The 115,343-nt window shown below is 35.5% G+C and carries 108 protein-coding genes, 2 pseudogenes, 3 riboswitches and 1 other annotated feature; of the genes and pseudogenes, 32 read left to right on the forward strand and 78 right to left on the reverse strand.

Annotated elements, in window-relative coordinates; genetic code table 11:
- The first annotated feature begins 273 nt into the window (after positions 1-273).
- On the forward strand, positions 274-630 hold the full coding sequence (locus ACQVV1_RS22915) for a YgzB family protein (RefSeq protein ID WP_063221699.1): 357 nt from the start codon (positions 274-276) through the stop codon (positions 628-630).
- A gap of 223 nt (positions 631-853) precedes the next feature.
- On the opposite strand, the gene perR is transcribed toward ACQVV1_RS22915, so the two are convergent.
- The 6 genes from perR to ACQVV1_RS22945 all read right to left on the reverse strand — a co-directional run bounded on the left by perR (position 854) and on the right by ACQVV1_RS22945 (position 5,145).
- Positions 854-1,282: a peroxide-responsive transcriptional repressor PerR gene (gene perR / locus ACQVV1_RS22920; RefSeq protein WP_000237831.1), complete on the reverse strand. Its 429-nt coding sequence runs from the start codon at positions 1,280-1,282 to the stop codon at positions 854-856.
- Positions 1,283-1,580: 298 nt separating this feature from the next.
- Positions 1,581-2,036 (reverse strand): thioredoxin-dependent thiol peroxidase, encoded by a 456-nt coding sequence (bcp, locus tag ACQVV1_RS22925; RefSeq protein ID WP_242256159.1) that lies wholly within the window; start codon positions 2,034-2,036, stop codon positions 1,581-1,583.
- Positions 2,037-2,080: 44 nt separating this feature from the next.
- Positions 2,081-2,485 carry a potassium channel family protein gene (locus ACQVV1_RS22930; RefSeq protein ID WP_000964350.1) on the reverse strand — a complete coding sequence of 135 codons (405 nt, stop codon included), beginning with the start codon at positions 2,483-2,485 and terminating at the stop codon, positions 2,081-2,083.
- Between the two features lie 72 nt (positions 2,486-2,557).
- Entirely contained in the window at positions 2,558-3,343 is a 786-nt protein-coding gene (locus tag ACQVV1_RS22935) for an ABC transporter permease (RefSeq protein ID WP_431169562.1), read from the reverse strand.
- Between the two features lie 4 nt (positions 3,344-3,347).
- On the reverse strand, positions 3,348-4,139 hold the full coding sequence (locus ACQVV1_RS22940; protein WP_000521517.1) for an ABC transporter permease: 792 nt from the start codon (positions 4,137-4,139) through the stop codon (positions 3,348-3,350).
- A complete protein-coding gene (locus ACQVV1_RS22945) occupies positions 4,132-5,145 on the reverse strand; it encodes an ABC transporter ATP-binding protein (RefSeq protein ID WP_063221696.1) in 1,014 nt (337 codons plus the stop codon). The genes ACQVV1_RS22940 and ACQVV1_RS22945 overlap by 8 nt, the downstream gene beginning before the upstream one ends.
- 127 nt (positions 5,146-5,272) lie before the next feature.
- Here ACQVV1_RS22945 and hemL point away from each other — a divergent pair, with 127 nt between their 5' ends.
- From hemL to ACQVV1_RS22960, 3 genes are all read left to right on the forward strand, one after another.
- Positions 5,273-6,571 carry a glutamate-1-semialdehyde-2,1-aminomutase gene (gene hemL, locus ACQVV1_RS22950; RefSeq protein ID WP_242256161.1) on the forward strand — a complete coding sequence of 433 codons (1,299 nt, stop codon included), beginning with the start codon at positions 5,273-5,275 and terminating at the stop codon, positions 6,569-6,571.
- Positions 6,572-6,770: 199 nt separating this feature from the next.
- A complete protein-coding gene (locus tag ACQVV1_RS22955) occupies positions 6,771-11,207 on the forward strand; it encodes a glutamate synthase-related protein (RefSeq protein ID WP_242256163.1) in 4,437 nt (1,478 codons plus the stop codon).
- Positions 11,208-11,466: 259 nt separating this feature from the next.
- Positions 11,467-12,555 (forward strand): aromatic acid exporter family protein, encoded by a 1,089-nt coding sequence (locus ACQVV1_RS22960; protein ID WP_063221693.1) that lies wholly within the window; start codon positions 11,467-11,469, stop codon positions 12,553-12,555.
- Positions 12,556-12,568: 13 nt separating this feature from the next.
- On the opposite strand, the gene ACQVV1_RS22965 is transcribed toward ACQVV1_RS22960, so the two are convergent.
- The 4 genes from ACQVV1_RS22965 to ACQVV1_RS22980 all read right to left on the reverse strand — a co-directional run bounded on the left by ACQVV1_RS22965 (position 12,569) and on the right by ACQVV1_RS22980 (position 15,878).
- Positions 12,569-14,329: an ABC transporter ATP-binding protein gene (locus tag ACQVV1_RS22965; protein ID WP_431169564.1), complete on the reverse strand. Its 1,761-nt coding sequence runs from the start codon at positions 14,327-14,329 to the stop codon at positions 12,569-12,571.
- A 54-nt stretch (positions 14,330-14,383) separates the two neighbouring features.
- Entirely contained in the window at positions 14,384-14,914 is a 531-nt protein-coding gene (ntdP, locus tag ACQVV1_RS22970) for a nucleoside tri-diphosphate phosphatase (protein ID WP_063221691.1), read from the reverse strand.
- 233 nt (positions 14,915-15,147) lie between these two features.
- Positions 15,148-15,408 (reverse strand): YgaB family protein, encoded by a 261-nt coding sequence (locus ACQVV1_RS22975; RefSeq protein WP_000997584.1) that lies wholly within the window; start codon positions 15,406-15,408, stop codon positions 15,148-15,150.
- A gap of 188 nt (positions 15,409-15,596) precedes the next feature.
- The gene (locus ACQVV1_RS22980; protein ID WP_000039039.1) at positions 15,597-15,878 is read right to left on the reverse strand and encodes a gamma-type small acid-soluble spore protein; all 282 of its coding nucleotides are present in this window, start codon (positions 15,876-15,878) and stop codon (positions 15,597-15,599) included.
- A 125-nt stretch (positions 15,879-16,003) separates the two neighbouring features.
- Between ACQVV1_RS22980 and ACQVV1_RS22985 the strand changes: the two genes are divergently transcribed.
- Positions 16,004-16,228, forward strand: coding sequence for a hypothetical protein (locus ACQVV1_RS22985; RefSeq protein ID WP_000275444.1), 225 nt, complete (start codon positions 16,004-16,006; stop codon positions 16,226-16,228).
- 34 nt (positions 16,229-16,262) lie between these two features.
- On the opposite strand, the gene mutY is transcribed toward ACQVV1_RS22985, so the two are convergent.
- Positions 16,263-17,360, reverse strand: coding sequence for an A/G-specific adenine glycosylase (gene mutY / locus ACQVV1_RS22990; RefSeq protein WP_242256167.1), 1,098 nt, complete (start codon positions 17,358-17,360; stop codon positions 16,263-16,265).
- A 149-nt stretch (positions 17,361-17,509) separates the two neighbouring features.
- On the opposite strand from mutY, the gene ACQVV1_RS22995 reads away from it, so the two are divergent.
- Positions 17,510-18,490 (forward strand): metal-dependent hydrolase, encoded by a 981-nt coding sequence (locus tag ACQVV1_RS22995; RefSeq protein WP_063221688.1) that lies wholly within the window; start codon positions 17,510-17,512, stop codon positions 18,488-18,490.
- Between the two features lie 24 nt (positions 18,491-18,514).
- On the opposite strand, the gene ACQVV1_RS23000 is transcribed toward ACQVV1_RS22995, so the two are convergent.
- A complete protein-coding gene (locus ACQVV1_RS23000; protein ID WP_063221687.1) occupies positions 18,515-18,781 on the reverse strand; it encodes a YfhJ family protein in 267 nt (88 codons plus the stop codon).
- A 122-nt stretch (positions 18,782-18,903) separates the two neighbouring features.
- Between ACQVV1_RS23000 and ACQVV1_RS23005 the strand changes: the two genes are divergently transcribed.
- Both ACQVV1_RS23005 and ACQVV1_RS23010 read left to right on the forward strand, forming a co-directional pair.
- Positions 18,904-19,062 carry a small, acid-soluble spore protein K gene (locus ACQVV1_RS23005; RefSeq protein ID WP_000517891.1) on the forward strand — a complete coding sequence of 53 codons (159 nt, stop codon included), beginning with the start codon at positions 18,904-18,906 and terminating at the stop codon, positions 19,060-19,062.
- A 42-nt stretch (positions 19,063-19,104) separates the two neighbouring features.
- On the forward strand, positions 19,105-19,257 hold the full coding sequence (locus ACQVV1_RS23010; RefSeq protein WP_000122093.1) for a YpzG family protein: 153 nt from the start codon (positions 19,105-19,107) through the stop codon (positions 19,255-19,257).
- 64 nt (positions 19,258-19,321) lie between these two features.
- On the opposite strand, the gene ACQVV1_RS23015 is transcribed toward ACQVV1_RS23010, so the two are convergent.
- On the reverse strand, positions 19,322-19,639 hold the full coding sequence (locus ACQVV1_RS23015) for a YfhH family protein (protein WP_242256169.1): 318 nt from the start codon (positions 19,637-19,639) through the stop codon (positions 19,322-19,324).
- 10 nt (positions 19,640-19,649) lie between these two features.
- Positions 19,650-20,462: a recombination regulator RecX gene (gene recX / locus ACQVV1_RS23020; protein ID WP_063221686.1), complete on the reverse strand. Its 813-nt coding sequence runs from the start codon at positions 20,460-20,462 to the stop codon at positions 19,650-19,652.
- 81 nt (positions 20,463-20,543) lie between these two features.
- Between recX and ACQVV1_RS23025 the strand changes: the two genes are divergently transcribed.
- The 4 genes from ACQVV1_RS23025 to ACQVV1_RS23040 all read left to right on the forward strand — a co-directional run bounded on the left by ACQVV1_RS23025 (position 20,544) and on the right by ACQVV1_RS23040 (position 23,749).
- Positions 20,544-21,449: a TIGR01777 family oxidoreductase gene (locus ACQVV1_RS23025; protein ID WP_431169565.1), complete on the forward strand. Its 906-nt coding sequence runs from the start codon at positions 20,544-20,546 to the stop codon at positions 21,447-21,449.
- A gap of 140 nt (positions 21,450-21,589) precedes the next feature.
- On the forward strand, positions 21,590-22,720 hold the full coding sequence (locus ACQVV1_RS23030) for an amidohydrolase (RefSeq protein WP_242256171.1): 1,131 nt from the start codon (positions 21,590-21,592) through the stop codon (positions 22,718-22,720).
- Between the two features lie 241 nt (positions 22,721-22,961).
- The gene (locus ACQVV1_RS23035; protein ID WP_000914737.1) at positions 22,962-23,519 is read left to right on the forward strand and encodes a GNAT family N-acetyltransferase; all 558 of its coding nucleotides are present in this window, start codon (positions 22,962-22,964) and stop codon (positions 23,517-23,519) included.
- A 110-nt stretch (positions 23,520-23,629) separates the two neighbouring features.
- Positions 23,630-23,749: a YfhE family protein gene (locus tag ACQVV1_RS23040; protein ID WP_000358484.1), complete on the forward strand. Its 120-nt coding sequence runs from the start codon at positions 23,630-23,632 to the stop codon at positions 23,747-23,749.
- Positions 23,750-24,117: 368 nt separating this feature from the next.
- Here ACQVV1_RS23040 and ACQVV1_RS23045 read toward each other — a convergent pair whose 3' ends face one another.
- The 14 genes and pseudogenes from ACQVV1_RS23045 to ACQVV1_RS23110 all read right to left on the reverse strand — a co-directional run bounded on the left by ACQVV1_RS23045 (position 24,118) and on the right by ACQVV1_RS23110 (position 39,468).
- Positions 24,118-25,284, reverse strand: coding sequence for a diglucosyl diacylglycerol synthase (locus ACQVV1_RS23045; RefSeq protein WP_060629433.1), 1,167 nt, complete (start codon positions 25,282-25,284; stop codon positions 24,118-24,120).
- A gap of 412 nt (positions 25,285-25,696) precedes the next feature.
- Positions 25,697-26,428, reverse strand: coding sequence for a pyruvate formate-lyase-activating protein (pflA, locus tag ACQVV1_RS23050; protein WP_242256173.1), 732 nt, complete (start codon positions 26,426-26,428; stop codon positions 25,697-25,699).
- Positions 26,429-26,496: 68 nt separating this feature from the next.
- On the reverse strand, positions 26,497-28,746 hold the full coding sequence (gene pflB / locus ACQVV1_RS23055; RefSeq protein ID WP_063221681.1) for a formate C-acetyltransferase: 2,250 nt from the start codon (positions 28,744-28,746) through the stop codon (positions 26,497-26,499).
- Positions 28,747-28,898: 152 nt separating this feature from the next.
- Positions 28,899-29,118 (reverse strand): annotated as a pseudogene (locus ACQVV1_RS23060) (hypothetical protein).
- Positions 29,087-30,631 (reverse strand): glycosyltransferase family 2 protein, encoded by a 1,545-nt coding sequence (locus ACQVV1_RS23065; protein ID WP_431169586.1) that lies wholly within the window; start codon positions 30,629-30,631, stop codon positions 29,087-29,089. Before ACQVV1_RS23065 ends, ACQVV1_RS23060 begins: the two are co-directional and overlap by 32 nt.
- A complete protein-coding gene (locus tag ACQVV1_RS23070) occupies positions 30,624-31,589 on the reverse strand; it encodes a UDP-N-acetyl-alpha-D-glucosaminuronate decarboxylase (RefSeq protein ID WP_242256175.1) in 966 nt (321 codons plus the stop codon). Before ACQVV1_RS23070 ends, ACQVV1_RS23065 begins: the two co-directional genes overlap by 8 nt.
- On the reverse strand, positions 31,586-32,830 hold the full coding sequence (locus ACQVV1_RS23075) for a nucleotide sugar dehydrogenase (RefSeq protein WP_242256176.1): 1,245 nt from the start codon (positions 32,828-32,830) through the stop codon (positions 31,586-31,588). Before ACQVV1_RS23075 ends, ACQVV1_RS23070 begins: the two co-directional genes overlap by 4 nt.
- Entirely contained in the window at positions 32,820-34,400 is a 1,581-nt protein-coding gene (locus ACQVV1_RS23080; protein ID WP_242256178.1) for a glycosyltransferase family 2 protein, read from the reverse strand. Before ACQVV1_RS23080 ends, ACQVV1_RS23075 begins: the two co-directional genes overlap by 11 nt.
- The gene (locus ACQVV1_RS23085; RefSeq protein WP_000899473.1) at positions 34,381-34,575 is read right to left on the reverse strand and encodes an LSm family protein; all 195 of its coding nucleotides are present in this window, start codon (positions 34,573-34,575) and stop codon (positions 34,381-34,383) included. Before ACQVV1_RS23085 ends, ACQVV1_RS23080 begins: the two co-directional genes overlap by 20 nt.
- A gap of 16 nt (positions 34,576-34,591) precedes the next feature.
- Positions 34,592-34,993, reverse strand: a complete 402-nt coding sequence (locus tag ACQVV1_RS23090; protein WP_063221676.1) for an LSm family protein — start codon at positions 34,991-34,993, stop codon at positions 34,592-34,594.
- 166 nt (positions 34,994-35,159) lie between these two features.
- On the reverse strand, positions 35,160-35,975 hold the full coding sequence (locus tag ACQVV1_RS23095; protein WP_063221675.1) for a hypothetical protein: 816 nt from the start codon (positions 35,973-35,975) through the stop codon (positions 35,160-35,162).
- Positions 35,976-36,213: 238 nt separating this feature from the next.
- Complete coding sequence (locus ACQVV1_RS23100) at positions 36,214-37,455, reverse strand: serine hydrolase domain-containing protein (RefSeq protein ID WP_242256180.1); 1,242 nt, start codon at positions 37,453-37,455, stop codon at positions 36,214-36,216.
- Between the two features lie 255 nt (positions 37,456-37,710).
- Positions 37,711-39,213 (reverse strand): N-acetylglucosamine-specific PTS transporter subunit IIBC, encoded by a 1,503-nt coding sequence (gene nagE / locus ACQVV1_RS23105; protein ID WP_242256182.1) that lies wholly within the window; start codon positions 39,211-39,213, stop codon positions 37,711-37,713.
- 141 nt (positions 39,214-39,354) lie between these two features.
- Positions 39,355-39,468, reverse strand: coding sequence for a transcriptional regulator (locus ACQVV1_RS23110; protein WP_080468325.1), 114 nt, complete (start codon positions 39,466-39,468; stop codon positions 39,355-39,357).
- Positions 39,469-39,537: 69 nt separating this feature from the next.
- On the opposite strand from ACQVV1_RS23110, the gene glsA reads away from it, so the two are divergent.
- Both glsA and ACQVV1_RS23120 read left to right on the forward strand, forming a co-directional pair.
- Complete coding sequence (glsA, locus tag ACQVV1_RS23115; protein ID WP_063221674.1) at positions 39,538-40,467, forward strand: glutaminase A; 930 nt, start codon at positions 39,538-39,540, stop codon at positions 40,465-40,467.
- Positions 40,468-40,642: 175 nt separating this feature from the next.
- Entirely contained in the window at positions 40,643-40,984 is a 342-nt protein-coding gene (locus ACQVV1_RS23120) for a DUF3969 family protein (RefSeq protein ID WP_000766603.1), read from the forward strand.
- Between the two features lie 22 nt (positions 40,985-41,006).
- Here ACQVV1_RS23120 and ACQVV1_RS23125 read toward each other — a convergent pair whose 3' ends face one another.
- Together ACQVV1_RS23125 and ytaF are read right to left on the reverse strand one after the other, a co-directional pair.
- On the reverse strand, positions 41,007-41,165 hold the full coding sequence (locus ACQVV1_RS23125; protein WP_000532409.1) for a hypothetical protein: 159 nt from the start codon (positions 41,163-41,165) through the stop codon (positions 41,007-41,009).
- A gap of 114 nt (positions 41,166-41,279) precedes the next feature.
- On the reverse strand, positions 41,280-41,891 hold the full coding sequence (ytaF, locus tag ACQVV1_RS23130; protein WP_431169566.1) for a sporulation membrane protein YtaF: 612 nt from the start codon (positions 41,889-41,891) through the stop codon (positions 41,280-41,282).
- 129 nt (positions 41,892-42,020) lie between these two features.
- On the opposite strand from ytaF, the gene ACQVV1_RS23135 reads away from it, so the two are divergent.
- Positions 42,021-42,674 (forward strand): helix-turn-helix domain-containing protein, encoded by a 654-nt coding sequence (locus ACQVV1_RS23135; protein ID WP_061685937.1) that lies wholly within the window; start codon positions 42,021-42,023, stop codon positions 42,672-42,674.
- 99 nt (positions 42,675-42,773) lie between these two features.
- Here the strand turns inward: ACQVV1_RS23135 and ACQVV1_RS23140 are convergent, their stop codons facing one another.
- The 3 genes from ACQVV1_RS23140 to ACQVV1_RS23150 all read right to left on the reverse strand — a co-directional run bounded on the left by ACQVV1_RS23140 (position 42,774) and on the right by ACQVV1_RS23150 (position 45,937).
- Positions 42,774-44,048 (reverse strand): acetylornithine deacetylase, encoded by a 1,275-nt coding sequence (locus ACQVV1_RS23140; RefSeq protein WP_309259662.1) that lies wholly within the window; start codon positions 44,046-44,048, stop codon positions 42,774-42,776.
- A gap of 107 nt (positions 44,049-44,155) precedes the next feature.
- Entirely contained in the window at positions 44,156-45,577 is a 1,422-nt protein-coding gene (locus tag ACQVV1_RS23145) for an amino acid permease (RefSeq protein ID WP_431169567.1), read from the reverse strand.
- Positions 45,578-45,682: 105 nt separating this feature from the next.
- Positions 45,683-45,937: a biotin/lipoyl attachment domain-containing protein gene (locus tag ACQVV1_RS23150; protein WP_242256192.1), complete on the reverse strand. Its 255-nt coding sequence runs from the start codon at positions 45,935-45,937 to the stop codon at positions 45,683-45,685.
- 274 nt (positions 45,938-46,211) lie between these two features.
- On the opposite strand from ACQVV1_RS23150, the gene ACQVV1_RS23155 reads away from it, so the two are divergent.
- Together ACQVV1_RS23155 and ACQVV1_RS23160 are read left to right on the forward strand one after the other, a co-directional pair.
- Positions 46,212-47,615, forward strand: coding sequence for a sigma-54 interaction domain-containing protein (locus tag ACQVV1_RS23155; protein WP_431169568.1), 1,404 nt, complete (start codon positions 46,212-46,214; stop codon positions 47,613-47,615).
- A gap of 79 nt (positions 47,616-47,694) precedes the next feature.
- Positions 47,695-47,892 (forward strand): hypothetical protein, encoded by a 198-nt coding sequence (locus ACQVV1_RS23160; RefSeq protein WP_063221668.1) that lies wholly within the window; start codon positions 47,695-47,697, stop codon positions 47,890-47,892.
- Between the two features lie 52 nt (positions 47,893-47,944).
- On the opposite strand, the gene truA is transcribed toward ACQVV1_RS23160, so the two are convergent.
- The 6 genes from truA to ACQVV1_RS23190 form a co-directional block, all read right to left on the reverse strand.
- Positions 47,945-48,682 carry a tRNA pseudouridine(38-40) synthase TruA gene (gene truA, locus ACQVV1_RS23165; RefSeq protein WP_431169569.1) on the reverse strand — a complete coding sequence of 246 codons (738 nt, stop codon included), beginning with the start codon at positions 48,680-48,682 and terminating at the stop codon, positions 47,945-47,947.
- A 56-nt stretch (positions 48,683-48,738) separates the two neighbouring features.
- On the reverse strand, positions 48,739-50,118 hold the full coding sequence (rlmD, locus tag ACQVV1_RS23170; RefSeq protein ID WP_046199050.1) for a 23S rRNA (uracil(1939)-C(5))-methyltransferase RlmD: 1,380 nt from the start codon (positions 50,116-50,118) through the stop codon (positions 48,739-48,741).
- 10 nt (positions 50,119-50,128) lie between these two features.
- Positions 50,129-50,992: a DNA-3-methyladenine glycosylase family protein gene (locus ACQVV1_RS23175; RefSeq protein WP_431169570.1), complete on the reverse strand. Its 864-nt coding sequence runs from the start codon at positions 50,990-50,992 to the stop codon at positions 50,129-50,131.
- 59 nt (positions 50,993-51,051) lie between these two features.
- Positions 51,052-51,834, reverse strand: a complete 783-nt coding sequence (pdaA, locus tag ACQVV1_RS23180; protein WP_242256199.1) for a delta-lactam-biosynthetic de-N-acetylase — start codon at positions 51,832-51,834, stop codon at positions 51,052-51,054.
- 126 nt (positions 51,835-51,960) lie between these two features.
- Complete coding sequence (gene fumA / locus ACQVV1_RS23185) at positions 51,961-53,481, reverse strand: class I fumarate hydratase (protein WP_242256201.1); 1,521 nt, start codon at positions 53,479-53,481, stop codon at positions 51,961-51,963.
- Positions 53,482-53,687: 206 nt separating this feature from the next.
- The gene (locus ACQVV1_RS23190) at positions 53,688-53,870 is read right to left on the reverse strand and encodes an SE1561 family protein (protein ID WP_000513558.1); all 183 of its coding nucleotides are present in this window, start codon (positions 53,868-53,870) and stop codon (positions 53,688-53,690) included.
- A 213-nt stretch (positions 53,871-54,083) separates the two neighbouring features.
- On the opposite strand from ACQVV1_RS23190, the gene yfkAB reads away from it, so the two are divergent.
- Complete coding sequence (yfkAB, locus tag ACQVV1_RS23195) at positions 54,084-55,211, forward strand: radical SAM/CxCxxxxC motif protein YfkAB (protein WP_431169571.1); 1,128 nt, start codon at positions 54,084-54,086, stop codon at positions 55,209-55,211.
- 36 nt (positions 55,212-55,247) lie between these two features.
- On the opposite strand, the gene ACQVV1_RS23200 is transcribed toward yfkAB, so the two are convergent.
- Positions 55,248-56,045 (reverse strand): YfkD famly protein, encoded by a 798-nt coding sequence (locus tag ACQVV1_RS23200; protein ID WP_060629413.1) that lies wholly within the window; start codon positions 56,043-56,045, stop codon positions 55,248-55,250.
- Between the two features lie 79 nt (positions 56,046-56,124).
- Positions 56,125-57,180, reverse strand: a complete 1,056-nt coding sequence (cax, locus tag ACQVV1_RS23205; protein WP_063221661.1) for a calcium/proton exchanger — start codon at positions 57,178-57,180, stop codon at positions 56,125-56,127.
- Between the two features lie 178 nt (positions 57,181-57,358).
- Here cax and ACQVV1_RS23210 point away from each other — a divergent pair, with 178 nt between their 5' ends.
- The 3 genes from ACQVV1_RS23210 to ACQVV1_RS23220 all read left to right on the forward strand — a co-directional run bounded on the left by ACQVV1_RS23210 (position 57,359) and on the right by ACQVV1_RS23220 (position 58,611).
- The gene (locus tag ACQVV1_RS23210; RefSeq protein ID WP_000550210.1) at positions 57,359-57,775 is read left to right on the forward strand and encodes a pyridoxamine 5'-phosphate oxidase family protein; all 417 of its coding nucleotides are present in this window, start codon (positions 57,359-57,361) and stop codon (positions 57,773-57,775) included.
- A 154-nt stretch (positions 57,776-57,929) separates the two neighbouring features.
- Positions 57,930-58,076 carry a BH0509 family protein gene (locus ACQVV1_RS23215; RefSeq protein WP_000817786.1) on the forward strand — a complete coding sequence of 49 codons (147 nt, stop codon included), beginning with the start codon at positions 57,930-57,932 and terminating at the stop codon, positions 58,074-58,076.
- A gap of 106 nt (positions 58,077-58,182) precedes the next feature.
- On the forward strand, positions 58,183-58,611 hold the full coding sequence (locus ACQVV1_RS23220) for an EamA family transporter (protein ID WP_000100306.1): 429 nt from the start codon (positions 58,183-58,185) through the stop codon (positions 58,609-58,611).
- Positions 58,612-58,619: 8 nt separating this feature from the next.
- On the opposite strand, the gene ACQVV1_RS23225 is transcribed toward ACQVV1_RS23220, so the two are convergent.
- Complete coding sequence (locus ACQVV1_RS23225; RefSeq protein WP_063221660.1) at positions 58,620-59,216, reverse strand: DedA family protein; 597 nt, start codon at positions 59,214-59,216, stop codon at positions 58,620-58,622.
- 474 nt (positions 59,217-59,690) lie between these two features.
- Between ACQVV1_RS23225 and ACQVV1_RS23230 the strand changes: the two genes are divergently transcribed.
- Positions 59,691-62,453 carry a tetratricopeptide repeat protein gene (locus ACQVV1_RS23230; protein ID WP_242256203.1) on the forward strand — a complete coding sequence of 921 codons (2,763 nt, stop codon included), beginning with the start codon at positions 59,691-59,693 and terminating at the stop codon, positions 62,451-62,453.
- Between the two features lie 42 nt (positions 62,454-62,495).
- On the opposite strand, the gene lepB is transcribed toward ACQVV1_RS23230, so the two are convergent.
- The 3 genes from lepB to ACQVV1_RS23245 form a co-directional block, all read right to left on the reverse strand.
- Positions 62,496-63,032 carry a signal peptidase I gene (lepB, locus tag ACQVV1_RS23235; RefSeq protein WP_309259661.1) on the reverse strand — a complete coding sequence of 179 codons (537 nt, stop codon included), beginning with the start codon at positions 63,030-63,032 and terminating at the stop codon, positions 62,496-62,498.
- Positions 63,033-63,252: 220 nt separating this feature from the next.
- The gene (locus tag ACQVV1_RS23240; RefSeq protein WP_242256204.1) at positions 63,253-63,933 is read right to left on the reverse strand and encodes a lysoplasmalogenase; all 681 of its coding nucleotides are present in this window, start codon (positions 63,931-63,933) and stop codon (positions 63,253-63,255) included.
- A 122-nt stretch (positions 63,934-64,055) separates the two neighbouring features.
- Positions 64,056-65,006, reverse strand: coding sequence for a DMT family transporter (locus ACQVV1_RS23245; RefSeq protein WP_431169573.1), 951 nt, complete (start codon positions 65,004-65,006; stop codon positions 64,056-64,058).
- 270 nt (positions 65,007-65,276) lie between these two features.
- Here ACQVV1_RS23245 and ACQVV1_RS23250 point away from each other — a divergent pair, with 270 nt between their 5' ends.
- The gene (locus tag ACQVV1_RS23250; RefSeq protein ID WP_431169574.1) at positions 65,277-67,202 is read left to right on the forward strand and encodes a heavy metal translocating P-type ATPase; all 1,926 of its coding nucleotides are present in this window, start codon (positions 65,277-65,279) and stop codon (positions 67,200-67,202) included.
- A 185-nt stretch (positions 67,203-67,387) separates the two neighbouring features.
- On the opposite strand, the gene ACQVV1_RS23255 is transcribed toward ACQVV1_RS23250, so the two are convergent.
- From ACQVV1_RS23255 to ACQVV1_RS23265, 3 genes are read right to left on the reverse strand one after another with little or no spacing between them, the layout of a single operon-like run.
- Positions 67,388-68,248 carry a YihY/virulence factor BrkB family protein gene (locus ACQVV1_RS23255; RefSeq protein WP_212955407.1) on the reverse strand — a complete coding sequence of 287 codons (861 nt, stop codon included), beginning with the start codon at positions 68,246-68,248 and terminating at the stop codon, positions 67,388-67,390.
- 6 nt (positions 68,249-68,254) lie between these two features.
- Entirely contained in the window at positions 68,255-68,770 is a 516-nt protein-coding gene (locus ACQVV1_RS23260; protein WP_242256210.1) for a DUF4075 domain-containing protein, read from the reverse strand.
- A gap of 53 nt (positions 68,771-68,823) precedes the next feature.
- Entirely contained in the window at positions 68,824-69,288 is a 465-nt protein-coding gene (locus ACQVV1_RS23265) for a low molecular weight protein-tyrosine-phosphatase (protein WP_060629402.1), read from the reverse strand.
- Positions 69,289-69,462: 174 nt separating this feature from the next.
- On the opposite strand from ACQVV1_RS23265, the gene ACQVV1_RS23270 reads away from it, so the two are divergent.
- Both ACQVV1_RS23270 and ACQVV1_RS23275 read left to right on the forward strand, forming a co-directional pair.
- A complete protein-coding gene (locus ACQVV1_RS23270; protein ID WP_000366197.1) occupies positions 69,463-69,687 on the forward strand; it encodes a DUF1128 domain-containing protein in 225 nt (74 codons plus the stop codon).
- A gap of 192 nt (positions 69,688-69,879) precedes the next feature.
- Positions 69,880-72,546 (forward strand): cation-translocating P-type ATPase, encoded by a 2,667-nt coding sequence (locus tag ACQVV1_RS23275; protein WP_431169575.1) that lies wholly within the window; start codon positions 69,880-69,882, stop codon positions 72,544-72,546.
- A gap of 60 nt (positions 72,547-72,606) precedes the next feature.
- Here ACQVV1_RS23275 and ACQVV1_RS23280 read toward each other — a convergent pair whose 3' ends face one another.
- The 7 genes from ACQVV1_RS23280 to ACQVV1_RS23310 all read right to left on the reverse strand — a co-directional run bounded on the left by ACQVV1_RS23280 (position 72,607) and on the right by ACQVV1_RS23310 (position 79,184).
- The gene (locus ACQVV1_RS23280) at positions 72,607-73,689 is read right to left on the reverse strand and encodes a toxic anion resistance protein (RefSeq protein WP_060629400.1); all 1,083 of its coding nucleotides are present in this window, start codon (positions 73,687-73,689) and stop codon (positions 72,607-72,609) included.
- An 18-nt stretch (positions 73,690-73,707) separates the two neighbouring features.
- Positions 73,708-75,339, reverse strand: coding sequence for a YceG family protein (locus ACQVV1_RS23285; protein ID WP_431169576.1), 1,632 nt, complete (start codon positions 75,337-75,339; stop codon positions 73,708-73,710).
- Positions 75,340-75,448: 109 nt separating this feature from the next.
- Entirely contained in the window at positions 75,449-76,240 is a 792-nt protein-coding gene (locus ACQVV1_RS23290; protein ID WP_000025707.1) for a TerC family protein, read from the reverse strand.
- Between the two features lie 73 nt (positions 76,241-76,313).
- A complete protein-coding gene (locus ACQVV1_RS23295) occupies positions 76,314-76,892 on the reverse strand; it encodes a TerD family protein (protein WP_000236647.1) in 579 nt (192 codons plus the stop codon).
- Positions 76,893-76,972: 80 nt separating this feature from the next.
- Entirely contained in the window at positions 76,973-77,557 is a 585-nt protein-coding gene (locus tag ACQVV1_RS23300; RefSeq protein WP_000146724.1) for a TerD family protein, read from the reverse strand.
- Positions 77,558-77,580: 23 nt separating this feature from the next.
- Positions 77,581-78,177: a TerD family protein gene (locus ACQVV1_RS23305; protein WP_001974780.1), complete on the reverse strand. Its 597-nt coding sequence runs from the start codon at positions 78,175-78,177 to the stop codon at positions 77,581-77,583.
- 128 nt (positions 78,178-78,305) lie between these two features.
- Positions 78,306-79,184: an ROK family protein gene (locus tag ACQVV1_RS23310; protein WP_242256218.1), complete on the reverse strand. Its 879-nt coding sequence runs from the start codon at positions 79,182-79,184 to the stop codon at positions 78,306-78,308.
- A 357-nt stretch (positions 79,185-79,541) separates the two neighbouring features.
- On the opposite strand from ACQVV1_RS23310, the gene ACQVV1_RS23315 reads away from it, so the two are divergent.
- Positions 79,542-80,609, forward strand: coding sequence for an LPXTG cell wall anchor domain-containing protein (locus tag ACQVV1_RS23315; protein WP_431169577.1), 1,068 nt, complete (start codon positions 79,542-79,544; stop codon positions 80,607-80,609).
- Positions 80,610-80,724: 115 nt separating this feature from the next.
- Here ACQVV1_RS23315 and proS read toward each other — a convergent pair whose 3' ends face one another.
- Together proS and ACQVV1_RS23325 are read right to left on the reverse strand one after the other, a co-directional pair.
- Positions 80,725-82,155, reverse strand: coding sequence for a proline--tRNA ligase (gene proS, locus ACQVV1_RS23320; RefSeq protein WP_431169578.1), 1,431 nt, complete (start codon positions 82,153-82,155; stop codon positions 80,725-80,727).
- 47 nt (positions 82,156-82,202) lie between these two features.
- Positions 82,203-82,409: a binding site (T-box leader), on the reverse strand.
- A 93-nt stretch (positions 82,410-82,502) separates the two neighbouring features.
- A complete protein-coding gene (locus ACQVV1_RS23325; RefSeq protein ID WP_063221644.1) occupies positions 82,503-82,796 on the reverse strand; it encodes a YesK-like family protein in 294 nt (97 codons plus the stop codon).
- Positions 82,797-82,952: 156 nt separating this feature from the next.
- Between ACQVV1_RS23325 and ACQVV1_RS23330 the strand changes: the two genes are divergently transcribed.
- Positions 82,953-84,266, forward strand: coding sequence for an alkaline phosphatase family protein (locus ACQVV1_RS23330; protein ID WP_242256563.1), 1,314 nt, complete (start codon positions 82,953-82,955; stop codon positions 84,264-84,266).
- 108 nt (positions 84,267-84,374) lie between these two features.
- The gene (locus tag ACQVV1_RS23335; protein ID WP_242256564.1) at positions 84,375-85,658 is read left to right on the forward strand and encodes an MFS transporter; all 1,284 of its coding nucleotides are present in this window, start codon (positions 84,375-84,377) and stop codon (positions 85,656-85,658) included.
- Between the two features lie 36 nt (positions 85,659-85,694).
- Here ACQVV1_RS23335 and ACQVV1_RS23340 read toward each other — a convergent pair whose 3' ends face one another.
- The 8 genes from ACQVV1_RS23340 to ACQVV1_RS23375 all read right to left on the reverse strand — a co-directional run bounded on the left by ACQVV1_RS23340 (position 85,695) and on the right by ACQVV1_RS23375 (position 89,589).
- Positions 85,695-86,087, reverse strand: a complete 393-nt coding sequence (locus ACQVV1_RS23340) for a hypothetical protein (protein ID WP_242256565.1) — start codon at positions 86,085-86,087, stop codon at positions 85,695-85,697.
- A gap of 12 nt (positions 86,088-86,099) precedes the next feature.
- Positions 86,100-86,351, reverse strand: coding sequence for a helix-turn-helix transcriptional regulator (locus tag ACQVV1_RS23345; RefSeq protein WP_080468319.1), 252 nt, complete (start codon positions 86,349-86,351; stop codon positions 86,100-86,102).
- Between the two features lie 56 nt (positions 86,352-86,407).
- Positions 86,408-87,640 carry an MFS transporter gene (locus tag ACQVV1_RS23350; RefSeq protein ID WP_431169580.1) on the reverse strand — a complete coding sequence of 411 codons (1,233 nt, stop codon included), beginning with the start codon at positions 87,638-87,640 and terminating at the stop codon, positions 86,408-86,410.
- Between the two features lie 66 nt (positions 87,641-87,706).
- The gene (locus ACQVV1_RS23355; protein WP_431169581.1) at positions 87,707-88,288 is read right to left on the reverse strand and encodes a TetR/AcrR family transcriptional regulator; all 582 of its coding nucleotides are present in this window, start codon (positions 88,286-88,288) and stop codon (positions 87,707-87,709) included.
- 80 nt (positions 88,289-88,368) lie between these two features.
- Entirely contained in the window at positions 88,369-88,512 is a 144-nt protein-coding gene (locus ACQVV1_RS23360) for a histidine kinase (protein WP_431169582.1), read from the reverse strand.
- 127 nt (positions 88,513-88,639) lie between these two features.
- Positions 88,640-88,879: a hypothetical protein gene (locus tag ACQVV1_RS23365; protein ID WP_431169583.1), complete on the reverse strand. Its 240-nt coding sequence runs from the start codon at positions 88,877-88,879 to the stop codon at positions 88,640-88,642.
- Between the two features lie 13 nt (positions 88,880-88,892).
- A complete protein-coding gene (locus tag ACQVV1_RS23370; RefSeq protein ID WP_242256567.1) occupies positions 88,893-89,207 on the reverse strand; it encodes a thioredoxin family protein in 315 nt (104 codons plus the stop codon).
- A gap of 10 nt (positions 89,208-89,217) precedes the next feature.
- Positions 89,218-89,589, reverse strand: coding sequence for a DnaJ family domain-containing protein (locus tag ACQVV1_RS23375; RefSeq protein WP_431169585.1), 372 nt, complete (start codon positions 89,587-89,589; stop codon positions 89,218-89,220).
- A gap of 371 nt (positions 89,590-89,960) precedes the next feature.
- Here ACQVV1_RS23375 and ACQVV1_RS23380 point away from each other — a divergent pair, with 371 nt between their 5' ends.
- Positions 89,961-91,985: a glycosyl hydrolase family 18 protein gene (locus tag ACQVV1_RS23380; RefSeq protein WP_309259656.1), complete on the forward strand. Its 2,025-nt coding sequence runs from the start codon at positions 89,961-89,963 to the stop codon at positions 91,983-91,985.
- Positions 91,986-92,454: 469 nt separating this feature from the next.
- On the opposite strand, the gene ACQVV1_RS23385 is transcribed toward ACQVV1_RS23380, so the two are convergent.
- From ACQVV1_RS23385 to ACQVV1_RS23410, 6 genes are all read right to left on the reverse strand, one after another.
- Positions 92,455-93,987: an ABC-F family ATP-binding cassette domain-containing protein gene (locus tag ACQVV1_RS23385; RefSeq protein ID WP_063221633.1), complete on the reverse strand. Its 1,533-nt coding sequence runs from the start codon at positions 93,985-93,987 to the stop codon at positions 92,455-92,457.
- Between the two features lie 388 nt (positions 93,988-94,375).
- Positions 94,376-95,125, reverse strand: coding sequence for an ABC transporter ATP-binding protein (locus ACQVV1_RS23390; protein ID WP_242256574.1), 750 nt, complete (start codon positions 95,123-95,125; stop codon positions 94,376-94,378).
- Positions 95,122-96,120 carry an ABC transporter substrate-binding protein gene (locus tag ACQVV1_RS23395; RefSeq protein ID WP_242256576.1) on the reverse strand — a complete coding sequence of 333 codons (999 nt, stop codon included), beginning with the start codon at positions 96,118-96,120 and terminating at the stop codon, positions 95,122-95,124. Before ACQVV1_RS23395 ends, ACQVV1_RS23390 begins: the two co-directional genes overlap by 4 nt.
- A complete protein-coding gene (locus tag ACQVV1_RS23400; protein ID WP_001057157.1) occupies positions 96,117-96,890 on the reverse strand; it encodes an ABC transporter permease in 774 nt (257 codons plus the stop codon). Before ACQVV1_RS23400 ends, ACQVV1_RS23395 begins: the two co-directional genes overlap by 4 nt.
- The gene (locus tag ACQVV1_RS23405) at positions 96,862-97,182 is read right to left on the reverse strand and encodes an MTH1187 family thiamine-binding protein (RefSeq protein ID WP_000082906.1); all 321 of its coding nucleotides are present in this window, start codon (positions 97,180-97,182) and stop codon (positions 96,862-96,864) included. Before ACQVV1_RS23405 ends, ACQVV1_RS23400 begins: the two co-directional genes overlap by 29 nt.
- A gap of 100 nt (positions 97,183-97,282) precedes the next feature.
- Positions 97,283-97,384, reverse strand: a riboswitch (TPP riboswitch).
- A 61-nt stretch (positions 97,385-97,445) separates the two neighbouring features.
- Complete coding sequence (locus tag ACQVV1_RS23410) at positions 97,446-99,185, reverse strand: methyl-accepting chemotaxis protein (protein ID WP_242256578.1); 1,740 nt, start codon at positions 99,183-99,185, stop codon at positions 97,446-97,448.
- A 139-nt stretch (positions 99,186-99,324) separates the two neighbouring features.
- Positions 99,325-99,409: riboswitch (cyclic di-GMP riboswitch) on the reverse strand.
- A gap of 283 nt (positions 99,410-99,692) precedes the next feature.
- Between ACQVV1_RS23410 and ACQVV1_RS23415 the strand changes: the two genes are divergently transcribed.
- Entirely contained in the window at positions 99,693-101,006 is a 1,314-nt protein-coding gene (locus ACQVV1_RS23415) for an anaerobic C4-dicarboxylate transporter family protein (RefSeq protein WP_242256580.1), read from the forward strand.
- Positions 101,007-101,120: 114 nt separating this feature from the next.
- Here ACQVV1_RS23415 and thiE read toward each other — a convergent pair whose 3' ends face one another.
- Together thiE and thiM are read right to left on the reverse strand one after the other, a co-directional pair.
- Positions 101,121-101,780 (reverse strand): thiamine phosphate synthase, encoded by a 660-nt coding sequence (thiE, locus tag ACQVV1_RS23420; protein WP_242256581.1) that lies wholly within the window; start codon positions 101,778-101,780, stop codon positions 101,121-101,123.
- A gap of 13 nt (positions 101,781-101,793) precedes the next feature.
- The gene (gene thiM / locus ACQVV1_RS23425) at positions 101,794-102,603 is read right to left on the reverse strand and encodes a hydroxyethylthiazole kinase (protein ID WP_242256582.1); all 810 of its coding nucleotides are present in this window, start codon (positions 102,601-102,603) and stop codon (positions 101,794-101,796) included.
- 72 nt (positions 102,604-102,675) lie between these two features.
- A riboswitch (TPP riboswitch) is annotated at positions 102,676-102,785 on the reverse strand.
- Positions 102,786-103,011: 226 nt separating this feature from the next.
- Between thiM and topB the strand changes: the two genes are divergently transcribed.
- Entirely contained in the window at positions 103,012-105,201 is a 2,190-nt protein-coding gene (gene topB, locus ACQVV1_RS23430; RefSeq protein WP_242256585.1) for a DNA topoisomerase III, read from the forward strand.
- A gap of 40 nt (positions 105,202-105,241) precedes the next feature.
- On the opposite strand, the gene ACQVV1_RS23435 is transcribed toward topB, so the two are convergent.
- The 4 genes from ACQVV1_RS23435 to ACQVV1_RS23450 all read right to left on the reverse strand — a co-directional run bounded on the left by ACQVV1_RS23435 (position 105,242) and on the right by ACQVV1_RS23450 (position 112,806).
- Positions 105,242-108,187: a YhgE/Pip domain-containing protein gene (locus ACQVV1_RS23435; protein ID WP_242256587.1), complete on the reverse strand. Its 2,946-nt coding sequence runs from the start codon at positions 108,185-108,187 to the stop codon at positions 105,242-105,244.
- A 306-nt stretch (positions 108,188-108,493) separates the two neighbouring features.
- Complete coding sequence (locus ACQVV1_RS23440; RefSeq protein WP_242256589.1) at positions 108,494-109,294, reverse strand: endonuclease/exonuclease/phosphatase family protein; 801 nt, start codon at positions 109,292-109,294, stop codon at positions 108,494-108,496.
- 4 nt (positions 109,295-109,298) lie between these two features.
- A complete protein-coding gene (locus ACQVV1_RS23445; protein ID WP_309259648.1) occupies positions 109,299-110,936 on the reverse strand; it encodes a PTS transporter subunit IIBC in 1,638 nt (545 codons plus the stop codon).
- A 205-nt stretch (positions 110,937-111,141) separates the two neighbouring features.
- Positions 111,142-112,806, reverse strand: a complete 1,665-nt coding sequence (locus ACQVV1_RS23450) for a glycoside hydrolase family 13 protein (RefSeq protein WP_242256594.1) — start codon at positions 112,804-112,806, stop codon at positions 111,142-111,144.
- 247 nt (positions 112,807-113,053) lie between these two features.
- Between ACQVV1_RS23450 and ACQVV1_RS23455 the strand changes: the two genes are divergently transcribed.
- Positions 113,054-114,388 carry an FAD-binding oxidoreductase gene (locus ACQVV1_RS23455; protein ID WP_242256596.1) on the forward strand — a complete coding sequence of 445 codons (1,335 nt, stop codon included), beginning with the start codon at positions 113,054-113,056 and terminating at the stop codon, positions 114,386-114,388.
- Positions 114,389-114,420: 32 nt separating this feature from the next.
- On the opposite strand, the pseudogene ACQVV1_RS23460 reads toward ACQVV1_RS23455, so the two are convergent.
- Positions 114,421-114,993 (reverse strand): annotated as a pseudogene (locus ACQVV1_RS23460) (methyl-accepting chemotaxis protein); the annotation flags it as partial.
- Positions 114,994-115,343 lie beyond the last annotated feature (350 nt).

Here is a 115,343-nt window from a genome sequence, read left to right on the forward strand (position 1 = left end):
TCAACTAAGTTTTTCAATTTCTTTTTTGTCGTTTTCTGCGTTTCCGCATCAGCGACGGTTATTAATATATCATGCAGTACATACAGGGTCAATACTTTTTACAAAAAAATTTCACATCCCGTTAAAACTTTAAAAACATGTTCTAAAAATTATTATAGCCTCCCTTCATTCTTCATCACACTTAGCATTTCATATCTTATCACTTTACACGCTTCTTAACGAGTGAAAATTCTAAATTTTATGTTATATTATTGTTATAGGAGTGTGGTGAGAATGGGCATTAAATATTCGAACAAAATCAATAAAATCCGAACCTTCGCATTAAGTTTAGTATTCATCGGTCTCTTCATTGCATACTTAGGTGTCTTTTTCCGCGAAAACATTATTATTATGACAACATTTATGATGGTTGGCTTTTTAGCTGTTATCGCTAGTACTGTCGTTTACTTTTGGATTGGTATGTTATCTACTAAGACTATCCAAATTATTTGTCCCAGCTGCGATAAGCCAACAAAAATGCTCGGTCGTGTCGACGCATGCATGCATTGCAATCAACCTTTAACAATGGATCGGAATCTAGAAGGAAAAGAATTTGATGAGAAATACAATAAGAAAAGCTATAAATCATAGGTATATATGGGTACAGCGAGGAAAATACAGCCTTACAAAACTAAAGAAGTTTCAACTCATTAAAAAGGTGATTTCTTAACCAAGAAATCACCTTTTAGATTTGTCCTTAATTAAGTTAGGTTCTTCACTTCACATTTTAAATCCTTCTGAACCTAACGTAATTCCCATATATAATAAAGAAAGAGGCTGACGTAAAGCCGTCAGCCTCTTTCTTTATTATATATTACGCCTTATGACACTCTGGACAAACGCCATAAATTTCTAAGCGATGACTATTAATAACGAAGCCTGTCGTTTTTGCAGCTTCCTCTTCAAGTTGTTCCAAACCTCCATAAGGAAAATCAACAATCTTACCACATTTTTCACAAATCACATGATAATGTTGACTTGTAACATAATCAAATCTACTTGAAGCGTCTCCATAAGTTAATTCTTTTACAAGTCCAACCTCTTTAAATACACGTAAGTTATTATAGACAGTTGCAACACTCATATTTGGAAACTTACCTTCTAATGCTTTATAAATGTCATCCGCTGTTGGGTGCGTCATTGATTCCACAAGGTACTCTAAAATAGCATGACGCTGTGGAGTAATGCGTACACCCGTATTTTTCAGCATTTCTAGCGCTTCTTTTAATTCTTCTTTGACCACCGTCATGCACCCCGATTCTATACGGATTATTATTTTATAATTCTTATAAAGAGTGTACTCCTTTTCTTATAAATCGTCAATATTTCTACTATAAGTATGTGGTTTATTTTTGTATATAGCCTTATTCTTATGTATCTTTCCCCATTTTTTATACAATTACATAGAAAAAAAGTGCGACATAATCGCACTTGGAATACTATCATCTGAGGAGGTATGCCCTACACTTCACTTTATGTAAGACAATAAAATATGTATAGACACTCGCCTTACTTCTATATATTTTATCTCCACAATGGATTTATTTTATATAAGAAAGAACATCTTCAATATGTCCCTTCACTTTCACTTTACGCCACTCTTTTACAAGCTCACCGGCTTTATTAATAAGGAATGTAGAGCGCTCAATTCCCATGTACTCTTTCCCAAAGTTCTTTTTCAATTTCCAAACATCGTATAATTCTGCTACTTTATGATCCTCGTCTACTAAAAGTGTAAATGGAAGTTCATGCTTCTCAATGAATTTCAAATGTCTATTTGCCGGATCCGGACTCACTCCAAGAATAACCGTGTCCTTCTCTTGAAATAATCCATAAGCATCACGGAAATCACACGCTTCAGTTGTACACCCTGGAGTCATATCTTTCGGATAAAAATATAGAACTACATTTTTCCCACGAAAATCAGCTAAGCGAACTTGTTCCCCGTTACTTCCCTCTAATGTAAATTCCGGTGCCATTTCTCCTACTGTAACCATTGTTATCACTCCTATTCTTTTCTTTTACTATAACAAATGCTATCTTATTTTTCATTGTCTATTACAGACCTCATCACGAAAGCAAACGGTAATGTATATCCAATTAGCGCTTCTCCAATTGCAATCCACCGCCCAATTCCAATCGGAGATATATCACCATATCCAACAGACAATAAAGTAACTGCGCTAAAATATAAACAAATTTCAACGAGTTGAAAAGAGTGAGCGTTCAAACTTTCTCCATCCTCTTTCAAAACTGCAAAACCCATTTCTTCTAATACAACATAACTTAATCCAAACGCAATTAGTACAGTTGTATAAATCAAAAATAATGTGGCTAGATTATACAGCGAAAAAAAACGCGTTGAATCTGAATAGGAACTCCATAACAATTGGACACTTCTCAAAATAGCAATTGCTGCAATTAATAGAATAAATCCCCATAACATGTCCTCCACCTCATTTTATATGTATGAGAAAGCCATTGGATTTATCCCTTAGAAACAAACAAGCTTCTATAATTAATTCCCAGCACCACGGTACCTTTTTACCCCTTGATTCCAAAGAGTGATTGCAATCGTAAAACACATAACACCAACGAGTGGTGTTGCAAATGCATAGCTATTCCACTCTGTTTTCCTTAAAAAGTATGCTGCTGGATACACTCCGACAAACGCAAATGGTAAAACAAATGTTAAAATGAAGCGAATCACACGATTATAAATATTAACCGGATAGCGACCATAGTTACCTATGTTATACATTAGCGGCATAATTGAACTTTTCGCATCCGACCAAAAACCAAGGCTTGCAAGCGTAACAAATATCCCTCCATATACAAGTGCGCCTCCTCCTACCATTAGTAAGAATAAGAAGAAATCATACCAGTAAAAAGATAATTGTAACTCCACTGCTGCATATCCCATTACAATCATTCCTGTAATGGCCCCAATTAAAGACTCAAGTTCCATTCTTTCTAATATAATTTGAAACAAGCTATGAATCGGTCTCGTTAATATACGATCCATTTCTCCTTTAATAATGTAACGATCATTAAAGTCCCATATGTTAAAAAAGGCTGAGAAAATGGCAAACGGCACTAAAAAGAAACCATAAATAAAGATTACTTCTTCTCTATTCCAGCCTTTTAATGCTTGTGTATGCCCAAACACAACAAGAATAAAGATTAAATTAACAGCCTGTAGTGATAAATCAGAAAGTAATCCAACGATAAAATCGCCCCGATACTCCAATTTTGTTTTTATATATTGGCTTGCATATTGCAAAAATAGTTTTATATATATCATCTCATCATCCCCCTTGTACAATTAGACGTTTTCTCGCCGTTCTCCACATGAGTACAATTGGAATAATAAGTACAATTGCCCAAATTACTTGGAATAATAATGCCTCATACAATTTACTTCCTTGTATACCTTCTGAAAAAATCATACTCGGAATATAACTAATGGCCTGAAACGGTAAAAACATCATTGCCTTTTGGGCCCATAACGGATAAAAACTAATTGGTAATAATAGACCTGAAAATAAATCAATAACAACACGTTTTGCATACATAATTCCACTATTATTAAATAGGAAGAACGTGAGCATTCCCGTCATTAAATTAATTTGTGTATTAATAATAAAACTAAATATTAAAGATAAAAAGAAATATAGCCATGTTTGAAAATTCGTTGTAATTTGCAATGAAAATAATAAGGTAACGATAACCATACCCGGGATTGAAAAGAATGCAAAACGAAATATTCCTTCACCAAGACCTTGCATAACTTTCATTCCTAAATAGTTATATGGACGAATTAGTTCTACCGCTACACGTCCTTCTTGAATCTCCATCGCAATTTCCCTATCTATATTATTAAAATAAAAGGCACGTGCCATCCACGCAATTGCGATATACGTAGTCATTTGCGAAATAGATAAACTTTCAATGTTCTCTTTTCCGCTATAAATTGCCTGCCATAAAAAATAATACGCACCGATATTAATCGTATAAATTAGAATCCCGCTATAATAGTTTGTGCGATACGCAAGCATCATTAAAAAGCGAATTCGAATCATCTCAATGTACTTACCCATGTTTAATACCTTCTTCATAAATGTTACGAATAATTTCCTCTGTAGACACTTCATTAATTTTTAAATCTTTAATTTGAAAAGCTTGTACTACTTTAGAAATAAGCATTGAAATAATAACTTCTTCATTCGGGATTTTTGCAACCCACGTGTTTTCCTCTTTCGCTTTCGACCAAACGACATGACTATCTGGCATAACCATTGATAAATCCTGATAGGAAACTGGTGCAATAAACTGAAAATGTATTTCTTTCTCTGCTCCCCACTGCGTACGAAGATTATTTAAAGAACCGTCATACATAATATTTCCTTCATCTAGCATGATAACGCGCTCACATAATGCTTCAATATCAGTAATATCATGGGTTGTTAATAAAATTGTTGTTTTATAACGTTCATTCATTTCTTTTAAAAATTCACGTATTTTCAATTTCACAAGTACATCTAGCCCAATTGTTGGTTCATCTAAAAATAATAACGGTGGATTATGAATTAATGCTGCCGCTAATTCACAACGCATTCTTTGACCTAGAGATAACTTTCGAACTGGCTTGTCTAATAAGGGACCAATATCTAACGTTTCAATTACGTGCTCCATATGTTCTTTATACTGAGCGTCTGATACACCGTACACTTTTTTTAATAAACGAAACGATTCTTGTACAGCAATATCCCACCAAAGTTGCGAGCGTTGACCGAAAACAACACCAATTGTTCTTGCAAATTCTTCTCTCTGCTTATGTGGATTCATCCCATTTACTAAAATCTCTCCTGATGTCGGAGTCAAAATCCCCGTAAGCATTTTAATTGTTGTTGATTTACCAGCACCATTCTCACCGATATAACCAACCATCTCACCTTGTTTTACAGTAAAGGATACATCATTTACTGCTGGTACTATTTTATAATTACGATTTAATAAATCGCGAAATGCACCCTTTAAACCCGGACGACTTGAATAGGCTGTAAATTCTTTACGTAACCCTTGTACCTCAATTACCGATTTCATAATCGGACCCCCTTCCTAAATGTCACAACGAATAGTTTACCCAACTGCCTTCTCTATCACAAACAATACGTCTTTTCGAAAAACATGTTAGAATAATACATAGATTTTTGTAAGGAGATGAATTGTAGTGAAATTCACAAAGTCAGAAGCATTACATAAAGAAGCTTTAGAACATATCGTTGGCGGTGTTAATAGTCCTTCTCGTTCTTTTAAAGCGGTTGGCGGCGGCGCTCCTGTTGCTATGGAACGTGGAAAAGGTGCTTATTTCTGGGATGTAGACGGAAATAAATACATCGATTATTTAGCAGCATACGGTCCTATTATTACTGGACATGCTCACCCGCACATCACAAAAGCAATTACAACAGCTGCTGAAAACGGGGTACTTTACGGAACACCAACAGCACTAGAAGTAAAATTTGCAAAAATGTTAAAAGAAGCAATGCCTGCTTTAGATAAAGTCCGCTTCGTAAACTCTGGTACTGAAGCTGTAATGACAACAATCCGTGTTGCTCGTGCTTATACAGGCCGCACAAAAATTATGAAATTTGCTGGTTGTTACCACGGTCATTCTGATTTAGTACTTGTAGCAGCTGGATCTGGTCCTTCTACACTAGGAACTCCTGACTCAGCCGGTGTACCACAAAGTATCGCTCAAGAAGTTATTACCGTTCCATTTAATAATGTAGAAACTTTAAAAGAAGCATTAGATAAATGGGGACATGAAGTAGCAGCTATTCTTGTAGAACCGATTGTTGGAAACTTCGGTATTGTAGAGCCAAAACCTGGCTTCCTTGAGAAGGTGAATGAACTTGTTCACGAAGCTGGTGCACTAGTAATTTACGATGAAGTTATTACTGCTTTCCGCTTTATGTACGGTGGTGCTCAAGATTTACTTGGCGTAACACCAGACTTAACAGCGCTTGGTAAAGTTATCGGTGGCGGACTTCCAATCGGTGCTTACGGTGGTAAGCAAGAAATTATGGAACAAGTTGCTCCACTTGGACCTGCATATCAAGCTGGTACAATGGCAGGAAATCCTGCTTCTATGGCATCTGGTATTGCTTGTCTAGAAGTTCTTCAACAAGAAGGACTTTATGAGAAATTAGATGAACTTGGTGCCATTCTTGAAAAAGGAATTTTAGAGCAAGCTACAAAACATAATATCGATATTACATTAAACCGTCTAAAAGGTGCTTTAACTGTATACTTCACAACAAATACAATTGAAGATTACGATGCAGCACAAGATACAGACGGGGAAATGTTCGGTAAATTCTTCAAGCTAATGCTCCAAGAAGGCGTTAACTTAGCACCTTCTAAATACGAGGCATGGTTCTTAACAACAGAACATACAAAAGAAGATATTGAATATACAATCGAAGCTGTAGGCCGAGCATTCGCTGCTTTAGCGGATAATAAATAATCCCGTCATTAAAAGGAAAAAAGAAAGCACATCTTTCTTTTTTCCTTTTTTCTATTTCATAAATCCCTCATTAATAGTATAATTATTCATAATTATCTGTTTTATTTTTCTTTTATATCCTTACTATCCTTGTATATAAGGCTGCTCAGGCCTTTAATAGTAAGATTATTCTAACTTTAATAAGAGGGGGGATTGACGGATGCTCAATAAAACAAATACATGGACACCGTCTTTATTTCGAGATTATAAAAATGCAGAACATGATGCGTGTGGAATCGTTTCCGTTATGGAGAAACGAAAAATTCCTACAAAAGAAAATATTGACCTTTGTATACAATCACTAGTCAAAATGAATCATCGAGCTGGTTTCATTAATGGTGAAGGAGATGGTATCGGCATTCACATTGATGTCCCAAAAGCACTTTGGAATGAGAAGCTGAAAAATAACGGATACAATCCAACGATTGTGGATCATCCCCACTTTATCGTTGGACATTTTTTTCTAAACAAAAAAGAGAATACCGTTAATCTAAAAAATCATATTCGCACACAACTAAACAACGAAAACCTTGCAATCCTTTTCGAAAGTGACGATGTAATAAATTCCGATGCACTCGGTCCACTCGGTAAACAAGAAGAACCTTTATTTTGGCAAGTTGCTCTTATCGCAGAAAATGAAGTTAAAAATATTGAGCAAACATTATTTTCTGTCACAATGAAAATAGAGGAAAACGAAGCAATTCATGTTGCTTCCTTAAGTCGTGACCATGTTGTATATAAAGTTCTAGGTGCTGGGGATACACTTGTTGCCTATTACAATGATTTACAACACCCACTTATCGCTTCAACTATGACATTAGGACATAATCGCTATTCTACTAATACATTATCTAATTTTTTTCGTGTACAACCATTTAGCGTTCTCGGACATAATGGTGAAATTAACACAATTGCAAAATTACGCGATCAAGCTGAAATGATTCATGTTCCCCTTACTGCTGGGGGCAGTGACTCCCAAGATTTAAACCGCACCTTAGAAACTCTACTTGTTCAATACGACTACAGTTTATTTGAAGCAATGGATATACTATTCCCACCAATTATTAATGAAATTAAACTTTATGAACCGCATTTACAAGATTTATATACGTATATACGTGAAGCATGGGGCCATTTTGCACAAGGTCCAGCTGGCATTATTTCACGTTACAAAGATGAAGCTGTTTTCAGCGTTGATTCCCTTGGACTGCGACCAGTATGGAAAGTGGAAACAGAAAGCTCTTATATTTTCTCTTCTGAACCTGGAGTTGTATCACCAACTGAATATGTAGCAGAACCAAAACCACTCGCTCCTGGAGAAAAGGTCGGCCTAAAGTGGAACGAACAAGATGAGCTTGTACTCTACGAATACGATGACTACCAAACTCAAGTATATAACCATTTAAAAAAACGAGTGGATGTTACCGACTATCATTTGAATTTATCTATCCCTGAAACGAAAGAAATCCAAGGTTTATGTGATTCTATGCAAGTTGAAACGAAGCAATATGTTGCTTTTGGATGGGATCGAGAACATATTCAACTTCTTGAACAGATGGCAACAAAAGGAGTTGAGCCAATTCGCTCACTTGGGCATGACTCACCACTTGCCGCACTCGATACTGATAGACGAAATATCGCTGACTTCATTAAAGAAAGTGTAGCCGTTGTTACAAATCCAGCGATTGATCGTGATCGAGAGGTCGAACACTTCTCTACTCGAACAATACTTGGAGAGCGCCCAAGTTTATTAAGCGGTGCTAAACAGCCATTTTTAGTTGAGATGCTTTCCCCAATTATTTTAGAGGGAAGTGTAGCACAGTCTATTACAGAGGAATTACAGACAATTACGTATGAACAACTTATACAGCTATTCAATACTCATAGCTCTATCGCTACAATCTCTGCTACATTCGCTCCTACCGAAACTTTACAATGCGCCTTAAATCGAATTGGTTCTGAAGCGATAACAGCGGTGAACGATGGAGCTTCCCTATTATTAATAGACGATGCCAATGCCCATCTAAATGGACGGTTATGGATTGATCCGCATTTAGTTACCGCTAAAGTACATCAAATATTAAGCGAAAATAAATTACGCCGAAACTGCTCTCTCGTAATACGTTCTGGTGCCCTTCGCTCCCTACACGATATCGTCACACTGTATGGATTAGGAGCAGATAGTATTAATCCATATTTATTATTTGCAACCGTAAATGACGGGACAAAAACACCCATTACGAATTTATATCATGCACTTAATAAAGGACTGGAAAAAGTCATTTCAACAATTGGAATTCATGAATTACGTGGTTACGGTCGCCTCTATTCTTCTATCGGATTACATGAGGAAATCGCAAATATATTACAAATCACGAATTTCTTCGGTTCAAATAATTTAGCTTTCTCGCTTGAGTCACTTGCTGAAGATGCACAAATGAGAGCGAATGATTATAACGATCCTAAAGTTAGAATACGAAAATCTTTTCATATATTCCCGCGAATTTGGAAAGCAATCGGCGATGTTGCAAAAGGAAATTCTTATGATGATTACCGTGACAAGTTAAGTGAATTAGAAGAAAATAACCCAATCGCAATTAGACACCTTATTCAAACGAAACAAACAAAACATATCATTCCAACTGAAGAAGTGTCCGTCGGCATTCAAAATCATGATTTACCATTTATTATTAGTTCCATGTCATTTGGCTCTCAAAATGAAATTGCCTTTCGTGCATATGCAGAAGCGGCCGACCAGCTAAATATGATTAGCTTGAACGGTGAAGGCGGCGAAATTAAAGATATGATTGGAAAATATCCACATACACGTGGACAACAAATTGCATCTGGGCGATTTGGCGTAAACGCCGAACTACTAAATTCATCAAACTTAATTGAAATAAAAATTGGGCAAGGCGCAAAGCCTGGTGAAGGTGGACATTTGCCAGGTTCAAAAGTAACAGCCAAAATTGCTGAAGCACGTAATGCGACAATTGGCTCTGATTTAATTTCACCTTCTAACAACCATGATATTTATTCCATTGAAGATTTAGCTCAAATGATTACAGAAATTAAAACGGCTAATCAACTTGCAAAGGTAGCTGTAAAAGTCCCTGTCGTTCCTAACATCGGAACAATTGCTGTCGGTATTGCAAAAGCTGGTGCTGATTTTATTAACATTAGCGGATTTGATGGTGGTACAGGTGCTGCACGTATTCACGCATTGCAACATGTAGGTCTTCCTGTAGAAATTGGTGTGAAAGCCGCTCACAATGCTTTATTAGAAGCAAATATGAGACATAAAGTAGAAATTTGGGCTGATGGCGGTATCCGAAGCGTTAATGATGCCTTGAAAATCATGCTCCTCGGAGCAAACCGCATTGGATTTGGTACATTATCTATGATTGCAATCGGCTGTACAACTTGCCGCGGGTGTCATCTAGATACTTGTCATGTTGGAATTGCAACACAAATTGAATCTGAAGCTCAGGCGAAAGAACACGGATTACGCCGCTTCGTCCCGCGCCAATTAGAAAGCGCCGTTGCTGGATTATTACATTTATTCACCACTTTTGGAATAGAACTAAAACGATTAACAGGAAATCTTGGTTATACAAATTTACAAGACATTGTCGGGCGTTCCGATTTACTAGAACAAGTTCGAGGCGAAAATTTATTAAACTTATGTAATTTACTACAAACGATAGAACACCCAGCTGTTACAAAAACGGAACACATGCCGGAAAAACAATTTGAAACAGTTCATTCACCTCATTCAAAAGAACTAGTAGGCGTTGGTGTAGAGCAACGTGTTATGGGTGGTCTAGAATCTTGCTATCGCGTTCGTAGTAAATTATATGAAGACACGAAGCTTGAACCACTTACATTAAAGTATACGAATGGCTCTATTCCCGGAAATGGATTAGGTGCTTACAATAGTGAAAACTTATTTATACACGTAAATGGTGGTGCACAAGATGGTATTGGTAAAACCTCCTTTGGTGGTGGTATTTATATAACGAAAGCAAAAGGGAAAGACGACATATATTATAACGGCTCTGTCGGAAAAGGTTTTGGATACGGGGCACAAAAAGGAGCGTTATACGTTCAAGGTAACGCTGATGCTCGCGCTGGTATCCGCCTCTCTGGAGCAGACATGATAATTGGAGGGCGAATGACAAAGCCACTCCGCGAAAAAGAGCAAGGGAATATAGGATCATACTCTAATATTAAAGGTTTCGCTTTTGAATATATGACAAATGGGCGAGCGCTTGTTTTAGGGGATCCTGGCCCATGGATTTGTGCTGGTATGACTGGCGGTGTTGTTTATTTACGTCATGATTCAAGCTTAGGTTTAACAGAACAGGCCTTAAAAAGAAGAATCGCAAAAGGAGCAAATGTTACGTTACAACCAATTAGTAAAAATGGTGTGCAAGATGTGACTGAGTTATTGCTAGACTATATTCGTGTATTAAATGAGCATGAGCAATACGAGGAAGTTGCTTTATTAACACCGTTACTCGATGATATGCAGTACCAGTTTTTTGAAATTATCCCGAAAAAAGAGCAGGCTGACCCATCTATCTCAACAGAATGATATAGCTAACTTTCATTTTCAAGAATAAATTGACGAAGTACACTTCTCATAGTAATCTATAGTAACAATTTGAAACCTGCTGGCATTCAGCAGGTTTTTTTACTAAAAATTGATGTTTAAAAAGAATTAGGAAAAAGTATAAAATGAATCTCAATTTCTTATTAACGTCACTAAAATATCACTTGCTAACATATTGTAATGAATGTATAGTATCATGTTGTACATTCATTATGACAAGAGAAAGGATCTTATTAAGGGTATGAAACTTGGTGCTCGCATTTTAAAAACGGGTATTGCCATCACATTAGCTTTATTTGCTTGTATTTTACTTCACTTACCGAGTCCGGTATTTGCAGGAATCTCAGCTATATTCGCTGTTCAACCGTCTGTATACCGCTCGTATTTAACTGCTCTTGAGCAAATTCAAGCAAACGTCATTGGCGCGGTATTCGCTATCGTATTTGCTACTGCTTTTGGACATAATCCTTTTATTATTGGATTAACATGTATATTAGTAATTGCGCTTACGTTACAATTACGATTAGAAAACACAATATCAATTGCTTTAGTAACAGTTATCGCCATTATGGAGTATCAGGGCGAAGATTTCTTTAGTTTTGCCTTACTTCGCTTTGCGACGATTATGATTGGAATTATTGCGGCCTCACTTGTAAATTTAGTGTTTATGCCGCCAAAATACGAAACAAAACTATATCATCGTATCGTTGATAATACAGAAGAAATTGTAAAATGGATTCGAATGAATAGCAGGCAAGCTTCTGATTTTACAACGCTAAAAACTGATATTGATCGTATGAAAGAAAAAATGATCAAACTAAACCATTACTATTTGCTGTATAAAGAAGAAAGAAGCTACACGAAAAAAGTACAGTTCGCAAAAATTCGTAAGCTCGTTTTATTCAGACAAATGTTAGCGACGACAAGCCGTGCTTTAAGTACGTTAAAATCATTACATCGTACTGAAAACGAACTGCGCTATATGCCAGAAGAATTTCAGGAATCTATCCAAAACGAACTTGATTCATTAACGCATTATCATGAACAAGTTTTATTAAAATTTATTGGTAAAGCAAAAAAACAACAATCTGTTGAAATGCTGGATGAAGTTGAAACAGGTAAACAAGAATTAATTGATATCTTTATGGATTATCAAAACAAAGACGATGAAGAAGCGTATAAAACATGGCTACATCTCTTCCCTCTTATTTCTGCCATTATTAACTATAGTGAAGAAGTAGAGCATTTAGATTTACTTGTGGATAGCTTCTACACATACCATAAACCAGAAGCAGAACTCAAAATCGACGATAAAAAAGAAGACGAATAAAAAACAGCTCCTTTTACGCTAAAGGAGCTGTTTCTGTTATATGTTGAAGTTGATATAAATTGTAATAAAACCCTCTTTTTTTCATTAATTCTTCATGAGAACCTGTCTCTTTAATTTCACCATCTTCAATGTAAATAATCGTATCCACATGCGTGATCGTCGCCAATCGGTGCGCGATTATAATCGTCGTCCGATCAGCAGCTAACGTCTGAAGCGCCTGTTGAATATATCGTTCATTTTCTAAATCTAAAGCAGACGTTGCCTCATCTAATATAAGTAACGATGGATTCTTTAGAAACACTCGTGCAATCGCTACACGTTGCCTTTGTCCACCAGATAACTTCACACCACGTTCCCCAACTACAGTATCGTAACCATCAGGTAACTCTATAATAAAATCGTGAATTTGCGCAGCTTTAGCAGCTGAAATCACTTCTTCCTCTGAAGCTTTCGGATTTCCATATAAAATATTTGCCCCGATTGTATCGCTAAATAACAAATTATCTTGCAGCACAATTCCAATATGACTACGTAAATTTCTCATATCATACTTCCTGACATCTATCCCATCTACATAAACTGCACCTGAAGAAACATCATAGAAACGAGGGATTAAACTAGCAAGAGATGACTTTCCTCCTCCACTCGCTCCTACAAGTGCTACCTTCTCTCCTGGCACCATAGTTAACGAAAGGTTATGTAATATCTCCTTTTCATCCGAATTGTAACGAAAAGATACATTATCAAATATCACTTCACCACTTAATTTTTTCGTTTGTACCGCACTTGGCACATTGACAATATCATATTTTTCATCTAACAATTCAAACACTCGATCCATCGATGCGAAAGACTGCGTTAATGTTGTAGATGAATTAACAAGGCGACGAAGTGGACTATATAAACTATCCATATATCCGACAAAGGCAACCATAGTCCCTAATGTTAACTGCCCCTGAATCACTTCATATGCTGCAAAGCCAATTACAAGTAACGGGCCTAAATCTGTTAACGTATTTACTGCCGAAAATGTTCTCGCCGTCCAACTCGTATGAGTTAATGCTTTCGTCAAAAATTCATTATTTCTTTTTTCAAACTGCTTCCCCTCATACTCTTCTAACGCAAAGCTACGTGTCACTTGCATCCCTTGAATACGTTCATGTAAATACCCTTGCATCGTTGCTAATGCTTGTGAACGCTCCTTCGTCAATTTACGAAGACGCCCGAAAAAATATTTCACTGCCACTACATAAATAGGTAAAATTAATAGCGCAACAAATGTCAATTTTACATTCATAGAAAACATAACAATAATAGCGATAGCAATTGTTGCCGTATCTAACCAAACATTCATCAAACCAGTAATTACAAAGTCCTTCGTTTGTTCTACATCATGGATGACACGTGAAATAATCTCCCCCGTTTTTGTATTCGAATAATAGCGTAAACTCAACTTTTGCAAATGACTAAAAATATGCTTCCGCAAATCATACAGTATTGTATTTGCGATACGCTGCGCGAAATATTGACGATAATATTCAATCGGCGGTCTTAATACTGCAAAAATAAAAAAAGCAATCCCAATCGCTGTTACTAGTTGGGACGTTTTATCTTGAAGTGAGCCCGCGCCTTGAATTACATCATCGATAATATATTTTAATAACCACGGCATAATAAGCGGGATACCAAACTTTACTAGGCCAATAATAATTGTAATAGCAATAAGCCATCGATATGGTTTAACAAATTGCAAATATCTTTTTATACCTTGCACATAATCCCCCCTCTAATAGGACAAACCTGCCGGGAAATCCCCTGCAGGTTTGTTTTAATTTCTGTACATTAAATATCTTTCATACCACATATCTACGAAATCAGGCGCGAATGGCCCTTTTCTCTGATGAATCCATTGTGTTAATTGTGCTACATTTCGTTTTAAAATAGTATCAATAACAGGTGGATACTGCATAATTTGGCTATGCTTTTCATACTCATCTTCATCTAAAAGCGTATATGTCATATCTGGATACACTTTAATATCTAAATCATAATCAATGTACTTCAATGCTTCGGAATCATATGCAAAAGGTGAGCTTAAATTACAATAATAATATACTCCCTCTTCCCTTAACATTCCAATCACATTAAACCAATAGTTTGCATGAAAATAACAAATTGCTGGTTCACGAGTAATCCATGTTCGGCCATCTGATTCCGTCACTATTGTACGATCATTTGCTCCGATCACAAGACTCTGTGTCCCTTTTAAAATTGTTGTCTCTTCCCACATTCTATGAATGGAGCCATTATGTTTATAACTATGTATTTGTACTTTTTCTCCTTCTTTGGGAAATCCCATATATGCTCCCTTCTTTCAACTGCAAATGCCCTTTGAACTGCATCCACTTTTTTTCTATTATAACTTTTTTGTCGAAATTTTAAAACTAAAGCGACAAGACTCTATTTTTCACACTGAATACCATATCCTTAACCTTCTTAGGAAATGGAGCCAAACGAGGAAATGAGAATAAAAAAAGCCCTTCCTTATTTCCATGTAAAGAAGGACCTTTCATCTGAAGGCAACGGTATATCTTATCCTAAATTTGAAATCATTTTTTCAGTTTCAAAAGATTGAATCACACTATTTGTTTGCTCTTCAAATTTCTCATGTAATAGCTTAAGTGCTACTTCTGTTCTATATATTTCTTGGCGGATAAAATGTAATTCCTTTTTATCGCACGTATCCTTTTCACTCATTTCAATTTGCTGATACTTCTCTAGATGAGCTTGTAACTTTAACAACTCATCCATCGTTTCCAATTGCTCTCCTACCAACTTATCAAAATCGTTCATTACTTACCCCCTTTTAGACTTATTTATCAGTTATTATTCCTCATTACATATTTCTAATCTTTTACTTCCTTCTCCTTTGACTACATTTGTTGACTTATTAGAAGTTATGTCGTTCACTTTCTATTCATTACAATGACCTAAGCACAAAGAAAACACTTCTCTCGAATTAGAGAAGTGTTTTTCTTTCATTACTGATTTGAACTAGAAGATTGTGATTGTTTTGCAGCTGATTGTGCATTTTGTTTTTTCACGGCATGCACGTCTGTTTCAGTTGCAAATTCTGTACCATAACTAGCGTTTGCACTTTGTGCACCAGAAGCTTGTGCTTTCTTTGCTTCTGATTGTGCGTTTGCTTGTTTTACTGCTTGTACATTTGTTTCAGTCGCAAACTCTGTACCATAACTAGCATTTGTACTTTGAATGCTAGCACCAGAAGTTGCCTTGTTATAACCTTGTTGTTTTTTACTCATCTTTCTCACCTCCACAATCAATAATGTAACCAATTCAACTAGAAGCTATCCGTAATTTTCTTTTAAAAAAATTCCGCATATATCTCTTGTTACTCATTCAAACTATAGAAAATGGAGGTGGAAATATGTATATAGGACGCGATATGACTGAACTAACGATGGTTTCAAAAAACGAATGGAAAGAAGATGAATTAGCTTATTTTCATCATTCATTACAACAGATTTTGCCCTATTTAAATGCGGAAGGGCAAAGTATTTATAAAGAAATTGTAATAGAAATCGAATCAAGGGGTGGCTTACAAGAAGGTGATGCTAGTTGGACTCATGGGACAAAAATTTCTTACGATTAAAAAAGTGTTCCCAATCTAGGGAACACTTTTTTGTTTATTGCATTGTAATTTTCTCAACACAACTCTCATAAATCGTACGATGTGATTTCGAGAAAGGTAACTGCTCAAATGCTTCTTTCGATACAAATTTTAATGTATCTGTTTCAACAATATCACCAGTTACTTTTCCGTAAAATACGAATATATCCCAGGTGCGATGTGTAAACGTATGTTGTACATTCATTGCGTATTCTTCAATAGAAATCGAAAGCTCAAATTTTTCTTTCATATAATCTGTAAGCTGCTCTTTCTGACTTCGAATCCCTTCGCCAAGTTCAATATTCGGAAACTCCCACATATTAGCTAACAAACCGGTACTTGGACGTTTATTAATGACGTAACGACCATCTTCCGTTTGAAGTACTCCTGCAACAATCGGTACCATTGTAGGAGCCTTCGCTTTACTTTTTACTGGCAATTCCTTTTGAACGCCTTCAGCATATCCTCTGCAATGCTCACGTACCGGACAAAGTAAGCATGCTGGATTTTTCGGAATACAAATCAGTGCACCTAATTCCATCAAGCCTTGATTAAAATAAGATGGATTTTCAGCCGAAATAATTTCACGTACAATCTCTTCGAACACTTTTCTGGTTTTCGGTTTTGCAATGTCATCCCATACTGATAAAATGCGAGATAATACACGCATAACATTTCCATCAACTGCCGGCTCTGGTATACCATATGCGATACTTAAAATAGCACCTTTTGTATATGGTCCGACTCCTTTTAATTTTTCAATTTTCTTTACATCACTCGGTACTATCCCGCCATATGCTTCTTTTACTTCTTTTACAGCCGCATGTAAATTTCGCGCTCTAGAATAATACCCTAAACCTTCCCATGCTTTTAATACTTCTTCATCATCAGCATTTGCCAAAGCTTCTAGAGTAGGAAACTTCCCCATAAAATTCGCGTAATATGGTTTTACAGCTTCTACCCTTGTTTGCTGCAACATAATTTCCGAAACCCAAACACGGTATGGATCTTTATTTTTACGCCACGGTAAGTCGCGTTGCTCTTTTTCAAACCAACCAATTAAATCATTTTGAAACTGCTCTATGTTAAAGTTATTTAATATTTCAAGTGTCAAACTTGATCCTCCTCATTTTTTTGCATATAAGTACTATTATAAAGATTTTAGGAAAAAATTTAAGTAAGATGACATAGGAAATAGAAGGCAAAGGACTTGAGGTATCGAATAAAAAGAGTTACATTAATAAAAAACGGAGGTGGATTTCTATGGACACAGCCACTCACCTTGTTATGGGGGTTACTCTAGGCAGTTTGGCCACGTTAGATCCAGCCATAGCTCAAAGTGATATTGGGCCACAAGCAGTTATGCTTGCTACAATTGCCGGTTCCAATATTCCTGACATCGATACAGTTTTAAAATTGCGTAATAACGCTAAATATATAAGAAATCATCGCGGGATTACTCATTCCATTCCTGCAGTAATTCTTTGGTCATTCCTTATAAGTGGTATCTCTTTCGCCTTCTTTTCAGACGCTCCATATTTGCATCTACTACTTTGGTCATTTATTGCCGTCTTTCTTCATGTCTTTGTAGATATTTTCAATGCCTACGGTACACAAGCATTACGGCCCTTCACAAAAAAATGGGTAGCGCTCGGCATCATTAATACATTTGATACCGTCATTTTCTTTATCCATATACTTGCGATTGCTTGTATGCTCGTCGGTTCCCATAAAGGGTATACTGCCTTAGCAGCGTATATATTGATGATTGTTTACTATATCGGGCGGATTATGATGCACAGAAATATACGTAGCGTCGTATATAAACGTTTCAATAACGTTGAGAAGATAATCATTTCTCCTTCTTATCGATTTTATCATTACCATTTAGCAATCGTTACAACTGATTATTACTACGTGGCTAGATGGCATCGTGGTAATATTATGGTATATGATAAGTTCGATCGGGTACCGTTCCCAGATAATGCTATTATGCGCGCTGCTAAACAAGACGAAAACATCTCAGCATTTCTATCTTTCTCCCCTGTGTATCGCTGGGACATTTTCGATTATGATCATTATTACGAAGTTCGATTCATTGATTTGCGATATCGCAGTAAAGATTATTATCCATTCGTTGCAATCGTTCAACTCGATCACAATTTAAATATTATTAGTTCCTATACAGGATGGATTTTTAGTGAAGAAAAACTCCGAAAAAAACTGGAATTACTTCCACATTAAAAAAAGCGACTTAAGTCGCTTTTTTTAATGTTTCAAATGATCTTCTTGATTGATTAAATGGCTATATTTCGGATTATTTGTACGCATTTCATGAAGACGCGCTCCATGATTATTAATCCATGTTCTTACAACTTGTTCAGTCATTTCTTCTCCTTGATAACGACCTGATTTTGCATAAGTTGTTTGAAAATCTTCCCACAGTAATTCAACCCACGCACGAGCTTGTGCGTAAGAAAGCTTGTCATTTTTGTCTAATAGTTCTTTTGTTAATGCTTCATAAATATCATTCATGTTCTAGTCTCCTTTTACCTTTTTATCCCTTCATTTCTAAAGGATAGTTTCTTCAATTTTGCACATTCTATAATTGATACTTCTTAAAGAGGTATCAACTGATGATGAGGAGGGCGTTCGCAATGGGTAAACAAGCCGAATTTTGGTCTGAATCAAAAAACAACAGCAAAATCGACGGTCAACCGAAAGCGAAATCACGCTTCGCTTCGAAACGACCTAACGGCACAATTAACACGCACCCACAAGAACGTATGCGTGCTGCAAATCAGCAGGAAGAATAATACAAATTAAAGTAAATTAACTTCCTACACGAGGTGATAAAGATGAGCTACCGTGATCGCTTAGATAGTCGTTCTGAATTATTTAACCATACGTGGACTCGTCCGAAACATGCAAAAGCGCAAGTTAACGGACAGACGCAACAAACCCAGTCTCTCATTATATTGGCGAATGAATGTAAAAAACGCCAATTTTAGAATCTCCTATCTCCTGTAACGCCTACCAAAGATGAAAACCAGAGAGATATTCGCTCTCTGGTTTTTATTTTTCTTGCAATAAAGAAATTGGTATTCCAATTTCTTCATTATCATTTTGCTTATGTCCCCAAGCAAATACCCCGTTGAAATACGTAATTTCAAATAATATACCAGGTTCTTCTACCAATTCATATGTCTCACCAATATGAAATTTGTTTATATCAGTCATATAAGCACGAGCCATTGCCATCTTTCTCATTAATACATCGAACTCATTTACAATACCAAGCTGCTCTGCCTTTATTGCTTGCTCTTTCAAACCCCCAATTTCTTCTCTTAGCTCATGTGGTGTCATTTCACTGTAGCGCTTTGGCATATTCATCTTATTCCCCTCATCCCTCTTCGCGTTTCATTTGCAAAAATATCTCTATCTCATCGATAGAGAATCCTTTGCGATATAACGCTTGTTTCATCTTATTTTCAAATGTCCAGCCATCATACTTCTTATATTTCTCATAATATTTATTCCCATGATAGTGTAACGCTTCTTGTTGCTGTTCGTCATCTTTTTCGTCTTTCAATTCTTCCAAACAAATTTGAATCACATCTCTAGAATATCCTTTACGAACAAGCATTTCGTCTAACTTTAGCTTCATTTGTAAAAAGGAATGTTTTTGATAAGATCTTTTCTTCTTTTCTATAAGAAGTAAAGCATTCTCAATTTGCTTTTCCTTCGGATACTCTTGTAAACTATGCGTAATAATTAGATCCTGAACACCTTTATTTAACAACTCTCTTTTAATAACAGTGGGACCTTTTCGATTCACATTACTTTGCGTTCTCGTATATAAAACAGCGTACTCTTTATCATTAATATATCGGTCATGTAATAATTTCGAAACGACTTCAGAGATGATGGCCTGTCCCACTTCTTTTTTTCGTAAAAAATCTTCTATTTCTTGTTTCGTTCTCATTTGATAGGATAAATAGGAGATCGCTTGTAAATATGCTTTTTGTACCTCTTCATTGTACAAAATATTTCCTAACGCTATTTCATCAATTTCTAAGCCCTTTTGTAATCCGTGTTTTATTAAGATTACTTCATTCACACTAAACCCGTACTCTTCACCTTGACCTTTATCAATATAAATATTAAACCGTTCTTTCAATCGTTTTTGCACTTCTATTTTTGTAATGACAGCCATACTCTCACCTCTCTATTATTTTAACATAGTCAAGGAACGTTTTTGCTTTTCAAGAATATATATAATGAGGAGGAAATAATTGTGAAAATCGCAATTTCTGGTGGTACCGGCTTTATCGGTACATACCTTTCTACTTTTTTTATTCAAAAAGGATATAATGTTTACATTCTTACTCGAAACAAAACTACTGAAACTTCACATCCTAACCTTCAATACGTACAATGGACACCAGATTTACAAACCTTCCCCCTCTCCTCTATTGATGTAGTTATTAATCTAGCTGGAGAGTCTATTAATAGTAGATGGACAAAGAAACAAAAGGAAGCCATTTTAAACAGTAGAATCCAAACAACAAAAGGACTCATTAAACAATTACAAAAACTAAATACAAAACCAAACACATTTATTAACGCAAGTGCTATTGGATACTATGGAACGTCTGAAACTGAGTCTTTTACAGAACAGCATGAGATTCCTGGAGATGACTTCTTAGCAAATACAGTATATTCATGGGAACAAGAAGCATCTAAAGCTCGTTCTCTTGGAATACGAACAATCTACGCAAGACTTGGAGTTGTATTAGGCACAGACGGAGGAGCTCTTCCAAAAATGCTACTCCCCTATCAATTCTATATCGGAGGTACAGTTGGATCTGGAAACCAATGGTTATCATGGATTCATATAGACGATGTCGTTCGCATGATTGATTTCATCATACACAAAGAAGAAATTGATGGACCTCTTAACATTACAGCTCCCCAACCTATAAGAATGAAGGCGTTTGGAGAAACCATTGCAACTATAATGAAAAAACCTCATTGGTTACCCGTCCCTTCATTTTTGCTTCATGCTTTATTAGGTGAGATGAGCATACTTGTACTAGAAGGGCAACATGTATTACCTAGTAAAGCAATTAAACATGGGTATCAATACACATTTCCAGCAATAGACCATGCATTACAAAATATACTTTCGCATACAATGTAGTACTTCTAAAACACTGTGTTACAGAGGGCCCTTTCCAAACTTTCATTTTCTAGAATCCGGAGCATTATTACACAAATAATCTTTCAGTTACTTTCCCTTAAATTCCATTAACATTGTAAAGTAACAGAAATGAGGTATCTATGAAAATATTGCTCAAACAAGCCATTGTCTATCCTATTACATCCCAAAAATTTCAAGGGGATGTACTCGTTATAGGAGAAAGAATTGCTGAGGTCAAGCCTTCCATTCAACCTACTCAAGATATGACAGTTATAGACGCTCGTGCTCTTCATCTCTTACCTGGATTTATTGATGTCCATACTCATCTTGGTCTCTATGATGAAGGTACTGGTTGGGCTGGCAATGATGCAAATGAAACATCTGAAGTTTCAACACCACATATCCGTTCTTTAGACGGAATCCACCCTTTAGATATTGCATTTCAAGATGCTGTACAAAATGGAATTACAACTGTTCACGTTATGCCAGGAAGTCAAAACATTATCGGTGGTACTACTTGTGTAATAAAAACAGCTGGAACTTGTATTGATCATATGATTATTCAAGAACCTGCTGGCTTAAAGATTGCCTTTGGAGAAAATCCTAAAAAGGTCCATAGTAATGGAACAAAAGAGTCTATTACACGTATGGGAATTATGGGATTACTTCGGGAATCATTTTATGAAGCACAGCACTATGGGCATGAAGCTGATTTTCGAATGCTTCCTATTTTAAAAGCATTACGCCGCGAAATACCCGTACGTATCCACGCTCACCGAGCAGATGATATTAGTTCTGCTCTACGCTTTGCAAAAGAGTTCAATCTCGATTTACGTCTTGAACATTGTACAGAAGGACATTTTATTGTTGAAGAGCTTTCGAAACACAATTTGAAGGTTTCAGTTGGCCCCACTCTTACACGTCGTTCTAAAATCGAACTTAAAAACAAAACATGGGATACTTACCATATATTATCGAAAAATGGAGTGGAAGTTTCTATAACAACGGATCACCCTTATACACCAATTCAATATTTAAATGTTTGTGCTGCTGTCGCAGTAAGGGAAGGATTAGACGAAAAAACTGCACTAGAAGGAATCACTATATTTCCAGCACGAAATTTACGTTTAGAGGATAGAATTGGAAGCATTGAGGTTGGAAAAGACGCTGATCTCGTGTTATGGACTCATCATCCTTTCCATTATTTAGCCAAGCCTGTACTAACCATGATTGATGGAAAAATAATTTACAAAAAAAATAAAAAAAACTAGTTTATTTTTTTGACTAGATAAAGTATTATACGATTATAAACTGAATGAAACCATAATCAATTTGTGTCGTGATTATCATTTTCAAATTGATGAATGGGGAAGGCAAATGGTGCGCCACCAGCGTTAGAAACTGGTTCTAGTGGGTTCGATTCCCACCCCGAAATTTTTTAAAGATTGATATAAAAATTTCGAGGGTGGGGTGTTTTTTCGTCATGCTACCCTCGTGTGAGGAGGAGTTAGTGTGTTGAAAAAACGCGACTTACACGACAGCCACGTTCTATACGAGTTAATGGTGGATCCAGCTGTCTTCCCTTTTGTGCGTCAAAAGGCTTATTCTTATGAGGAATATTTATTTCTAACAAAACAAACGATTGAAGCTGAAGAGCGTGGGGAATTAATTTCACGCACAATTTTAGATGAATGGGGTAACCCTATCGGAACAATTACTTTATTTGATGTGCAAGAAAAAGCCGGATTTCTCGGAACATGGCTTGGCAAACCTTATCATGGAAAAGGCTATAATAAGTTGGCGAAAGATTCATTTTTCAGCGAACTTTTCTATGAATTAGATATTGAAACAATCTTTATGCGTATTCGTAAAATAAATATTCGTTCTATTAAAGCTGCCGAAAAACTACAATATGTAAATCTAGCAAACGAAACAAGAAAAGCCGTTTATGATGAAATTAACGCAAATGAAGAAGTATATAACTTATATGAAATTCCAAAAGATCAATATACACTTGCTACAATGCGAGATACAACGTTCCAAGATGCTCACCAATTAAAAGAAGCATAATCTAAATTTTTAGAAAAAATAATTAATCATTAACATTTTGCAATATACGTATATCACTCCATGTCTTTGGAAACGATAGATAGTGACTTTAGGACACGAGGTGATTTGTAATGGATAAAAAGAAACGTGACAAAGCAAAAAACACATTATCTAGTACACAAGAAGTTCTCTACCAACGAGAATTTCGCAAAGCAGATCGCGCAGCGGGTTATCGCTCGAAAAGTATTTAAAGTGAGAATGAATAATTAGAAGTTTCCCCCCTAATTATTCATTCTCATTACATATTTTTTCTACGTGATAGAATAGACAAAAAGGTTCCTTATAAATAAGGAACCTTTTTTATGTGGATAACGTTATCCACATAATTTATAGAATTGTGAATAAATTCTATAAACCCTTCACAAATTTATATGCTGTAACGCATAGTAAATGTTAGAATTGTGGATATTTTTCTAAAAATTGTGGACAATGTGGATATAGTTGTTAATATTTCGACTTTACTGTTTAATGAAAGCGCAATCTTCATGTGGATAAGTTACTAATTTATCTTATAAAACAATAAAGAACCCTCTTTAAACATATAAAAGAGGGTTTCATATTAAGTAAATAATTGTGCAAGAGCAGGTGATTTAATAGGTATATGATTCGGTTCTACATGATTTTCTGCCAAAATTGTATCCACAATATGACCCGCTGGCTCTGGACGATAAATGCTTTTCATCGCTTCTTTCATTTGAAGAAGCTTCATATCATCTTGTAATAACGCCTCTGTTTTTGCAAAAACCTCACTATCATCACGAATGACAACTGCAGCTCCTTTTCTTTCAAAGTACATCGCATTTTCATTTTCTTGTCCTGGAACAGGCTTATATAAAATGACAGGTACTTGCAATGCTGCCGCTTCGCTTAACGTAATACCGCCTGGCTTTGTAATCATACAAGAAGTAACACGGAATAGTTCATCAATATTTTCAACATAACCAAATACTTTTAATGCATCAGAATTTTTTTCCTGTAACCCTAATAAATCCTGTTTTAACGCTTCATTTTTCCCACAAACGACAACTACTTGTAAATCAGGTACTGACATAAATGATTGGCATAGTTCTTTTACACTTCCTAATACCCCATGAGCACCTGCTACAATTAGTAAAATCTTTTTATTCTTACATAACTGATATTTATTATATATAATGTCTGGATTGATCTTTAGCTCAAAACTACTACGAATCGGAATTCCGGTTTCAACAATTTGCTCCGCAGGCACACCAATATCAATCATAACTTTTTTCACGTGATCAGTTGCTACAAAATAACGATCTACTTCCCGATGAATCCATATTTTGTGCACACAAAAATCCGTTAATACGTTATAAACAGGGATTGAAATACCTGTTTGCTTTTTTAACTCTGGTACAGCTATGATTGGAAAGGTATTAATAACAATATCCGGTTTCTCTGCTTGTAAAAGTAATTTCAAACGTTTTCTTCCAAAATTCGCATACCAAGATGCTATTTTTTTATCATAAATTTTTTCTACGCCATAATAAAACAAGCGGTATAATTCTTTTCCTATTGTATAACTTTTTAAATATAAATATTTTGTAATATCGGTTATAACTGGATGTGATTCTCCGAACAGATCGCATACAATTACATCTTTAATTCCTTTTTGGCGAAATGTTTGTTCTAATGTTTTCGCTACTTGCACATGACCATTACCGTAATGTGCAGTTAATATTAAAACCTTGGGGTTTTTTATCAAACAAATCCACTCCTAGCTTATTGTTTCTCCATATTGCATATACGACAATAGGAAAAACATTTTCCTTAAAAATTACATAAACAGATTCTAATACTTCTCTTTCAGCTATGTACCTGTCGTGGATATGCAAAGCATATAAGATTGACCCCTTAATCCTATCTGTGCTCATATCTTTACATTATACTTTCCTATAAGAGCTTTCGCAATAACTTACAAATGTTCTCTATTCCATGATACTCACTCTTTTACTTCTTAATTCTTTTTACTATTTTGATTTCCCTTTACAATTATGTAAATTTCTCCACTTATTCCTTACAAAAATATGGATATTCTATTTTCAGTATACTCTTTTCTATATATATACTCTAGGGTTTATTGTCAAGAAAGCAAAAAGCCTAATCCAATATTTGGATTAGACTGCTTGTAAAATATGTCTTGCTTGTTCTACATTTTTTTCAGTAGGCGGTTCTACATTCGCGAGTGGATACTTATGCCCAAGTGCTTCCCATTTATATACACCAAGCTTATGGTATGGTAGCACTTCAACTTTCTGAACATTAGACAGGCTTTGAATAAAGCTAGATAATTTTTGTAGATCCTCTTCATTATCAGTAATACCAGGAACTAATACGTGTCGTACCCAAATCGGTTTATTTTTATCTGATAAATAACGAGCAAATTGTAAAATATGTTCATTTGGTTTTCCTGTTAATTTACGATGTTTCTTTGAATCAATATGTTTCAAATCCAATAAAACTAAATCTGTGTAATTCATTAAAATATCTAGCTTATTTTGGAATTCTGGTTCTTCAGAATAACAACCACCCGAAGAATCAATTGTTGTATGAATTCCAACTTCTTTACATTTCTTAAATAACTCAATTAAGAAATCTAGCTGTAATAATGGTTCCCCACCACTAACTGTTATACCGCCTCCGGAAGCTTCAATAAAAGGAAGGTAACATGTCACATCCTGCATTACTTCTTCGACTGTTATTTCTTTTCCTTTACCGATCTCCCACGTATCAGCATTATGACAATATTGACAACGTAATAAACACCCTTGTGTAAATATGACATAACGAATTCCTGGGCCATCAACAGTACCACAAGACTCTACAGAATGAATTCTTCCTTTTACCATTTTACTTCCTCCTTTATTGAAACAGCCTCCCTCTGCTATTTATAAAATGCAGAGGGACACTTTTTCACTTACATGCTTTCATGCATTGTACGGTTAATTACATCAATTTGTTGTTCACGAGTTAATTTAATAAAGTTTACAGCGTAACCAGATACGCGAATTGTTAATTGTGGATATTTCTCAGGGTGTTCCATTGCATCCATTAATGTTTCACGGTTAAATACGTTAATATTTAAGTGATGGCCTTCTTTTACTGCATAACCATCAAGCATTGATACTAAGTTACGTACTTGTACATCATCTTCTTTACCAAGTGCTTTTGGAATAATAGAGAATGTATTAGAAATACCATCTTGTGCATCTTCATATGGTAATTTAGCTACAGATAATAATGAAGCTAATGCACCTTTTGTATCACGTCCATGCATAGGATTCGCACCTGGTGCAAATGGTTCTCCAGTACGGCGACCATCTGGAGTGTTACCAGTTTTCTTACCATATACAACGTTAGATGTGATTGTTAAGATTGACATTGTATGAACAGAATTTCTATATGTTTTATGTTTACGAAGTTTATTCATAAATGTTTTCACCAGATTTACAGCGATTTCATCTACACGGTCATCATTGTTACCGTATTTAGGGAAATCTCCTTCGATTTCAAAGTCAACTGCAATTCCATTTTCATCACGAATTGGTTTTACTTTTGCGTGTTTAATTGCACTTAAAGAGTCTGCTACTACAGATAGACCCGCGATACCTGTTGCCATTGTACGCAGAACATTTGTATCATGAAGTGCCATTTCAATACGCTCATAGCTATATTTATCGTGCATGTAGTGAATAACATTTAATGTGTTTAAATATAGACCCGCTAACCATTCCATTGTCATATCAAACTTATGCATAACTTCTTCATAATCTAATACTTCAGAAGTAATCGGTGCGTACTCAGGACCAACTTGTGCTTTAGATTTTTCATCTTTACCGCCGTTAATCGCATATAATAATGCTTTTGCTAAGTTTGCACGTGCGCCGAAGAACTGCATTTGTTTACCGATTCTCATTGCAGATACACAACAAGCAATTCCGTAATCATCGCCGTAGTCAGCACGCATAATATCATCATTTTCATATTGAATTGCTGATGTTTTAATAGACATTTTCGCACAGTAGTTTTTAAAGTTCTGTGGTAATTGTTTAGACCAAAGAACTGTTAAGTTTGGTTCTGGAGCTGGTCCTAAATTATCTAATGTATGCAAGAAACGGAATGAGTTCTTTGTTACTAATGGACGACCATCTAATGCCATACCACCGATAGACTCTGTTACCCAAGTTGGGTCACCAGAGAATAATTCATTATAATCAGGTGTTCTTGCAAATTTCACAAGACGTAATTTCATAATGAAGTGATCCACAATTTCTTGTACGTCTTCTTCTGTTAAAGTACCATTTGCTAAATCTCTTTCAATATAAATATCTAAGAATGTAGAAGTACGTCCAAGACTCATTGCAGCTCCGTTTTGCTCTTTAATTGCTGCAAGATATGCGAAGTATAACCATTGAAATGCTTCTTGTGCAGTTGTTGCTGGCTTAGAAATATCAAAGCCATGAGAAGCAGCCATTTGTTTTAATTCTTGAAGTGCACGCATTTGCTCAGATAACTCTTCACGTAAACGCATTGTATCTTCGCTCATTACACCGCCAGTTAAATCTAAATCAGCTTTTTTCGCTTCAATTAAATGATCAATACCATATAACGCTACGCGGCGGTAGTCACCGATAATACGTCCACGTCCGTATGCATCTGGAAGACCAGTAATAACGCCTGATTTACGTGCATTTCTCATTTCTGGTGTGTATGCATCGAATACACCTTGGTTATGAGTTTTTCTCCAATCTCTAAAAATACGACTAAGTTCTTTATCCATTTCGTATCCATAAGATTCACAAGCTTGTTCCGCCATACGAATACCACCATATGGTTGTAAAGAACGTTTAAATGGTTTTTCAGTTTGGAAACCGACTACTTTTTCAATATCTTTATTTAAATATCCTGGTTCATGTGATGTGATAGAAGAAACAATTTTTGTATCCATATCAAGAACGCCACCGTTTTCACGTTCTTTTGTTGTTAAATCCATTACTTGATCCCAAAGTTGTTTCGTTGCTTCAGTTGCCCCCGCTAAGAAAGATTCATCTCCTTCGAAAACGTTTACATTATTTAAAATGAAATCGCGAACATCAATCTCTGCTTTCCATTTTTCACCTTTAAAGTTTTCCCATGCGTTTTTAACATTTTCTAATACTTGAGTCATCCTAATCTCCTCCATTTTTGATTAGTACAGGACTAAGATTTTTTATATAACAGCTTACACACTTAGAATACTACTTTTTGGTGAAAGTGAACGAAATAGTTGTGACATGTTTGTGAAATATTGAGCAAACTACTATATGTATAGTGTTAACTTCATTTGAAAGTCTTTAAAATTAACCCTTTCCTTAATTGTATTTTTTTGGTATTCTTATATACGAGTCCTATTTTGTAATATAAGAACAATACCCATTGTAGAGCTGTAATACTCTTATCTCCTAATCTGTTATAGTTTTTATAACAGAGCAAAAAAGTGTACATATGTTGTACACTTTTTTTGTTACCTATAAAATATCCCTTTTTCTATTTCCATCATGGAATCCCCCACGACTGCCTGTTAATACAATTAATTGCTCTAACCCTTCTATATGATCACCAATAATTCGGAGTACAGCTGGCGGATGACCTATTTTTGCAAAATGTTCACTGGGACGAATACGGTTCATCTTATCGACCTCAACACGACTTACACATGCAACTTCAAATCCTGAAAGAATAGCTTTCACTTGGGCTACACACGGTGCCAGTAAAGACCGATACCCAATTCCTTTCAAACATTTCTGGCTAAACGCATTAGGCACAGCAATAAGAGAGCCTACGCCTAAATCTTTTCTATCACAAGCTAAATTTAATGCGTATTTAAATGCAGTTACAAGATGAAGCGGTACTCTTAAATCTAAATAATGATTTAGATCATTTAATGCGACATCCATTCCATCTGCAATAGCTTTGGCAAAAGGATATAGCTCATTCGCTGGAATAACAAAATCGCCGTCTATAAATAACACAATTTCTCCTTTTGCAAAATACGTTCCAAGTGAGCGCCCCACATCATTTCCGAGCGCTTCTTTATATACAATTGTCGTTGCTCCCTTGTCTTTTGCAATCGTTGCAGTCTTATCAGACGAACCATTTACTACAACGATGATTTCAAAAGGTTCAATTTTGCGAAGCTCTTCTATAACGTTTCCAATTGTTTTCTCTTCATCTTGTACAGGAATAATGACCGATAATTGCTTTTCTTTATACAACTTAGATGTAACGCCCCACCCTTGATAAAAATCTTCAAAATCTAAAGTATGATAAACACTTTCTCTTTTCCTATTTCCATCATGATATCCTCCGCGCCCATCGCTGTCTACTATTTGCTCTGCTACAGCTTCTATATGATCACCTATCATTCGTTTTTCGGATTGAGAAAGGCTTGTGCCGTATGCAGCATGCTCGGTCGGCCGGAATTTATTCGGCGTAATAACATCAATTGCGCAATGACGACTAATTCTCCATTCGCTTTGTACTAGGCGTAAATGAGCTACAATAGGATTAACAAAACATTCATATCCAATGCTTTGTACAACTTCTTTCGTTAACGCATGCGGTACAGCTAATAAAGAATCAACTTTTAATTCTTCGCGCTCTAATATTGCATTTAATATTTGGCGCCATACTGTAATAGAATTAGGTTTTTGCCTTTTTAAAAATACTGCGTCCAAATTATTTAAAACTACATCTGCCTGATTGTATAAAATCGGATTAAGAAATAACTGTAATTTTGAAGTTTGAATAGCAAAATCACTATCTATAAATAGTAGTACATCACCTATAGCTTCTTTGACACCAGCTGCACGTCCAACATCATTTCCAAGCTTCTCTGTATACCGCAGTACTTTACATCCTAAATGCTCAGCAACTGTTTCTGTACCATCAGTACAACCATTTGCTACTACAATAATCTCTAATGGATTTAATCCTTTTACCGATTGAATAACGTCTGAAATCGTATCGATTTCATTACATGCAGGAATAATAACAGATAATGACTTAGCCATTGTCTTCTTCACGAAACCACTTAATTGTTTCCTTCAATCCGTTTTCCCACGTTACTTTCGCCTGAAATTGAACAAGCTCTTTTAATTTTGTTACGTCTGGTCTTCTATTTGGAATTTCTTCAAAACCATGTGGATATACTTCTTCAAAAGGTACTTGTACAATCTTTGAAGAAGAATCCGTTAATTTTTTAATGACCTCTGCTACTTCTTTTATACTTTTTTCATTCTCAGAACCTATATTAATAATCTCACCATTTACCTTTTCATCCATAGCTCGAATCGTTGCCTCTACCGCATCACTTACATACGTAAAGCAACGTGTCTGCTTTCCATCTCCATATACGAGAATGTCTTCACCTTGCAGGGCCGCACTAATAAATCGCGGGATTACCCCTGCATATGGACCATCTTTCGCTCTTGGACCATAAATATTAAAATAACGAACAATCGTTACAGGTAAACCTTCTAATGCGTATCCTAAACATAATGTTTCTTCTAATGTTTTACACACTGCATAACTCCAACGTATTTTAGAAGTTGCCCCGTATAATCGATCCCCCTCTTCAGAAAAGGGTGGCTTTGCCTTACCATATACTTCTGAAGTAGAAGCAAAGACTACTTTCTTCTTTCCTTTTAGCGCTGCTTGTAAAATGTTTCTCGTTCCATCAAAATTCGTTTCAACGAGCTCTATACTCTTTTCCATTGTCGTTTTCACACCTAAAATTGCTGCTAAATGAAACACGACATCATGTTGGTTTACTAGTTCATAAATAGAATTTTTGTCTAAGACACTTATTGGAATAACCCGAATTTCTTTCATTAACTCATCATGATATTTATTTTTCCCTTTATAGAAGTTATCCACAATCGTGACATTATAACCTCTTCTCACCAACTCTTCACCTAAATGGGATCCAATAAATCCTGCTCCCCCTGTAATTAAACATTTCTTACTCATTTACTCACCTTCTTTACAATCCCACGCGTATCTACTACTCGCTTTATTCCTTTAAAAAGCTTCCAATCGATATTAGAATGATCCGTTAAAATTAAAATACAACCCGCTTGGTTAACGGCTTGTTCATTCAAAGAAACAGATTGGTACACCTTATCTCCAAGTTTTGCCGAAGATATATATGGATCGTGATATTCTATCTCGTATCCTTCTTTTATTAACAATTCAATAATTGGCAACGCTGGTGATTCTCTTAAGTCATTTACATCTTTCTTATATGCAATCCCTACAATTAAAACCGTTGTAGGTGGTTGCACCACATCTTTTACTTTCTTGACCATTCTCTCTGGCATTTCTTCATTAATTACATGCGCTGCTTCAATTAATTGACTCATTGCACCATTCTTTTTTATTCTCCATTGAAAATATAAAGGGTCTACTGGAATACAGTGTCCTCCTATCCCTGGACCTGGCCAATATGGAGTAAATCCAAATGGTTTTGTAGATGCCGCTTCAAGTGCCTCATAAAAATCAATTCCTAAACTTTCACATAATGTGTTTAGTTCATTGACTAATGAAATATTAACTAGGCGCTGAATGTTTTCGAATAGCTTACACATCTCCGCTACTTTCGGTGAACTAACTGGAACAACTACATCAAAAATAGTGCTATACAAAGCCTGTACTTTTTGTTTACACTTTTCTGTTTGTCCACTAATAACTTTTGGAATAGATTGAACTGAATATTGACTATTTGCTGGATCAATTCTCTCAGGGGAATATCCGATATAGAAATCTTCTCCTGCCTTTTTACCTGTTTGAGAAATAATAGGAATGATAACTTCCTCGAGTGTACCTGGATATGTGGAGCTTTCAAAAATGAAGGTTTGTCCTTTTTGAAGGTTTTGTTGTATATAATGTGAAGCTGAAATGAGAGCACTTAAGTCTGGTTCTCTTTGTTCATTAATTGGAGTCGGGACAGTGACAATAACATAATCACTATTTTGAAAATCAGCAATACCTTGATCCGGTGTATTTACTATTAATTTTTTTTTCGTCAATAAACTTTGTAACTCTTTAGAAGAAACATCCGGAATATAACTTTCTCCTTTTATAATTGATTCTATTTTTCTAGTATCTTTATCTAATCCAAGTACAGTATGGCCCCTTTCTGCAAGATGGACCGCTAAAGGAAGACCAACATACCCTAATCCAATGATAGCTACTTTACGACTAGTATTCATTTGTATTCTCTTCTTCCCTTCTCAATTGTTGAATTATTTCTCTATCTCTATCTCCATCTGTAAAACCTCCGCGTTCGTCTGTATATTGTAATAAATACGCAATCGCCTCAAGTTGGTCACCGAAAATACGGTCAAATGCTGAAATGCGCCCATTTACAAATTCATGTTGCTCTGGACGTACTCGATTTGTTTTTATAACATCTACAAACTCAACGGTTGTAATAGAGAATCCTTCTAAAATAGCTTTCATTTGTGCTAATGGCGGAATGATAAGAGAGTCATATCCTATTTTCTCTATTACCTTCTTATGGATGGCATGTGGTACTGCTGTTAGTGAGTTATTCCATAAATCTGGTCGTTTCGCTACCAAATTCACAAAGTATTTTCCCATACTAATTGGATCTGCTGGATGAAATATATCTAATAAACACTGCAAATCATTTAATGCCATATCACTTCCATCTTCAATAGCACGCAAAAATGGAACTAGTTTTTTTGCCGGAATAGCAAAATCTCCATCAACGAATAAACAAATCTCTGCTGTAGCATGCATGGCACCTATCGCTCGTGCTACATTGTGTCCAAGCGCCTTCGTAACTTCAACAACAATAACATTCTCTAGCTCTACTTGTTTAATAGTCTCCATATCTGCTCCATTCGCAACAATAATAATTTCATCTACTCCTGCTTTTTTTACTTCTTGTATAACAGATCTTATAGTCATTTTTTCTTCTGACACTGGTATAATCGCACTATATTTCGCTTTTTCCTTCTTTAATACAGCTGGTTTATATTGCCCTATAAACTCTCTATCTCTATTTCCCTCCGAAAAACCACCGCGTTTACCATATGTTTCGGTTATATATTGCAAAGCACGTAAATGATCCCCCATAATACGACTAGTCGCTTTCGGATAAGGAGAATCAGGTGATGTGCCCGTATGAACAGGACGAACTTTATTTGTGTATATTACATCAACTGAAGCCATATCTGAAATATCTACTCCTCTAGACATCGCCATCGCTTGAAATAATGCTGGATCTGCTAAATTCCACCACCCCAGTTTTTCAATCACTTCACGACTGATTGCATGTGGTATTGCAATTAAAGACCCTACAACAAATTCTTTCTTGTTCAAATAACGATTTAACATATATTTTCCAACCGTCGTATAATGTGGTCGCATTTTTAAATAAACAGACCATGTTAAGTTATTCAAAACAATTTGATGTCCTTGCTGTATTCCTTTAATAAAAGCGTATAATTCTTCACTTTTCATGACGATATCACCGTCTAAAAATAAGACAATTTCACCTTTTGCTTCTCTAGCGCCAATTGCCCGTCCCACATCATTACCAAGAGAATGATTATAATACACCACACGGCAATGATGTTGTAATGCTATTTCTTTTGTCCCATCGGTCGACCCATTATCTACTATGATAATTTCATATGGTTCTAACTTTTTTACTTCTGCTAAAACCTTTGATAAGGTACTTGCTTCATTATGCACTGGAATAACAACTGATACTTTCATACTTTTATCACTCTTACCCTTCCAAGCGAACATAGGCAATAACAGGAATACGTACAATTACATCTTCCGGTGGTCCATAGGAAGGAGAAGTACGAACGCTTACTGCTCCATCTGTCACAGATAAAAGCACCCCTGCAACGATTTCAACAGCAGTCACCACTTGCACCAGCTCGCCAACATGGTTACGCAATTCATCAGTAAATAACATATATAAGTCTCCTTTCTTACGCTTCTTTAATTGATACAATACTTGCAAACGGTAATAAAACTTCTGTCCCTATTCCTTCTTGTAGTATTAAGAAATCATCACCAACTGCTACAATAACACCGGTTAACTGTCCAACTGTCACTGTAATTTCTACGTTTTTACCCAAATACTGCTCTGCAATTTCTTTAAAAGGCGATGTATTACATTCTTTTAATATGTTGCAAATAATAGATTGAAATCTACTTGATTCAATAAATTCTTCCGTAGCTTGCTTAGAGTTTCTTTGAATAAATCTCGCGAAGTTTTGTGAAAATAAAAGTCTTTCCACAGCAGGCAATAACTTATTATCTAAAAAATAATCTAATTGCCTATTAAACAATCTCGATAACCTTTTCCAATACTTACCGAACAGACACATACACTTCTCCTCCTATTATTTTTAAATTATAAAAATACATCCATACATCTTAATGTATACAAAACAAACCTTTTTGTGATAGGTAAGACATACATTTTTCAACAAAACAATATGTTCTAATCACACAAAAAAGATAGATGGTATCCCATCTATCTTTATAAATATTTTAATTTTTAATTGTAATTATGGCAGAGATACTATAATAAACCGCTCGTGGTAATTCTGCTTGTTCACTTATAGAAGCTGTAACAAGTGAACCACCACTTGCCGAGAAATACTTAACAGCTTCTAACGGAATACCATCTTCTTTCACATCAATATGCGTCCCATCTCGCCAATCTATTTTCTGCATTGTTGCTGAAAGGTCCCCAGTCACTTTACCAACTTCTTTACCATCCCCCCCTAAAAAGATCCATTCCCACTTTGTTAAACTTAGTACTTGTTTCAACTCTCCAATTTTCTTTCCATCTACATTAGAAAAAATATAGAAATTACGTACTCCCATCTTCTTTTGAACACGCAACAACCTTTCTCCCGAGTGATTATATAAATAAAATTGTTGCTTATGTAGTCCCTTAAAAAGAAAAGAAAGTACAGCTTGCCATATACGTTGAATAACAAAATCATACTCTTCTTTTAAAAAACCTACTGTATTTCCATCCAATCCAAAGTACGTTATTACTTGAAATACCCCTACCTCTTTGCGAACAACAAATTTTTGCTGATCAAATAATTCAGAAGTCTCCATATTATAATTTTCCTGTTTAAGCATTTTTGCTCTTCGTTTTTCCATAAAGCTATATATTAATAATCCAAATGCTGGTATTACAACACCTATTAATTTTAGATTTTCTTTCTCCGAAGTGAATAGCATCCCTTTTTTATATTCCATCACTAATACAATTGCGACGATAATCCATACAATGACAGATACAAAGAAAATTCGTTTCGCATTACGTGCGTGATGCTTATGTATACTCATATCCCTCCCCCTTTTCCATTTATCCCGCAGTAACGGGCAGTAAGACCCACACTTCAAAATTCGGCGAAAGCAAAGAAGTTAGGTGGGTGATCGACTGCCCGTAAAAGCCCGATTGGTTCAACTAATAATCAGTGGGGGATGAAGAAAACCCCCACTGATTATTAGTTGAACTTTATTTCATTATCCCATTGCACATACACTTCCTCCATAAAAAAAGACTATCCAAAAGGATAGCCTCTTACACTTCAATATTTCGCAACATCGTATAAATGTCGTTATTCACTTTACCAAACGATTTAATGTTATTTTGAATGTTAGATAATAAAACGACATACACACTTCCGTTTTTACTAAATCCATTTAAGCAATTCCATCCTGGCATTACACCGTGATTTGAATAACTGCCCGGGTCTACATACCAACCAAATCCGTAATCTTTTTTTCCGCCTGTAAACATTTGATCATAGCTCTCTTTTGAAATTAACTTTCCAGAGAAGAGTGCTTCATTAAATAAATATAAATCATGTGCACTTGTATATATATCACCACAACCATATAGTTGTGACATACTTGGAATATTAGGTGTTGTCATATTGTTATTTACTATTTTATAACCTGTTGATGGGAACCTTGTTTGCTCTAACGCTTTACCGAAACCAGAATGTTTCATACCAGCAGTAGCAAAAATATGTTGTTTAATATACTCTTCTAACGGTTGTCCACTTACCTTCTCAGCGATGTAGGCAAGTATCGAATAGTTCGAATCGGAATATTTCCATTTCTCTCCTGGACTCCCAACACGCTTTTGCTTTCCTATTCGTTTTATCAATTCTTCATGAGAAATATCCTCTGTTCCCTGCTCATACTCTGGAATTCCTGATGTATGTGTTAGTAAATGTTTTAACTGAATACCATTACCTTGAGGGAAATCTGGAATATACTTTGCAACCGTATCCTCTACGTTTAATTTATTTTGATCTTTTAATTGCATAATAGCAGTCGCTACAAAAGCCTTTGAAATAGAACCAATATAAAAAGTTGTCTCTGAATTATTCGGTACTTGTTTCTCTTTGTTCGCCATACCATATCCTTTATTCAAAAGAACTTTTCCGTTCTTCACAATAACAGCTGTTCCACTAAATCCTGCGTTTTGTAAATATTGATCTAATTGAGCGTTTTCATTAATTTCTTGAGGTGGTCCCTCAGCAGGCTTTTCCACAGCTTGTGCTTGCTTCACCTGTTCTTCCTGCTCTTTTTGTTTTTGTGCTTCTTGCTTCTTTTTTTCTTCTTTCTTTTTTAGCTCTTCTTGTTTCTTCATTTCTGCTGCTGCTTTTAAAGTTTCTTCTTTCTTATTATGCACAACAATTTTTGTATACATGAAATATACAAGTGAAAATAGTAAGACGAGAATGATTGTTCTTTTTATGTATACAATCGGCCGACGTGATTTCCCATTCGCATTATTTTTTTCGTGATCCATGATTGCTTTTTTCCCCTTATTCACCAATAATTCACTTCCTCTACTAAAGATTTATTTTAGTAGATTTTGGATAATCTATTCTATAACATCACTACTTTATCACGCACTGAACATATTACCAACCTATATGTACAAAAAAAGAAAAAGAAAATTTACAAAAGTAAGATTCCCCTTAAATTTTTAACATAAAAAAAGAGGATACCCTCTAAAAAACTGATATTATCAATCTTTTCGGATATCCTCTTATCTAATTATTTATACGTGTTTTTTCATATCATCGGCAACAGATTCAACATTTGTACCTACGATAACTTGGACACTCGTGTTACTTAATTTCATAACACCTTTTGCACCAGCACGTTTTAATGCTGCTTCGTTTACTTGACCAGCATCTTTCACTTGTAAGCGTAGACGTGTTGCACAGTTATCAATAACTGTTAAGTTTTCTTTTCCACCTAAAGCTGCTACGTAAGTTTCACCAATTGAACCTGCAACTGGCACATCATCCTCTTCAGCTAACTCATCGTCATCTTCACGACCAGGAGTTTTCAAGTCAAACTTCTTAATTAAGAAGTAGAATACTACAAAGTAAATTACTGCGTAAATTAAACCGATTCCCGCTAGCAATACTGGTTTTGTTGCAATACCAAAATTTAAGAAGTAATCAATTGCACCGGCACTAAATGTGAAACCATCGTGAATGCCAAGTGCTGTTGTTACAAATAAAGAAATACCTGTTAACACGGCATGAATACCATATAATACTGGTGATAAGAACATGAATGAGAATTCAATTGGTTCTGTAATACCAGTTAAGAATGAAGTTAATGCTAGACCACCTAACATACCTGTAACCATTTTACGTTTTTCTGGTTTAGCAGCTGCAATCATTGCGAAACATGCTGCTGGTAAACCGAACATCATAACTGGGAAGAAACCAGTCATAAACATACCTGCTGTTTTATCTCCTGCAAGGAAGCGAGCAATATCACCATTTACAACATTACCTGCTGCATTTGTAAAGTCACCAAATACGAACCAGAAGTATGTGTTCATTACATGGTGTAAACCAATTGGAATTAATAGACGGTTTAATAAACCAAATAGACCTGAACCAACTGCACCTAAATTAACAATTCCATGAGCTAATGCATCAATGCCATTTTGAATTGCTGGCCAAATTTGTGCGAATAAAATTCCTAATATTAGCATCACAACCGATGTAACAATCGGAACGAAACGTTTTCCAGCAAAGAAACCCAACCATTCTGGAAGTTTAATCTTATGGAATTTATTATAAAGGAATCCTGCTATAACACCGACAATAATACCACCTAAAACTTTCATATCCACTTTAGTCGATAATTCGGCGGCCTTAGATACTTGTGTCATTGTATCTGCCAGCTTAGATGGATCTACATTTGCGCTATTGCCTATTAAATCTTGAACTTTACCTAATTTATCTTGTAATTCTACAGTAGAATATCCCTTACTAAGTGCATCAATACTGTTTTTCATAACCAGATAACCAATTGCACCTGCAAGACCTGCTGCACCACTACCATCAACTGAAAGACCGATTGCAATACCAATTGCAAAAATAAGTGCTAAATTATCAAAAACCGCTGCGCCGGCCTGTGCCATAACAGGAATATCAAATACATCCGGTTGCCCTAAACGAAGCAATAATCCTGCTGCTGGTAGTACGGCGATTGGAAGCATTAACGCTTTACCAATACGTTGTAAAAACTGCAACATTTTAATTCCCCCTATCAAATTTATGAAATCGTTATCATTATAAGTACGCTTTAGAAAACGCTTTCTATTTACATAACCATAATAACATATAGTTGTATAGATGTGTAGTTTTTATTTTTGAATTTTTTATGGATAAATCTCCTATTTCCAAACTGTTATATAAAAGGAAAATTCTCCTTTTGGAATACAGAATACTTGAAACGAAAGACCCACTATAGAACATGCAACTTTCGTTTTATCATTCCACTTTTTCATGTTATTATTTATTTCCGAGCATATCGGGAAAAGTAAACTTAGTTAATTCGAAATAGGAGCGTTGGTACTATGCAGTGCATTGAAACAAACAACTTACAACAGTTGTTAGAACAAGTAAAACCATATACGAAAAAAGGAAAGCTTGCTACTTATATCCCCGAACTAGGAAATGCAAATCCAGATGATTTAGGGATTGCCATTTTCCATAAAGAAACAGAATACATTCATGCTGGCAACTCACAAACACTATTTACTCTTCAAAGTATTTCAAAAGTAATTACACTTGCGCTTGCCCTTTTAGATCGTGGTGAAGAATATGTATTTTCTAAAGTTGGAATGGAACCAACTGGTGATCCATTTAATTCTATTATTAAGTTAGAAACGACAAGCCCTTCTAAACCACTTAATCCAATGATTAATGCAGGGGCACTAGCTATTACAAGCATGTTAACAGGAAAAGATAATGAAGAAAAGATGGAGCGCATCCTTCATTTTGTACGTGAAATAACAGATAATCCTACTATTAATTATTCTTCTAAAGTTGCCAATTCAGAATTAGAGACAGCTTACTTAAACCGTTCACTTTGTTACTATATGAAACAAAACGGAATTATCGATTGTGACATCGAAGAACTGATGGATTTATACACTCGTCAATGTGCAGTTGAAGTAAACTGTATCGATTTAGCACGTATCGGTTTAATTTTTGCGATGGATGGATATGACCCATACAAGAAAAAACAAATTATCCCTAAGCATATTACAAAGATTTGTAAAACATTTATGGTTACATGCGGTATGTATAACGAGTCTGGTGAATTTGCGATTCGTGTTGGTATCCCCGCAAAAAGCGGTGTAGCTGGTGGCATTTTCGGCTGCGTAAAAGGAGAAATGGGAATTGGTATTTTCGGACCAGCTTTAGATGCAAACGGAAATAGTATCGCTGGTTTTAAAATTCTTGAACTTCTTTCTGCTCAAGAAGGTTGGAGCATTTTTTAATCACGAGTTATCCTGCTATACTAGCAGGATTTTTTCATTTCATAAAAACCTCAACTTTATCAGCTATCAATCTCCTTACAAAAACCATACTGAAAGTTTCTCTATATCATGCATATTTGCTCCCCCCTCCTGAATAATATAGTACAACCTAGCGCTACATGTGGAGGTGTGAAAGATGAAACTAATATTTCAAATGGGAAAACAACCTGTTCTTGAGAAAACAATTCTTCTTTTTATATTGAGTATTGTAGAAAGCTTAAAGCTAAAAGTTGTTTCACTCGATGAAGCTCACCGATACATATTCAATTTAGAAGTACTTGAACTATTAATGGATCGGAATATCGATGATCAAGTACTTGAACTTATTCATTTCGGAATGGGACTTGAAGACATTCATCATGTGCTTCCTGAAGAACTTGAACATACGATCGAAGAATTAAAATGGCTTTGCATCCAAGTATTAAGCGAGTACAGTATGCATGAAGAATCGGAACAATTAATTGAGGATATACGCTAAAAAAGCACCTATATAGGTGCTTTTAATGTTTTTTCAAACTATTTTTATACGCCTCAATATTTACTGGTAACTCTTCCTCTTCCAAAGTATGTTCATTTACATCTTTATGAATGAACGCACCTTTAGGTGGTTGATGATCATGCCCTTTTTTCTTATGATCAAATGCTTTCCCGCGTCCCATACAAATCCCCCTTTCTTAAAAGAAATCCGTATTAGTATGGAGAAAAGTACGTCGATATATGCAATCCCTTGCTGTATTTCCAAGGAAATACTCGAACCTTGTTTTCTACTCTCCTTACAACAACTGATCGATCCCAATAAGAATTAATAACACACCTGCAATAAACGTCGCCCATTTCCCTAAGTATTCTGCTAAAAATCGTTTCCCTACATATGCAAAGCCACTAATACAAATAAAACTAAACACCCCAGAAATAGTTGCTGTAAGCCACAGATTCAAGTTTGTTACCCCAGCATCAAACCCACCTGCAATATTATTAATAGACAACGCAATTCCTAAAACAATTGCTTCTGAAAAACTAATTGTTTTCGAACCATCAAAATCTGCTTTTTCTGGATTACGTAAAATTCCCATAAGTACATTACCATCTTTAGAGCCTCCGGTATTTCTTTTCCCCAAAAAAGGCTGACATAAAATAAACACACCGATTATCCCTAAAATGATTGCTCCAATCAAGTTTGCAGTAAACTCTGAAATAAATAACGCAATCCAGTTCCCAAAAAAGCCAGCTAATAAAGTAAATAAAAAACCAAAAAATGCGATGATAAAATTGTTGAACCACGAAATTCGGATTTTACGAATGCCATATGCAATCCCAACACCTGCATTATCTAAATTAGAAGCAATCCCGATTAAAAAAATTGAAAATAGACCTGCCGTACTCATAAACAGCCACCCCTTTTTCTCACTTTTCAATGCATCTTATGAAAATTTTGAGCAACTGTGCCTGTCTGTTTCATATACATGTAATAAATACTCAACATTTTTTCAACAATAAAAAGGAGTGCCTTCACTATGCCTAAAGAAAATCCAAATGAGCGGCTTAGTAAATTAATAAAAAAACTTTTAAAAGAACGTGCCTTATCTATGCGCCAACTAGGAATGCTTACAAATATCGATCCCGCAACAATCTCAAGAATTATGAATGGTAAACAACCGCCAAAGCAAAAACATCTACAAAAATTCGCAGAATGTCTGCAAGTTCCACCCCAATTATTATTTGATGAAATGTATCCGGATTTCCCTCACATTAATAAAGAAAAGACGGATATGTATACATCTCTTGATACAATTCAGCAAACTCTGCAATCCTCTAACTTATTCGATTTCGACTACACAACAACTCGCGTGAAACAAGAACTTGAAAACTATGAACGTTATGCTCAAACAGCTGAAGGTGAAAAACGGATTCATGAAAGTTTTGCAAGCAAATTAGAACAAATTGATAGTGCTGGTCCTTTCATTGAACAATTAACGGATATGTATCAACAATTTTGCAATGCAACTATTCCGAAAGAAGAGCGTGCAGTTCTTGGGGGCGCATTACTGTATTTCATTTTATCGACAGATATTATTCCCGACTATCTCTTTCCAATTGGCTATTTAGATGATGCAATTGCTGTTGAATTAGCAAAAGAGAAATTAATCGAATTAAAACGAAAGACATAGAAAAATAACGAACTATTTCAGTTGTTTCTATTCAACTCTGAAATAGTTCACTAAAAAATCGTACAAGTATACATACCTGTACGATTTCAACATACTAATCTATTTTTTTGTATGACACCATTCATATATAAATGCTGTTATTACTTTTGTAAATTCAATTAACTGTTCTACTTCAACTTTCTCATTTATTGAATGAGCTTCTTCTAATGTACCTGGTCCGTAAATAACAGCTGGAATACGAAATTCACTAAACCACCCACCATCCGTTACCGTTGCCGACATATCTAAAATTGCATTTTTAAAGAGAATTGATTCGTGTACTGAGCTAAGCGTTTTTACAGCTGCATGTTCACTATCTACTTCTAAAGAAGGGAAAATTTCGCCCCGATCTACAATCATTGATTCTCCACCCCACTTAAATTGTGGTGGATGTTCACTTAACCATGGATCAGCAGCCGCTACTTTTCCAATATACGCTTCAATTTCTTGTGCGATTTGTTCATGCGTTTCATTTGGGTAAAAATGTACGGTTATCCACAAACGGCACTCATCCGCAATAAATGCTGCATGTCTTCCGCCCTCAATAACAGCTGGATTAATTGTTGTTGTTCCATATGGATAGCCTTCATATGTTTTCATAACTGCCCAGTGACGCTCTAATTCTTGTAAACTTTGCACAATTTTCATCATTTTTTCAATCGCACTCGCTCCGAATAAACGCCCTCCAGCATGGATCATTTGCCTGCGTGTTGCATCATGAAATGTTTGGGGGCTTTTCACAGTAATCCATCCAGTAATTACACCGCCCTGCCCTTGCATATGTAAATCACTCGTATCCACTACGACTGCAAAATCAGCATCATAACCTCTTTTACAGCATTGAAGTGTTCCTGCCTCTCCAACTTCTTCCCCAATTACGGATTGAAAGATTAAATCTCCAGGTAATTCAATGCCAGCTTCTTGTAAAAGCTGAATGGCAAATAGTGCTCCAGCCAATCCCCCTTTCATATCTGCCGCACCACGTCCAACTAACCAACCATCTTTTATAAATGGCTCAAATGGATTCGTTTCCCACGCCTCATCTGCTGTCACTTCAGCTACATCCATATGCCCATTAATAATAAGACTTTTATGTGTGTCACTTTCTATCCCTTTTTTCACCCCAACAACGTTTGGATCATTCGGATATACATCCCATTTATCAACACTAAAATTTCGTTTTCTTAGAAAATCTGCAACAAATTCTTGCGCCTCCTTTGTGTTTCTCGCCGGCGGTGCTGGTGTTTCAAAACGAATTAAAGTTTTTGTAAGCTCTAGTAACTCATCTTTTCGTAAATCAATCTGTTCTAATAGCTGTGAAACTTCTTGATTCATCGCTAATTCCCCTTTGCATACATAGTATGTTTCCAGCTTTATTTTCACAAAAAAAGAGACTGTTTACAATTTTACAGTCTCTTTTTTTGCATTAGTTTCTAATATATTTATAAACTTTCTACTTCTGTTGTATCTACTTTTTCAACATGTTCCATTTTGCTTCCCTTATTTTTTGTCGCACGGTAAAACAGTAAGCAAACAATCATAAATGGAATTCCACAATATAACGCCATTCTTTGTTCTGGAATAAAGGCCATACCAACAATTACTGTTACATTTAATACTAATGCAAGCAGTGGTATGAATGGATACAGCGGTGTTTTAAATTTCAAATCCTTCACATCCCCGCCCTGCTTTATGTATGACCTTCTAGCTAATAAGTTAGATAGAGCAATAGATGCCCAAACTAATATCGCTCCAAATCCTGCAATTGAAAGCAACCATAAATAAACTGTATCTTCCGCATAAATACCTGATAGTAGTGAGAGACACCCTACAAATGTACTTACAATTAATGCGTAAATAGGAACACCATTTTTAGATAACTTACCAAAAATCGGACTAATCATTCCTTGATTAGACATAGACCATAGCATACGGGAAGTTGCATATAATCCTGAATTCGCAACAGATAGAACCGCTGTAATAATAACAAAATTAATAATATCAGCTGCATAAGGAATACCAATTTTATCAAATACAACTACGAATGGACTCTCTATTACTCCTGCTTGCTGCCAAGGGAATAATCCCGCAAGAATGAAAATAGATAATACAAAGAACACAAGTATACGCCAAACTGTATTATTAATTGCCTTCGGGATTGTTTTCTCTGGATTTTCACTCTCACCTGCTGCAATACCGACTAGTTCTGTTCCTTGGAAGGAAAAATTAACAGCAATCATCGTAATTAAAATAGCTGATAATCCATTTGGGAACAATCCACCATAATCAGTAAAGCTAGAAAACATTGGTGCTGGGTCATTTCCTTTCATATCTAAAAAACCAAACATTGCTGCCCCGCCCAAAATAATAAATGCAATGATTGTAATTACTTTAATACTTGCAAACCAGAATTCAACTTCTGCAAAACTTTTTGAAGATAACGCATTGATAGCAAAGAGGAGTACCGCAAACACTACACACCAAATCCATGACGATACATCAGGAAACCATCGTTTCATTAAAATACTAACTGCAATCAGTTCAATACCTATCGTAGCAGACCAGTTTAGCCACGACATCCATCCCACTACATAACCCGCTGCAGGGGAAATGTGCTTTGTGGCATACGTTTGATAAGATCCTGCGTCAGGCATCGCAACAGCTAACTCTCCGAGACAGAGCATTGTTAAATACATAACAAATCCTCCGACAAGATATGCTACAATCGCTCCTCCAGGTCCAGCTTCATGAATTGTATACCCAGATCCTAAAAAAAGACCGGTACCAATAACTCCTCCAAGTGCAATCATAAATATGTGCCTGCTTTTCAATTCTCTTTTTAATCCTTGGTTTTGATTCATCATATAAATCCCCCCTTTTCACTTTGTAAACCCATTAAATGTAAGCGTTTTTAAAATCATTCATAATGAAAATAATTATTAAAAAGAGCAAAATACATAGCACTTATATTAATCACTACCTGTTATTAAAAGATCATCCCTCACTGTTATTAATAACTTTTGATCAGCGATAGCTTGTCCTTCTACTACTTCTAATGATTCGATATACCCACTGATTCCTACCTTAATTTCTATTTTCTGTTTATCTATTGTTTCAATTAACGCTAATTTCTCCCACTCGTATACGTAAGAACTTTCCGCAACAAATAACTTCTCTACTTTCCCGTAACAAGGACTATACACGCCTTCTATAACCGTCTTCACTTTATAAACTCCTCCTTCTTATTAATTGGTACTGAAATGTTGCATATCCCTCCTTTAAAGATTTCAACTATTATTTATGCAAAAAGCGTACCAATCTCCAATTCCTATTTAAAATGAGAGTTCCTCACAAAAAAATCTTCATAACCGCAAAATTTTTCTAACATTTAAGAAGTTTTAAAAAGAAAATAGCAAAAAAATTTTGCGATTTTATAAGAATTTTAATAAAATTATAAAAAGTCAGTCTTCATAGGGTGAAATGAGGAGAAGATAATCTATGCGTACAGAAGACATTAATTTTAAACAGATCATTGAAATGAATATGCTATATGAAACTTTACTCAATGAACTCGATATCGGGATTCATATTATTAATGAGGAAAGTAAAACGATTATCTATAACCGCAAAATGATGGAAATTGAATCAATGGAGCGCTCAGATGTGCTATATAAAAGTCCTTTAGAAGTATTCGCATTTGAAGAAAATAAAAATAGTACTCTTATAGAAGCATTAAAATTAGGAAAAACAAACAAAAATATAAAACAAACGTATTTTAACAATAAAGGGCAAGAAATTACGACGATTAACGATACTTTCCCTATAATAGAAAATGGAAAAATTAAAGGCGCTATTGAAATTTCAAAAGAGATGAATAACTTAAAGCAAACAATAAAAACGGACTCTTCTCGAAAACAAAACACTAAATTTACCTTTGATCACATAATTGGTGATTCTGAAGCCATTCAATCAACCATTACGGAAGGAAAAAGGGTAATTCGTACATCCTCCTCCATACTTCTCGTAGGAGAAACAGGAACTGGAAAAGAACTATTTGCACAAAGTATCCATAATGAAAGTCAACGTTCAACAAAACCGTTCATTTCACAAAACTGTGCCGCTATTCCTGATACGCTAATGGAAAGCTTATTATTTGGTACGAACCGAGGTGCATTTACAGGAGCTATCGATAAAGCTGGTTTATTTGAAGAAGCAAACGGAGGAACTTTGTTATTAGATGAGATCAATTCGTTAAGTCCAGCACTTCAAGCGAAGTTACTGCGAGCTATACAAGAAAAAACAATACGAAGAATCGGAGGCACACAAGAAAAAGAAATTGATGTTCGTATTATAGCAACTATTAATGAAGACCCTCTTGAAGCTATTACATACAATCGATTACGGGAAGACTTATATTACCGATTAAGCGTCGTTACTTTATGTCTCCCGCCTTTACGTGAACGAAAAGAAGATATTCCCGCTCTTGTTCAACACTTTATCGAAAAGTACAACATTCAATTTGGACTCGCCGTAACGGATGTAGATGTACATGTAAGAGAATTCTTGTATGCATATGAATGGCCTGGAAATGTACGAGAATTGGAACATATCATTGAAGGTTCAATGAATTTAGTTGAAGATGAACATATCATTACAGCATTTCATCTTCCCACCCGCTTTCGCGAACGAATAAAAACAGAATTCAATATGCAACCTCTCCTAACTAATAACGATACTGATACGCCGAAAACGTTAAAGCACACAATAGAAGAAATGGAAAAGAACTACATCAATCAAATTCTTAAAGAGTATCACGGTAATATTTCACAAGCTGCAAAGTTTTTAGGATTAAGTAGGCAAAACTTACAATATCGAATTAAAAAACTGCATTTACACATATGAAATGAATGTTTCTCCAAGTGCTAAAAATGGAAAAATATGTTACAATAAACATATAACATACTAGAAAGGAACGATATATATGAGTAATGATAACAAATTAAAGTTATTACAATACTTAGCCTTCTTCCCTACCATTGTATGTATGATGTTACTCATTGATATGAATGCCTATCCTTATGCGAAGCTATTCGCAGCAATTAGCGGCTCTTTTGCAGCTATTATGCTTGCTGCTTTTTGGAATTTGAAGATACGTATGAAGAGAGAGAAATCTTCTTAATTGTAAAGTATAAAAAAATCGAGCCTACACAGCTCGATTTTTTTACTGATTATTAAAATTCAACATTCTCCAAATACAAACCACTCGCCTCAGCAAGGCAATTAATTTGATTACGTTGTTTCGCCTCTAGAATTTGCGGAATTGCTTCTGCATCTAATTGTCCTAATCCAACTTCAATTAATGCTCCAACAATTTTTCGTACCATGTTATGAAGGAATCCGTTGCCACTTACTCTAATTTGTACAAATCCTGCCTCTTCCATCACTTCAAGTGAATATACTTCTCGAACCATAGACTTTTTCTTTGATTTCGCATTTGAAAAAGCAGTAAAGTCATGTGAACCAACTAAATGTTTCGCAGCTTCTTTCATGCTTTTCACATTTAATTTTTTATTCACATGCATGCTGTATTTACGCATAAATGGATTCGTATGCTCTTCATTCCAAATTTTATAAAGATATGTTTTTGCTTTAGAATTGTAACGAGCGTGGAATCGATCTTGTACTTCTTCTACATCCGTAATGCTAATATCATTGGGTAAATATTGATTTAAATATTTTTTCACTTTATGTTCCACTAACTTCTCATCACTTTGAAAGTTAGCAACTTGATTCAAAGCATGTACACCAGCGTCTGTTCTACTACAACCGATAATTTCAATTTCTTTTCCGACCATTTCAGATATGACACTTTCGATTTTCCCTTGAATCGTATTATCGTTATTACCAAGGCGTTGCCAGCCTTTAAAACGTGCACCATCGTACTGAATCGTTAATTTATAATTGTTCATCTTATCCTCCTTCACAGAAAATATTCCCTCATATTATGAGGGAATATGAATAAACTTTACTTTCTAACAAGCTTCACTACATTTTCTACATGAGCTGTATGCGGGAACATATCAACTGGTTGCACATACTCCACTTCATAACTCTTCATTAATGCTTGTACATCACGTGCTAATGAAGAAGGATTACAAGATACGTAAACAACTTGTTTCGGCTTCACTTTTAAAATTGTTTCCAATAATTTATCATCGCAACCTGTACGAGGTGGATCGACAACAATTACATCTGGACGCCATCCTTCTTTTACCCATTTCGGTAACCATTGTTCAGCTTTACCGGCTTCATATTTCGTATTTGTAAACCCGTGACGCTTCGCATTTTTTCTTGCGTCTGCAATTGCTTCTGGAATGACATCCATACCGCGAACTTCCGCTGCATCATTTGCAAGCCAAAGACCGATTGTACCAACACCACAATACGCATCTACAATTTTCTCATTGCCTGTTAAAGCAGCTGCTTTTTTCGCTTCATTGTATAAAACAACCGTTTGTTCTGGATTCAACTGGAAGAATGCACGTGCTGATAATTCAAATGACAAATCACCCAGTGTTTCTTGAATTACTTCTTTTCCAGCTAATTTAAATGTTTTATCACCGAAAATAACAGATGTTTTACGCCAATTCACGTTTTGCATAATTGATTTAACAGCTGGCATCTGTTTTTGTACTTCTGCGATAAACTGCTCTTTATTTGGTAATTCTTCTTTTGTTGTAATAAGTGTAACTTGTACTTCCCCTGTTTGAACTGCAGTACGTGTCACAATTGTGCGTACTAAACCTTTTTGTTTTTTCTCATTGTAAATAGAAACATTTAATTTTTCTAAAATACGTCTTACAACTTTTGTCGCTTCATTCGTTGCTTTATGTTGAATCATACAATGAGCAATATCAATTAACTGATGTGAGTTTTGCTTATACAGCCCTGTAATAACCTTTTCGTCTTTACGTCCTACTTGTAATTGACTCTTATTACGATAATGCCATGGATTTTCCATGCCAAGTGTTGGACGAATCTTCTCTTCCAAACTGTTGTTCATATACTTCTCAAACGCTTGTACAACGATATCACGTTTTTGATTTAATTGTTCTTTATAATCTAAATGTTGTAGCTGACAGCCACCACATTCTTCATATACTGGACATGGTGCTTTCACACGATGTGGTGAAGCTTTACGAACTTTTTTCACTTTCGCTTCAGCGAAGCCACGCTGAATTTTCGTTGTTTCAGCAACAACTTCTTCTCCTGGTAATGCCCCTGGAATGAAAACAACTTGTCTCTTAAAATAACCAACGCCTTCTCCATTAATCCCAAGACGTTTAATTGTCACAGGAAATGTTTGACCAACTTCCAACTTACTCTCATGTTGTTTTTGTATCATTATTACACCTCTACTCTATACTTTTCCATAAATATAACGCTGCATAACTGCAGTATGGTTCACACTCTTGTTTCACGTTTTCTAAAAACGCATCACCCGGTTTATCATCTAATTGAAATACACCTTGTACTGCACGCTGAATCCCGATGTCTGCTTTCGGAAACATATTTTTCCGTCCAAGCCCAAACATTAAAAAGTTTTGCACTGTCCATGCACCAATCCCCCTAATTGGTAACAATTGTGCTGCAATCCCTTCTTCTGTTTCGTTTTCTATTCTAGTTAAATCTAACTTACCACCTATAATATACTTTGCTAATCCTACCATATATTCAGCTTTTCGCTGACTAAATTTCTGCTCTCTCAATTCTTCAATTGAAATATTTGCTACTATCTCTGGAGTAGGGAAAAAGAATACACCGTTCTTCTCTGTTCCATATCGTTTTACAAATTGCTCTGTCAGCACAGTAGCAAATTTCAAATTTATTTGTTGATGAATAATACAGCGAAGTAAACATGCAAAATAATCGAATTCTAAAATAATTGGAGTATAAGCATATGTTTCAAATAGTGGACGTAATGATGTGTTTAAAAAATGATTTTGTATATCTTGAAACGGTTCATTCCAATGAAAAATGGCCCTCATTCGTTTCATGACTTTCTCCGGATTTCCTGTCTGACTAGAAATCCAAAACTGTGGATTTTGAACAGTACCAATCCCTTGTAAGCGAACAACAACCTGTTCCTTGTCTATACAAAGCGGGACATAAATAACTTTCTCATCTAATTGAATGACGTTAAGAGGATCAAAAGATAAACGTTTTAATACTTCTTCAAAATGATACGGATACTCTAACGTAACATGTTCGCTCCACATACGTTTCCCCATCCTTTTTACACATCATTATAGCATGAGAAAACCGCAAGCATACATGCTTACGGTTGATTGCTTTTTACTAACTCATCTAGACTTTTAAAATGATACCCTTTCTCGCGCAAATCATCAATGATTTTCGCAAGTGCTTCTGCATTATCTTTTGATATTGCATGAAGTAATAAAATAGATCCTGGATGAATCATCGTCATAACATTATTATGCGCATATTGCCATCCTCTTTGCTCATCCACTTTCCAATCCAAAAATGCAAGTGACCAAAATACATTATAGTAGCCCATTTCTTTCGTAAGGGCTAACGTTCTTTCACTAAATACACCGCGCGGAGGACGCACATATTTCACTTCTTTTTGCCCGGTCACTTTTTTAATTTCTTCCGTTACACTCGTTAATTCTTCACGAAGTTTTTCATCATTTACTGCTGTAAAATCAGGATGACTCCACGAATGGTTTCCAATAATATGTCCTTCATCCTTCATTCTTAACAATAAATCTTTTTGTGTTTTAATATAATGCCCTGTTACAAAGAAGGTTGCTGGTACTTTTTTCTCTTTTAATACGTCTAAAATCTGGCCTGTATATCCATTTTCATACCCATTATCAAATGTTAAATAAATATCTTTTTTCTTCGTATCCCCTAAATAAAATCCGCCATTTTTTTGTAGCAATTCTGTATACAGTTTCCCTGCATCTGGTACTGTTTCATTTTTAGGACGCGGAATTCCCCAGTTATGTGGAGTATTTGTATAAGCCAATGTTGAAACTGGAACAAGTGCCATCATAATTGAAAAAATGAGACCGATATATAACCATTTATGTTTCATAAATAGTCTCCTTTCCATATATAATCGTACTTGTAGTTTCTGTTGCCGTGCATTCTTTCATGCTGAACATGTTTTTCTATATATACCAAAAAAATGCATCTCGAATCATTCGAGATGCATTTTTGTTTACTTAAATACTGGCTCTTTAAAGCTCGCTAATTTTTCAAGTGATGTTTTATCAACATCTGCATGTAAGCTATTACCATGAGAATCCATCGTTACAACTGCTTTAAATCCTTCAATACGTAAATGCCACATTGCCTCTGGAATACCAAATTGTAAGAAATCAACATCTTTCACTTCTTTAATACATTCAGCATAATATTGCGCTGCACCACCGATTGCGTTTAAATATACACCGCCGTGTTCTTCTAAAGCCGCTAATGTTTTCGCACCCATACCGCCTTTTCCAATGACAGCGCGAATACCAAATTTCTTCATAATATCACCTTGGTATGGTTCTTCACGAATACTTGTCGTTGGACCTGCCGCTTTAATTTGCCAATTGTCATTTTCATCTTTCACGACAACTGGACCACAGTGATAAATAACTTGTCCATTTAAATCTACTGGACAATCGTTATCCATTAAATGCTTATGGATTGCGTCACGACCTGTATACATCATGCCATTAATTGTTACAACATCACCAACGCGAAGTTCACGAATTTGCTCTTCTGTAATTGGTGCTTGTAATACAATCTCACGTTGTTCTGTTTTTTCTTGCGCTTCTTGCTGAAGTGTATCTTCACCTTCTTGATATAGCCAATCCATAATTTCACCTGTTTCAGGATGGATTGTTACTCCAAGACGGCGATATGCCCAGCAATTATACGCAACAGATACGTAGAAACTAGCTGGCAGACGATTATAGACACCAATTTTACAACCAAGTAAAGTTGTTTCTCCACCAAATCCCATCGTACCAATGCCAAGCTTATTTGCATTTTCTAATACGTACTCTTCAAGTTTTTGTAACTCTGGGATTGGATTGACATCATCTAATGTACGGAATAATTGATTTTTTGCTAATTCGTAACCTGATGTGCGGTCTCCCCCGATACCAACACCAATTACACCTGCACTACACCCTTGACCTTGCGCTTGATATACTGCATGAAGAAGGCATTTACGAATCCCTTCTAAATCACGGCCAGCTCGTCCAAGTCCTTCTAATTCACATGGTAAGCTATACTGAATATTTTTATTCTCACAGCCACCACCCTTTAGGATTAAACGTGCATCAATATAATCTTTTTCCCATTGTTCAAACTTAATAACCGGTGTACCTGGTCCTAAATTATTTCCACTATTGTCTCCGAAAAGAGAATCAACAGAATTGGGACGAAGTTTACCATCTTTTGTCGCCCGCTCAAGCGCATTATAGATAGCTTCCTTCAACTTTAATTGATTCACACCAACTGGTGTATAAATTTTAAACGTTGGCATCCCTGTATCTTGGCAAATTGGCGATATGTTATCATCAGCCATTTTAATATTATTTGTAATTGTGCCAAGTGCCATCGCAGAACGAGTCCCTGCATTTTCTCGCTCTTTCGCTTGTTGAATCGCACGACGAACATCTTTCGGTAAGTTCGTTGACGTTTCAACAATTAGTTGATACATGCTTTCTTGAAGCTTTTCCATTGTTACTTCCCCCTCAATTGTGAACGCTACCAAAACGTTATGAGATGAAAATCTCATTGTTATACTCTTCAGCTTTTTATTTGTTTCACGCTATTAAAGCATAAATGAAATTTTTCACAACTTGATTATACCTCTTTTTCTATCGTCCTTCTATTATCCGCACAGAAAAAGGCTACCAAATTGAAGTTGGCAGCCTTTTTAATATATTATTCGTCTTTTTTAAATTGCTCACATTTTAATTCTAATTCATCTAGCATTGCAAGAAGACGATCTACATCTTCTAACTCTACTTCTTCAGGTTCAATTGTATCAATTACTTCAATGAACATATTTAAACGTTCTTTTAAATATACTAATTGTGTATCTTTATCTTGAATTGCTTTTCCCATGAAGGCACTCTCCTTTTAATTCGAGTTGCTTTTATTATACCGCAAAAATGATTGCTATGGATATGTAATTTCATGAATTTTGTCACAGTAATTCATTCGAATGTAAGCCCTCTCTCTTTTTCCACAAAAAAGTTTCACTTTATAAAAAGCACATATTCTTCTATTATAGAGAATGGACAAATTGTTATTTCAATAGTCAAAGGAGTATTTCATATGACGATATCACAAAAAATGAAGCCGATTACTCCTTCTTACGATCCATGGGAAGCGTATATGGACCTTGAAGAGTACGGCAAACTACTATTAACAAATGTTGAGTTTACAACGACGACGTTATGCAATATGCGCTGTGAGCATTGCGCTGTTGGTTACACGTTACAGCCGAAAGACCCGAATCCGCTTCCGATGGATCTTTTATTAAAACGATTAGATGAGATTTCTCATTTACGTTCTTTAAGTATTACTGGCGGAGAACCTATGCTTTCAAAAAAATCCGTCGACAACTATGTAACACCACTCTTAAAATATGCCCATGAACGAGGCGTTCGCACTCAAATCAACTCAAACTTAACTATAGATTTAGCACGTTACGAACAAATTATTCCTTATTTAGACGTATTGCATATATCTCATAACTGGGGAACAATTGATGACTTCGTTGAAGGTGGATTTGCAATGATGGAGCGTAAACCTACGTATGAACAACGTGCAAAGTTATTTGAACGAATGATTACAAATAGTAAAGCTCTATCAGATGCAGGTGTACTCGTATCAGCCGAAACGATGCTGAATAAACGAACTCTACCACACATTGAACATATTCATCGTCAAATCGTTGACGAAATGGGCTGTAAACGTCATGAAGTACATCCGATGTATCCGAGTGATTTTGCAAGCAATCTAGAAATTTTAACAAAAGCTGAAATTCGTGATGCAATTGAGCATTTACTAGAAATTCGCGATGAAAATGTTTGGATGTTATTTGGAACTTTACCTTTCTATGCTTGCAGTGATGACGAGCGAGACATCGTCACATTTAAGAAATTACAAGAGAGCAAAAATGTAACTGTTCGTAACGATCCGGATGGTCGTTCACGCTTAAATGTAAACATTTTTGATGGTAATATTATCGTAACTGATTTCGGTGACGTTCCCCTTCTAGGAAACATACAAACAAACACATTACAAGAAGCTTATGATAAATGGAGTGCTTCAAAAACAGCAAAATCATTAAGCTGTCACTGTCCTGCAGTAAAATGCCTTGGACCGAATGTTCTTGTAAAAAACAGCTACTATCCGACAGAAGATTTCTTATCAAAAACAGCAAACATTACATTATAAAAAAACGTCAGCTTATAAGCTGACGTTTTTTTTATATTATTGCGAGTGAGAAGAAGAAATGAATTTAAAGAATAAATGATCATGAATTGGAATTGCCGCTCCAATTCCTTGAGAGGTAATATTTTTCACAACAAGTCTTTTTTGATTTCCCTTTAATACAAGGTATACTTCTCCAAATGTCACTTTTCCTTTTTCATTTACCGCTGGTGTATAAGCGTATAAATATCCGAGTTGACTCGGACTAATATTATATACTCGCTCATGCCCAGTACCATAACCAATGGTCGTTTTAAATGAAAGTGGTAATTGTACTTTTTCAAGTGCTTTGAGAAGCATCATTTTCTTCACATCTGTAGCATCTTTCATATCCGCTGTTAAATCGCCTTCAACTGTCTTCTGCGTTTCTTGTTTATAGCGTAGCGGATATAGGCGATCTCCTCCGCGATTATCGTATACGTTACGATTTACTTGTTTATATTCCCAATTAATCGATGTATCAACCGATTCATAATTCAAAGCCCATTGACCTAAATAAATCTTCGCTCGGTACCCTACCGCAAGCGGCGCATTCGAAATGGTCGTTTCGTTAAACATTCGAATTAAGTCCGGATTTTCAATTTTAATATTTGCTGTTTTCAATAGTTCTTGAGCAAACTTACTCGGCTGTAAACGCGGCAAATCTTGCGCATCATTTGGAAACGTATTGTCTTTAGAAATATTTAAAACAGATGAAGGCATTTTTGTTTCTACCGTTGTCTTTGCAAAACTCATGTTAGGAAATAATAGAATAAACGAGACCATAGTTGAAAGACATATGCTGTATACTCGTTTCACCTGTCTGGCTCCTTCCTACGTAAAGGTATATACTACTTTGTTTATTGTTTTCTCTCAGCACAATTGTTATGCCTATTTTTCATAATAAATAAAAACCAATTCCCATAATGACATACGCCGCTAATAAAGTGCCTCCTTCAAACCAGTTTGTATCACCATCATTTGAAATCGCAATCGTTAAGAAAACAGCTGTAATCATAGAAACAAGTTCTGGTATGGTAAATACTAAAGGCATCCTATTTGCAAAAAACATGGATAACAGTACTAATACAGGAGCAACAAACATGGCAATTTGTAATGTAGAACCTACTGCGATTTCGACTGCAATATTTACTTTATTTTTATAAGCCATAATAATTGCAGATGCATGTTCCGCTGCATTTCCAACAATCGCAACGATAATAACCCCTATAAATAGTTCTGACCAGCCAAATGATTTCGCGACTGTTTCAAATGTATGCACAAGCGCCTCTGACACATAAGCTACCGCAATTGTCGCTATCGCTAAAATGAGTAACGCTTTTCCTTTTGACCACTCTGGCTCTTCTTCATGAGCGACTTCATCACTTTTATGTTGATATACACCGCGGTGCGTAACTAACTTAAATAGCAAGGCAGCAAGGTACATAATGATCATAATAATAGAAACACCTATACTTAATTGGTATGTCTTTCCAGCGTCCATCTTCATTGAAAAGATCTCTGGAATAACAAAGGCTACAACAACAGCAAATATTAATAAAGCTGAATTATGCCTTGCATCATACACATTAAAACTTTGTCTTTTGTATTTAAGACCTCCTACAAAGAAAGATAGTCCCCCTACTAATAGTAAATTTCCAAGTACAGATCCTGTTAAAGAGGCTAATACCACTTCAATTAATCCCGCTTGAAGTGCGAAAATCGAAATGATTAGTTCAACAGCATTACCGAAAGTAGCATTTAATAATCCGCCTATTCTAGGTCCAGAGACAATTGCCAAACTTTCTGTCGCTCTCCCCATAAAACCCGCTAACGCGATAATCGTAATACAATACACAGCGAACATAATTGTTTGGGGCCAATGAAATGTTTTTCCAAGTACAGACAGTGGTACACCTATAAGCGCTACTATAAGAAATATTTTATTAAACATGCTTTTCATCCTTCCATCGTATGTATTTCTCCTCAGTATTATTATTATTCTTCTCCTAACTTGTCCGATTTCATCACAATTACGTTTAAAAAATCGGATTGAAGAAAACAGTATGAAAGATATTTAAATTATCTTGTTTAAACAAAGAAAATATAAATTAGGAAAAGAGGTAAAAAATATGCACTTAAAAGAAAAAATCGCAACAATTATTCAAGGACAAAGAACTGGTGTATTATCAACTGTACGTAACGATAAGCCGCACAGTGCCTTTATGATGTTTTTCCACGAAGATTTTGTACTATATGTTGCAACAGATCGACAATCAAAAAAGATAACAGATATCGAAAACAACCCAAATGTCCATGTACTACTTGGACGAGAAGGAAAAAAATTAGATGAAGATTATATTGAAGTTGAAGGCTTAGCTTCAATCGAGGAAGACTCCACATTAAAAAATAAGTTTTGGAATAATAGCTTAAAACGTTGGTTACTCGGTCCTGAAGACCCTAATTACGTATTAATAAAAATCAATCCTGACACAATTTATTACATCGATGGTGCCGGTACGACGGAGCCCGAGTTTTTACGACTATAAAATAAAACAAGCCCCCTTTAGGTGGGCTTGTTTTGTCGAAAAGTTCTTCTAAAAAAAACAATAAAATAGGTGGAACTTTCTAAAGATTCTGTTATATAATAGCAGTAACTTAAATAAACTGTATTAAAACAGATTGAGAGGAGAAATAAAATTGATGAAAAGAGAAGAACGCAAAAATATGATTGAGTTTATCGAAAAGAAAAAAGGGATTGAGCGTGACGAATTATTGTTTATGACAGACGATGAAGTAGAACATATTTATAATGTAACGTACTTTTTATATGAGGAAATTGCAGAGTAGTATAATAATCCCCACCTTATTAAAAATATAAGGTGGGGATTATTTCATTATTAATACATGAGAATGGTTTTCATGTATAATAATGTAAGATTGGAGGGATTTTACTATGAGTTCATGGCTCTTATTCGCACTATTATCAGCAATTGCTGCTGCCCTTGTATCTATTTTCGGTAAGATTGGTTTAGATGGAATCGATGCCAATGTTGCTACGACGGTTCGTTCTATTATTATGGCATTATTTATGGTAGGCGTTATTATTATACAAGGTAAATTTCAAAATATTGGCGACGTACTACTAAATAAAAAAGCACTGCTCTTTATCACATTAAGCGGGGTTGCTGGTGCTTCGTCATGGCTATTTTATTTTCTTGCCCTCAAAACAGGGAAAGTTTCACAAGTGGCTCCTGTCGATAAACTAAGCGTCGTATTTTCTATCATTCTCGCTATGATTATACTCGGCGAAAAGTTAAACTTTATGACTGGTATTGGTGTTGTCTTTATTACAGCTGGTGTACTATTTATTGCTTTCAGCTAAAAAAACCGCTACTCGCGGTTTTTCTTTTTCTTTATGTAAAACCATACAATACATGTAACAACTACTGAAATGGATATAATCCATATGCCATAATGATGTAAACTATACTCAACGAAACGCCACTTCTCTCCCAACTTCCAGCCAAGTCCAATAAAAACACTTATCCAAATAAGCGCACCACCGTAAGCGTACAAACAAAAACGCCAAAGCGTTAAATTCGACATCCCAGCAAAATATGCTGTTAAATGACGCACTCCCGGGATAAAGTAACCAATCATTAAAAGAAATGGGCCATATTTTTCAAATAAAATATGTGTTTTTTCAATGTGATGTTCCTTAATTCTAATTTTCGGCCCATATTTTTTTAAAACAGGGAGTCCAAGTTTCAAACCTAATATATAGCTTAATGTAATGCCTAACATTGCACCAGCCATCCCACTTAAAAACGCAGCAGTTCCTGACATAACTCCTTTTGAAACGTTATAACCAACAAAGGTCAATAAAAACTCATCTGGTATCGGTAATCCAACAATCCCACCGGCCAAAGCTATTATAATTCCAAAATACCCATAATGTGCGATTAACTCGCCAATATGTTGTTCCATTCGGAAGACACATCCTATGTACGATCGTTATTCCACATTGTGCCCTTTCTATCTTTCAGACAAACATGGTATACATATTCACTATACATTGTTTTTATAATGAACTCTACTTCTATCCATTTCTTTAGCAGGAAGAATGTGAACCATTAATCGGTGAGGATTTGTTCATCCTCGCTCATTCTTAGTACACATCAATCGTGCGCCAGACTCCCGCCTCCTTCCCTTATATTCACCGCTTTTCGAAGCGCCAGTCTTACTATCCACAAATAACAGGATTAAAAAATAAAAATTCATATGCTTGTTTTTTTGTTACAATAAAGGAAAGTTACTTTTCGCAACGGTTTAACTCTCAGGAAAAATGATATACCTAGCAAATACATAGTTTGGTCGATATAATGCAACTTCTACCTATTAAAAGAACATGCACCCTTTACATACAACATCATTTTTCTAAATTATACAGGGGGAACGAACATGACCATTGAAAATCAATTTATCCAAAAGGTTTACTATAAAACATTTTTAACAGAAGAAACTTCTACTCCAGTATCGGAAGTACTCGGTGAAGCATATATAAATGAATCTACAAATGAATTCTCCAATATTTCTAATATCCGCTTTGCTCAAGGTGAATTTTATTACCAAAATAAAGACTTTGAAGCAGCGATATTTAAATGGGAGAAAGTAAATAACGAACTTTCACTTTGGGCAACCAAAAATATTGCAGATTCTTATTTTGAACTAGGCTTCTTACCAAAAGCAGAAGAAATTTATCAATCTATCCAAACTGAAGATACAACTCTTACAATGGAAGTTTCCTTACAACTTCTTTCTCTTTACATCGAACAAGATCGTTTAGGTCTCGCCTTTAAGACAATTAGTGAGGCTGTTGCATTTCAACCTGACTATCCAAACATTACTACAATTGCTCGCTCATTCTATGAAAAACAAGAAGATTGGAATAACGCTATTGAACTTGCCGTTCAAGAAGGAATTCGAACAAAATCATTACACTGGTTCGATACTCTAATCAATTATGTGAATCAAGGATTTACGAAACAAAGTAAACCAGAATATTTCTATGAATCTTTAAAAGCTTTATATGCAATTGATCAAGTCCAATTTAAAGAACTTGTTATTGCTCTTTGGAACAGCTATCAAAATGAAAAATTACATCTACCTTGGATTCAAACAATAAATCATTTATTCTTGCATATTGAGACAGACAACAATGACGATTGGCATGAAATTGTTGAACGCTATCAAGATACGTACTTTGAATTAATTACTGGTGAGCATTTCATGCATGAAATGCAGGGACTTGTACCCGACCTATTAACAAATTGGTTTAGTTTAACGAAAGCAAAAGATGCCCTATTTGTATCTGCTGCAGTATTAGCGTGGAATGAAGTTTCACCTACAACTTTAGAGTCATTACTCGTAAAAAGTGCGGGAGCCCTACTCTCTAATTCAACAGCTGAAACAAATGTAAATATGGAAACCGTTTCTCATTTATTCGAAACAATTGCTGTATGGGCTGAAAAAAACGATGTGGATTTAAGTCATCAATTTACGTTACTCGTTCATGAACTATGTGATTTAAATGTTACACAATTACTAATAGCGGGAACTAGTGACCATGATAAATCATCATTCATCAATTCAATATTAGGAGAGAACATCTTAACTGAGACTGTAACAACTCCTATTCTATTTAAAGATGATAGCCAAACTGAAATAACAGAATTCACTGCGTTAGATGTACACAAGATACCGAACTTTGATGAATTCCATCAAATAATGGCTACACCTTCGGAGTCAGAACTTGAGAAAAAATGCATAGAAATTAAGTTACCAAGTAGATTTTTAAGAAAAAATAAATTTGCATTTCTTGTTACGCCATCTGTTCAAGGGCAAGTGGATAAAAACAGCCCATATTTTGAATACTTACAAGCAGCAGATAGCCTTATTTACGTATTAAATTCTGCTTCACCATTACATCGGGAAGAGCTTGATACATTACTTTATTTACGTGAACAAGTGCCAAATTTACAAATTCATTTCGTATTACACACAAATAATACGACCAATAATGAAAAGTTAATAAGTAAGATTAAAGTCCATTTCCCAAATGCACAGTTCTTCCCATACTCTCCTTCACAAGAGAGTAGCCAGCAACTTGGGGACGTGACAGAGTCTATTCTTTCTAATCTAGCTGGACGCGATATGGAACAAGAACGTATAGAAAAACTAATATGGTTTACTCAAAAGACAATCGCATACCTTGTAAGTGAACGTGTGGAATTAGAAAATACATTAGTGAAATCAGTACGATGGAATAAACATATCTCAGTGAAACTAAATGGATTTATTAACAATCTAACTGCTCTTGAAAAAGATAAAATTCGTTCTATTACAGAATCTTATCTTTTAACAAAAGAAGAAATTACACGAGATATCCATTCTCAAATTCCCGAATTATTACAGAGCTGTTCTGACCTTGTTCAAGAAGATAGTGATTTCAAATTAGTTCATGAAGAATTAAATACTGCAATGAACGAACGAATTCAAAAACATGTACAGCAAGTGCTTCTTCCTAAATTTACTGGGTTTATTCAAGAGTGGATTGAAACAGCACATAATGAATTTATTCAAGCTCAATCTTATTTAGATGAAATGAGTGAAACGTTTAATAAATTATATAAAGAAGAACGCATGAAACTTCCTTGCGATTTCAAATTATTAGATGATTGGCATCGAGATGTTGTACGCATGACAAATAGAATTACAGTATCGAACATCAATATTTTATTACGCTTTACACCGACACAATTTTTCTTAAAGAGTGCGGGAAAACTATTTGGTAACATGCAAAAAAATCAATCTATGCTCGCAAACAAATATAAACAATATATTGAAACGGAAGATTATACGGAAATTGCTCAAATGATTTCAAAACAATTCTTCCTTCAATTTGAAGTATTTGAAGGCGCATTAGAACGAGATATCATGATGTTCTTTAAAGATCCACTTAGCATATTGAAACAAAATGTAGAAGCAGCTCAACTTGAAATAGAGGAAGACGAACAAACGTTAGCAACGTTAAGAAGCAACCCAGAAACTTATCACGATCCGTTAGCATTCTTTAAACTGCAACTATTGCAGCACAAATTCGTTTTAAGTACGAACAGAAACAATGAAGACGTCTATGAATTTAATGAATCTCCTACGATTTAACATGAAAAACCAAGCAAACTAAAATTTGCTTGGTTTTTTAATTTAATTCATTATTTTCATATGTTCAAATGGATAATAAATTGCTGCTAATTCTCCTAATACATCCGCTTTATCAATAAGTCCTAAACCATTTCTACTATCTCTGCTTATTAAGCGATTATCTCCCATAACAAAAATCTTATTTTTAGGAACTGTAATTGGTCCAAAGTCCTCTGTTAAATTCATAAGTTTTTTTTCAGCTTGTTTTTTATTACTATACAAATACGCTTCCTCTATCACTTCATGATTCACATATAATTGATCATTTCTCACCTCAATGACATCGCCAGGCAAACCAATAACCCTTTTTACATAAAAATTATCCGTCTTCACAACAATAATGTCTTCTCTCTCATAGCTTTCAAATTGCTTTGCCAACTTATTAACAATCACCTTATCCCCATCTTGTAGCGTTGGCCTCATAGATGCTCCTTTTACAGTCGTAGGAAAAAACACAAAAATTTTCGCCAAAAATACCAATAAACATGCAATTGCAATTGTTCCAAAGAATTCGCGCCAACGTTTTTTCTTTTGCATCATTCCACCATCTCATCATCTTTTTACTTTTATTATAAGTATTTCAACCGATTATTTTCTATAAAATTCTGAATTATATAATCATGATATCACAAACTTGAGAATAAAATTCTCATAAAGTGAAACTTTAATCAACCCGACTCCCATCTCAAACTCTACTAGAGCAAAATAGTAAAAAAGATACTCTCAAAATAGTCTATCCACCATTTTTGAGAGCATCTTTTTATAATCCCACATATACAATACACATTTGAGCCGCTACATATGTAAACCAAATCCAAAGTGGTTCATACTTTAATTTGCGCCCTCCAATATCTGTCACGCCTATAATAAAATCAGAAATCACAAATAGTAAACCACCAAAAGCTGGTATCCACCAAATTCCTGTATTCTCGTAGTATAAGGCGAATGCAAAGCAAGCCATTCCTCCAACCCACAATCCGTAAATTAGAGCTCCTATCGTAAACAATTTATCTTGTTTATCATTTCGGATAAAAAAGAACCACCCTATAATGAGAAAGAGTCCGTATACGAGTAAACCAATCCAAAAACCATTCCATGAAATGCCGGTTTGCAAAAATGCTTTTACATAAAAACAATGCGCAAGAGCGAAAGTAATCATCCCTCCAATTAATCTGTGACCAATTGGAATCAAACCTGCCATAAATAAATCTCCTACAGTTGATAACGTCATACCTAGTGCAACCCACGTACTATACTCTACTGATGGATCTTGTAACCATATCCAAATTGCACTTGCTGTTAAAGAAAAACTAAGAATAAGACGCACCGCTAAAGGTAACGGCATATTATTTGTTGTTTTTTTTGTCTGTCCTATTGCGTATATTGCACCAATTAAAAAAAGAATGATTTGTCCAATTAACACCATATAAAGTAGATTCATAACATGTTCTCCTCAATAAATGCTTTTTGTATCTTTTTTCGTTGCACCTAGTCTATTATCCTTTTTCTATATAAAAAAAGAAGAACAGTACTGTTCTTCCATTGTAATCGTTTTCCTATTATCTATGCTACTTGTTTTTCTTGCTCCACTTTCTGCTTAGCTGGCGTCCGATTCACCACAATAATTCCCGCGGCTACACATGCTAAACCGAATAATACAAACGAATGAATTGCTTCTCCTAAAATCATGCTCGATAATAACACACCAAATACAGGTATAAAGAACATATACATTGATACTTTTCCAACCTTGTTGTATTTCATAATTGTATTCCAAATGCAAAAGCCTGCTGCGGATAAGAAAGATAAGTAGATAAGCATAAGTATTGCATGTACACTAAATGTAAATGGCATGACTCCAACTTGCAGCGCCCCTATACATAATAGCCCGATAGAACCAAATATCATTTGGTATGCCGTCATATAGCCAATATCTAATGTTTTACTACCTTCTTTCGCCAATATGTTTCCATATGAATACAACATTGCTGCACTAAGAAGTAATAAGCTACCGATTCCGAAATGGAATGACAAACTACCATCACTCGGTACATTTACTAAAATGACACCACAGAAGCCGATAGAAACCCCAATTACTTTTCTCATATTAAGAGCATCATCTTTATATAAAAAATGGGCGAGTAAAATTTGAAAGAATGATGATGTTCCTGAAATGATAGCTCCTTCAATACCAGAACTATAGCTCATTCCAATATAAAAACATATATATTGAAGAAATGTTTGAAATAAACCAATCTGTACTAACTGCTTCCCCGTTCCCTTTTTGAAGCTCATATCTTTTCCTAACGCTTTAAAGAAGAATAAGAGCATTACTCCAGATAAAAAAAAACGATAGCCAGCAAATAATATTTGCTCCCCAACTTCTTGTGGCTGAATTCCAAGTTCAGCATAACTTAATTTAATAAAAGGGAATGCGCTCCCCCATAAAAAAGTCGCTACTATTGCAGCAATAAACACGCCAATCGAATGGGTAAAAAATTTCTCTGTCTTCACTCGTTGTCTTCCTTTCCGATCTTTTTATGAACAATATTCATATATACCAAAGGAAATGTGAAAACACAAGTTTTCAGTTTATACGCAAACAAAAACATATCATCTAAAGAAAACATATGCTATACTATAGAATAATTACAACATAATAACTATTAAAATCAGATTCAACAGAAATGCTGCTATCCATTATGGATGGCAGCTTTCGTCGTTTTATAGAGCTTTCGATTTTGATTCTTTTTCTCAATAAGAATTTGGAAGGAGCGAGTAGTAATGAACTCAGAAGTAAGAACATTACAAGTACAAAAGTCTATTTCTCATCCCTCTTTATGGGATACATTAAAGAAACATTATGAACTTATATTTGCAATCGCATCTGGTATTTTCATTTTAGCTGGTTGGTTATTCACAAAGAACGATGCAATGAATGTAGGCATTACTTGCTATATCCTTGCTTATATAGTTGGTGGATATGCAAAAGCGAAAGAAGGTATTGAAGATACAATTGAAGAGAAAGAGCTAAATGTCGAAATGCTCATGCTCTTTGCTGCTATCGGTGCTGCAATCATTGGCTACTGGGCAGAAGGCGCAATTTTAATCTTTATCTTCGCACTAAGCGGTGCAATGGAATCTTATACATTAAGTAAAAGCCAAAAAGAAATTTCAGCGCTTCTTGATTTACAACCTGAAGAAGCATTACGTATTTCAAATGGAACCGAAGAACGTGTTCCTGTTGGCCGATTACAAATTAACGACATTATTTTAATTAAGCCAGGTGAACGCGTTCCTGCTGACGGTACAATTCATAACGGTGAAACAAATATCGATGAGGCAGCGATTACTGGAGAACCTATTCCAAATGAAAAAAAACATGGCGATGAAGTATTTGCCGGCACTGTAAATTTACGCGGTGCTATCGAAGTTAAAATTACGAAGCCGAGCGATCAAACATTATTCCAAAAAATTATCCGTCTCGTCCAAAGTGCACAAAGTGAAAAATCACCATCGCAACTATTCATCGAAAAGTTTGAAGGAACATATGTAAAAGGGGTACTACTCGTTGTTGCGCTTATGATGTTCGTCCCTCATTTCTTACTTGACTGGAGCTGGAATGAAACATTTTATCGTGCAATGATCTTACTTGTAGTCGCATCTCCTTGTGCACTCGTTGCTGCCATTACACCAGCAACGTTATCTGCAATTTCTAACGGAGCAAGAAACGGCATTCTCTTTAAAGGTGGCATACATTTAGAACGCCTCGCTTCAGTAAAAGCCATCGCCTTTGATAAAACAGGGACATTAACACAAGGTAAACCTACCGTAACGGATGTATATGTTCGAGAAAATATAACAGAAAAAGAAGTACTTTCTATTACAGCAGCAATTGAAAGTCACTCTACACATCCTTTAGCTGAATCTATTGTGAAATATGCACAACATACGTATGACATTGCATTAAAAAAACCAGAAAATGTTGAAGATGTAACTGGTTTTGGACTAAAAGGAATATTCGAAAACAAAGCTTATAAAATAGGTAAAGCTGATTTTATTGGTGAAGAAACAAAAGCTTTTCATAATGGTATTTCTGCCTCACTTGAAAAAGAAGGTAAAACTGTCGTTTATATTAGTGATGAAGATGGTATCCTTGGACTTATCGCTTTAAAAGATACGCTTCGCCAAGAAACAATAGCTGCTATTCTCGAATTACAAAGCATTGGTGTCGAAGCAATTATGATTACTGGAGATAATGAAGAAACAGCAAAAGCAATTGCCTCCGAAAGTAATATAAAGGAATATTACGCATCATGCTTACCAGAAACAAAAGTTGAAACAATTAAAAAGCTAAAAGAAAAATACGGGACAGTAGCAATGGTCGGCGATGGTATAAATGATGCTCCTGCACTTGCTACTGCTAGCATTGGTGTCGCAATGGGTGAAGGAACAGACGTTGCTTTAGAAACTGCAGACGTTGTACTTATGAAAAACGAATTATCTCGACTTTCCCAAGCAATCCGTTTATCAAAACGAATGAACCGTATTGTAAAGCAAAACGTAATCTTTTCACTAGCTGTAATTGCAATGCTGATTTGTTCAAACTTCTTGCAATTTTTAGCTCTGCCATTCGGTGTTATTGGACATGAGGGAAGTACGATTCTTGTTATTTTAAACGGGTTACGATTATTAAAAGGAAACAATTAAAACGGGTCCCTCATAAAGGACCCGCTTTTTTTAATGGTAGCTATTATGCCCGTTCGCACTACCACTCGTTTTATGCTTTGGATGCGAACTGCTCTTTTGTTTATTGTTATTTTTATTGTTGTGATTCTTTTTATTATTACTCATGAAATATCCCCCCCTGTTCCTTATTATTATGGAACAAGAAGTCATTTTTCATTACGGGAATTATTGTCACCCGTCCTATAATGATGGAGTAAACCATTAATTTCGCCGCCAAGTAAAATTACCCATCCAGTTAAGTAGAACCATAACATTAAAACAATGATACCACCGAGACCACCATATGTATTCGCGTAATTCGCAAACTTATCTACATAATAAGCAAATGAGTACGATACCACAATCCATCCGATAGTAGCAAATAAAGCCCCTGATACAACTTCTCTTCTCTTTAATTTTCGATCAGGCGCAAACGTATATAAAAAGCTAAATAATGCAAACAAAACAAAGAAACTTGACACTAAACGCGTAATACTCCACGCATAAGAATAAGTATCTGATAAGCCAATTATTTCTGCCCCAATTACTTGTCCAAATACTGGGACAAGTAATGCAAACACAATCATAAAAATGATTGCTAATGTAAACAAAATAGATAAAGCTCTAGTTTTAATAAAAGAGCGAGTTTCTGTTACATCATACGCACGGTTAAAAGCGTTCATAACCGCATTCACTCCATTTGAAGCAAACCATAGCATCGATAGTAAACCAAATGATAATAAACCACCATTTTGCTCATTTACAACTTTATCTACGTTTACTTCAATTAAGTTCATTGCATCTTCCGGTACGTACGGTTCTAATAAATCGAGCACACTTTCTGTTTGAAGGTCAATGAATCCAAGAAGCGTAATTAAGAAAACAAGCCCAGGAAAAATCGCAAGCAAGAAGAAATAAGCGAGCTGTGCTGCCAAGCCCGCTACATCATCGCGCATCGTCCGGTCATACAAATCTTTACCAAACGAATAAGTACGATTTCTTCTCACCTTTTCTAAAATTTTTCTCATATATGTTTAAACGCTTTTCTTCTCTTCTTTATCTTGCTTCAACTCAATGTACGCTTCAGTTTTTTTTTCCTCTACATTAGAGTCTTTCATAAATAATTCACGCGCTTCTTTCATACCGCCATCTTCAGCAACTACTGGCTCTTCTTCTACTTTCAGCTCATCTACTTTTGAAGATACAGCTTGAATTTCAATCGTTTCTGGCTTCTCTGCTGTCTCAACTTTTTTCTTACTAAAAATTTCTTTCGTTTCTTTTAACGTTTCTACAACAGACGGCGTCAATTTTTTAATTTCCGCTACTTTCGCTTTCACTACGTTTAAATCAGCAAGTTCGCGTCCTTTATCTGTAACAGTTTGCACTTTTTCTTTGATTTTTGCGTTTTCACCAATTTCAATCATCTTTGTTTTTGCTTTTTCTGCTGTATTTTTTACTTTTTCACGGTTTTCTTTCTTTAACATAGATACAGCTACACCTGCAGCTACACCAATCGCAATGTTTCGAGCAATATTATTTTTCTTTGCCATATTCCTTCACCCTTTCATTTCTTATGTTAGAAAGTATTTCTTTCTAAGCTTCCTCATATTCCTTGTTCATTTCGAATGAAAGCTAATAGCTTTACACACCCTTCTGTTACAAGGTCATATACTTCTTGGAAATTCCCTGTATAGTAAGGGTCGGGAACGTCTGTCCAGCCACCGTCTGGAACAAAATCGGACAGCCTACCAATATAGCCTCCAGTTTTACCTAAACTTTTTAAATCTGCTATATTCTTGTTGTCCATGGCAATAATATAATCAAACTTTGTTAAGTCTTCTTTTTCTACTTGCCTTGCTTTAATTCCTTCAAAAGTGACTGCATTTTCTTTTAAAATTTTTTGTGTTCCTTTATGTGGCGGATGACCAATATGCCAATCTCCAGTTCCCGCAGAATCAATGACAATTTTCTCTTCGAGTCCCTCTTTTACGACAAGATCTCGAAAAATCGCTTCTGCCATTGGAGAACGGCAAATGTTCCCAAGACAAACAAACAATACTTGAACCATATTTTTGTTTCTTCCCTTCTTGGTGCATTTCTTAATATATACTTATAGTATAAACAACCAATTATTAAATATAAAGGAAATCCCTACTAATTTAATAGGATTGAAAAGATTCATTAACGAAAATGATAAAAAATGTTAAGATATCCTTATGTTATTTTAAAGGGGGACACTTCGGTGGATTTATCCGTAAAGTCAGAAGAAAACGTTGAATATATGGTCGAAGCTATTAAAGAAAAATTACGTATGGTTAATGCTGGAGCGATGAGAGCTGCTAGCTTTAATGAAGAAATGTACGAAGACTTACGTGACATTTATGAGCATGTTATGAAACGTGAAACATTCAGCATTAGTGAAATGCAAGCTATTACAGAAGAATTAGGTACATTAATTAAAAAGTAAAAAAAGCCTCGCTTATATGAGGCTTTTTTTATTTCTAACAAATTCATGACAACTCTTCTCTTTCCCTCACCCAACTGTAAAATACTGTACAATGGAAGTAGAACCTCACCTTAGATTTTTTCTCCATACATACTACTCACAAATAATAGCAACACTACCATTGCTAACTGTTTTTACTGGAGGTGCTTACTTATGAGCAATTGGTACAGTAAGACGAAAGATCAAATATTAACAGATTTTAAAACACATGAACAAAATGGCTTAACAACCGAAAGCGTAAATGAACGCTTAAAGCAGTTTGGTCCAAATGAATTAACAGCAAAACAAAAGCGCACTTTATGGCAGCGGATTTTTTCTCAAATTAATGATGTCCTCGTATATGTCCTTATTATTGCTGCCCTTATTTCTGCCTTTGTAGGTGAATGGGCTGATGCCAGTATTATTGCGCTCGTCGTAGTTTTAAATGCTGTTATCGGTGTCGTCCAAGAATCGAAAGCAGAACAAGCTTTAGAAGCACTAAAAAAAATGGCAACACCTAAAGCCATCGTAAAACGAAACGGTGAGCTAAAAGAAATTCCATCCGAACAAGTCGTTCCAGGTGATATTGTCATGCTAGATGCGGGACGTTATATCCCATGTGATTTGCGACTTATCGAGACCGCAAATTTAAAGGTTGAAGAATCTGCTCTAACTGGTGAGTCTGTCCCTGTTGATAAAGATGCAATCTACCACCCTTCCATGCAAAGTGATGAGCAAGTACCATTAGGCGATCAAAAAAATATGGCCTTTATGTCTACTCTTGTTACATACGGACGAGGTGTCGGTGTTGCTGTTGAAACTGGAATGAACTCACAAATTGGTAAGATTGCTACCCTGTTACATGAAGCAGACGATGATATGACACCACTTCAAAAAAGCTTAGCACAAGTCGGAAAATATTTAGGATTTGTCGCTGTAGCTATTTGTATCGTTATGTTTCTCATCGGCTTTTTACAGGGACGGGATACGTTAGAAATATTTATGACTGCTATTAGTTTAGCCGTTGCAGCTATCCCAGAAGGCTTGCCAGCTATCGTTTCCATCGTTCTTGCAATTGGTGTACAACGTATGATTAAACAAAATGTTATCATTCGGAAACTACCAGCTGTTGAAGCCCTCGGTTCTGTCACAATTATTTGTTCAGATAAAACAGGTACGTTAACGCAAAATAAAATGACCGTTACTCACTTTTATAGTGATAACACATATGATCGCTTAGAAAGTTTAAATGTCAATAATGATGCGCAGCGTCTATTGTTAGAAAATATGGTGCTATGTAATGATGCGTCTTACAATAACGAATCACAAACCGGAGATCCGACTGAAATTGCTCTTCTCGTTGCGGGAAGCTCTTTTAACATTCAAAAAGACGATTTAGAAAATAAACATAAACGTGTTAACGAAGTACCTTTCGATTCAGATCGTAAAATGATGTCAACAGTGCATACATACGATGAAAGCTACTACAGCATGACAAAAGGCGCCATTGATAAACTTTTACCTCACTGTACCCATATTTTTAAAAACGGCAAAATCGAGGTTTTAACTGATTCTGATACAAATCAAATATTAGAAGCTGCCGGGTCAATGTCTCAAGAAGCTTTAAGAGTACTTTCATTCGCATTTAAACAATACAACTCAAGCGATGTGGATACAGAGCATCTTGAAGAAAACCTCATCTTTATTGGTCTTGTCGGTATGATTGATCCACCGCGTATAGAAGTAAAAGATTCAATTACAGAATGTAAAAAAGCCGGTATTCGCACAGTTATGATTACTGGAGACCATAAAGACACCGCCTTTGCCATTGCCAAAGAACTTGGCATTGCTGAAGAAATATCTGAAATTATGATTGGAACTGATTTAGATAACATTTCAGATACAGAATTAGCAAATAAAATTAATCATTTAAATGTCTTTGCTAGAGTCTCTCCAGAACATAAAGTGAAGATTGTAAAAGCTTTACGTGCGAAAGGAAATATCGTTTCTATGACTGGTGATGGTGTTAATGATGCTCCATCTTTAAAGCAAGCAGATGTTGGCGTAGCGATGGGCATTACAGGAACAGATGTTGCAAAAGGAGCAGCCGATGTGGTGTTAACAGATGATAATTTCTCATCTATCGTGAAAGCTGTTGAGGAAGGTAGAAATATTTATCGTAACATAAAAAAATCAATTCTCTTCCTACTCTCTTGTAACTTTGGAGAAATTATCGCTTTATTTTTAGCGATTTTACTTGGCTGGGCAACACCATTACGCCCAATCCATATTTTGTGGGTCAATTTAATTACCGACACACTTCCTGCACTATCACTTGGCGTTGATCCTGAAGATTCAGATGTGATGAAAGAAAAGCCACGCCGTGCGAAAGAAAGCCTATTTAGCGGTAGCGTCCCTTTTCTTATTTTCAATGGCGCTCTAATTGGACTTTTAACGCTAGCAGCCTTTATCGTCGGGGCAAAATTCTATACTGGAGATACAAATTTATTCCCTCTTTTCCCAGAACGAATTGATGAAGATGCTCTATTACATGCTCAAACAATGGCATTTGTTGTTCTTAGTTTTTCTCAGCTCGTTCATTCATTTAACTTGCGCTCAAGAACGAAATCGATTTTTTCAATTGGGATCTTTACAAATAAATATTTAGTCTTCTCCCTTCTTATCGGTGTTCTTATGCAAGTTTGTATCATCTCCATCCCGCCCCTTGCAAATATATTCGGTGTGCATGCATTAACGATGCGAGATTGGGGATTTGTTCTTTTATTAAGTATCATTCCACTTGTTGTGAATGAAATCATTAAATTAGTGAAGAAAAACTAAAAGGCAATGAGGACTATTCCTCATTGCCTTTTCATTTATCCCACTGATTAAAGTTTCACTTTATCCTTGTAATTCTTTTTTGATGTTCTCTGTTAATGTAGCCATACGTTTGCGGCTTTCTTCACGCTCACGTTTATTTTGTTCTTCAATTTGTTGTGTTTCTTGCATGCCTCTTGAAATAATGTTCCAAGTTTCCTCAAGTGTTTCCATTTTAATACTAGAAGAACCTGATAATCTCGCTACTTCCACACTTTGCGTTGCGATGTTCTGTGCATTTTTCTTAAGTAATTCATTTGTACGGCGATCCAGTTCAGCCATAGAATCTGCAACAAGCTTTTGACGCTTTGCATTTACCGCCTGAATGATACCATTTTTAAAGATAGGAATCGTTGTAATAAATGCGGTATTGATTTTACCAATTAATTTATTATTACCACGTTGAATCATACGAATTTGTGGTGCTGTAAGTAGTGCAACCATACGCGCTTTTTCTAAATCATCAATACGCTGTTCTAAAATTTCAACAGAGTTTTTAAGTGATTCTAATTCAATACCTGCTATTTGATCATTATTACGTACGCGCTCTTCATACATCGGAACTAACTCTGTATTTAAACGCTCTAATAACATTTCTCCTGCTACTACGTACTTTTCTAAGTCTAAGTAATATTTTAAGTTTTGCTCATATAAACCATCTAACGTACCAATTGATTTTTTCATTTCATCTTGATACTTTGTAATTTCTACATACACTTTATCAATTTCACGGCCCATCGTTTGATACTTACTAAAGATTTGTTCAATCATTTTATCCGCTTTTTTGAACATACGTGAGAAGAAACCACTTTTCTCTTCCGCAAAGTCTTTGCTATCAAACCTATCCATAATTTTGCCAAGTTGTTTTAATAATTCACCTGAATCTTCTATTTTTGATAATGACATTGTATGTAAAATTTGATCAGCAAAACGTGAAATCTCCATAGAAGGTTCTTTTCCAAGTTCAATTAATTCTAACTGATCTTTAATATCTACCGCATTATAAATACGTTGTACATCCGCATCTTGTCTAAGTTGTAAGCGAACATCTTGTGCTGTTTGCTCATTTAATTCTGTTTTCGAATCTAGTACGACTGGGTTATTCATATGGTATTCTCCCTTTCCTTATAAAAATGGACGAAATAGTCCTTTTATTGTTTGTGATAAATTTTTATAGGCTGATGAACCATGAAACTCAAGATCGAAATTAACTTCTTCAAGCCAATGTGAATCAAATGCCCCTGCTTCAATATACGGTTCAATATCGTTTCTTCCCGTTGGATTGAAATGGAATACATCTACTCCAATTTGATTTAAAAATAGTAATAAAACAGCATCAGAACGAGTTAATTCTCCACTCTTCTCATTATTAAATATAACAATTTTCGGTACATCTTGTGAATAATCAAATTTCTCAAGCTGTTCTAAAATATTCGGTGGTATTTGAGAGAGTTGTGCGAAAACATATAGCGCTACATCTTGTTTCGTTTCTTTTGCAATTGGTTTACACATTTCACTTTCACACGTATGGATAATCGCCTCTGCAATCCCATGTTGTAAACCTTCCGGTAAACGCTTATGCGGCCACCAATGGCTATTCATAATTAAATCTGGATGTAATTTCCCCCCGCGGTCTAATGCATCTCGATAATGATATTGGAAATTGGCTTTTTGTTCTTTTGTAAACGGGAATGTATTAATTAATAAACTGTTATCAAATGATGTAACAGCCTTTAATCGCTGAAAATATTCTTTATCATTCTTTGAAACACCTGATATTTTCGCAAATAAAGAAGGGATATAAATGTGTTTATTCTCAACAAAGAATGTCGGGCGCACAAATGCCTTTTCTTTCGTAATTAAAAAGAGTTCATCGTATGTCGTTTTTAATGTACGGGCTACAGGCGTATAGGAACGGAATTGCCACGGCTTGTATAATAGTGAATTATCGTGGTGAAGTACTTGTTCAATTTCCTTTGAAGCTTGATACGCTACTGTTGCAACACGCTCACGACGGCGATCTGGAAATGGTTCAAGAGAAATCCGGCTTGGATGAGACACAACAAAACTTCTTCCTTCCTCATCAACATTCTCAAATCCATCTTTTCCTTCTGGGTGATAATAAAGCACATCACAACCGAGCATAATAAGAAAGTATAAGAAATATATACGGCTTTCCTGTGCATCACCGTACCAAATAATACGTGGCATTTGTTTCTTATAATTAATCGTAGAGAACCACTTTGCGACGTAATTTTCGCTTAATTTAATCATGTCGATTAAGAAACGACGAAAGCCTTCTGTCTTTAAAGATTGATTATGTTGTTTCTCATATAATTTCAATACTGAAATAAACGTCGTATGTATATAATGCTGTAAATCAGGATTGTCTACTTTCGGTAAAAGTTGTTTCCCAGATAAGTGTGCCACTAACCTATTTACTGTCAAACCATTTGGTGCTTCTTGATGTAATCCGAACACTTCTTGAATATGACGAAGTTTTTCCGAATCGATTACTTTGTTTAAATTTTGTTCGTGTAAAACTTCGATTCCTTTCGCTTCACTATAATCAAATAGGTCATTAAAATATTCATCTACATCATTAGGAACGCCGAGGATTCGACATGCTATATAACTAAATTTCATCTCATTCTCTGTCAGCTCATATTGTGGACGTTTTTCTAAAAGTGTTTCAAATTGCTTTAAATCTGATTCATCTTTTAATGCATATGGTTGAAGTGTAAAACGTGAAAACACAACAGTTCACCTCCAAAAACATTTACGTTTTTTCTAAGTCCTTCTTCTATTATAAACTATTTTTGGTTATAAAAAATGGGCGCTCGCAAAACGAGCAAACCCATTTCAATTATTTATGATTATTTTTAGTAGCTGCAACTTCTTCTTTAGCTTGTCCAGAATTCTTCATGTAGTGAAGTATAAATGTTGCTCCAAATGCTACAACTAAAATAATAAAGAACAGTGTATGACTAATATGAATATCAATTAGAGACAATAGCATTTTCGATGCGATAATTAAGATTAAAATATATGCTGTCGTTTCAAGCTCTGGAATACGCTCTAACAATTTTAAGAATACACCAGCGATACCACGCATCATTAAAATACCAAGCATTCCACCTAATAATAGAATCCAAACTTCATTTGATACACCAAACGCAGCAAGTACGCTATCTACAGAGAACGCGATATCCATTAATTCGACCATCGCAACCGTTCCCCAGAAGACACCGAACATTCTAAAGAGAATACTATTTTGATTCATACCATGAGCTTCTTCTTCTTCACTTGCACCTTTACGCTTATCAATAAAGTATTTCACTGATAACCAAGCAAGGTAAAGTGCACCAAGAAGTTTTACCCACCATAATTTAATTAAGAACATTCCGATTCCAATTGCAATAAATCGGAATACATAAGCTCCAATAAGTCCATAGAATAATGCTTTTTTACGTTTTTCTTCCGGAAGGTGTTTTACCATTACTGCTAATACAAGTGCGTTATCAGCAGATAATAATCCTTCAAGTACAACAAGTGTACCAATTAATCCCCAAGATACTGGATCCTGCAACACTTTAATCCACATGTCCAAGTCGAAAAACTGAGCATACGTATCAAGGATTCCTTGCAAAATACTCATCTTACCTTTATCCCCTATTCTTTGCTAGATTTATAGAAAGGTCAAAAAAAGGAAACGAATATCGTTTCCCTTCTTATGCATCCAAGCCATACGCTCTTACAAGCGCACCTAAACCACCTTGGAATCCACTTCCTACTGCATTAAACTTCCACTGTCCATTATGACGGTATAATTCACAAAAGACAACTGCTGTTTCGATGGAGAAATCTTCCCCTAAATCAAAACGAAGAACTTCTTCGTTTGTTTCTTCATTTGCTAAACGAACAAATGCGTTTCCGACTTGTCCAAAGTTTTGATTACGGCCTTCTCCATCATAAATTGTAACTGTAATAGCAATTTTATGAACATCTGCTGGAACCTTTTTCAAATCTACAACAAGTTGCTCATCATCCCCGTCACCTTCACCTGTACGGTTATCTCCTGTATGTAAAACAGATCCACAAGGAGACTGTAAATTGTTATAGAAGATAAAATCAGTTTCCTTCGTACATTTTCCGTTCGCATCTAATAAAAAAGCAGATGCATCTAAATCGAAATCTGATCCACCATCATAAGATTTAATATCCCAACCAAGACCAATTACTGCTTTTGTTAAACCAGGGCTTGTCTTACCTAAATCAATCTTCTGTCCTTTTTGCAATTGAATTACCATTTATATTCACCTCTATATTTTAATCTTAAAAAATATATCCATCAGTAAACATCTGTTTCACCGATGGATATATCAATCTATTACTCTACATCTAAACCGAAATTATTACATAGAGACGCTAATCCACCTTGGAATCCACTTCCGATTGCATTGAACTTCCAGTCACCTGCATGACGGTATAATTCACCTACTACAACAGCTGTTTCAATAGAGAAATCTTCTCCTAAATCGTAACGAATTAATTCTGCATTCTTTTCTTCATCTAAAATACGTACGAAAGAGTTAGAAACTTGTCCGAAGTTTTGGCTACGGCCTTCTCCGTCATAAATTGTAATTGTGAAGCAAATACGTTCGATATGTGCAGGTACATTTTTCAAATCTACTTTAATCGCTTCGTCATCACCTTCACCGTCACCAGTTCGGTTATCTCCCAAATGCTCTACAGCACCATTCGCACCTTTAGGGTTATTATAGAAAACGAAATCCTCTGCACCTGAAACTTTACCGTTAGCACCTACTAAGAAAATACTAACATCTAAATCGAAATCGTTTTGTCCGTCATAACGATTCGTATCCCAACCAAGTCCTACAAGAACTTTTGAAAGACCTGGATTCGTTTTTGTTAAGTCTACCTTTTGTCCTTTTTTCAATGAAATTGATGCCATATTCAATTCCTCCTCGGTTTATTTTATTGATAACGTGATACAATCTCACTTAAGTTTTTATCTTGTGTGCCTTCTCCAACAGCTGAAAACTTCCATTCACTTCCGTGGCGATACATTTCACCTGCGATTAGAGTCGTTTTTCCAGCATAATTATCCGATAAATTATAGCGCGCTAATTCTTCGCCAGTTTGCGGGTTTTGAATACGAATATATGCATTACGAATCATCCCGAAATCTTGACGACGATTTACACAGTCATAAATATTTACAACGAATACTAAACGATTAATACGGCTCGGAACTTTATGTAATTCTACGAAAATTGTTTCGTCATCACCAGCGCCTTCACCTGTTAAATTATCTCCTGAATGAATAATACTACCACAAGTAGAAAGCTTGTTTCCGAAGTAAACTAAATCGTTTTTGTTTACAAAACGATCCCCTTCTAACATAACAACAGATGCATCACAATCTACATTTGGTTTACTTCCAAATAATGAAGACAGAAACCCACCTGATTGCCCAATTGGATCCCAGCCTAAGCCAACCTGTAGTTTTGCTACTTTTGGTTGTCCTTTCGTTAAATCGATCTTTTGACCTTTTTCTAAAATAATAGGCATGAAGTTTCTTCCTTTCTACAAAGCATTTTCCAAGGCGGAAAATATTGTATTCTTCCCTTATATTGTAGCATTATTTACCTAGTGATAAAAAGGATAAATTCTCAGTTATATGAAAACATTCATATAACTTACTTATGATGATGTAAGAAGTGGTAAATAGAACCAATCATTCCTGCGCAATTACCGTTTTGCGCAAGCTCAATCTCACAATTACTATAAATCTCTTTGTGTAAATATTTTTCTACCTCTTCTTTTACTTCTTTTAAGAACTTATTTCCTCTATCAGTAATTCCGCCACCTATAACAATCATTTCTGGATTAAAAATATAAGCAAGATTACTAATCCCAATAGCTAAATGTTTAAAGAAAACTTCAACCGCTTGCGTAACTTCCCTATCCCCTTTATCATACAATTCGAAAATCGTTTTTCCATTCCACTCACTTTCACCTTTATATTTTCGTACAAGATGAATTAACCCTGAAATGGAAGCAACCTCTTCAAACGTTTTCCCTTCTATTAACATATTTCCCCATTCACCAGCACTAAATGAATGTCCTCGGTACAATTCTCCATCTATAAAAATCGCTCCCCCAATCCCAGTTCCAAGGGTAAGCATAATAAAGTTTCTTTTATCTCTTCCAATACCGTTCCACTTTTCTCCAAACGCTGCACAATTCACATCATTGTCAATGGATACAGAAACTTTTAATATCGCTTGCAATCTATCAATAATAGGAATTGTACTATAGCCTGGAATATGATCCGCACCTCCCGTCACAATCCCTTTATTAACGTCAACAATTCCCGCAGTACTAATACCAATTCCCGAAATCGTATGTTCACTCATTAATTTTTTTGATAAAAGAATGAGTTTTTGAATGATTTGTTCCCCACCCAAATGAATTTCTGTTGGAACTGTTTTATGCTTTAGTACTGTTCCTGTTTCTGAAACAATTCCATATTTAATTTGTGTACCACCAATATCAAATGCAATATATGCTTTCATCTGCTGTCACTTCCTCTACTGTAATGCATGTAAAATTCTCACTGCTCTACTATTTATAAAGTGAAACTTTAATCAGTGGGGGTTTTGTTCATCCCCCACTGATTATTAGCCCTCACCAATCGGGCTTTTACGGACAGCCCGCCCCCACCTAACTTCTTTGCTTTCGCTGAATTTTCAGGTGGGCATCTTACTGCCCGGCGAATAGCGGGGTAAAGAGTTTACACTAACTCTTTTCTCTCTTTAGAAATACACCACCTTTTTCTATATATAGTTTTTTTTGCATAAAACCCTTTTTCCTATGAAATATTACAAAGGGATGTATTTTAGATGGAATATTAATTTCTTAGGAGGTAAACAATGACGAAAATCTTCATTTTAGCATCAACACTCTCTTTATCTTTTTTTAGTGGTTTAAATATCGGTAATGCAGCAACAGAAAATTTCTCTCCAGCAACAAACGCAATTGTACAAAATAACGATCATTTCGCAGAAGGTAACTTAAAAGATAATAATAAACCACCAGGAAACGGTGGTTCTCAGGACGATAGTGGCTCTGATGGCAACGGTTCTGGTGGCAATGGCTCTGGTGGCAACGGTTCTGGCGGCAACGGTTCTGGTGGCAGCGGTTCTGGTGGCAACGGTTCTGGCGGCAACGGTTCTGGCGGCAATGGTTCTGGTGGCAACGGTTCTGATGGCAGCGGTTCTGGTGGCAACGGTTCTGGTGGCAGTGGTTCTGGCGGCAACGGTTCTGGCGGCAATGGTTCTGGTGGCAACGGTTCTGATGGCAGCGGTTCTGGCGGCAATGGTTCTGGTGGCAACGGTTCTGATGGCAGCGGTTCTGATGGCAGCGGTTCTGGTGGCAACGGTTCTGGCGGCAACAGTTCTGGCGGCAATGGTTCTGGTGGCAGTGGTTCTGGCGGCAATGGTTCTGGTGGCAGTGGTTCTGGCGGCAACGGTTCTGGTGGCAACGGTTCTGATGGCAGCGGTTCTGGCGGCAATGGTTCTGGTGGCAGTGGTTCTGGTGGCAGCGGTTCTGGCGGCAATGGTTCTGGTGGCAGTGGTTCTAGTGGCAATGGTTCTAGTGGCAATGGTTCTGGCGGCAACGGCTCTGGTGGCAGCGGTTCTGGCAGCAATGGTTCTGGCGGCAATGGTTCTGGCAGCAATGGTTCTCAGGGGGGCGGCCGTGTTAAAAGCGATAGCAGTTCTCAAGGTGGCAATGGCTCTCAAGGCGGTAACCGTGTTAAAAGCGATAGCAGTTCTCAAGGTGGCAACGGTTCCCAAGGTGGTAATGTAAAAGATAATGCGAAAAAACAAGGCGATAAGTTACCTAATACTGCAACACATTATCCTGCATCTATTTTAATGGGACTTTCAACATTCCTAATTGGTATGCTACTATTTATTCGCCGTAAAAACGCAAAATAAAAACACATCCTCCATCTAAAAAATACATGAAACAAATTGTAAAACTAAAAAGGACTTTGGATTGCATTTTATTATGCAGCCCAAAGTCCTTTTCATCATTTCTATCAAAAGATTATTAATACGCTTTTCCCCAATACACCATTTGCTTAGCTTCTTTACCACAACAAATACATTCGTCAGCTACATGCTCTTGCTCAAAAGGCATACAGCGAGAAGATACTCCAACTTCTTCTTTTAGTTTCTCTTCACAAGCTAATTCTCCGCACCACATCGCTTTAATAAACCCTTGCTTTTCATCAGCTACTTTTTTCATCTCTTCGAAATTCGTCACACTATACGTATTCTCATCGCGAAATACTTTTGCTTTATTAAATAAAGAAATATGAATTTCTTCAAGTAGTGCTGGAATACGTTCTTCTAATTGATCCATTGATATAAATTCTTTTTCTTTCGTATCTCTTCTTACAAGTACTACTTGATTCTTTTCAATATCTTTAGGACCAACTTCTAATCGAATTGGAATGCCCTTCATTTCATACTCATTAAATTTCCAGCCTGGCGTTTTATTGCTAGCATCTATTTTTACTCGTGCAACCTTTTGAATATGTCCTTGTAGCTCTGTTGCTTTCGCTATAACTCCTTCTTTATGCTGAGCAATCGGCACAATAACAACTTGCACTGGAGCAACTTTTGGTGGCATTACAATTCCATTATTATCACTATGAACCATAATCAGTCCACCTATCATTCTTGTTGATACGCCCCAAGATGTTTGGTGTACATATTGCCATTTACCGTTACGATCTAAAAATTTAATATCAAATGCTTCTGAGAAATTCGTTCCAAAGTTATGAGATGTTCCTGTTTGAAGTGCTTTTCCATCATGCATTAAACTTTCAATCGTATAAGTTGCCTTTGCTCCCGCAAACTTTTCTTTGTCTGTTTTTTGTCCTTTAATTACTGGTATCGCTAAGTAGTCTTCACAGAAAGAAGCATATAGATTTAAAATATTTAACGTTTCAGTTTGAGATTCTTCTGCTGTTTCATGAATTGTATGACCCTCTTGCCATAAGAATTCCGTTGTACGAAGGAATGGTCGCGTTGTTTTCTCCCATCGAACTACTGAACACCACTGATTATATAACTTTGGCAAATCATTATAGGATTGCACAATTTTTGAAAAATGTTCACAGAATAAAGTTTCAGATGTAGGGCGTATACAAAGTCTTTCCGCTAATTTTTCATCCCCGCCATGTGTCACCCATGCTACTTCAGGAGCAAATCCTTCTACATGATCCTTCTCTTTTTGCAATAAGCTCTCTGGGATAAACATTGGCATATACACATTTTCATGACCCGTTGCTTTTAACTTCTCATCCATCACTTTTTGCATATTTTCCCACAATGCATAACCATATGGACGTAAAATCATACACCCTTTTACACTTGAATAATCAACAAGTTCTGCTTTTTTTACAATATCTGTGTACCACTGTGCAAAGTCCTCTTCCATCTTCGTAATTGCTTGTACTTGTTCTTTTGCCATAGTTAGTCTTCCTCCTTCTAGAAAATACAAAAAAGCCCGCGTCCCTAAATAGGGACCGAGCTTTGCCGGCGTTACCACCCTGATTCATGCACAAAAATTGCGCATGCTCTCTTTTTGATAACGGGAAATTCCCGCTGCATATGCAGAACTCAAAGGTAGGTTCCATATCGCCCTTTTAAGAATCTTCCAGCCTGACGGATTCTCTCTCTGCTAAAAAGGTTGTACATGTACTAGTCCTTTTTCATCGTTATAACGAAATAAATTTGTTGAATATCATAATATAAATTTCACTTCAAAACAAGAGCGAATTTTCTTATTTTTATATATTCTTTTCATTTTTTACAGTTTTATACGTAGCTTTTTCGCGAGATTTTTAAAAGTTGATGTGCAATCATACCGATAAGTGTGCCCAGTAGGACGAAGAAACCAATAAATCCATATCCCATTCCTTCCCATCCACCAATAACCATCATTGTAATGGGAAAGGATGCTAAGCAAAGAAGTATTAAACTAAGTGCAAATATAATATCAAACTGCTTGTCTGGAAACCGTTTCTTTAGTAAATACGAAATAGCAAATACAAGGATAATCGTAATTCCGCCAATGATGTAAAAGATACCAAATCCATCTAGCCAATCCATAGTATTCCCTCCTTCCATTCATTCCCTTATACTTAATTATATGTTTAATTTTTCTGAAAATAAACATATAAATTTTATTCAAAAAATATATTTTTATTACTAGGTATTAATAGTAATATATAATAATAGGTTTTATATAATTAGGAGGATTACTTTATGGATAAAGCATTAACGAATCGTGTCATTATTTTATCATTCGACTGTTTATCAGCTTTAGATTTTCCTATACTACAAAAATTACCTCATTTCCAATCTCTAATAAAAAATGGCACGGTTGTCGAAAAAGTAGAACCAATTTATCCTTCTGTAACATATCCAAGCCACTCAACAATCGTAACCGGTAATTACCCTAACAAGCACGGTGTTGTTAGCAATACATTACTTCAACCTGGACGCGAATCACCAGATTGGCATTGGTACCGAAAATCCATTAAAGGAACAACGTTATACGATGAAGCACGTAAAGCAAATTTAACGACAGCTGCCCTTCTATGGCCTGTTACTGGCAAAGCAAATATTGATTACAATTTACCAGAAATCTTTCCAAATAGACCGTGGCAAAATCAAGTTTTAGTTTCCTTATTTAGCGGTAGCCCGCTATATCAATTAGATTTAAATCGTCGTTTCGGCCATATACGAAATGGATTATCACAACCTGAACTCGATGATTTCGTACTTGCTTCTGCTGTGCATACAATCCAGACGAAAAAGCCTAATATTATGTTTGTACATTTCACCGATTTAGACACCCAAAGACACTATTATGGATTTGAATCTAACGAAACAGTAGCTGCCATCCATAGGCACGATGAACGTCTAGGAAAAATTATTCAAGCATTAAAAGATAGTGACCTATACGAAGAAAGTACAATTATCGCCCTTGGTGATCATAGCGCTTTAAGTGAAAACAAATCCATCCAATTAAATGTGCTATTCCACCAAAGAGGACTTATATCTCTAAATAAAAAAGGTAAATTAATAGACTGGAAGGTCTATTGCCAAAGTTGTGACGGCTCTGCCTATGTATATGTGAAGGACAAAAATGATACGGATACAATTCGAGAAGTACAACTACTCCTTGAAGAACTACTTAAACATAAACAAAACGGAATTGAATTTATACTTCACGATGAAGATGCAAAGGAATGCGGTGCAGATGGTAACTGTTTATTTATGTTAGAAGCGCGAGAAGGGTATTATTTCACTGAAAACTATACAGGAGATTTTATAAAAGAAATTACTAAAAAAGATGTTACGCCTAGTAAAAAATATACATTTGGTACGCATGGATACTCTCCAACAAAACCTAACTATGAAACAATTTTTATCGCTGCTGGGAAAGGGATAAAAAGCGGTGTTACCGTCCCGTATATAAGACTTATTGATGAAGGTCCAACTATCGCTAGACTACTCGGTTTACACTTAGGTGAAACAGACGGGTCAATTGTAGAGGATTTACTTCAATTGTAAAGAACTGTGTATATATGTAAAAGTTATGTAAAATTCATCACTGTTTCTCTTTTTATAATTTTTATTTTTGTACACTGTTAGTAGAACAAATTTAAGGGGGAACATTATATGAAAAAAATGTCCAGACAAGAAAAAAGCTGGATATTATACGATTGGGCGAACTCGGTATATTCGCTCGTCATTACAACCGCATTATTTCCAATTTACTTTAAAGCAGCTGCAAAAGAAGCTGGATTATCCGGTGCAACTTCAACAGCATATTGGGGATATGCAAACTCATTCGCAACACTTTTAATTTCTATACTTGCTCCTATTCTCGGCACAGTTGCTGATTATAAAGGATTTAAAAAGCGATTTTTCACATTCTTCTTTGGACTCGGCATCGTATTTACAAGTATGCTAGCAGTTGTTCCAACATCTCAGTGGTACTTATTATTAGGATGCTATATGCTCGCATTAGTCGGTTTTGCTGGGGCAAACATTTTTTATGATGCATTTTTAGTAGATGTCACTACTGAAGATAGAATGGACCGAATTTCTACGAGAGGTTTCGCTTTAGGCTATATTGGGAGTACTATTCCTTTTATCGGTTGTATCGCTCTTATTATTCTTGCTCAAAAAGGAACTATCCCTTTATCAGTTGGCATTGCTAGTCAAATTTCATTCGCGATAACTGCTCTTTGGTGGGGACTATTTACAATTCCAATGCTGAAAAACGTAGAACAAACACATTATATTGAACGTCATCCAAGACCAATTACAATGAGCTTCAAACGCCTTACTGAGACTTTTAAAAATATTAAAGAATATAAAACGGTCTTTATGTTTCTAATCGCTTACTTTTTCTATATTGATGGGGTCGATACAATTATTACTATGTCTACCGCTTACGGAACAGATCTTGGTATTAGTGCAACGAATCTATTAATCATCTTATTTGTCACACAAATTGTAGCTTGTCCATTCGCTTTACTATATGGAAAATTATCAGAAACCTTTACAGGTAAAAAAATGCTATATGTCGGTATTATTATTTATATCATTATCTGCACATATGCTTATTTCTTAAAAACAACACTCGATTTCTGGATCTTAGCAATGTTAGTTGCCACTTCTCAAGGTGGTATTCAAGCGCTTAGTCGGTCCTATTTTGCAAAACTAGTACCTAAAGAATCTGCAAATGAATTCTTCGGATTTTATAATATATTTGGCAAGTTTGCCGCGATTATGGGTCCAGTATTAGTCGGTGTTACAACGCAATTAACTGGAAAAACGAACGCTGGTGTTCTTAGTATTATTGTATTGTTTATTATCGGTGGATTCCTATTAACTAGAGTCCCTGAAAATAATACATCCGTTACACCACCTAATCCCAAAACTAAAACGCTATAAGAAAAAGATCCTCTTCTTGCGAGAAGTGGATCTTTTTTATCGATAACGTCTTACAATTAAAAACTCAACAGCTGGCTTTACAACTATCGCAGCACATAACGCAAACAATAGCGGTATGTTATGAAAATCAATCCATTTATTAAAACCTACTGATGCGAAAAACAAACCAAAAATGAATACAACGAGTACATAATACGTAACATTTGCACTCCTTTTTAATACATGTTTTTCTAAATCTTCGTTTTCCTCAGTTTCCCCTTCAACGCTATATGATGCCAAACTTTTAAATAGATAATGTAACGCGATGCTACAAATAAATAGTGCATACCAATTTACTTGAAGTTCAGTTAACCAATAATAAAGTGCAAACACTAACGTACCTATAGCTACTAATACAGTAACGAAAAAGCTTATTTTCTCTTTCCCCAACAACTACTCCCCCTACTGCTTGTACAAAAATAGTTTATCAACAGTTGTTCCTAATACTTCCGCTAAACGGAACGCTAATGCTAAGCTTGGATCATATTTATTATTCTCAATTGCATTTATCGTCTGTCTAGAAACCTTACATTTATCAGCTAATGCGCCTTGTGAAATATTATTTTCAGTGCGTAATTCATGGATTTGATTTTTCACACCATTTCTCCTAACCTGTAAAATCGTTTTTACATCATCAGTATATAATTGGCTCATATAGTTGTCAAAAGTTCCCCAAAGAAAAAGGGAGCAATTCTGCTCCCTTACAATAGTTATTTCGAAGCTAACGAATTTGTTAGTTCCTCTTTATTAACGACATCTTCATTCTTTATTTGCATGCGTAGAACTGGTCCTATTGCCAATAATATAAGTGCCATTGCTATACAAAATACAATAACTAGTGAAGTCATTTCCTTTAATCCTCCAGCTAAAGCAGTACCAATTAGCATAGCTCCCATAAACAGCGGTAAAATTGTTCCATTTACTCTTCCAACCATATTTTCTGGTACAAGTTGAATCATAAGCGTACCGACAACGATATTAACACAAGCTAAACAAATACCTGTTCCAAATCTCATGAAACTAGTAATCCAAAATGATGTAGATAGCCCTTCTACTAAAAATGACATCGCTAATATGCTCATACCGAATACAAACATCTTTTTCGGATTCACTTTTGAAGCGAAAACTGCAGCAATAATACCACCAATTAACATACCTATTCCATCAGCCGCAGCTAAATATTGAACTGCTTCCTTTTCCATTCCAAGGCGTTCTATTACAAGAAACACCTCTAATGGATTCGTTAGTCCAACAGCTAAGCCCATAATAGTAAAAGTAATCGTAATCATACGTAAATTTTTCGTATGAAGAACATATTTCCAACCTTCTTTTATATCATTTTTCAATGAATCTCTCACCACTTGCTCTTGTTCAATCCATTTCGGTAAAAAAGAAAGAGCGATAGCAGATAACAAAAATAAAATGATTAAGCTATATAGTGACGTAAATAAACCAAGTTGTGTATACACAAGCGATCCTACCATTGGTCCAAAAATCATAAATAATGACTGTAATGTTTGGTTAAATGCAATCGCATTCGCTACCTGTTCTTCCTTTACGTAGCGCTTAAATATACGCGAGGATGATGGCTGAGAAAACTGGCCTACAATCGCGGAAATGAGTGTTGCAAAAAATATAGCCTGCCAATAATCTAGCTTTAACAACAAGACAATACCTATGATAGATAGTACACTTAACACATCTCCAGCAACCATCGTTCTTTTCGGATTCCAGCGATCAGCTAGTGCACCACCAATAAACGAGAAAATAAAGATAGGTGCATATTCCATAACCGATAACAACGAAACTGAAACTGGATCATTATTCGTTCTCTCCATTATGAAATACAAAAGAGCCATATTTCTGATCCAAATTGCAAATTGTTGTAAAATATCAGATGCCATAACGAGCATAAATGCTCGATTTTTAAATAAAGCGTTCATTTTCATTCCCCTTTCACAAACCGACCGTTCGGTCTAATTTATTTTGTAAGAAAAGCAACTGACTTATTATTCAGCTGCCATTCCTTTTAACAATACATCTATCGCCTTTTTATAAATACGTTTCAGCTCTTTATAATCTAACTCGTAGTAAAGTACTCCAAGCCCTGATAATAATCCATTCACAATATACATAAGATCGAGCGTATTATCTTCACGAAACTCTCCAGACTGTATGCCTGCTTCAATTAATTTCTCAAACATAACGTATGATTCTCTAGTTAAAGCTAACATTTCATCCAAAGTTTCTTTGCTTACAACTTGGCTCATAGAAAATTCTTCTATTGCATTAGAAATAGGTTGCTGTATGTCCTCTACATAATATTCCGCGAGACCATATAGTTTTTCAGTACTCGTACTATACAACTTCTCTTTTTCATTCCATTTCTCAAGCCAATCATACGTATACTGCTTCACTACAAATAAAAATAATTCTTCTTTACTTTTAAAGTGATAATAAATGCTTCCTTTACTCCGCTCTGTAATTTCACAAATATCTTCCATAGATGTAGCTGCATAGCCTTTTTGTGAAAACAGACTTTCTGCTTTATATGCAATTTCTTTTTTGATCTCTTCTGCGCTTCTTCTCATATTTACACCTCTTTAAACCGACCGTTCAGTCTAATAATAACAAATAAAAAACCTCTATCGCAAGAGGCTATATTCTTTATTTAAGAAAACGTACTTTCAAACCAAGTTCGAATCATATGTATTATTCCAAATTTAAATCCTAATTTAATAAGAAATACGCTTCCCGCAGCTATTAAAAATAACGCTACTTTTCCCTTGTTTTTCACTTTCGGCTCCCTCTTCATTTTCATTCCCCTTAGTATATTAAAAATATTTAATCAAACGTTTGTTTAACTGTTTTTATGCATATGTAAGCCATCTAATCAAACGTTTGTTTAAAAAAGAAATACGCCTATATAAGGCGTATTCTCATCAATCGCCACCGCCGCCGCCATCGCAGCTACCTCCACTATCTCCACCAGAAGATCCTCCACAATCATGTGAACCGCCATCATTATCCGATCCAGCAAAGAAAAATAATGGTGATGAGCTATTAGACGCATTGTGTATATTATTTTGTTTCGCAAGATTTACCTTCTTTTTGTTTGAACGAACCGCTATTACGATTATTCCAATTACAACAAATAATAGTATGAAAATAATAAATTCCATATAGATCCCTCCCTTAATCTTCGAATAATTGAATGCTTCTCTCTAGATTTTCAAGTGAAATGAAACGCGATTCACGAAGAATCTCTTTTCCATTATGAAATAATAAAATTGTTGGACCTGTAAATACTGCATATCGCCCCGCAACCTCTTGCATGTCTTGCAGTAATATCTCTATTTTCTCCACGTAATCATAATTCTCTAATACGTAATTTACTTTCCTTAACATAACATCACAAACACCACAATTTTCCGTTTTAATAAACAGAAGTACTAATGGTTGTTCTTCAATGTATGTTGCTAATTCTTCTATCGTTTCAAATTTATTCATCTTATCCCTCTTAACGTAGTTTACGAAATACTTTACCTTGATACATACGAAATGCTGAACTGTCTTTAATCTTTCTTTTTTCCATTACCTGCTGAAAGCGTAGTGTTTTTGCTGTTAACTCTTCTTGTAATTTTTTTCTCTCTTCTTCATCATAACAGCAAGCGATTAAATCCTCTATTTTTAATATATCTTTTTGTAGTTCCATTTCTCGGGGAATCACTCCCGCATTTTTTAAAACTTTATAACTCATTCTAAGTTCTGGAGGTACCATCGAAAGATCTTCTAATTGTAGTGGCTTTCCTTTTCCCGGAATATTATCAAGGTCACCATTCCGTATTGCTTGACGAATTTTTTCTTCAGCAATATTCAAAAACACATCCACACTATTCCCTCCTTTACATATTTTTACTATTATTTTACATGATATTTTCTCATCTTGCTACGTCATAAGAAATCGACTTCATACAATATTTTCTCAATTTTATTTATAAGGCGCTATTTTCTACCTCACAAATATTTCATTTTCATATACAGTTTGTATTCAAGCCTTTTTATATTGAGAAAATCCTTCCGAATCGAATAAAGCGTTTACACTAAATCTTACATTTGTTACGATTTAATCATCCCTAGCTTCTTGTATAGACTTCGTGATGTCTGATCATTTTCATCTAGATGATTTATACATCTAGATTCATTTTGATTTATTGGCGCATGCCTTTAAATATATCTTTTATTTTGAAAGGAGAAATGGCTATGAAATCAAAAAAATTCACACTGCTATTACTATCCCTACTACTCTTCTTACCTCTTTTTCTCACAAACTTTATTACTCCAAACTTCGCATTAGCAGATTCACCAAAGCAAGGTCAAAAAATTGTTGGGTATTTTCCTTCATGGGGCATTTACGGACGTAATTATCAAGTTGCAGAAATTGATGCATCAAAACTCACTCATCTAAACTATGCATTTGCTGATATTTGCTGGAATGGAAAACATGGAAATCCTTCTACACATCCTGATAATCCAAATAAACAAACGTGGAACTGTAAAGAATCTGGTGTACCACTGCAAAATAAAGAAGTTCCTAATGGTACTCTCGTATTAGGTGAACCATGGGCTGACGTCACAAAATCTTATCCAGGATCAGGGGCAACTTGGGAAGATTGTGATAAATACGCCCGCTGCGGAAATTTCGGAGAACTGAAACGATTAAAAGCTAAGTATCCACACTTAAAAACAATTATTTCCGTTGGTGGCTGGACTTGGTCTAACCGCTTTTCTGATATGGCCGCTGATGAAAAAACAAGAAAAGTATTTGCTGAATCTACAGTCGATTTCCTACGCGAATATGGATTTGACGGTGTTGATTTAGATTGGGAATATCCTGGCGTTGAAACGATTCCTGGTGGTAGTTATCGTCCTGAAGATAAGCAAAACTTCACTCTACTTCTTCAAGATGTTCGAAATGCACTAACTAAAGCTGGTGCAGAAGATGGTAAACAATATTTACTAACAATCGCTTCAGGTGCAAGCCAACGTTATGCTGATCATACAGAGCTAAAGAAAATCTCTCAAATACTTGATTGGATTAATATTATGACATATGACTTCCATGGTGGATGGGAACCTACTTCTAACCATAATGCAGCTCTATACAAAGATCCAAATGACCCAGCAGCGGATACGAAATTTTACGTAGATGGTGCTATAGACATTTATACAAATGAAGGTGTTCCAGCGGATAAACTCGTATTAGGTGTACCTTTTTACGGACGTGGATGGAAGAGTTGTGGAAAAGAAAATAACGGACAATACCAACCTTGTAAACCAGGTAGTGATGGAAAGCTAGCCTCTAAAGGTACTTGGGATGATTATTCTACCGGTGACACAGGTGTGTACGATTATGGTGATTTAGCAGCTAATTATGTTAATAAAAATGGGTTTGTTCGCTACTGGAACGATGTAGCGAAAGTACCTTATTTATATAACGCGACTACAGGCTCATTTATTAGCTACGATGACAATGAATCTATGAAATATAAAACAGACTATATAAAAACGAAAGGTTTAAGTGGAGCAATGTTTTGGGAATTAAGTGGGGATTGCCGTACAAGTCCAAAATATAGTTGTAGTGGACCTAAATTACTTGATACGTTAGTAAAAGAATTACTGGGTGGACCTATTACTCAAAAAGATACTGAGCCACCAACAAACGCAAAAAATATTGCTGTTACAAATAAAAATTCAAACTCAGTTCAATTGAACTGGACTGCATCTACTGATAACGTAGGAGTTACTGAATATGAAATTACTGCCGGAGAAGAAAAATGGAGTACAACAATAAATAGCATTACAATTAAAAACTTGAAACCTAATACAGAATACACATTTTCAGTAATTGCCAAAGATGCTGCTGGAAATAAGTCGCAACCTACCGCTATTACAGTTAAAACAGATGATGCTAATACGACACCTCCTGGTGGAAATGGCAATGCTACCTTTTCAGTCACTTCCAATTGGGGAAGTGGTTACAACTTCTCGATTATAATTAAAAATACCGGGACGATCCCTATTAAAAACTGGAAATTAGAATTTGATTATAACGGCAATTTAACGCAAGTTTGGGATTCTAAAATTAGTAGTAAAATAAATAATCATTACGTAATTACGAATGCAGGATGGAATGGTGAAATTCCTCCTGGTGGATCGGTTACAATCGGAGGGGCAGGAACAGGTAATCCCGCCGAACTTGTAAATGCATCCATTAGCGAAAACTAAAGGTAACATCCCTTAATTATTTCACTAAAGTTTGAATTTAGGTTTGAGTGCTCTATCCTAAATTCAAACTTTTAATTTTATGAAAAATCATAAATTAGTATTACAATAACCTATTATATTTATATTTAGTTTCTAATATGAAGTTCATGTGAAGTTCATCTGAATTTTACATGAATTTCCTTTAAGTTCTATTGTCTTCCTATAGTAATCACATTATCCTTTACATATAGGAATTATTTTCATTCCATTCCAAACTATCTATATATATAAAAGAAGATAGTCGCCTATTAGGGAAAGGCATCTAGTATTATTATAAATATAAACATAACAAAAGAAAAAGCACGCTTATAAGCGCACCATAAGAGTGCTTCTTCATACAATTCTCATGTAAGAGTTCTCGAAAATCATGTTAATCACAAAGAAAAGGCATTAGCTTATATAAGCTAATGCCTTTTCTTTATTCATACTGTTAAACGTTCCATTCTTCTATATTCCATACTTTTGTTATCCATGCTTCATAGAAAGAAGGCTCATGTGAGACAAGTAAAACTGTTCCTTTATATTGTTGTAACGCTTCCTGCAAGGACTTCTTTGTTTCTATATCCAAATGATTAGTTGGTTCATCTAAAATTAAAACATTGCTTTTCGTTACGATAAGTTCACATAAACGTACTTTCGTTTGTTCTCCGCCGCTTAATAAACGAATAGGTTTTAATACGTGTTCTTCTTTCAATCCACACTTTGCTAATGCTTGGCGCACTTCTTTCTTTGTCATATCTGGTCGTTCTGCCCAAACTTTCTCTAATGGTGTTGTTTCTGAAGCAAACTCCTCCTGTGCAAAATAAGCAGGATTTACTCGTTCTCCAACAGAAATTGAACCACTTAGCGGTTTTATTTGACCTAATAACGTTTTTAACATCGTCGTTTTTCCAATTCCATTATGACCAACAATCGCTATCTTTTCTCCCTTTTTCACTTGTAAATTCAACTCTGGACATAACGGATCACTATATCCTATCCTTAGTTTCTCAGCTTGCAATATACGACTCACTGGCTCCTCATAAACATTGAAATCAAAACGAGTTTGAGTTACATGATTAACCTTTTCAACCCTTTGCATTTTCTCTAACACTTTCTCTCGACTTTTAGCCTGTTTCGCTTTTCGAATTTTATTTTTTTGAATAAATGTTTCTAACTGAGCAATTTCTTTTTGTTGTTTCGTATACGCCGATTGTAATTGTTTCGTTTGCACTTGATAACTTTGCACAAACTTTTCATAATTTCCTGCGTATCGCTTCACTTTCCCTCCTTCTAGATGATAAATAACATTCGTAATACTGTTCAAAAATACTTCGTCATGTGAAATGATTACATAAGCTTTTTCATACAGTCTCAAATATGATTGCAACCATTCTATATGAGCTGTATCTAAATAGTTTGTTGGCTCATCTAGCAATAAAACATCAGCTTTTTCTAAAAGGAGCTTCCCAAGTAATAACTTTGTTCGTTGTCCTCCACTTAACTTTGAAACATCCTTTTCCAAACCTACCTCAAACAACCCTAAACCAATTGCTACTTCTTCAATTTCTGTATGAATTTGATAGAAATTAGAACTTTCCAATATAGTTTGTAATTCTCCATACTTTACTAACAGTTTTTCTACTTCTCCTGCTCCATTCATTTCTTCAGCAATTTTTAACATCTCACATTCAATCGCATACAAATCAGAAAATGCACTTTGTAAATATCTTTCAATCGTTATCCCCTCTTGTAAATCCATATGCTGCTGTAAAAAACCTACCTTCACATGCGGAAACCATTCAATGTTCCCATCATCATGTATAAGTTCTCCTGTTAAAATCCTTAACAATGTTGATTTTCCAATTCCATTTTTCCCTACTAACCCAACATGCTCGCCCTTTAATAATCGAAAGCACGTATTATATAAAATGGTTTTCTCACCATACGAATGACTTAAATTTTCTACTGTTAATATACTCATTTTTTTCTCTCCTTTACTTATCATCCATAAGCTAAATAAGAGAGAGCGACAGTATAAAGCCTTATTTAATTGTGCATATAAAAAATGGGTAAGGTGAATACACCTTACCCATTACATATTATCGTAAAAAAGGATTAAGGTTCTTTACCTGCTGTCTTCAATTTAGCTTAATCGTTAAAAATGGGCAGACTTCTCCCACATCAAGCTAAAACCATTTGAAGAACAGTTGATAAAGTCATTTTATCCTTTCACTCCTTTAGCATTTGTTATATTAAGAGTATAAACTACTCTGTTATATTCTATTCTCTATTTTTTCCTTTGTTCCTTCTTCTCCTATAGAAAAAGCCTCTTAACAGTAATTATACAAAAAACTGTTAAAAGACTTTTTCTATTTTTTCATATAAGGAGCTAATACTCTCAAAATTTCTTCCTTATCCTTCTTTAACTCAAGCGATGTTAACATATCCATCGTTCGTGGCCTAGGTAATTTCACTTTTACCTCACCAACTATTGACGCTGGTCTTTGAGATAAAATAAATACGCGATCCGATAGCAAGATTGCCTCATCTAAGTCATGTGTAACCATAACGATTGTTTGCTTCTCTTGGTGCCAAGAGTTTAAAAGCCAGCTGTGTACTTCCATTTTTGTAAAGGCATCTAATTTTCCAAAAGGCTCATCAAGTAGCATAATTGGCTTTTCACATAAATATGTGCGAAGGAAGCTAATTCTTTGACGCATTCCACCTGATAATTCATCTGGATAATGATCTGCATATTCATCTAGTTCAAACTGCTTCAACGCTTCCATTCCTTCTGCCAGCCTTTGTTTTTTCAGCTTCCCTTCGATTTCTAACGGAAGAACGATATTTTGCAAAGCTGATCGCCATGGCAGCAATAAATCTTGTTGCGGCATATAACTTACAGCATCTTGCTCTTGTACTTGCTTATCCTTATACGTTACGTTCCCACTTGTTGGATTTTCAACATTTGCAATCATATTTAATAATGTGCTTTTCCCGCAACCACTGGGTCCTACAAAGGAAACGAATTCTCCCTCTCGTATAGAAGCACTAATATTTGCTAATACATTCTTTCCATCGAAAGATTTCACAATATCTTTTATTTGTAATCCACTCATTTTTCACTTGGAAGGAACTCATTTGTAAAGGCATCTTTCACATCAATTTTCTTCTTAATAACTTTGTTATCATATAAGAAATTCATGTAATTCGTCCAAACTTCTTCCTTCTGTACTCCCCATGCTTTTGCATCATCTTGATACTTCGTACTTAACCACTTTTGACTCTCTTGCACTAACTCTTTATTCACATCCGGAACAGCTTTAATTAAAATATCCGCTGCTTCTTTTGGTTCTTTAATTGCAAAATTATACCCTTCTGTCGTTGCATTCATAAACTTTTTCACAAAGTCTTTATCTTGCTTCGTATGTTTTTCACTTGTAATAATAACAGGGCTATAGAAATCGAGCGCTGGATCTAAGTCTTTCACCATAATTGTATTTAACTCTTTTCCTTGACGCTTCGCTTCAATACCATCCCAACCGTAATAAATCCATTCGAAATCAGCATCACGGCCAATTGATTTAAAGAAGTCTGTTTGTCCTAAAATGATTTTTTCGACTTTATTAAAATCAGCTTGATGTTTCTCCATAATTGTCTTTAACGTTGCTTCTTCTGCTGGTCCTCCCCAGCCTCCGTAACGTTTGCCTTCAAAATTTTTCGGTGAAGTCATGTTATCTTTCTTAAGTGACGCAAAAGCTGAAGTGTTATGCTGAATAATCGCCCCTACAGATACAACAGGAATACCTTCCACCCGAGCCAACGTTACATTTTCTTGTGCGCTTATTGCGAAGTCAGCTTTTCCTGAAGCTATCATTTGCTCTGCTGTTACATTGTCACCAGGCTGAATAATTTCTACATCTAAGCCTTGCTTTTTATAATAATCTTTCGCTTGTGCTACATATAAACCAGTATGATTCGTATTCGGAAACCAATCTAATACTACTTTTACTTTTTGATCTTTACTTGCACTTTCTTCTTTCTTCGCCGGATTACATCCAACCACACCTACTGCTAATAAGGCAGCCAACATAACTTTTAAACCTTTTTTCATTTTCTGCCGTCCTTTCTATATATCCATGGTGCTGTTATTCTTGCCATAAACTCCACGATAAAATACAGACATAATGTCACCATGACAATAATTGCTGCAACACCAAATACCCGGGCAGTTAAAAAGGATTTTGTAGCCCTCGTAAGCATAACTCCTAACCCTTCGCTGGCACCGAGCCATTCTCCAATAATCGCTCCCATGACGCTATATGTAACTGCAATTTTCAAACCAGAGAAAAAGTATGGAAGCACTGCCGGAAACTTTACTTTCTGGTAAACTTGCCATTTCGTTGCCTTCATCGTTTGCAACAACTTCAACATATTTTTATCTACCGTTTGAAAACCTTCTAAAATACTAAGCGCAATCGGGAAGAAACAAACGAGTATTACTACCATTACTTTCGGTAGCATTCCATATCCAAACCAAATAATAAATAACGGTGCAAGTACAACGATTGGAATCGTTTGCGAAATAACAAGCAACGGATTTATTAAAATACGAAATAAAGGGATAACGTCCATAAGAATTGCAATACTTGTCCCAATTAAAATCGCAAAAAATAGTCCAATTATAACCTCTTGTAACGTTTGCATCGTATTCGGTAATAGTAAATCCTTCATTCCAATTAATTCTTGAACAATGGCAGAAGGCTTTGGTAAAATCCAAGGTTCAATTTTAAATAATGAAACAGATCCTTCCCATATTGCAATGAGAAGGATAAGCCAAATTGTTGTAATTATTTTAGATTGCTTCTGGTTTTGCATATTCATCACGGTACTTCCAAACCTTTTCATCTATCGTTACACCAGTGCTTGGACGATAATGGATTTTAATAGAAGTAATCACTTCTTCAGCTCCAGCATCCACGCAAGCTTGTTGCGCACGTTTAACGACATCAAGAAGTACATCTAATTCTCCTTCCAGCGTTGTTTCCATTGCTCCTACTTCATAACGAACTCCCGATTGTTGTACAACTTCAATTGCTTTATCAACAACAGAATATACATCTTTTGTTTTTGCTTGTGGTACTACTGAAAATGACATTGTAACTTGTTGTGACATAATAATATCCCCCTTCTGAAATTAAATTTTAAAACAAGAAAAGGCTTTCCTACTACGTAGGAAAGCCTTGTATGCAAGTTATTATAGAATAACATATGCTACATCACTTTAAGTAACTCCCTACGCTGGCATTATCCAGATCAGGTTGAGGGTCGATGTTTGCTTACATCCTCTCAGCCAATTGGCTCCCCGGTCCTTAATTCGTTTTCATTGTAGCATGATTTATTTTATTGAACAAACAAAAGCATGTATAATCATTTCAGTTAACTTTTAAATTCTCCAATTAACTCTTGTAACTCCTGTGAAAGCCAGCTTAAAGAACTCGCTAATTCAGCAATATCCTGTACAGACATTTCCTGTTCTTTCATACTCGCTTCAATATTACTACTACTATTCGCATACATATTTGCGATATGTGATAGTTCATTTACAACACGAACAATATTTTCGCTATTTTGCAATATATCACTTGAATTGCTAGAAACAACTCTAACTTGATTTGTAACAGATTGTGCTGATTTTGAAATTTTTTCAAAGAAGGCACCACTACTTCGAACAAGTTTAATTCCAAATTCTACTTCTTTTGAAGCCTTTTGCATTGAAACAACAGCTTCTTCCGTTTCAGCTTGTGTTTCCCCTATTAATTTTGCTATATCTTTTGCTGATGCTTCCGTTTGCTCTGCTAATTTACGCACTTCATCAGCAACAACGGCAAATCCCCTTCTAGTTTCCTCAGCACGTGAGGATTCAATAGAAGCATTTAAAGCTAACGAATTAGTTTGGTTTGAAATACCTGTAATTACAGTTACAATATCATTAATTTCTTTTGATCTTGTTTCCAAAGAATAAATGATAGAAGATACATCCTGTACTGTATTTTGTATTATGTTCATTTGATTAATCGCCTGTTCAATAACACCATTTCCTTTTACTGAATGATGCTCCATACCTTCAGACTCTTCCGTCATTTGTTCTGCAGCATTTGTTATCTCTTCTATCCTATCTTCCATTTCATATACAATACCTAAATACTTTGGTACTGAAGTTTCTTGTGACTGATTGCCCGCTCTTACCCCAACCATAGAACTTACGATTTCTTGAACTGCCATACTATTCTCTTTCGTACTCACTGACAATTCTTTTGAAGATGAGGAAACCTGTTCGGCTGTCTGCTTCACTTTATCTACAATTCCTTTAAACTTCTCGATGGTATTATTAAAATACGCATTAATAATACCAATATCATCTGGTCTTTCCTCTAATTTAATACTCAAATCACCTTCACCGACTTTGCGCAACCCTTCACGTAAATCTCGCAATGGAGCAAGTGCGTTACGTACAATTAAGAATTGAATAACAGTTGCAATTAAAACAGAAATACAAATAAACATTAAACCTTGTATAATGAATTTTTCCTTTGTACTAGGAACAATAGACGCATCTACATCGGCTGCAACAATTGCCACAATATTTCCGTCTCCATCTTTAATTGGCTCTAATATCGTTACCCATGATCCTAATAGATCTTCATATACTACTGTCATGTTTGCTTTTTTCGTGCTCATTACCTTATCGTATGCTTTCATCCAAAGATCTGGTTGTTTATAATATTCTCCCGGTCTTACTTCAACAACATTTGCTAAGTCTGTAGACAAGTCGACGATTAGTAACTCACCTTTTTCATTTTTTTTTGCTCCAACAATATACGTTTGTCCAACACTATTCAATTCTTCCGTTGCTTCATCTAATTTCTCTGTTAACTTCTCTCTCTTTTCTCTTTGTGCCACTGGGTCTTTTGTAACATCTCTCACTATTTCTTCGTCTAATTTATGTAATACCGTATCTCCTGTTTCAAAAGAATGCCTTTCAAATATAGACATCATACTATTTTGAAACATGTTAAAACTTAACGCTCCCATAGTACCAACAAGCGTCAAAATAACTAACACAGTTAATAATACATTTTTTTGAAGAAACGACAACTTATGCCAATGCTTTTTCATTAACATCACCCTTCTTAATTAACTTAATAGAAAGTAAAACTATTAAAATATAAACCTCAATAAATGATAAAGGTTCTCATTTGTTTGCAAATAAAAAAAGACCAATGAAAAGAGCATTGGTCAAGACCAACCCTATCCGTCCGGTAACTGGCTAGCATAGCCTTTCGGCCTTAGCTCCTGTAGTTTTGCGTCCTAATGTTTCCATCAGTTTGCCTTTCTCGCTGAACGAGTTGAACGATATGGGAGTTCTATGAGAATTAAATTATTCTCTACAAAAGATTACAACATTAAAATTAAAATGTCTACCTATTTAGAGATACAAATGTAAAATTTTAACGTATTATTTTTTCGAAATAATTTAACAAAGTACGTGAATGTTACATTTCTTGTGTTATATAATAAAAAATGTATATAACACAAGGATTATTTTGAGTATTTATTTTAATTTTCATTCAAATTAAATTATTCAAATATACCTTAACTAATGAATTTCGGAGGTAGTTTATCATGTTTTGGCTACAATTTCTTACGTTACTACTCTGCATTTTTATTGGCGCACGTCTAGGCGGAGTTGGTCTAGGAGTAATGGGTGGCGTTGGTATGGCAATACTTGTTTTCGTCTTCCACTTACAACCTACAGCTCCTCCTATTGATGTCATGCTTATGATTTTAGCAGTAATTACAGCTGCTGGTGCACTCCAAGCCGCTGGAGGAATGGACTACCTTGTTCATCTGGCCGAGAAAGCATTACGAAAAAATCCAAAACGCATTACATTCTTTGCTCCAATTGTTACTTATTTATTTACACTTTGTGCAGGAACTGGTCACGTTGCTTATTCTGTACTTCCTGTCATCGCAGAAGTCTCTCGCGAATCCGGGATTAGACCGGAACGACCAATGTCAATTGCCGTAATCGCTTCCCAACAAGCAATTACAGCTAGTCCTATATCAGCTGCAACAGTTGCACTTCTAGCAATGTTAGCTGACTATAAAATCACCTTATTAGATATTTTAAAAGTAAGTATCCCTTCTACTTTCATCGCTTGTATGGTAGCTGCATTTGTTGCTAGCAAAATGGGGAAAGAATTAAATGAAGACCCTGAATACTTGAAACGATTAAAAGAAGGAATGATTCCTAAGATTGAAGAGAAAAAAGAATTTGTCGGTGTAAAAGGCGCTAAATTATCAGTTATCCTTTTCCTATTAGGAACTTTCCTTGTCGTACTTCTCGGTTCATTTGAAGCACTTCGTCCAGGATGGATAGTTGATGGGAAGTTAGCCCGTCTTTCCATGCCAAACACAATTGAAATGGTTATGTTAACGATCGCAGCTCTTATTATTATTTTCTGTAAACCAAATGTAGAAAGCATCGTGTCTGGTAACGTCTTTAAAGCGGGTGCAACAGCAGTTGTTGCTATTTTCGGGATTGCTTGGATGGGAGATACTTTCTTTAACGGAAACTTAAATATGATTCAAGGATCAATTCAGCACCTAGTAACAAGTGCACCATGGCTATTTGCCATCGCATTATTCATTCTATCTATTTTACTATATAGCCAAGCAGCAACAGTACGTGCTTTAATGCCTCTTGGATTATCACTCGGTATTCCACCAGCACTACTAATCGCTATGTTCCCTGCAGTAAATGGATACTTCTTCATTCCAAACTATGGAACAATCGTTGCTGCGATTAACTTTGATCGCACTGGTACAACAGGTATTGGTAAATATGTTTTAAATCACAGCTTTATGATTCCCGGCCTAATCGCAACATTCACTTCTATCGGAATTGGAATGCTCTTAATATCAATTATGTCTTAAAGAAAAAGCACAAACCCGCAATTTTAAAGGGTTTGTGCTTTTTTAATCAAACGTTTGTTTAAATATTTTTAACTGTCCATTCTGTTCTTTACTATGTGTGTACAGTTCCCTTTTCTACAAACCCTTACTTACTTCCTCTACTAATTTCTTCGTACTTTCATACGCAGATTCCGCTAAACTAATAGCTGAAATAACTGAAACGCCGTCCGCACCCGCTTCTATAACGGAAGCTGTATTTTCAATTGTAATCCCACCAATACCAACAATCGGTATCCTAATTCCTTGTTCTCTAAAATGAGCTAAACCTTTCGTTCCTTGAACTGCTTTCGTATCTTTTTTTGTACTCGTTGGAAAAATCGGACCGACGCCTAAATAATCAGCTCCGTTTTCAATTGCCCAGCTCGCTTCTTCAATTGTATGTGTAGATACACCGATAATTTTATCCCCCATTTTTTCACGAACAGTAGTAATTCCTTCATCATCTTGTCCAACATGCACGCCATCTGCATCTAATTCAATGGCTAATTCTACATCATCATTTACAATGAAAGGAACACCATATTCCTTACAAAGCGCCTGCAATTCCTTTGCAAAGCGCACTCTATCTTCTCCGATTAAAGCTCCTTCACCCTTCTCACGAAACTGAAAAAGTGTCACTCCACCATCTAACGCTTCTTTCAATACAGCTAACGGATCCTTCGTACAGTTATTACTTCCCATAATAAAATACACTTGTAATAACTTAGACATTCTCTTTGCTTCAATGCGCATCATGTTTTTCATCCCCTTACTTTAACTCCTCAATCTTCCCATACTTCTCAATATCACCCGAAGTGGTATTCGCTAACTGATTTAAAAATTCAATTTGGAAACTACCAGGTCCCTTTTCCACCGTCTTAGCAGCTGCCAGTTCTGCAGCTACACCATAAAATGTTAATGCTGCTACAGCTGCCTTTACATAATCCTTTTCTACCGCTACAAATGCTCCTATTACAGAAGTTAGTAAACACCCTGTTCCTGTAACCTTTGTTAAAATAGGATGGCCATTTCGAATAACAATAGTTCGCTCTCCATCTGTAACAACATCTTCTTCTCCAGTAATTACCGCAACGGTATTCAATTCATCCGCTGCCTGCCTTGCAATACTTACGACATTGCCATTTCCAGTAACAGCGTCTACCCCTTTAATTTCCCATTTCTCATTAATAACGTTCGCTATTTCAGCTGCATTTCCGCGGATAATCGCTAACTCGATTTCAGCCGGAATATGTCTCGCAACTTCTGTTCGATACGATGTTGCTCCTGCACCAACTGGATCAAACAGTACTGGTACATTGTTTACATTTGCTGATTTACCCGCAAGTAACATCGCTTCTACTTCTTCAGGACGTAGTGTCCCCATGTTTAATACTAACGCTCCAGCAATACTCGCCATTTCTGCCACTTCTTCTTTTGCATACGCCATTACAGGCGATGCTCCTAGCGCTAACAAACCGTTAGCTGTAAAATTTGTGACAACAACATTTGTAATATTATGAACGAGCGGATTAGATTCTCTCACCAAATCCACTACTTTACTAATTTCTTTCATATTCATCCTTTTCATCTCCTAACTATAGTGATGGGAGATACACAAAAAGGCACTTTGCGCGTACGCAAAGTGCCTGAACATGTGCTTTTACACTCTCCCTACGCTGGCATTATCCAACAGGTTCAAATGGTCAATGACGGATTAGTCATACTCTCAGTTTGCATCCACAAACTCCCATGTGTTTATTATTCATCTACTTCAAAGTCTACTCTTATTCTAATAAAATAACAAGTTCTTTACTTTTCTATTTAATATAGAAGCAACCTATAAAACAATAAGCATAATCAAGTGAAACTTTAATCAGTGGGTGTTTTGTTCATTCCACTAAAAACCGCTCAAATATGGAGCGAAACTGAATCTCAAGAAGATGTATGCTATAGTTAACGTATGGAATTTTGAAAGGATGTTTTAAATATGTCAAAAAGCGTTGTAATCGCTGAAAAACCTTCTGTTGCACGAGATATTGCGCGTGTACTGAAGTGTGATAAAAAAGGAAATGGCTACCTTGAAGGTAGTAAATATATTGTAACTTGGGCTTTAGGTCATCTTGTTACATTAGCAGATCCAGAAAACTATGATGTGAAATATAAAAAGTGGAATTTAGAAGATTTACCGATGCTACCTGAGCGTTTGAAATTAACGGTTATTAAACAAACAGGAAAACAATTTAATGCTGTAAAAAGTCAGCTTCTTAGAAAAGATGTAAATGAAATTATTGTAGCAACAGACGCTGGGCGTGAAGGAGAATTGGTCGCTCGTTGGATTATTGATAAGGTTCGAGTTAACATACCAATCAAACGTCTATGGATTTCATCCGTTACTGACAAAGCAATTAAAGATGGTTTTGCAAATTTAAAACCAGGTAAGGCATATGACAATTTATATGCTTCAGCAGTTGCGCGTTCAGAAGCTGACTGGTATATCGGTCTTAATGCGACTCGAGCTTTAACGACTCGCTTTAATGCCCAGCTGAATTGCGGCCGTGTACAAACACCTACTGTCGCTATGATCGCTAATCGTGAAGATGAAATAAAGAACTTCAAAGCTCAAACTTATTACGGCATTGAAGCTCAAACAACAAATCAACTAAAACTAACGTGGCAAGATGCAAATGGCAATAGCCGTAGTTTTAATAAAGAAAAAATTGATAGCATCGTAAAAGTTTTAGATAAACAAAATGCCACTGTTATAGACATTGATAAAAAACAAAAGAAGTCATTCTCTCCTGGTCTTTACGATTTAACTGAATTACAACGTGATGCAAATAAAAAGTTCGGTTACTCTGCGAAAGAAACATTAAACATTATGCAGAAATTGTATGAGCAACATAAAGTGTTAACGTACCCTCGTACAGATTCACGCTATATTTCATCTGATATCGTTGGAACACTTCCAGAACGTCTAAAAGCATGTGGTGTCGGAGAATACCGTCCTTTAGCACATAAAGTATTACAAAAGCCTATCAAGGCTAATAAATCATTTGTTGATGATAGTAAAGTAAGCGATCATCACGCAATTATTCCAACAGAAGGATACGTTAACTTCTCAGCCTTCACAGATAAAGAACGCAAAATTTATGATTTAGTTGTAAAACGTTTCTTAGCTGTTTTATTCCCAGCATTCGAATACGAACAACTAACATTACGCACAAAAGTCGGCAATGAAACGTTCATTGCACGCGGAAAAACTATTCTACATGCCGGTTGGAAAGAAGTATACGAAAATCGCTTTGAAGATGATGATGTGACTGATGACGTAAAAGAGCAACTTTTACCTCGCATTGAAAAAGGCGATACATTAACTGTAAAGTTAATTATGCAAACATCCGGTCAAACGAAAGCACCTGCACGTTTTAACGAGGCGACTTTACTTTCAGCAATGGAAAATCCTACAAAATATATGGATACGCAAAATAAACAACTTGCTGATACGTTAAAATCAACTGGTGGATTAGGTACTGTAGCAACACGAGCTGATATTATCGACAAGCTATTCAATTCGTTTTTAATTGAAAAACGTGGTAAAGATATTCACATTACTTCAAAAGGCCGTCAGTTACTTGATTTAGTGCCAGAAGAGTTAAAATCACCTACACTAACTGGTGAGTGGGAACAAAAGCTAGAGGCAATTGCAAAGGGTAAACTGAAAAAAGAAGTATTCATTTCAGAAATGAAGAACTATACGAAAGAAATTGTTTCTGAAATTAAATCGAGTGATAAAAAATATAAACATGACAACATTTCAACAAAGTCTTGTCCAGACTGTGGTAAACCAATGCTAGAGGTAAACGGCAAAAAAGGAAAAATGCTCGTTTGCCAAGACCGTGAATGTGGTCATCGTAAAAATGTATCTCGTACAACAAACGCTCGTTGTCCTCAGTGTAAGAAAAAATTAGAATTACGTGGTGAAGGTGCTGGACAAATCTTCGCATGTAAATGTGGCTATCGTGAGAAATTATCGACATTCCAAGAGAGACGTAAAAAGGAATCTGGAAACAAAGCTGATAAGCGCGACGTTCAAAAATATATGAAACAACAGAACAAAGAAGAAGAACCATTAAACAATCCATTTGCAGAAGCATTAAAGAAATTAAAATTTGATTAAACAAAAAGGTTCCTACCTCTATCGGTAGGAACCTTTTATTTTAGTGAATGATTTTACTTCCTTTTGCGTTCTCAACAAACTTTTCACTCGATTTGTTAATTGGTGTTTTCAGTAATAACGCAGCAACAATCATAACTACTACGAAAGCACTTAATACAAGTAAATCTCGTGTTACGATATCCCAAAGCATCCCGCCTACTGTTTCACGAATTGCACTAATTGCGTATGTGAACGGTAAGAATGGATAAATTGCTTGGAAGAACGCTGGTGTCATTTGAATCGGGAATGTTCCGCCCGATCCTGCTACTTGCAGTACAAGTAAAATGATCGCCATCGATTTCCCAACGTTTCCGAAAATAGAAACGAGTGAGTATACGATACAAACGAAGACTCCACCAATAAATAAACTAAATAATACAAACCAGAACTTATCGACTACGTACGTACCAAGTAAGAATATATCTCCCATTGATACGATAAACGCTTGTGAAAGACCTATCGTTAAGAATGTTAATAAACGTCCGAAGTAAATTTCATGGCTCTTATAATTCGCGCCTTCTTCGTGCACTTCTACCGTTAATAATGAAACCATTAATAATGCGCCTACCCATAATGCAAGCACTGTATAGAATGGTGACATTGCTGAGCCGTAGTTCGGCATCGCAAATAATTTATTCTCTTTTAAATTTACTGGATTCGCAAAGTAATCACTTTGCTTCTCAACATCATTTTTCAATAAACGGATGATGTCTTTTAAATCCTCTTCAGATTCAAAATCACGAATTTTATCTGCTAATTCTTTAATCTTTTTCTCAGTAGCTGGCATTTCAGCTTTAATATCTGCTAATTTCTTTTTACCGTCTACTAAGCCTTTTGATGAATCTTCTAGTAACTTTTTAACATCTGGAAGCTTTTTATCTGCTTCTTTTAAAATTTGAGATGTGTTTTTAGACATCTCTTTTGTACGAGCAATTGCTTCATTAAAGTTTGGAACGATTTCTGAATCGTATTTAGCTAAGATGTCACCTATTTGACCCGAAACATTTTTAGATACTTCATTAATGCTCTCAATAACATCTGCCGCTGGTTTTTGACCTTTATTAATAGCGTCAATTCCTTTATCAGTTAAATCGATTCCTTTTTGGAAACCATCTTTTGCTTTATTCAATTTAGCAATCGTGTTATTCATGTTTTTATCACTATTTACATCTGCTAAAACTTTATTCGCATTTTCCATAACAGGGATCATATCATTAACTAAATTCTTTCCAGCTTGTAACTCTCCTCTTATATCATTTAAAGCTACTTTTGTAGAATCTAATCCGTTGATTCCTTTATTATTTAAGTCTTCTCTCGCTTTTCCAAGCTCCGTTTTTAATCTGCTGTAATCATTTACAGCCTTATCATATTTTTCTCTACCATTGTCTAATATCTCATTAGTTTTGTTTATTCCTTGATTTAAATTTCCTCTTAGTTGCTGAGCATCTTCTTTTACATTTTCAGCCTTGTTTTTCAATTGCTCAGCTGTGCTTACTGCTTTTTCAAAATCGGCTACGAACGTTGCATTATAGTCCTTTTCAGCTTGAGTTACTAAATTATTTACTGAATCTAATTTTTGATTTACTGCATCTCGTACATCTTGTTTAACCTCTTGTCCAGAACTAATTAAATCCCCTACATGCTTAACTCTATCGTTCGCATCCACCATAGAATTTTTAAGAACCGTTAAACTCTCTACTCTGTTCCCAAAGAACTGTTTACCGAAGTCCGTTGAAGCTGCTTCCTTAAAAGCTGTAAAGAAATCAATCAAATATGAAACACTATCGATACGCTCTTGGAGAAGTTTTGAAGCATCCTGTACATTTTTCTGCGCTACAGCTGGATCAACACCATTATTTTGAAGACCATCCATAACACTTTTTACATATGCCGTTCCAACACGAGTAGAACTAAAAACATTATTTACAGTTTGATTAATATTTTTAGCGATATTTTTATACCCCTCACCATTCACCTGCGGTAACTCTGGTATTTGTGGTATCTGTGGAATAGTTATATCAGGCAACACCGGGAGTGTAGCCGGATCTGGAAGTGCCAGATTGAAATCAACAGATGGATTTTTTAAGAAATCTGTAATCGCCGCCGCACCATTCAAACCTGTTTGTATTGCAATTAAATTATTCTTAATAGTTCCTGGCGCACGATTCAATGTTTCATCGTTTCTCGCAAAGAATGCATCTAAGCTCTTAAGTGTATCCTGACCATCATTAATAACACTTTCTACAACCGGTAACTCTTTTTGTGCTACCTTCACAACATCCTCTGCTCGAGTCGCATCATCTAACGCCTTATCCATCAATGTATTCATTTCTGGGAACTGCGCTTCTAACTTAAATACAAGGTCTTTTACTTTCTCGATACTTGGTAAGTTTGTTTCTAAATCGATTCCAAGGTCATTGAAGATTTTAAAAATCTCACCGTTCGCTGTTTTAACGAAGTTTTTACTAATCTCTTCCGTAATACCTGATGCACCTTTTGCTGTAATTTTCGGTGCAATCGCATTTACTTTTTCATTTACATAGTAATCAAGTTCTGGCTTTTGTGGATTTTCATCCAGAACAGTTGCAATTTTTTCAGAGAAGTCTTTTGGGATTGTAATACTTGCATAATAATCCCCACGTTCAACTCCGTAAATTGCCTGCTTTTCGTCTACAAATTTCCAACCAAGATTTTTGTTTTTCTTCAGAGAATCTACAATCTCGTCCCCGATATTGATATCTTTCCCTCTTAAATTAGAGCCTGCATCTTGGTTAGAAACTGCAATGGGAACCTCTTTTGTATTTCCATATGGATCCCAAGAAGCTTTAATGTTAAACCATGCATATAACGATGGTAAAATCATTAATCCTAAAACAATAACAATTGCAGCCCAATGTTTGGCTACATTCCGTAAATCTGTCTTATAAATACGCCAAATTTGTTTCATAAAAGTTATCACCTAATTATATATTTTTCCTTCTTTAGAAAATGATACATACATTTTGCAATTATATCACTTTCTACATCGTGGATTAACCAAAAACGAACTATTTTTTCCCATTAACTTTGACTTATTACATTATATAACGAAGTAAGTCAAAGTATGAATACAAAATGACCAAATCGGTTTTACATTCAATAATAACAAATATATAGGAAATGTCATAAAAAATACAAGTATTTTCTCTTGGAAATACTTGTATTCCTCAAAAAAATCCTCACAGCTTTTCATCATCTGTGAGGATTTCTTCTATTATATATCTACTTGTACTTCTACACCGAAATGATCTGAAATTACTTTTCGGTTTGTACCATTAAAAATGACTTTTGAAGAACGAACTTTTTCACTTTGGTTACACAATATTAAATCGATTCGCAAATTATGTTTATTTTCATCCCAACCCGCAATCTCACCTTGGACAGTTGTTCCTTCATCCTTCTCTATTGCTAGTTTATATGTGTCGTACAAACCTTTTTGCATCATATATTCATAACCTTCACCTTGCAAACGAGCGTTATTATTAAAATCACCCATTAAGAAGGAAAGTTCATTGCTATCTACACGCTCCATCAAACGATTCACTTGATCTTTGAATGATTCTTCTTCGTCATTCCACCAACCGAGGTGGCAAGAGTAAAACGTGATGTTCTTATCATTATAAGCAATTGTTGCACTTACAATTTTGCGTGTTTTCCAATACGTCGTATCCTTATTTTCTGATATAAAGAACGTATTTTCTTTTATAATACTATGCTTCGTTATAATCGCTAATCCTTCTTCATAAACATCATAACCAATATGAGAGAAATCCCAAGTAATATTGTAATCTTTTACATGTAACGCTTTTAACGCTTTTAACTCTTCTAATAGTAAAAGTCCAAAATTATCTTCTTTCTTGTTACCGCATACATTTTCAGCCCCTATCGACTGACTTACTTCTTGCAATGCGATGACATCGTACTCTTCTTCTTGAATGACTTTAGCAAGATATTTTATCTTTTCTATTTGATTTTCTTCTTGCCAAGAGTGACAGTTTAAAGTTAGCAATTTCATATTATTACGCACCTAACATATCTTGAATGTCTGACTTTAATACGTCAGCTTTCGGACCATATACTGCTTGTACACCTTTATCTTTTACGATAAGTCCTAAAGCACCATTTTGTTTCCACTGTGCTTCTGGTGCAACAACATCTAAATCTTTTACTGTTACACGTAAACGTGTCATACAAGCATCTACGTCAGCAATATTTTCTTTTCCACCTAATAAATCAATAACTTTTGTTGCTAATGAACCATCTTGTACATTTCCTGTTCCTTCTGATGACTCATCTTCATTATCAATATAGTTACCTGCACGTCCTGGTGTTGGTAAGTTGAACTTTTTAATTAAGAAATTGAATAATGTAAAGTTCAGACCGAAGAATACTAATGAAACGATAACGAAATTGATTAAATCTCTAGTTAGTCCTGCATTAATCATCATCGGTGTACGAGTAATTAACTCAATAAATCCGAATGCATGAACACGTAAGTTAATTAAATCTGCTAACGCGAATGCAAGTCCTGTTGTAATTGCATATACAACATATAATACTGGGGCGATAAACATGAACATAAATTCAATTGGTTCTGTTACACCTGTTAAGAATACCGCTAATGCTGCTGATAAGAACATTGGTTTATATTTTGCACGTTTTTCTTTATCAACATTACGGAACATCGCGAATGCAATACCCATTAATGCTGCTGTTGAGCCGATAACTTGTCCTGCTTTGAAACGAGCTGGTACAACATTATTTAATAGATCGTTATATGCTTTCGTATCTCCATTTGCTAATAAGTTATTTAAATCTGTAATCCATGCAAGCCATAATGGATCTTGTCCTGCTACAATTTGTCCAACTTTTGAGCCAGTTAACATCGTATATGTTCCGCCTAGCTCTGTGTAGTTCATCGGAATCGTTAACATATGGTGTAAACCAAATGGTAATAGTAAACGCTCTAACGTTCCATATACAAACGGTGCAACAACTGGTGCGCTATCTTTAGATGCTGCAATCCAACGACCAAATTCATTTAATCCACTTTGGATGAATGGCCATAAAAGTGATAATACAATTGCAGTGACTGTAGACCAAACAATTACAACGAATGGTACGAAGCGTTTTCCGTTAAAGAACGCTAATGCCTGTGGCAGTTTATTATAGTTATAGTATTTGTTATATAAAGTAGCTCCTAAGAACCCTGTGATAATCCCTACGAAAACTCCCATGTTTAATGCTGGTGCACCAAGTACAGAAGTGAAGTAATCTTTTACAACTAAATCTCCTGCTAATACTGAAGAAACTGTCGCTTTTGAATCCGTTAACATTTCAGCGTTTACGCCAAATATAGCTCCTGTAATTCTGTTTGTTAAGACGAATGCTAGTAGCGCTGCAAATGCACCACCTGCACGATCTTTCGCCCAAGATCCCCCAATTGCTACCGCGAATAAGATGTGTAGATTTGTAATAATTGCCCAACCTATGTCTTCCATTACGCGAGCGATTGTATGAACTGCGTTAATATCCCCAGCAGACATCCCAATTAACTTACCGATAGAAATCATTAAACCAGCTGCTGGCATTACAGCTACAACAACTAATAACGCTTTCCCAAACTTTTGCCAAAAATCAAAAGACGTAATTTTCATCTGTTCTTCCTCCCCTTTATTTATAACAACATAATGATTTAAATTATAATTTCTGTTTCTCTTATGAAAACGATTCCTTATGTTACTTTATTTTTATCTTTACGCAACCGTTTTCATAAATCTATTTTAATAAAAGCGTTTTCACTTTGCAATAGAAATTTATTTTTTTTCATAAAAAAAGATGCTCTAAGAGCATCCTTTTTTATTATGAAATGCGATAAACCCTTGTTTCATAAGGCTTTAACGTGATTGTAGTTACTTGTTCATGTTCCGCAACTTCATGGTTATTTAAAAGCAAACGTTTGCGTTCTAGTGCAAATAATTCCTCATTATACACAGCTTCCTCTTTTGAAATATTGCTAATTACGACGATTTTTTCATCGTTTAATGTACGAGTATATGCATAAATTTGCGGATCATCTTCTAAAAGTAAATCGTACGTACCGTAATTCAGTACATCGTGTTCTTTTTTCAAGGCAATCATTTTCTTATAGAAATTGAAAATAGAGTTTTCTTCATTTTTCTGCTTTTCAACATTAACCTCTTTATAGTTTGGATTCATACTAAACCAAGGTGCACCTGTTGTGAAGCCAGCATTCATCTCATCGTTCCACTGCATAGGTGTACGTGAATTATCGCGGCAAGAAGCCCATATAACTTCCATCATATCTTGATGTGATACGCCCTCTGCAATTTTCTCACGATATAAATTTTTAGTTGCTACATCATCGTAATCCTCAACATTTGGTAACTGAACATTTGTCATCCCAATTTCTTGCCCTTGATAAATAAAAGGTGTACCGTGCATAAAGAAGTACATTGCGCCTAGAGCCGTTGCACTTTCACGCCAATATTGTTTATCATTTCCCCAAGTCGAAACGATACGTGGTTTATCGTGATTCTCAATATATAAGGCATTCCATCCTTTATTTTCTAGTCCTTTTTGCCATTTCGTTAATACTTTTTTCAATCCTACAACATCAAGATCTTTCTTCTTTTCTGCATCCCATAAACTTAAATGTTCAAATTGGAATACCATATTGAACTTACCTCGCTCTTCTCCAACCCAAAGCTCAGCATCTTCAATCTTAACGCCATTCGCTTCACCAACAGTCATAATATCGTACTTAGAAAACGTATTTTCTTTTAACTCTTCTAATAAAGGTTGAATACCATCCACATTCATATGTTTATCAAAAGATGGTACATACTTTAGTTCTTTTGGATTTGGCATATCTTTGAAACCATCTTCTTTTTTAATATGGCTGATTGCATCCACTCGGAAACCATCAATTCCTTTATCAAGCCACCAGTTAACTGTATCGTATAGCACTTCGCGGACTTCTTTATTCTCCCAGTTTAAATCTGGTTGTTTACGCGAGAATAAATGTAAATAATATTGTCCTGTTACTTCATCATATTCCCATGCCGAACCATTAAAAATACTTTCCCAGTTGTTTGGTTCCGCACCATCTTTACCATCATGCCAAATATACCAATCACGCTTTGGATTGTCTTTAGACGAACGTGATTCAATAAACCACGGATGTTCATCACTCGTATGATTAATAACTAAATCAATAATAAGCTTCATATCACGTTTATGAACTTCATCTAGTAAAGCATCAAAGTCTGCCATTGTACCGAACTCATCCATGATATCTTGATAATCACTAATGTCATAACCATTATCATCATTAGGTGACTTATACATTGGACAAATCCAAATTACATCTATACCTAAATCTTTTAAATAATCCAGTTTCGCAATAATACCTTGTAAATCTCCAATACCATCACCATTTGAATCCATAAAGCTACGTGGATAAATTTGATAAGCAACTGCTTCTTTCCACCATGTCTTATTCATAGTCCTTCTCTCCTTTTGCATCCCATCGGAAATTTTTTTATGCAAACGTTTTCGTAACACTATCATAACAAAATATGAATAGTTTGCAACTGTTTTCATTGAACTCTATGTAGATTCCTCATTCTTATGCTTTATTTATTTCTCACAAAGGCAAATCTCATTCCTCACCTGCTTTTGTCCACGCACGTTACATACGCTTTTCATATATTAATAAAAAGCACTGCTTATTTTAGAAAGAAGTGATAAATTGAAACAAACAAAATTAACAGGTCGTATCGTTGTTCCTTCAGATCCTGACTATGACGTAGCCCGAATTAATTTAAACTTAAGTATTCCAAAACTCCCTTGTATTATTGTTTTTTGCCAAAATAAAAATGATGTGAGTAACGCCTTAAAATGGGCACGTGAACGTCATGTACCATTTCGCTTAAGAAGCGGACGTCATAGCTATGAAAATTTTTCTCTTTTAAATAGAGGACTTATTATTGATGTAAGTGAAATGCATCGTATTACTGTTAATACAGATAAATTAACAGCAACAATTGAAGCTGGTGCAAACCTTGGCACTGTTTATAAAGAGCTTTGGAATTATGGTGTGACAATACCAGCTGGTACAAGCGCAAGCGTTGGAATTGTTGGATTAGCACTTGGCGGTGGCATAGGTATGCTTTCACGCTTATTTGGATTAACATGTGATCAATTAATAGAAGTTGAAATGGTACAAGCCTGTGGTAAATTTGGTGCAAAAATCATTCGTGCAAGCGAACATGAAAACCATAACTTGTTTTGGGCGTGCCGCGGTGGTGGTGGTGGAAACTTCGGAATTATTACTTCTTTGACTTTTCGAGTACACCCTATAAAAAATGTATCAATCTTCTCGATTACATGGGAATGGGAGGACTTTATTGCTGCATTTCAAGCTTGGCAAAACTGGGCGCCTTATATAGACGAACGTCTCACTTCATCAATTGAATTATTCACAAAGCAACAAAACAAAATTGAAGCACAAGGTGAGTTTGTTGGCTCTGCCTCTGAACTCCATTCCTTATTATCTCCTCTTCTTGAAACTGGTACCCCCTCTCTCTTTATAGATGAAGTTCCTTATATAAAGGCTGTTGAATTTTTTAACAGTGGTAACATCCCTGAAAACTTCAAGCGCTCCGGTTCCTACGTATATAAACCTATCCCTCTTAAAGGAATTCAAATCATGCAGTATTTTCTTTCTCATGCACCAAATAAAGATGCGAGTATTTGGCACCAATCACTCGTTGGTGCTGTTGAAAATATTCCACCTACTGAAACAGCTTATTTCCATCGTAAAGCAATTATTGCGCAAGAATACATTACCTCTTGGAAATGTGATGATGAAGAAAATCGAAATATACGCTGGGTTAAAGATTTACGAGAAAGCTTAGATCCTTATACACTAGGTGACTATGTCAATTGGCCCGATATCGACATTAAAAATTGGCAAACTAGTTATTATGGTCCTAACTTTCAAAAATTACGTAAAGTGAAAACCATATATGATCCTTGCAATGTTTTTCGTTTTCAACAAAGTATCCCACCCTTTCATACGTAAAAAAAGGAAGAACAAAATACTGTTCTTCCTTTTTACATTGAAAATCGTTCAATTGTTTGTTTTAAGTCCGCTGCTTGCTTCTCTAAATCCTTTAACAATTGATCGATTACCACCATATTTTTAGACTGTTGCAACGTCACACGTGCTACTTCTTGTGAACCAGCTGACGTTTCTTCAGCAATTGCTGCTACGGCCTTCGTCTGTGCCCCTGTTTGATGAATGTGACTCACTTGTTCGTTCATATAGCCACTAATTTGCTTAGTTGCATCGGCTACTTCCATAACACTTGATGACATTTCTTTTAAAATTAATTCCGTAGCTTCCCCACGTTTCGCCTCTTCTTTAGCTATTTTCACTTGTTCTGTCATTTTCATTGCAACTTGTTGTACTTCCTCTTGCATGTTTCGTAATAACTGCGATATGTTTCTTGCAGAATGATCGCTTTCATCAGCAAGTTTCCGTACTTCTTCCGCAACAACCGCAAAGCCTCTTCCGTGCTCTCCTGCACGAGCAGCCTCAATAGAAGCGTTTAGTGCTAATAAATTAGTTTGGCTAGCAATCTCACTCACAACAGATACAATGTGTTCTACTTGTTTCATTCTTTCCTCTAACTTCTGTACATTTTGCATTGAATCTTCATTTTCTTTCGCCAATGTTTGAATACCTTGAATTAAAGACGTAAAGACACGAGTACTATGTCCTAAAGCTTGCACCATTTCTGAAGACAACTCATCAGACTGTTTTGCTTTCTCTTCTACTTCACTTGCAATAGAAGTTGTTGTATCAACAGCAGAAACAATCGCTTGAATTGATGCCGCTGATTGCTCAGCGCCAGAAGAAATCTCTGCAAGTGTTTCAGAAACACCTTGTGCTTGTTTCGTTGCTTCACCTGTTTGTTTTCTAATTTGCTGTACTTGATTGTTTGTATACGAAAATGTTGTATCAATATTTTTTA

Origin of the sequence: Bacillus basilensis, from assembly GCF_050630465.1 — a bacterium.
Classification (GTDB): domain Bacteria; phylum Bacillota; class Bacilli; order Bacillales; family Bacillaceae_G; genus Bacillus_A; species Bacillus_A basilensis.

What these genes read in the sequence shown, in the direction of transcription:
- pflB (WP_063221681.1), bottom strand. Translation starts at nt 28,746, where the DNA reads ATGACTCAAGTATTAGAAAATGTTAAAAACGCATGGGAAAACTTTAAA.
- ACQVV1_RS23240 (WP_242256204.1), bottom strand. Translation starts at nt 63,933, where the DNA reads ATGAATCTACTTTATATGGTGTTAATTGGACAAATCATTCTTTTTTTA.
- recX (WP_063221686.1), bottom strand. Translation starts at nt 20,462, where the DNA reads ATGGCTGTCATTACAAAAATAGAAGTGCAAAAACGATTGAAAGAACGG.
- ACQVV1_RS23395 (WP_242256576.1), bottom strand. Translation starts at nt 96,120, where the DNA reads ATGAAAAAAGGTTTAAAAGTTATGTTGGCTGCCTTATTAGCAGTAGGT.
- ACQVV1_RS23445 (WP_309259648.1), bottom strand. Translation starts at nt 110,936, where the DNA reads ATGAAAATTACGTCTTTTGATTTTTGGCAAAAGTTTGGGAAAGCGTTA.
- proS (WP_431169578.1), bottom strand. Translation starts at nt 82,155, where the DNA reads ATGGCAAAAGAACAAGTACAAGCAATTACGAAGATGGAAGAGGACTTT.
- glsA (WP_063221674.1), top strand. Translation starts at nt 39,538, where the DNA reads ATGCAGTGCATTGAAACAAACAACTTACAACAGTTGTTAGAACAAGTA.
- ACQVV1_RS23100 (WP_242256180.1), bottom strand. Translation starts at nt 37,455, where the DNA reads ATGGATCACGAAAAAAATAATGCGAATGGGAAATCACGTCGGCCGATT.
- ACQVV1_RS23155 (WP_431169568.1), top strand. Translation starts at nt 46,212, where the DNA reads ATGCGTACAGAAGACATTAATTTTAAACAGATCATTGAAATGAATATG.
- ACQVV1_RS22945 (WP_063221696.1), bottom strand. Translation starts at nt 5,145, where the DNA reads ATGAAATCGGTAATTGAGGTACAAGGGTTACGTAAAGAATTTACAGCC.
- ACQVV1_RS23400 (WP_001057157.1), bottom strand. Translation starts at nt 96,890, where the DNA reads ATGAATATGCAAAACCAGAAGCAATCTAAAATAATTACAACAATTTGG.
- ACQVV1_RS23265 (WP_060629402.1), bottom strand. Translation starts at nt 69,288, where the DNA reads ATGGTTCAAGTATTGTTTGTTTGTCTTGGGAACATTTGCCGTTCTCCA.
- ACQVV1_RS23280 (WP_060629400.1), bottom strand. Translation starts at nt 73,689, where the DNA reads ATGAATAACCCAGTCGTACTAGATTCGAAAACAGAATTAAATGAGCAA.
- ntdP (WP_063221691.1), bottom strand. Translation starts at nt 14,914, where the DNA reads ATGGGATTTCCCAAAGAAGGAGAAAAAGTACAAATACATAGTTATAAA.
- ACQVV1_RS23325 (WP_063221644.1), bottom strand. Translation starts at nt 82,796, where the DNA reads ATGGATTGGCTAGATGGATTTGGTATCTTTTACATCATTGGCGGAATT.
- cax (WP_063221661.1), bottom strand. Translation starts at nt 57,180, where the DNA reads ATGTTTAATAAAATATTTCTTATAGTAGCGCTTATAGGTGTACCACTG.
- thiE (WP_242256581.1), bottom strand. Translation starts at nt 101,780, where the DNA reads ATGATGCGCATTGAAGCAAAGAGAATGTCTAAGTTATTACAAGTGTAT.
- ACQVV1_RS23145 (WP_431169567.1), bottom strand. Translation starts at nt 45,577, where the DNA reads ATGATGAATCAAAACCAAGGATTAAAAAGAGAATTGAAAAGCAGGCAC.
- ACQVV1_RS22935 (WP_431169562.1), bottom strand. Translation starts at nt 3,343, where the DNA reads ATGATATATATAAAACTATTTTTGCAATATGCAAGCCAATATATAAAA.
- ACQVV1_RS23140 (WP_309259662.1), bottom strand. Translation starts at nt 44,048, where the DNA reads ATGAATCAAGAAGTTTCACAGCTATTAGAACAGATTGATTTACGAAAA.
- ACQVV1_RS23345 (WP_080468319.1), bottom strand. Translation starts at nt 86,351, where the DNA reads ATGAGCCAATTATATACTGATGATGTAAAAACGATTTTACAGGTTAGG.
- ACQVV1_RS23310 (WP_242256218.1), bottom strand. Translation starts at nt 79,184, where the DNA reads ATGAAAGCATATATTGCATTTGATATTGGTGGTACACAAATTAAATAT.
- ACQVV1_RS23030 (WP_242256171.1), top strand. Translation starts at nt 21,590, where the DNA reads ATGAAAATATTGCTCAAACAAGCCATTGTCTATCCTATTACATCCCAA.
- fumA (WP_242256201.1), bottom strand. Translation starts at nt 53,481, where the DNA reads ATGGAAAAGCTTCAAGAAAGCATGTATCAACTAATTGTTGAAACGTCA.
- topB (WP_242256585.1), top strand. Translation starts at nt 103,012, where the DNA reads ATGTCAAAAAGCGTTGTAATCGCTGAAAAACCTTCTGTTGCACGAGAT.
- ACQVV1_RS23210 (WP_000550210.1), top strand. Translation starts at nt 57,359, where the DNA reads ATGCACTTAAAAGAAAAAATCGCAACAATTATTCAAGGACAAAGAACT.
- ACQVV1_RS23440 (WP_242256589.1), bottom strand. Translation starts at nt 109,294, where the DNA reads ATGAAATTGCTAACTTTAAACTGTCACTCTTGGCAAGAAGAAAATCAA.
- ACQVV1_RS23120 (WP_000766603.1), top strand. Translation starts at nt 40,643, where the DNA reads ATGAAACTAATATTTCAAATGGGAAAACAACCTGTTCTTGAGAAAACA.
- lepB (WP_309259661.1), bottom strand. Translation starts at nt 63,032, where the DNA reads ATGATGCAAAAGAAAAAACGTTGGCGCGAATTCTTTGGAACAATTGCA.
- ACQVV1_RS23015 (WP_242256169.1), bottom strand. Translation starts at nt 19,639, where the DNA reads ATGAATATGCCAAAGCGCTACAGTGAAATGACACCACATGAGCTAAGA.
- ACQVV1_RS23065 (WP_431169586.1), bottom strand. Translation starts at nt 30,631, where the DNA reads ATGGCTAAGTCATTATCTGTTATTATTCCTGCATGTAATGAAATCGAT.
- ACQVV1_RS23175 (WP_431169570.1), bottom strand. Translation starts at nt 50,992, where the DNA reads ATGTGGAGCGAACATGTTACGTTAGAGTATCCGTATCATTTTGAAGAA.
- ACQVV1_RS23275 (WP_431169575.1), top strand. Translation starts at nt 69,880, where the DNA reads ATGAGCAATTGGTACAGTAAGACGAAAGATCAAATATTAACAGATTTT.
- ACQVV1_RS23230 (WP_242256203.1), top strand. Translation starts at nt 59,691, where the DNA reads ATGACCATTGAAAATCAATTTATCCAAAAGGTTTACTATAAAACATTT.
- ACQVV1_RS23010 (WP_000122093.1), top strand. Translation starts at nt 19,105, where the DNA reads ATGAGCTACCGTGATCGCTTAGATAGTCGTTCTGAATTATTTAACCAT.
- rlmD (WP_046199050.1), bottom strand. Translation starts at nt 50,118, where the DNA reads ATGATACAAAAACAACATGAGAGTAAGTTGGAAGTTGGTCAAACATTT.
- ACQVV1_RS23070 (WP_242256175.1), bottom strand. Translation starts at nt 31,589, where the DNA reads ATGAGTAAGAAATGTTTAATTACAGGGGGAGCAGGATTTATTGGATCC.
- ACQVV1_RS23085 (WP_000899473.1), bottom strand. Translation starts at nt 34,575, where the DNA reads ATGTTATTTACTGATGAATTGCGTAACCATGTTGGCGAGCTGGTGCAA.
- pflA (WP_242256173.1), bottom strand. Translation starts at nt 26,428, where the DNA reads ATGGTAAAAGGAAGAATTCATTCTGTAGAGTCTTGTGGTACTGTTGAT.
- ACQVV1_RS23220 (WP_000100306.1), top strand. Translation starts at nt 58,183, where the DNA reads ATGAGTTCATGGCTCTTATTCGCACTATTATCAGCAATTGCTGCTGCC.
- ACQVV1_RS22915 (WP_063221699.1), top strand. Translation starts at nt 274, where the DNA reads ATGGGCATTAAATATTCGAACAAAATCAATAAAATCCGAACCTTCGCA.
- nagE (WP_242256182.1), bottom strand. Translation starts at nt 39,213, where the DNA reads ATGTTGCAGTTTTTACAACGTATTGGTAAAGCGTTAATGCTTCCAATC.
- ACQVV1_RS23160 (WP_063221668.1), top strand. Translation starts at nt 47,695, where the DNA reads ATGAGTAATGATAACAAATTAAAGTTATTACAATACTTAGCCTTCTTC.
- ytaF (WP_431169566.1), bottom strand. Translation starts at nt 41,891, where the DNA reads ATGAGTACGGCAGGTCTATTTTCAATTTTTTTAATCGGGATTGCTTCT.
- ACQVV1_RS23335 (WP_242256564.1), top strand. Translation starts at nt 84,375, where the DNA reads ATGAAAAAAATGTCCAGACAAGAAAAAAGCTGGATATTATACGATTGG.
- ACQVV1_RS23390 (WP_242256574.1), bottom strand. Translation starts at nt 95,125, where the DNA reads ATGAGTGGATTACAAATAAAAGATATTGTGAAATCTTTCGATGGAAAG.
- thiM (WP_242256582.1), bottom strand. Translation starts at nt 102,603, where the DNA reads ATGAATATGAAAGAAATTAGTAAAGTAGTGGATTTGGTGAGAGAATCT.
- ACQVV1_RS23125 (WP_000532409.1), bottom strand. Translation starts at nt 41,165, where the DNA reads ATGGGACGCGGGAAAGCATTTGATCATAAGAAAAAAGGGCATGATCAT.
- ACQVV1_RS23295 (WP_000236647.1), bottom strand. Translation starts at nt 76,892, where the DNA reads ATGGTAATTCAATTGCAAAAAGGACAGAAGATTGATTTAGGTAAGACA.
- ACQVV1_RS23355 (WP_431169581.1), bottom strand. Translation starts at nt 88,288, where the DNA reads ATGAGAAGAAGCGCAGAAGAGATCAAAAAAGAAATTGCATATAAAGCA.
- ACQVV1_RS22980 (WP_000039039.1), bottom strand. Translation starts at nt 15,878, where the DNA reads ATGAGTAAAAAACAACAAGGTTATAACAAGGCAACTTCTGGTGCTAGC.
- ACQVV1_RS22940 (WP_000521517.1), bottom strand. Translation starts at nt 4,139, where the DNA reads ATGGGTAAGTACATTGAGATGATTCGAATTCGCTTTTTAATGATGCTT.
- ACQVV1_RS23080 (WP_242256178.1), bottom strand. Translation starts at nt 34,400, where the DNA reads ATGTTCGCTTGGAAGGGTAAGAGTGATAAAAGTATGAAAGTATCAGTT.
- yfkAB (WP_431169571.1), top strand. Translation starts at nt 54,084, where the DNA reads ATGACGATATCACAAAAAATGAAGCCGATTACTCCTTCTTACGATCCA.
- ACQVV1_RS23190 (WP_000513558.1), bottom strand. Translation starts at nt 53,870, where the DNA reads ATGGGAAAAGCAATTCAAGATAAAGATACACAATTAGTATATTTAAAA.
- ACQVV1_RS23360 (WP_431169582.1), bottom strand. Translation starts at nt 88,512, where the DNA reads ATGAAGAGGGAGCCGAAAGTGAAAAACAAGGGAAAAGTAGCGTTATTT.
- ACQVV1_RS22955 (WP_242256163.1), top strand. Translation starts at nt 6,771, where the DNA reads ATGCTCAATAAAACAAATACATGGACACCGTCTTTATTTCGAGATTAT.
- ACQVV1_RS23250 (WP_431169574.1), top strand. Translation starts at nt 65,277, where the DNA reads ATGAACTCAGAAGTAAGAACATTACAAGTACAAAAGTCTATTTCTCAT.
- ACQVV1_RS23110 (WP_080468325.1), bottom strand. Translation starts at nt 39,468, where the DNA reads ATGAAAAAGTGGAATGATAAAACGAAAGTTGCATGTTCTATAGTGGGT.
- pdaA (WP_242256199.1), bottom strand. Translation starts at nt 51,834, where the DNA reads ATGAAACATAAATGGTTATATATCGGTCTCATTTTTTCAATTATGATG.
- bcp (WP_242256159.1), bottom strand. Translation starts at nt 2,036, where the DNA reads ATGGTTACAGTAGGAGAAATGGCACCGGAATTTACATTAGAGGGAAGT.
- ACQVV1_RS23405 (WP_000082906.1), bottom strand. Translation starts at nt 97,182, where the DNA reads ATGTCACAACAAGTTACAATGTCATTTTCAGTAGTACCACAAGCAAAA.
- ACQVV1_RS23040 (WP_000358484.1), top strand. Translation starts at nt 23,630, where the DNA reads ATGGATAAAAAGAAACGTGACAAAGCAAAAAACACATTATCTAGTACA.
- ACQVV1_RS23300 (WP_000146724.1), bottom strand. Translation starts at nt 77,557, where the DNA reads ATGGCATCAATTTCATTGAAAAAAGGACAAAAGGTAGACTTAACAAAA.
- ACQVV1_RS23215 (WP_000817786.1), top strand. Translation starts at nt 57,930, where the DNA reads ATGAAAAGAGAAGAACGCAAAAATATGATTGAGTTTATCGAAAAGAAA.
- ACQVV1_RS23385 (WP_063221633.1), bottom strand. Translation starts at nt 93,987, where the DNA reads ATGAGTATATTAACAGTAGAAAATTTAAGTCATTCGTATGGTGAGAAA.
- ACQVV1_RS23365 (WP_431169583.1), bottom strand. Translation starts at nt 88,879, where the DNA reads ATGGAATTTATTATTTTCATACTATTATTTGTTGTAATTGGAATAATC.
- ACQVV1_RS23090 (WP_063221676.1), bottom strand. Translation starts at nt 34,993, where the DNA reads ATGTGTCTGTTCGGTAAGTATTGGAAAAGGTTATCGAGATTGTTTAAT.
- ACQVV1_RS23095 (WP_063221675.1), bottom strand. Translation starts at nt 35,975, where the DNA reads ATGAGTATACATAAGCATCACGCACGTAATGCGAAACGAATTTTCTTT.
- ACQVV1_RS23315 (WP_431169577.1), top strand. Translation starts at nt 79,542, where the DNA reads ATGACGAAAATCTTCATTTTAGCATCAACACTCTCTTTATCTTTTTTT.
- ACQVV1_RS22930 (WP_000964350.1), bottom strand. Translation starts at nt 2,485, where the DNA reads ATGTTATGGGGATTTATTCTATTAATTGCAGCAATTGCTATTTTGAGA.
- ACQVV1_RS22975 (WP_000997584.1), bottom strand. Translation starts at nt 15,408, where the DNA reads ATGAACGATTTTGATAAGTTGGTAGGAGAGCAATTGGAAACGATGGAT.
- ACQVV1_RS23435 (WP_242256587.1), bottom strand. Translation starts at nt 108,187, where the DNA reads ATGAAACAAATTTGGCGTATTTATAAGACAGATTTACGGAATGTAGCC.
- ACQVV1_RS23330 (WP_242256563.1), top strand. Translation starts at nt 82,953, where the DNA reads ATGGATAAAGCATTAACGAATCGTGTCATTATTTTATCATTCGACTGT.
- ACQVV1_RS23370 (WP_242256567.1), bottom strand. Translation starts at nt 89,207, where the DNA reads ATGAATAAATTTGAAACGATAGAAGAATTAGCAACATACATTGAAGAA.
- ACQVV1_RS23380 (WP_309259656.1), top strand. Translation starts at nt 89,961, where the DNA reads ATGAAATCAAAAAAATTCACACTGCTATTACTATCCCTACTACTCTTC.
- ACQVV1_RS22995 (WP_063221688.1), top strand. Translation starts at nt 17,510, where the DNA reads ATGGACACAGCCACTCACCTTGTTATGGGGGTTACTCTAGGCAGTTTG.
- ACQVV1_RS23410 (WP_242256578.1), bottom strand. Translation starts at nt 99,185, where the DNA reads ATGAAAAAGCATTGGCATAAGTTGTCGTTTCTTCAAAAAAATGTATTA.
- ACQVV1_RS23000 (WP_063221687.1), bottom strand. Translation starts at nt 18,781, where the DNA reads ATGAATGATATTTATGAAGCATTAACAAAAGAACTATTAGACAAAAAT.
- ACQVV1_RS23225 (WP_063221660.1), bottom strand. Translation starts at nt 59,216, where the DNA reads ATGGAACAACATATTGGCGAGTTAATCGCACATTATGGGTATTTTGGA.
- ACQVV1_RS23260 (WP_242256210.1), bottom strand. Translation starts at nt 68,770, where the DNA reads ATGGCAAAGAAAAATAATATTGCTCGAAACATTGCGATTGGTGTAGCT.
- ACQVV1_RS22960 (WP_063221693.1), top strand. Translation starts at nt 11,467, where the DNA reads ATGAAACTTGGTGCTCGCATTTTAAAAACGGGTATTGCCATCACATTA.
- ACQVV1_RS23075 (WP_242256176.1), bottom strand. Translation starts at nt 32,830, where the DNA reads ATGAATACTAGTCGTAAAGTAGCTATCATTGGATTAGGGTATGTTGGT.
- ACQVV1_RS23255 (WP_212955407.1), bottom strand. Translation starts at nt 68,248, where the DNA reads ATGAGAAAAATTTTAGAAAAGGTGAGAAGAAATCGTACTTATTCGTTT.
- ACQVV1_RS23305 (WP_001974780.1), bottom strand. Translation starts at nt 78,177, where the DNA reads ATGCCTATTATTTTAGAAAAAGGTCAAAAGATCGATTTAACGAAAGGA.
- ACQVV1_RS23415 (WP_242256580.1), top strand. Translation starts at nt 99,693, where the DNA reads ATGTTTTGGCTACAATTTCTTACGTTACTACTCTGCATTTTTATTGGC.
- truA (WP_431169569.1), bottom strand. Translation starts at nt 48,682, where the DNA reads ATGAACAATTATAAATTAACGATTCAGTACGATGGTGCACGTTTTAAA.
- ACQVV1_RS23135 (WP_061685937.1), top strand. Translation starts at nt 42,021, where the DNA reads ATGCCTAAAGAAAATCCAAATGAGCGGCTTAGTAAATTAATAAAAAAA.
- ACQVV1_RS22985 (WP_000275444.1), top strand. Translation starts at nt 16,004, where the DNA reads ATGTATATAGGACGCGATATGACTGAACTAACGATGGTTTCAAAAAAC.
- ACQVV1_RS23290 (WP_000025707.1), bottom strand. Translation starts at nt 76,240, where the DNA reads ATGAGTATTTTGCAAGGAATCCTTGATACGTATGCTCAGTTTTTCGAC.
- ACQVV1_RS23450 (WP_242256594.1), bottom strand. Translation starts at nt 112,806, where the DNA reads ATGAATAAGACATGGTGGAAAGAAGCAGTTGCTTATCAAATTTATCCA.
- ACQVV1_RS23005 (WP_000517891.1), top strand. Translation starts at nt 18,904, where the DNA reads ATGGGTAAACAAGCCGAATTTTGGTCTGAATCAAAAAACAACAGCAAA.
- ACQVV1_RS23350 (WP_431169580.1), bottom strand. Translation starts at nt 87,640, where the DNA reads ATGAACGCTTTATTTAAAAATCGAGCATTTATGCTCGTTATGGCATCT.